The sequence below is a fragment of the Streptomyces sp. NPDC001851 genome (assembly GCF_040297165.1).
Classification (GTDB): domain Bacteria; phylum Actinomycetota; class Actinomycetes; order Streptomycetales; family Streptomycetaceae; genus Streptomyces.
Genome location: NZ_JBEOYR010000014.1, coordinates 167,180 through 252,356 on the forward strand (window position 1 = coordinate 167,180; position 85,177 = coordinate 252,356).

The following is an 85,177-nucleotide window of genomic DNA, read 5'->3' on the forward strand; positions in this document are numbered from 1 at the left end:
GGGCACGCGGATCGCCGCCGCGCCGAAGCAGACCAGCGGCAGCGCGGTGACGACGCCGGTGGAGGCGAGCAGGGCCGCGTGTCCGGCGCCGTCGTTCAGGAAGCTCGCGTCGCCGTGCGCGCCGAGCCACAGCAGATAGCCGAGCGCGGGCAGGAACTGGATCGCGGTCTCGGCGGCCAGTGACTCCAGGCCGCCGAGGGCGACCTTCTTCTTGACCAGGCCGTAGGCGGCGAAGGTGACCGCGAGGACCAGCGAGATCCACGGCGGGCGGCCGTAGCCGACCGTCAGGACGACGACGGCGGCGACGCCGGTCGCGACCGCCGCCCACTGCACGGGCCGCAGCCGCTCCTTCAGCAGCAGCACGCCCAGTGCGATGGTCACCAGCGGGTTGATGAAGTACCCGAGGGAGGCCTCGACCACATGGCCGGAGTTCACGGACCAGATGTAGACGCCCCAGTTCAGGGTGATGACGGCGGCGGCCACGGCGATGAGCCCGAGCCGGCGCGGCTGGCGCAGCAGTTGTCCGGCCCACGCCCAGCGCCGTACGAAGAGCAGGGCGACGGCGACGAAGACCAGGGACCACGCCATGCGGTGGGCGAGGATCTCCACCGCCCCGGCGGGTTTCAGCAGCGGCCAGAACAGGGGCACCAGGCCCCACATGCCATAGGCCGCGAAGCCGTTCAGCAGGCCTATCCGGTGCTCACCCCTGGACTTCCCGGTCACGGGCCCCTCCCTCTCACATCGCGCACGCGAGAACGAAGGTAGCGCCGTGCACCCCCGGCTGTCATGGCCGTATCGCCATACGGTCATGACAGGCAGGGGTGCCGCCGGATCGCTCAGCCCTTGAGCGCGGCGGTGACCGCCTCCGCCAGCGGGGTGGTGGGACGGCCGATCAGCCGCGACAGGTCCCCGGAGGAGACCACCAGCTCGCCCTTCTCGATCGAGGCGTCCACGCCGGCCAGGACCGCGGCCAGCGGGCCGGGCAGCCCGGCGCCGGTCAGGATGCCGGTGAGGGCCTCGACGGAGACCGGGGTGTAGGCGATCTCCCTGCCGGTCTGCCGGCTCAGCTCGGCCGCGTACGCGGCGAAGCCCCACGCCTCGTCGCCGCCCAGCTCGTACGTCTGGTTCTCGTGGCCCTCACCGGTCAGCACCGCGACCGCGGCGGCCGCGTAGTCGGCGCGGGCGGCCGAGGAGACGCGGCCCTCGCCCGCGGCCTGGACGACCGCGCCGTGCTCCAGCACCGGGGCCAGGTTCTCGGTGTAGTTCTCGTGGTACCAGCCGTTGCGCAGCAGGGTGTACGGCAGGCCGGAGGCGAGCAGCGCCTGCTCGGTGGCCCGGTGGTCGTCCGCCAGTGCCGCGGTGAGGGTGCCCGGGGCGCTGGTGTACGCGAGCAGTGCCACACCGGCCGCCTTCGCGGCGTCGATGACGACCTGGTGCTGCCGCACCCGTCCCTTGTCGAACTCGTTGCCGGAGATCAGCAGGACCTTGTCGCCGGCGGCGAACAGGCCGTCGAAGGTCTCGGGCGCGTTGTAGTCGGCGACGGCCAGCTTCACCCCGCGGGCCGCGAAGTCGGCGGCCTTCGCCTCGTCGCGTACGACGGCGGTGATCCGCCCCGCCGGAACCTTCTCCAGCAGCTGCTCCACGACGTGCCGGCCGAGGTGTCCGGTGGCTCCGGTGACGACGATGCTCATGGTGGGAACTCCTTGGGGGTGCCGTGTGTCCGGGTCTGACACTCACCCTAAGAGGGGCGCTAACTGAAGGAAAGTACCCACTTTGAAGTAAGGTACTGGCATGGCGGTAAGTGAGTGGAAGGGCGACCGCGAGGCCATGTGCCCCCATCGCCTGGTCCTGGAGCACGTCACCAGCCGCTGGGGCGTGCTGGTGCTGATCCAGCTGCTCGACCGCCCGTACCGGTTCAGCGAACTGCGCCGGGCGATCAGCGGCCTCGGCGGGCGCGGCGTCAGCGAGAAGATGCTCACGCAGACCCTTCAGACCCTGGAGCGCGACGGCCTCGTCCACCGGGACGCCAAGCCCGTCATCCCGCCCCGCGTCGACTACTCCCTGACCGGGTTGGGCCGCGAGGCGGCGGAGCAGGTGCGGGCGCTGGCGCAGTGGACCCAGCGGCGCATGGACGACGTGCTCGACGCCCGCCGGGCATACGACGAGGCCCGGGACATCCGGTCCCGGGCCTCGCACCACGAGTAACAGCGAACAAGGGTCAGCCGACGACCGTCCAGGTGTCCCCGCCGGCCAGCAGCGCGGCCAGGTCGCCCTTGCCCTTCTGCTCGATCGCGGTGTCCAGCTGGTCGGCCATCGCCGTGTCGTAGACCGGCCGTTCGACCGAGCGGAAGACACCCACCGGGGTGTGGTGCAGGGTGTCGGGGTCGGCGAGCCGGGAGAGCGCGAAGGCGGTGGTCGGGGACGCGGCGTGCGCGTCGTGGACCAGGATGTCCGCCTCGTTGTCCGCCGTCACGGTGACGACCTCCAGGTCACCGGTGGCCCGGTTGCGTACGACGCCGCGCGCGCCGTCGGCCCCGAAGCGGATCGGCTGCCCGTGCTCCAGGCGGATCAGCGCCTCCTCGGCCTGCTGCCTGTCCTTGAGGGCGTCGAAGGCGCCGTCGTTGAAGATGTTGCAGTTCTGGTAGATCTCGATCAGCGCGGTGCCCGGGTGGTCGGCGGCCGCGCGCAGCACCTCCGTCAGGTGCTTGCGGTCGGAGTCGATGGTGCGGGCCACGAAGGACGCCTCCGCGCCGAGCGCCAGCGACACCGGGTTGAACGGGGCGTCCAGCGAGCCCATCGGCGTCGACTTGGTGATCTTGCCGACCTCGGACGTCGGCGAGTACTGGCCCTTGGTGAGGCCGTAGATCCGGTTGTTGAACAGCAGGATCTTCAGGTTCACATTGCGGCGCAGGGCGTGGATCAGGTGGTTGCCGCCGATGGACAGCGCGTCGCCGTCCCCGGTGACCACCCACACCGACAGGTCCCGCCTGCTGGTGGCCAGGCCGGTGGCGATCGCCGGGGCGCGGCCGTGGATGGAGTGCATCCCGTAGGTGTTCATGTAGTACGGGAAGCGGGAGGAGCAGCCGATGCCGGAGACGAAGACGATGTTCTCCCTGGCCAGCCCCAGCTCCGGCATGAAGCCCTGCACGGCGGCGAGGATCGCGTAGTCACCGCAGCCGGGGCACCAGCGCACCTCCTGGTCCGACTTGAAGTCCTTCATCGACTGCTTGGCCTCGGCCTTGGGGACCAGCTGCAGCAGTCCGTTGCCGGCGTCAGTCATCGATGGCCTCCTTCAGAGCCTTGGCGAGCTGTTCCGCCTTGAACGGCATGCCGTTGACCTGGTTGTAGGAGTGGGCGTCGACCAGGTACTTCGCCCGGATCAGGGTGGCGAGCTGCCCGAGGTTCATCTCCGGCACCACCACCTTGTCGTACTGCTGGAGCACCTTTCCGAGATTGCGCGGGAAGGGGTTGAGGTGGCGCAGATGCGCTTGCGCGATCGACTCGCCGGCCGCGCGCAGCCGTCGTACCGCCGCCGTGATCGGGCCGTAGGTGGAGCCCCAGCCCAGGACCAGGGTCCTGGCGCCGTGCGGGTCGTCGACTTCGATGTCCGGGACGTCGATGCCGTCGATCTTGGCCTGCCGGGTGCGGACCATGAAGTCGTGGTTGGCCGGGTCGTAGGAGATGTTGCCCGTGCCGTCCTGCTTCTCGATGCCGCCGATGCGGTGCTCCAGACCCGGTGTGCCCGGGATCGCCCACGGCCGGGCGAGGGTCTGGGGGTCCCGCTTGTACGGCCAGAAGACCTCGGTGCCGTCCTCCAGGGTGTGGTTCGGTCCGGAGGCGAACTGGACCCTCAGGTCCGGCAGCTCGTCCAGGTCCGGGATCCGCCACGGCTCCGAGCCGTTGGCCAGGTAGCCGTCGGACAGCAGCATCACCGGGGTGCGGTACGTCAGCGCGATCCGGGCCGCCTCCAGTGCGGCGTCGAAGCAGTCCGCCGGGGTCCGGGGCGCGACGACCGGCACCGGCGCCTCGCCGTTGCGGCCGAACATCGCCTGCAGCAGGTCCGCCTGCTCGGTCTTGGTCGGCAGACCCGTGGACGGGCCGCCGCGCTGGATGTCGACGACCAGCAGCGGCAGCTCCAGCGAGACCGCGAGGGCGATCGTCTCGCTCTTCAGCGCGACACCGGGACCGGACGTCGTCGTCACCGCGAGCGAGCCGCCGAAGGCCGCGCCCAGCGCCGCGCCGATGCCCGCGATCTCGTCCTCGGCCTGGAAGGTGCGGACGCCGAAGTTCTTGTGCTTGCTCAGCTCGTGCAGGATGTCCGAGGCCGGCGTGATCGGGTACGAGCCGAGGAACAGCGGCAGGTCCGCCTGCCGCGAGGCCGTGACCAGGCCGTAGGCCAGGGCGAGGTTGCCGGAGATGTTGCGGTAGGTGCCGACCGGGAAGGCCTTGGCGGCGGGGGCGACCTCGTAGGAGACCGCGAAGTCCTCGGTGGTCTCGCCGAAGTTCCAGCCCGCGCGGAACGCGGCGACGTTGGCCGCAGCGATGTCCGGCTTCTTGGCGAACTTCGACTTCAGGAACTTCTCGGTGCCCTCGGTGGGCCGGTGGTACATCCAGGACAGCAGACCCAGCGCGAACATGTTCTTGCTGCGCTCGGCCTCCTTGCGGGAGAGGGCGAACTCCTTGAGCGCCTCCACCGTGAGGGTGGTCAGCGGCACCGGGTGGAGGTTGTAGCCGTCCAGCGAGCCGTCCTGGAGCGGGTCGGTGTCGTAGCCGACCTTCTGCAGGGCGCGCTTGGTGAACTCGTCGGTGTTGACGATGATCTCGGCGCCGCGCGGCAGATCGCCGACGTTCGCCTTCAGCGCGGCCGGGTTCATCGCCACCAGCACGTTCGGGGCGTCACCCGGGGTGAGGATGTCGTGGTCGGCGAAGTGGAGCTGGAAGCTGGACACGCCGGGCAGGGTGCCGGCGGGGGCGCGGATCTCGGCAGGGAAGTTGGGAAGGGTGGAGAGGTCGTTGCCGAAGGACGCGGTCTCCGAGGTGAAGCGGTCACCGGTGAGCTGCATGCCGTCACCCGAGTCCCCCGCGAACCGGATGATCACCCGGTCCAGGCGCCGCACGTCCTTGGCGCCGCCCGGTTTGCGCTGCTCTCCCACGACGGTTCCGTCGGTGTGCTCCGCTGGGCTGCTGACCTGGCTGGTCACTGAACTGGACCTCCTTCGAGGCGGCTGTCCGTCGGGTGGTCGTCCCACGGACCATCCCAGGATCAACCCTACGTCGGTTAGGGTCGCCTTCCCGAGGCCATCCGAAGATTGGACGGCGTTTCGAGACGGCCTGTTCGCGCTGCTACTCACTCTCCCGCATGATGACCCGCGCCGCCGGAACTCCGATCAAGAAGTTCCCGAGCGTCCCTCGGCTGCCTCCTGAGTCCGCACCGGCCGGGTACCCGCCCGACGAGGACCCGGGAGCCTCTTCGCGGTTCCGGTCCTCAGGAGTTCAGGTACGTCAGGACGGCCAGCACGCGGCGGTGGTCCCCGTCGCTCGGGGTCAGCCCGAGCTTCAGGAAGATGTTGCTGACGTGCTTCTCCACGGCCCCGTCGCTGACCACCAGCTGCTTGGCGATGGCCGAGTTCGTGCGTCCCTCCGCCATCAGCCCGAGCACCTCGCGCTCGCGCGGGGTCAGCCCCGCCAGCACGTCCTGCTTGCGGCTGCGGCCGAGCAACTGCGCCACCACCTCCGGGTCCAGCGCCGTACCGCCCCCGGCCACCCGCACCACCGCGTCCACGAACTCGCGCACCTCGGCGACCCGGTCCTTGAGCAGATAGCCCACACCCCGGCTGGAACCGGCCAGCAGCTCGGTGGCGTAACGCTCCTCCACGTACTGCGACAGCACCAGCACCCCGAGCCCCGGATGCGCCTTCCGCAGCCGTACGGCCGCCCGTACGCCCTCGTCGGTGTGCGTCGGCGGCATCCGTACGTCCGCCACGACCACGTCGGGCAGCGTCCCCCGGGCCTCCAGGTCGGCGACGGTCTTCACCAGCGCCTCGGCGTCCCCGACGCCGGCCACGACATCGTGCCCGCGGTCGGTCAGCAACCGGGTCAGGCCCTCCCTGAGCAGCACTGAATCCTCGGCGATGACCACCCGCACCCTGTCCTCCACGATCTCCTGGCCCCCCATGCCCGTGCCCGCTCCTCTACGACGCCGTTCGTACGGAGGTCCAGCATTCCAGCATTCGGCCCACGCCGCCCGCCGCCCCGGCACAACGGCGCGCTCCGGGGCGTGGAGGGCGTCTGGGTGTGGGGGGGCCGGGATCTTTCGCGCGCGGGCCTCCGGTCGGGTGGGAGAGGGGGCACACATGGCCGCCGTGCCGGCGGCTCAGCTGGGAGCCGGGTCGGCGGTGGTCTCGGGTGGGTGGTGGATGCGGTGGTGGCCTCGGGCGGCCGGTGGATGCGGCCGCGGCTTCGGGTGGCTGGCGGATCCGGTGGTGGCCTCGGGTGAGTGGTGGATCCGGCGGCGGCCCCGGGTGGGGCGGCGGACCCGTCGGTCCCTGCTCCGGCGGGCGGCGGAGGAGGGCGGCCTGCGTGAGCGCCCTCCGCGTGCCTTCGCGGGTGTGCGACGGTGCACCGGGATCAGGCCCGCCAGGGCAGTTCCGCGATCACCCGGGTGGGGCCGCCGGACGGGGAGTCGACCACGAGGACGCCGTCCACCGCGTCAAGCCGTCCGGCGAGGCCGGCCAGGCCCGAGCCGCGGGAGACGTCCGCGCCGCCCACCCCGTCGTCGGTCACCTGCACCATCAGCCGGTCCTCCGCGCGCCACACGTCCACCGACGCGGACCGGGCCCCGCTGTGCTTGCTGATGTTCTGCAGCAGCTCGGAGACGGTGAAGTAGGCGATGCCCTCGATGGCCGGCGCCGGGCGGGCCGGCAGATCGACCTCGACCCGCACCGGCACCGTACAGCGGGCGGCGACCGAGGACAGCGCGGCGTCCAGACCACGGTCCGTCAGCACGGCCGGATGGATGCCGCGGGCGAGATCGCGCAGCTCCTGCAGCGCCGTCTTCACCTCGCCGTGCGCGTCGTCCACCATCCGCGCCGCCGCCTGCGGATCCTCCCGCAGCTTCTCCTTCGCCAGCCCCAGATCCATGGCCAGGCTGACCAGCCGGGCCTGGGCCCCGTCGTGCAGGTCCCGCTCGATGCGCCGCAGGTCGGCGGCGGCCGTGTCGACCACGACCCCGCGGTCCGACTCCAGCTCCACCACCCGCGCAGACAATGGCGACGGCCCCAGCAGCCCCCGCACCAGCAGCCCGTCCACCGCCGTCAGGGCCCGTACGATCCACGGGGTGGCCAGCGTGAACAGCAGGCCGACCAGCGCGGTCACGGTGATCTCGAACGGGTTGTCGAGATAGACGCTGTGGTGTTCGTCGGCGTACAACTGCATCCCGCCCTGGCCGCCGTACATCGGGAAGACCCAGAACCACAGCGGGTACGTCAGCAGCGACCAGCCGGCCGTCCACAGGCTCACCGCCACCGAGAACGAGAACACCGCCCAGGGGAACTGCACCAGCGTGTACAGCAGGTTCCGCCAGGAGGCGCCGCTCTTGAGCACCGCGCCCATCCAGGCCAGCGCGCCCGGCTTGCGCGACCTGAGCGGCTCCGGCTCGGCCACGTCCAGCCGCAGCAGTCCGCGCGCCCGCGCACGCTCCAGCGCGCCGAAGCCGCGGCAGCCGGCGAGCGCCGCCGCGAGCACCGGGATGCCGAGGAAGGTCACCAGCAGGCCCGCGCCGAGCGACACCATGGTGACCGTCCAGCTGAACAGCACGATGGACAGGGGCAGGCTCAGCAGGACGTAGCCGAACTCACGCCAGCTGCGTGCCTCGAACGGCGCCCGTAGCGCGGCGGGCAGACGGTAGCCGGTCCCGTCGGAGTGCCCGTCCTCCCGCCCGTAGCCGTGTCCGTACTCCGTGGCCATCGATTCCGTCCTGTTCTCGTCGTCCTGCGGCGGTTCCGCCGTGTCTCCAGAGTCGTGCGCCGAGGGGTGCCGGGCCATGGAGTCCGTCGGCGTCCTGGGCCGGGGGTTTTCCCTACCCTGGCCTCCGGCGGTGCGGCCGGTTGCGCGGTGTCGTCGGCTTCTCGTGGTCGTGGGTTTGGTGCCGTCGGTTTCTGTGCGCCGGTCGCATGTAGCCGTCGGTTTCCGTGCGGTCTGTCGGGGGCCGCCGTAGGGGGTGGTGCTGTCGGGCGGCTGCGGGTTCCCGTGGGGTGCTCGCGCCGTTCCCCGCGCCCCTGCCGGAGTTGCGGTCGCCGTACCCGCAAGGCGCTGCCCCGCTACTCCGTGCGGTCACGCCAGGGCAGCTCTGCCGTGATCACCGTCGGGCCGCCGGGCGGGGAGTCGAGGACGAACAGGCCGTCCACCGCGTCCAGCCGTTCCGCGAGCCCCCGCATCCCGGTGCCGCCCTCCAGCCGGGCGCCGCCGCGGCCGTCGTCCCGGACCTGGATGAGCAGCCGGTCCTCCGTGCGCCACACGTCCACCGACGCGGACCGGGCCCCGCTGTGCTTGCTGATGTTCTGCAGCAGCTCGGAGACGGTGAAGTAGGCGATGCCCTCGATGGCGGGCGCCGGCCGGTCCGGCAGGTCCACGGCCACCTTCACCGGCACCGTGCAGCGCGTGGCGACCGAGGACAGGGCCGCGTCCAGGCCCCGGTCCGTGAGCACGGCCGGATGGATGCCGCGGGCGAGGTCGCGCAGCTCCTGGAGGGCCAGCTTCACCTCGCCGTGGGCCTCCTCCACCATCGCCGCCGCCGAGTCGGGATCCTCCACCAGCTTCTCCTTGGCCAGACCGAGCCCCATGGCCAGGTTGACCAGCCGGGCCTGGGCCCCGTCGTGCAGGTCCCGCTCGATGCGCCGCAGGTCGGCGGCGGCCGTGTCGACCACGACCCCGCGGTCCGACTCCAGCTCGGCGATACGGCGTTCCAGCTCGTCCGACGGCGACAGCAGCCCGCGCACCATGAAGCGGTCCGCGTTCGCCAGCCACCGCGCCACGTACGGCAGCACCGGCCACAGTACGAACAGCGAGGTCAGCGCGGTGCAGAAGGTGAGGATGCCCCACGGCAGCCGGATCGCGTCGTAGAGCAGCGTCCGCCAGCCCACCGGGTCCTTCAGCGCCATCCACAGCCGCTGCGCCAGTCCGCCGCCGCGGGCGAGCGGCATCGGGGTCGGCTCCGTCACCCGCACCCCGAGCAGCCACCGGGCGCGGGCCCGCTCCAGCTTCCCCAGCTGCCGTGCGCCCAGCAGACTCAGCGCCAGCAGCGGCAGGCCGACGACGGTGAGCGTCAGGGACCCGCCGACCGACAGCGCGGTGATCGCGTAGACGAAACCGAACACCGTCACCGGCAGGTTCAGCAGGAGATACAGGATCTCCTTCCACGTGTGCGGGTCGTACGCCGGCCGGATCGGCGGCAGCCGGTCGGTGTCGTCGGCCGTCCTGCCGTCGGCGGAGCTGGTAGCGGTCATACGGTCAGCCTGCCGTGCGCGCAGCCCGCCACGCCATGCGGTACGCCGCCCTCCGCCGCCGGGGGAAAGCCCCACCCCCGCCCGCCTCACCTGTCTCACCCCGTGACGGGCTGCTTACCCGCTCTTTATCAGGGCCTAGACTCCCGTGCGTACAGATCGTCGAATCAGGTCGCGTCACGGTGCACCACAGCGTGCACGATTTCACTGGGGTCACGAGGTCAGGGAGCGAGGTCGGACGGTGCGGGAGACGTTGGGAGACTCGACGGTCGCCGCGGCGCACGTCGTCGCGGCCGGCTACTTCCGGTCCTACTCGGCGGTGGGACTGCTCACGCTCGTCGGCGTGCTGTTCGTCGCGGTCGCCTTCGGCGCCGGCCGCCTGCTGCGCCCGGTCGTGCCGACCCCGGAGAAACTCCTGACCTACGAGTGCGGCGTCGACCCCGTCGGCGAGGGCTGGGCCCACACCCAGGTCCGCTACTACGTCTACGCCTTCCTGTACGTGATCTTCGCGGTCGACTCGATCTTCCTGTTCCCCTGGGCCACGGTCTTCGCCGCCCCCGGTTACGGCGCGACGACCCTGGTGGAGATGTTCGTCTTCCTCGGCTTCCTCGCCGTAGGCCTGCTGTACGCATACAAGAAGGGCGTCCTGGCATGGACGTGACCCCGGATCCCGTTTACCTGCCCGAGCCGAAGCGGCTGGGCGCCCTGGCCCGCCTGGCCCCCGAGCCGATGAAGGTGGTCCTCAACTGGGGCCGCCGCTACTCCCTCTGGGTCTTCAACTTCGGCCTCGCCTGCTGCGCGATCGAGTTCATCGCCGCGTCGATGGGCCGCCACGACTTCATCCGCCTCGGCGTGATCCCGTTCGCCCCCGGGCCCCGCCAGGCCGACCTGATGGTGGTCTCGGGCACCGTCACGGACAAGATGGCCCCGGCCGTCAAGCGCCTGTACGAGCAGATGCCCGAGCCGAAGTACGTCATCTCCTTCGGCGCCTGCTCCAACTGCGGCGGCCCCTACTGGGACTCGTACTCGGTCACGAAGGGCGTCGACCAGATCATCCCGGTGGACGTGTACGTCCCCGGCTGCCCGCCGCGCCCCGAGGCGCTGCTCCAGGGCATCCTCAAGCTCCAGGAGAAGATCGCCCGCGAGTCGCTGGGGGAGCGGTACGGCACCGGTTCCGCCCGGCCGTCCGCGGCCGCCCTGACCAGCGGCCTGGTGCAGCCCCCGGCGCCCGCCGCGGCCGAGGGGGACGCCCGATGAGCACGGTCGGCTGGCTGCCCGCCCCGGTCGAGGACCTCTTCGGCGCCGACACGGTGGCCGAGGAGTCGTACGAGGTCCTGACGGTCGACGTCCCGCCGTCCTCCTGGCTCACCGCCCTGGAGACGGCCCGTACGACCCTGGGCTGCACCTACTTCGACTGGCTGAGCGCGGTCGACGAACCGGGCACGGGCTTCCGCGTCTCGGCCCACGTCGTCGCCCTCGGCCCGGTCCGCCGTCTCCTCGTCCGTACGACCGTCCCGCACGAGGCGCCGACGCTGCCGTCCGCCGTCGGCGTCTACGCGGGCGCCGCCTGGCACGAGCGCGAGACCCATGAGATGTTCGGCGTCCGCTTCGAGGGCCATCCCTCGCTGGACCACCTTCTCCTGCCGGAGAACTTCGAGGGCCACCCGCTCCGCAAGGACTTCGTCCTCGCCGCGCGTGTCGCCAAGGCCTGGCCCGGCGCGAAGGAGCCCGGCGAATCCGAGCACGGCGGCCCGAAGCGCCGCCAGATGCTCCCCCCGGGCGTGCCGGACCCCAACGAGTGGGGCCCCCTGAAGGGCCAGCTGCCCCCCGTCCCGGCCCGCCCGGCGCGGGGCGCGGGCCGCGCGGCGGGCGAACGACCGGCAGCTCGTGCGGGCGCGGCCGGCGACCGTCCGGTACGACGCGCCCGTACGGCGTCGGAGGGCTCGGCGAGCCAGCAGGGAGAGACTCCTGCTGGTGCTGGTGCTGGTGCTGGTGCTGGTGCTGGTGCTGGTGCTGGTGCTGGTGCTGGTGCTGGTGGTCCGGAGGGGGCGGTTGGTGCCGCCGGTGCCGCCGGTGCCGCGCCGCGGCGGATGCGGAGCGCGAGCCAGGGCTCGGTGAGCCAGACCCGGACGCCGGCCCCGCAGGACGCGGCCGGGCAGGAGCAGGCTGCGGCCGAGGGCGGCGCACCCCGGGCAGCGACTGCGCAAGGCCCGGCTGCCGAGGCGTCCGTGGCCCACGAGCCCGGCCCCGCCCCTGCCCGCCCGCGCCGCGCCCGCAGCGCCTCGGAGGGCTCGGCCTCACAGCGGACCGGGACACCGGAGCCGGAGGCTCCGTCTTCGAGCGAGCCGACCACAGCGGACAGCGCGGCCCGTCCCGTCCGCCGGAGCACGTCCACGCGCAGCTCGGACGCCCCGTGGCACCACGCTCGGCCGGCCTTCGACGAGCCGACGGAATCCGAGCGGATGTCTGGCGAGGCCGAGAAGGCTCCCGCAGAAGCCGGGCAAACTCCTGGCGAGCCCGAGCGGACCACCACCGACGGATCCAACCGGACTTCTGCGGAGCCCGAGCTGCCCGCCGAACCGGAACCGGTCCCTACGGAGTCCGAGCGGACACCTGCGGAGCCTGAGAGGACACCTGCGGAGTCCGGGCGCACGCCTGCGGAGCCCGGGCCGGCACCCGTCGTACCGGAGTCAACCCCGGCGGAGCCCGGCCCGGCCGAGCGCCGACCCGAACGGCCCGCCGAGGGTGCGGACCCCGCCACGCGCGACGACCGTGCCGCCCCCGCCACCGCCGCCGGTACCTCCGACGGCCGCACCCCCGACACCCCAGACACTCCCCCCACCACCGACGACCCCCACCGCACAGGAGGCCCGCAGTGAACGGCGTGCCGGACGTCGCCCTGCGACTCCTCGTCGTGTTCGTCGTCTTCCTCACGTTCCCGCTGATCGTCGGCCAGACCGAGCACAAGGTGATGGCCCACATGCAGGGCCGGCTCGGCCCGATGTACGCGGGCGGCTTCCACGGCTGGGCCCAGCTCATCGCCGACGGCGTGAAGTTCGCGCAGAAGGAGGACGTGGTCCCGGCCGGTGCCGACCGCCGCGTCTTCCAGCTGGCCCCCGCCGTCGCCCTGCTGCCGTACCTCCTCGTCCTGCTCGCCATCCCGATCGGCCCGAGCGAGGGCGCGGTCGGCCAGGTCCTCGACGCGGGCGTGTTCTTCGTGCTCGCGGTGATGGGCGTCGGCGTGCTCGGCTCGCTCATGGCCGGCTGGGCCAGCGCGAACAAGTTCTCCCTGCTCGGCGGCCTGCGCACGGCCGCCCAGCTGCTCGCCTACGAACTCCCGATGCTGCTCGCCGCGGCCTCGGTCGCCATGGCGGCGGGAACCGTCTCCCTGCCCGGCATCCTGCACGCCTTCCACTGGTGGTGGCTGCCCTGGCAGATCATCGGCGCGGTCGTCTTCTTCGTCGCAGGCCTCGCCGAACTGCAGCGCCCGCCGTTCGACATGCCCGTCGCCGACTCCGAGATCATCTTCGGCGCGTACACCGAGTACACCGGACTGCGCTTCGCGCTCTTCCTCCTCGCCGAGTACGCCGGGATCGTCGTCCTGTGCGGTCTGACCACCGTCCTGTTCCTGGGCGGCTGGCACGGCCCCTGGGGCCACGACGGCCTGGGCTGGCTGTGGACCCTGCTGAAGACCGCGATCCTCGCCTTCCTCGTCATCTGGCTCCGCGTGACCTACCCGCGGCTGCGCGAGGACCAGCTCCAGAAACTGTCCTGGACCCTCCTCGTCCCCCTCTCCCTCGCCCAGATCGCCCTCACCGGCATCGTCAAGGTGGTGATCAGCTAACCATGGCCCCCATTCCCGGCAGCGGCCTCGCCAAGGGCCTGGCCGTCACCCTCCGCACGATGACGAGGAAGCACGTCACCGAGCAGTACCCGGATGCCCAGCCCGAACTCCCGCCCCGCACCCGCGGTGTGATCGGCCTGTTCGAGGAGAACTGCACGGTCTGCATGCTCTGCGCCCGCGAGTGCCCGGACTGGTGCATCTACATCGACTCCCACAAGGAGACGGTCCCGCCGGCCGCCCCCGGTGGCCGCGAGCGCAGCCGCAACGTCCTCGACCGGTTCGCCATCGACTTCTCCCTGTGCATGTACTGCGGTATCTGCATCGAGGTCTGTCCTTTCGACGCGCTGTTCTGGTCCCCGGAGTTCGAGTACGCCGAGACCGACATCCGTGACCTCACCCACGAGCGGGACAAGCTCCGCGAGTGGATGTGGACCGTCCCGGCCCCGCCGGCCCTCGACCCCGCGGCCGAGGAGCCGAAGGAGATCGCCGCCGCCCGCAAGACCGCCGAGAAGCTGGCGGCCGCGCAGGCCGAGCCGGGGGAGGGCGACTCGTGAGCCTCGCCGCGGCCACGGTGGCCGCCTCCGGCGCCCACGGCTTCCTGTCCCCGACCGGCGTCGAGATCGCCTTCCTCCTCGTCGGCCTGGTCACCTTCGGCGCCGCGCTGGTCACCGTCACCACCCGCCAGCTGGTGCACGCCGCCCTGTGGCTGGTGGTCGCCCTCGGCGGCCTCGCCGTGGAGTACCTGCTGCTCACGGCCGAGTTCATCGCCTGGGTACAGGTCCTGATCTACGTCGGTTCCGTCGTCGTCCTCCTCCTGTTCGGGCTGATGCTCACCAAGGCGCCCATCGGCCGCTCCCCGGACGCCGACTCCGGCAACCGCTGGGCCGCCCTGGCCGTCGCGGTCGCCGCCGCCGTCGCCCTGGTGTGGGTGGTCGTCGACGCCTTCCGCACCACCTGGATCGACCTGGACGGCCCGGCCGCCGGGACCACCCGGATCACCGGCGAGAGCCTGTTCCGGACCTGGGTGCTGCCCTTCGAGGCCCTGTCCGTGCTGCTCCTCGCGGCCCTGGTCGGCGCGATCGTCCTGTCCCGCAAGGCGACGGCGGACGCGAACGCCGCGCCCGCGGCCGCCGCGGACACCACCGGCGAGAAGGAAGGCGCCCGCTGATGCACCTCGTCTACCCGGCCGTACTCTCCGCCCTCCTCTTCTGCACCGGCCTGTACGGCGTCCTCGCCCGCCGCAACGCGATCCTGGTCCTGATGTCGGTCGAGCTGATGCTCAACGCCGTCAACCTCAACCTGGTCGCCTTCGACGTCTGGCTCAGCCGGACCGCGAGGGAGACCCTGCACTCCGGCCAGGCGCTGACCCTGTTCACCATCGCCATCGCCGCCGCCGAGATCGGCATCGGCCTGGCGATCGTCCTCGCCGTCTACCGCAACCGCGGCACCTCCGACATCGACAAGCTCCGCGACACCGCCGAGGGCCCCGGCACCGAGGGACCGGACTCCTCCGCGGCCGAGAAGGCTGAGGCCACCGCGTGACCACGACCACCCTCGCCGTACTCGTCCCCCTCCTGCCGTTCCTCGGCGCCGCGGCCGGACTGCTGCTCGGCCGCACCGCGCCCGGGTTCGTCCGCCCGCTGGCCGTCCTGCCGCCGCTGGCCTCGCTCGTGCTGGCCGCGCTGGTCGCCGTGCGTCAGGGCGGCGAGGCGGCCATCGACGCCCACACGGAGCTGACGCCCACCGGCTCGGTCCCCGTCGAGCTGGCGCTGCACATCGACGGCTTCGCCGCGCTCGTCGCGATCCTGGTCGCGTTCGTCGCCGCCTGCGTGCAGATCTACTCGACGGGCTATCTCCGCGACGACCCGCGCTACCCCTCGTACGCCGCCCTCGTCTCCCTGTTCACCTCCGCGATGCTCCTGGTCGTCTACTCCGGCGACCTGATCGTGCTGCTGGTCGGCTGGGAAGTCATGGGCATCTGCTCCTACTTCCTGGTCGGCCACTACTGGGAGACCCCTCAGGCCCGTGCCGCCTCGCTGAAGGCCTTCCTGGTCACCAAGCTCGGCGACGTGCCGTTCCTGATCGGCCTGTTCGCACTTGCCACCGACGCCGGCTCCTTCCGCATCACCCGCGTCCTCGGCGCCGTCGCGAGCGGCAGCCTGCACCACCCGACCCTCGTCGCCCTGCTGCTCCTCGCGGGCGTCGCGGGCAAGTCGGCGCAGTTCCCGCTGCACACCTGGTTGCCGGACGCGATGGCGGGCCCGACGCCCGTCTCGGCGCTCATCCACGCCGCGACGATGGTCGCCGCCGGTGTCTACTTCATCGCCCGTCTCCTCCCGGTGTTCGAGGCCTCGCAGGCCGCGATGATCGTGCTGGCCGTCATGGCCGCCGTCACCATGACCGGCTCGGGTCTCGCCGCGCTCGCCCAGGACGACATCAAGCGCGTCCTCGCGTACTCGACGATCGGCCAGCTCGGCTACATGACCGGTGCCCTCGCCGTCGGCGACCGCGGTGCCGCCGTCTTCCACCTCCTGTCCCACGGCGCCTTCAAGGCGCTGCTGTTCCTCGCCGCCGGCGTGATCATCCACGCCGCCGGCACCAACTCGCTGGCCGCCATGTCCCGCATGCGCGGCCTGCGCGACCGCATCCCGGACGCCTACTGGACGATGACCGTGGCCCTGCTCGCGCTCGCCGCGATCCCGCCGTTCAGCGGTTTCTTCTCCAAGGAGTCGGTCCTCGGCGCCGCCGAGCACGTCGCCACCGGGGGCACCGGGCACGCGCCCGGCGCGGCCGGCTGGATCGTCCTCGTCGCCGGTCTGCTCACCGCCCTGCTGACCGCCGCCTACGCGACCCGGCTGTGGCTGCTGGCCTTCCGCGGCCGGGGCGCCGAGGCCCCCGACCACGGCCGCCAGCCGCTGACGATGACCGTGGTGCTCTGGGTGCTCGCCGTGCCGTCGCTGGCGTTCGGCGGGCTCGCCTACCGCTCGCTGCCCGGCTGGTTCGACGGCCGCGATCTGACCCCGACCCTGCTCACCTCCGTCCTCGGCACGGGCCTCGCCCTCGTCGGCGGGCTGCTCACCTACGGCGCCTGGCAGCGCACCACGCAGCTCACCGGCCGGGTCCCGCTGGGCGCGGTCGCCGCCCACCCGGAGGAGGACGCCGGGCTGGTCGAGGCCGAGGCCATCGCCAGCCACGAACCGGCCTACGGCGACATCGCCTACGCCCCCGACCCCGCGGACCCGGCGCGGCTGCTGCTCGGCCCGCTGCGCCGCCACGCGGCCGCAGGCTTCCGCCTGGACGCCGTGTACGCGGCGCTGTTCGTCCGCCCGGTGCAGGCCGGGGCGAGTCTCGTCCGGTTCCTCGACCGCGAGGTCGTCGAGACCTACGTAGGCGGCGCGGCCGCGCTGCCCCGGCTGCTCGGGGCCGCCGTACGGCGGGCGCAGACCGGCAATGTGCAGACCTATGTGAGCGCGCTGCTCGCCGGCACCGTCGTCCTGGCGGTCGCCGTCGTCCTCGTCGCCACGGGAGCGTGAGCAGGCGTGATCGATATCAACGAGTCCGTGATGCAGTTCCTTCTGGCGTTCCTTGTCGTCGGCCCGCTCCTCGGCGCCGTCGCCGCCCTCCTCCCGGCTCCGCCCGGACTGAAGGGGAAGTCACCCGAGCAGGCCGTGCTGCGCCACGGCGTCACCGTGACCGGTGTGATCCTCATCGCCGCGATCGTCCTCGCGCTCGGCTTCGACCACGACCACGCGTCGAAGATGCAGGCCACGACCGACATCAGCTGGATCCCCGCGCTCGACGTGCGGATCCACCTCGGCATCGACGGCATCTCCCTCCCCCTTGTCGTCCTGACCGCTCTGCTGACCTTCCTCTGCGCGCTGTACTCCTACTTCAACCCGCCCAAGGGCCCGTCCCCGAAGGCGTTCGTCGCGCTGCTGCTCCTGCTGGAGTCCGGCACCCTCGCGACCTTCGCCGTCCTCGATCTGCTGCTGTTCTTCCTCGCGTTCGAGATGGTGCTCATCCCGATGTACTTCCTCATCGCCCGCTGGGGCGGCGAGGGCCGGACCCGGGCCGCGTGGAAGTTCATCCTGTTCACGCTGCTCGGCTCCGTGGTCATGCTGCTCGGCCTGCTCCTGATCGGAATCAAGGCGGGCACATTCGACATGGTGGCACTCGCCACTGACAACGGCCGGTCGCTGACCGCATCCGTGCAGGTCATCGCCGTTCTGGCGATCGGGATCGGGCTCGCGGTGAAGTCGCCGATGTGGCCGCTGCACAGCTGGCTGCCCGACGCCCACACCGCCGCGCCGACCGTCGGCTCGGTACTGCTGGCCGGTGTCCTGCTGAAGATGGGTACGTACGGGTTCGTCCGGATCCTGCTGCCGGTCGCGCCGCACGGCTTCCACACCTTCGCGCCGTACCTCGCCGCGTTCGCGGTCGTCGGGATCATCTACGGATCCCTGGCCTGCCTGGCACTGGCCAAGCGGGGTGCGAAGGGCGACCTCAAGCGGCTGATCGCCTACTCGTCCGTCGGCCACATGGGCTTCGTCCTGCTCGGCATCGCCACCATGACCCCGACCGGCGTGAACGGCGCCCTGTTCGCCAACATCGCCCACGGCCTCATCACCGGCCTGCTCTTCTTCCTGGTCGGCGGGCTGAAGGACCGTACGGGCACGACCGACCTCGACGCCCTGGCCGAGGAGACCGGCGCCGCGCTGTACGGCAAGGCCCCGCGCCTCGGCGGTCTGCTCGCCTTCGGCGCCGTCGCCTCGCTCGGCCTGCCCGGACTCGCCGGGTTCTGGGGAGAGATGCTGGCCCTGTTCGGCGCGTTCAGGCCCGCCGCCGACCTCAGCCGGCCGGCGTTCCTCACCTTCATGGCGATCGGCGCGTTCGGCACCCTGCTGACGGCCGCGTACATGCTGATCGTGGTCCGCCGCGTCTGCATGGGCGGCGCGGAGACGGAGGTGCCGAAGCTCGCCGACGTCCACGGCTACGAGTTCGCCGCCTGGACCCCGCTCGTCGCCCTCACCGTCGTCGCCGGACTGTGGCCGAGGGCGCTGCTCGGCCTCACCGACCCGGCCGTGCACCAGCTCCTCGCAGGAGGCACCCCATGAGCGCCCAGCCCCTCGCCGAGTCGCTGGTCCAGTCCGTCGACTGGCTCGCCGTCGCCCCGCCGGTCATCGCCGCCGCGGTGGGACTCGTCGTCCTGGTCGCCGATCTGTTCCTGCCCGAGGCCCGTAAGGCCGTCCTCGGCTGGATCTCGGTCGCCGGACTGGCCGTGGCGGCGCTGATGCTGCTGCCCCTCCTGGACGGCGACCGCAGCACCTTCTGCCTGAACGGCGCCACGCGCGCGTGCAGCTACACCGCCGACCACTTCACGCTCGTCATCCAGTTCCTCGTCCTCGGCGGCGCCTTGCTCGCGGCACTGCTGTCGGTCACGAACCTCAAGGACGACCAGCGGCGCGTCCCGCCGGGCGAGTTCTGGTTCCTGCTGCTCTCCTCCGCGGCCGGCGCCGCCCTGCTGCCCGCCTCCCGCGACCTGGCCACCCTGATCGTCGCCCTGGAGGTCGCCTCCCTGCCCGCCTTCGCCCTCGTCGGCATCCGGCACGGCGACAAGCGGTCCTCCGAAGCCGCCCTGAAGTTCTTCCTGTCCTCGGTGACGGCCACTGCGGTCAGCCTGATGGGCATCAGCTTCGTCTACGCCTCCACGGGCACCCTCTACCTCACCCAGGTCGCCCAGCGTCTGCCGCACGTCGGCGGACAACTGCACACACTCGCCCAGACCGGTGTCGTCCTCACCCTGATCGGCTTCGCCTTCAAGACGGCCGCCGTACCGTTCCACTTCTGGGTGCCCGACACGTACGTCGGCGCGCCGCTGCCCGTCGCCGCCTACCTGTCGGTCGTCGGCAAGGCGGTCGGCTTCTCCGGCCTGATCCTCGTCACCGTCGTCGCGTTCCCGTCGTACGCCGACATCTGGGGCCCCGCGCTCGCTGTGCTGGCCGCCCTCACCATGACCGTCGGCAACGTCGGCGCCCTCCGCCAGCAGGCCACGCGCGCGTACAGCGCCGTACGGCTGCTCGCCTGGTCCTCCGTCGGCCAGGCCGGCTACCTGCTGGTGCCGATCGCCGCCGCCGGCTACGCAAAGGACCCGCAGAAGGCGATCGGCTCCACGGTGGCCTACGCGCTGATGTACGCCGCCGTGAACCTCGGCGCGTTCGCGGTGGCCGCCCTGGTGGGCCGTGGCCGCGCCCTGAACCGGATCAGCGACTACCGGGGCCTGTACGCCACCAACCCGCTCACCGCGCTTCTGCTGGCGTTCTTCCTGCTGTGCCTCGCCGGGCTCCCGCCAGGCATCATCGGGCTGTTCGCGAAGGTCACCGTGTTCTCGGCGGCCGTCGACGCGGGCCTCGGCTGGCTCGCCGTCGTCATGGCCGTCAACGTGGTGATCGCCCTCTTCTACTACCTGCAGTGGACGGCCCTGCTGTTCCGCGCCCCAGAAGGCGAACCCGCCCGGCACCGCGTCCCGGCCCCCCTCACGGCAGCCCTCGCCCTCACCGGCGTACTCGGCGTCGCCCTCTCCGGAGCACCCCAGCTGGTCCTGCGCTTCGCGGCCACCGGCCTCTTCTGAGGAGCCGCCGCCCGAGCGGCCCGTCTGTGCCCCCACGCGTGTGTGGAGCATCTGCACCGCCACGCGCGCGTGCGCACCCCGGGCTCCGCGCCCCGGCCGGTCACCACCTCACCCGTACGGCGGAGGCGCGGCACCGCCCGCACCAGGGAACTCGTGCCGCCCGCCTGGCGTTGAGCAATACAGGAGGATCCACTGGACCTGAGGGTTCCCTGCTGCACGACTTGGAGGGCGTACGGTGCACCGCCGGCACAATGGGCTCAGGACCGCAGTACTCCTTGGGGGACTGTCCGCACTCATCATCGTCATCGGCAGCTTCTTCGGCCGTGCCGGTCTGGTCATCGCGGTCCTGGTCGCCCTCGGCACGAACGCGTACGCGTACTGGAACAGCGACAAGCTGGCCCTTCGCGCGATGCGCGCCCGCCCGGTCAGCGAGTTCGAGGCCCCGGCGCTGTACCGGATGGTCCGCGAGCTGTCCACGCAGGCCCGTCAGCCCATGCCCCGGCTCTACATCTCCCCGACGGAGGCCCCCAACGCCTTCGCGACCGGCCGCAATCCGCGCAACGCGGCCGTGTGCTGCACCGAGGGCATCCTGCGCCTGCTGGACGAACGCGAACTGCGGGGCGTGATCGGACACGAGCTCAGTCACGTCTACAACCGGGACATCCTCATCTCCTCGGTGGCCGGCGCGCTCGCCTCGGTGATCATGTTCCTGGTGAACTTCGCCTGGCTGATCCCGGTCGGCCGCTCGGACGACGATGACGGCCCCGGCCTGCTCGGCATGCTCCTGATCATGATCCTGGGCCCGCTGGCCGCCTCGCTCATCCAGCTGGCCATCAGCCGCTCCCGCGAGTACGAGGCGGACGCCTCCGGCGCTCAGCTCACCGGTGACCCGCTGGCCCTCGCCAGTGCCCTGCGCAAGCTGGAGACCGGGACCCAGCAGCTCCCGCTGCCGCCCGAGCCGCGGATCGAGACCGCCAGCCATATGATGATCGCAAACCCGTTTCGCGCAGGTCAGGGACTGACCAAGATGTTTTCCACGCACCCGCCCATGGCGGACCGCATCGCCCGGCTGGAGAAGATGGCAGGTCGCTACCAGTGAAGACCATCCTGAACATCATCTGGCTCGTCCTGAGCGGCTTCTGGCTGTTCCTCGGCTATCTCCTCGCCGGCGTCCTGCTCTGCATCACCGTCATCGGAATCCCCTTCGGCATAGCCGCGTTCCGCATCGGCGTCTACGCCCTGTGGCCCTTCGGGTACACCACGGTTGAGCGCCGCGATGCGGGCGCCCCCTCCTGCCTGGGCAACGTCCTGTGGCTGGTCCTGGCCGGCTGGTGGCTGGCGCTCGCGCACATCGCCACCGGTATCGCGCTGTGCGTCACGATCATCGGCATCCCGTTCGGCATCGCCAACTTCAAGCTGATTCCGGTCTCCCTGCTGCCGCTGGGCCGTGAAATCGTCCCCACGGACCAGCCGTTCGCGGCCCGCTGAGCCGGTCTGCGCAGACCGGACGCCGGATGCGCGCGCGACGGCGGGCGCACTGACGGGGCGTCGCTCGCCGTGTCACTCGCCGCGCCGCCGCGCCCATCGCCGTACGCCATAGGCCGCCACGCCCACCGCGAGTACGGCCGCCCCCACAGCCACTGAAACGGCGGGCAGCGCGAACGCCAGCGTGGCGCAGCCCAGGAGGCCCACCACGGGCACCGCGCGAGCCTTCGGGGCGGGAGCCAGGGTCCAAGCGGACGCGTTGGCCACGGCGTAGTAGGCGAGCACGCCGAAGGAGGAGAAGCCGATCGCGCCGCGCACGTCCACCGTGGCGGCCAGTACGGCGACCACCGCACCCACGGCCAGTTCCGCCCGGTGCGGCACCCGGAAGCGCGGGTGCACGGCCGCCAGCGCCCCCGGCAGATGGCCGTCCCGGGCCATGGCGAGCGTCGTACGGGACACGCCCAGGATCAGCGCGAGCAGTGAGCCGAGCGCCGCCACCGCCGCGCCGGCCCGGACCACGGGCGCGAGCCCCGGAACGCCGGCCGCCCGCACCGCCTCGGCCAGCGGCGCCGCCGCGTGCCCGAGCCGGCCCGCGCCGAGGACCCCGAGCACCGCGACGGCCACGCACGCGTACACCACCAGCGCGATGCCCAGGGCCAGCGGGATCGCGCGCGGGATGGTGCGCGCCGGGTCCCGTACCTCCTCCCCGAGGGTGGCGATGCGCGCGTACCCGGCGAAGGCGAAGAACAGCAGTCCCGCCGCCTGGAGAACCCCGTCGGCGCCCGAGGGCAGCCCGACGTCCAGCCGCCCGGTATCGGCCCGCCCGGAGGCCAGGCACACGAGCACCACGGCCGTGAGAACGGCCAGTACCACCGCCACGATGACGCGCGTCAACCACGCCGACTTCTGGATCCCGCCGTAGTTCACGGCGGTCAGGGCCACCACGGCGGCGACCGCCACCGCATGGGCCTGCCCCGGCCACACGTACGTGCCCACGGTGAGTGCCATGGCCGCACAGGACGCCGCTTTCCCGACCACGAACGCCCAGCCCGCGAGGTATCCCCAGAAGGGGCCCAGCCGTTCCCGCCCGTAGACATACGTGCCGCCGGAAGCCGGATAACGGGCGGCGAGACGGGCCGAGGACATGGCGTTGCAGTAGGCCACCACGGCGGCGAGCGCCAGGCCGGGCAGCAGTCCCGGCCCGGCGGCGTGCGCGGCGGGCCCCAGGGCGGAGAAGACGCCGGCTCCGATCATCGAACCGAGGCCGACGACCACGGCGTCCCGCACCCCCAAGGTGCGGCGCAGCCCGGGGCCCGTAGATGTCATGCGCCGCACCCTACTGAGCACGGCAACCGCGGGGTGGCCCTGTGACGTCCTCTTCATCGACACGGAACGAACACGCGCGCGTGGAGAACGGTTCCGCACCGGACTCTCAGTAGCCGGACAGGGCGGACACAGCGCGGAAGGGCAGGTTCACGGCATGGGCATCATCGCTTGGATCATCCTGGGACTGCTGGCCGGAGCCATCGCCAAGGTCCTCCTGCCGGGCCGCGACCCCGGCGGCTTCATCGGTACGACCCTGATCGGCATCGCGGGTGCGTTCATCGGCGGCTGGATCTCCGCCCGCTGGCTGCACCACCCGATCACCAAGAGCTTCTTCGACGGCGCCACCTGGGCCGCGGCCGTCGGCGGCTCCCTGGTGCTGCTGATCGCCTACCGCATCCTGTTCGGCAACTCCCGGGACTGAGCGCGGCCCCGGCAGCACGGAAGGGTGGGCACCCCTCGGGGTGCCCACCCTTGACGGCTCTTACGGCCTCTTACCGGTAGTTCACGAACTGCAGCGCGAAGTCGAAGTCCTTGCCCTTCAGCAGCGCGATCACGGCCTGCAGATCGTCCCGGCTCTTGGAGGAGACGCGCAGCTCGTCGCCCTGGACCTGGGCCTTCACGCCCTTGGGGCCCTCGTCGCGGATGATCTTCGCCACCTTCTTCGCGTTCTCCTGGGAGATGCCCTCCTCGATCGACGCGAAGATCTTGTACTCCTTGCCGGACAGCTGGGGCTCGCCCGCGTCCAGCGCCTTCAGCGAGATGCCGCGCTTGATCAGCTTGGACTGGAAGACGTCGAGGACAGCCTTCACCCGGTCCTCGGAGTTCGCCTCCATGAGGATCTTGTCACCGGACCACGAGATCGAGGCGCCCACGCCCTTGAAGTCGTAGCGCTGCGAGATCTCCTTGGCGGCCTGGTTGAGGGCGTTGTCGACCTCCTGCCGCTCGACCTTCGAGACGATGTCGAAACTGGAGTCGGCCATGTCCTGTGGCTCCTTGTATCGGGTGCATATCGGGTGCGTGCCGGCGTGCGCGGCGGCGGCCGCCGGGCCCGGCGTGGCGCCGGGCCGCATCCGCACCAGCCTAGCCACCCCAGGAGCCGTGGGGTGGAGATCAACCGGGTGGCGAAGCACCCCTGTGTATCGGGTATTGTTTACGTCGTCGCCAGGGAGCGCCGCCGAAACGCGGTTCGATCTGGTGGTCAACCCGGCGGTGTGCCCGAGCGGCCAAAGGGAGCAGACTGTAAATCTGCCGGCTCAGCCTTCCCAGGTTCGAATCCTGGCGCCGCCACACGGAACGAGAGCCCCGTGATCTGTGAGAGCAGATCACGGGGCTCTCGCCGTTTCCGCGGAGTCCCTGCCTGGTCGACGGCTAGTCGATGTTCCTCTTCAGCTTTTCGACCAGGACGCTGTTGCCCTGGCTGTCGTAGATCGTCTGGGGGTGGAGGAGCGGCTCGACCAGGGGTAGCGGGCCTGGGAGGACGGAGACCGGGACCTGCTTGGTGCTGATCAGGTCGAGGGTGTCGGAGCCGGCCGCGTGTGCCGGTGCGGCGGCCATCAGCAGGGCGCTGGTCGCGGCGGCGGCGAGGATGCGGGGGGTGGTTTTCATGACCTGTACAACGACCGGATCGCTCCGGTGTCACCGGACGGGCCGCTCCGCTGGTCGCGCTCCCCGGAGTCTTCACTAGAATCGAACGTGTGAACGATGACCGTCCGCTGACGCGTCTCGACATGCTGCGTTTCGCCCGCCGCGTCGTCGAACATCAGGCCGCTAGGCAGCTTGCCCTGATGGACCGGTGGATCGCGGACGAAGAGCGCAGGGAGGCCGAACGGCAGCGCCGCCTCGCGACCGGGCAGGCCGCGCCGGAGTGGCTGATCGAGCGCGGTCTGAACGGCCGCAGCGCGGTGTACGTCCACGTCGGTGGCTGTGCGGGCGCCGGCGGGCGGACCAAGGGAGCCGACCGGGACCAGGCCGTACGCGCGCTCACCGAAGGAGGCGTCCCCGCGTGCCCGCTGTGCCGCCCCGACACCGTGCTGGGGATTCTGGAATGACCGGTCCGGGTGCGGGTCCGGGCGGTCCGGACGATGCTGGAGGCATGGCCGGGAAGCGACCCATCATCGTGCACCTGCCGTCTCCGACCGGCGGGCGCCGGGTCCGGGTGGACGGCGAGATCCTCGGCCTGGCACACAGCGTGCGGGACCTGGTGGAGTTCCTGCGCCGGGCGGGGCTGGAGATCGAGCCGGAGCAGGTGGCCGACTCGCCGCTGATCGACTGGCGCGGGGTGGGACCCGACCGCTGGGAAGCCGAGACCCGCACCTGACGCCGGTGTCATCTCCGCGTTCCTGTGGGCACACTGACGGCATGTCCTCCCTCCGCAGAACCTGTCCCGTGTGCCGCCGCGAGATCGCCGTCGTCGCCGGCCGCTTCGCGCGGCACGACCCGCCCGGGGCACGGCAGAGCGGCGAACTGGTCTCCTGCGCCGGATCGCGGCGGCAGGCGCAACCGGGGGCGCTTCAGCCGACGTTGGACGGGTACGCCGTACCGGACTTCCCCGGGCAGCTGCCTCTGTTCTGAGTGGTGGCGTGCGGTAATCGTTCAACGGCCCGTGGCCGGGCTCAGTTCCCCGCCACCGACTTCACCGCCACCGACACCGGTGTCGATCCGCTGATCAGCTCCAGCGTCAGGCCGGTTGTCGCCGGGGTGTCCACCAACTCCGCGAGGACGGCCGCCACGTCGTCCCGCGGGATCGCGCCGCGGCCGGTGTGCGCCTCCAGCCGGACCAGACCGGTGCCGGCGTCGTCCGTCAGTGAGCCGGGGCGCAGGATCGTCCAGTCCAGGGCCTCCTGGCGGGTGACGTACGCGTCCGCCTCGCCCTTGGCGCGCAGGTACGCGTCGAAGACGTCGTCGCCCTGGTGCGCGGGGTCCGCCCCCATCGAGGACACCACCAGGAAGCGGCGCACGCCCACGCGGACGGCCGCGTCCGCGAACAGCACCGCCGCGCCCCTGTCCACCGTCTGCTTGCGTTCCGTGCCGCTGCCCGGGCCCGCGCCCGCCGCGAAGACCGCCGCGTCGGCGCCCTGCAGATGCGCCGCGACCTCCTCGACCGAGGCGGACTCCAGGTCGAGCAGGACCGGTTCGGCACCGGCCGCCCGCAGATCGTCGCCCTGCTCGGCCTTGCGGATTATCCCCGCGACCTCGTCCCCGCGCGCGGAGAGCAGGCGCTCCAACCGCAGCGCAATCTGACCATGACCACCAGCGATGACAATGCGCATGATTCCGACCGTACGCCGGAAGGGGCGCATCTGCCGCACGAGTCAACCGGCGCGGCCGCAGCGCGCCGGGCTCACGCGCTCCAGCATGCGCCCCGCGCGCACGCCGAACCGCGCGCCCGCGCCAGGGAGTCGGCGCCCCCTGGGCGCGCTCCCGACCCGCGCGCCCCCGCCCGGTCTTCAGGACAGTTCGCCCCGCCCCTGCCGCGGCAGCCCGAGCTCCGCCGCGGCCACCGAGTTGCAGTACTCGCGCACCGCGCTCGTGCGCGCCACCACCCGGCCCCGGTGCACCACGATCCGGCTGTAGGCCAGGGACAGGGCGCCCGCCAGACGGTCGCCGCGCACGGCCAGGAGCTCGGCGGGGAAACCGGCCTCCACGCGGACCTCCGGCAGCCCCAGCACCGCGCGCGCCGAGGCGCTCACGGCGTCGTAGGCGTCCTGTGGGCGCAGACCGTGGGCGGAGGCGAGGAGGTAGGCCGCCTCCAAGGGGTCACCGCGGCCCACGGGGTTGGAGAGGTCGCGCAGGGCACCGCTGCCGGCTGCCACCCGCACCCCGGCCGCGCGCAGCAGCCGTACCGGAGCGACGCCCCGCCGGTCGGTGCCGCAGCAGCCGCCCTGGGGCAGGCACACGACCGTCACGCCGGCCGCGGCGAGTTGGTCGGCGGAGCGTGATGCGGCCTCGGCGGGCAGGCGCGCGAGCCCGGTGCACGGCCCGATCGTCACGCCGGGGCGCAGGCCTCCCGCCATGGCCGCGAGCCGGGACAGGCGCGCCGGGTCGGAGGCGTCCGTGTGCAGGTCCACCGGACAGCCGTGCTCGGAGGCCACCTCCAGGACCGCCTCCACATAGCCCGTGGGATCGGGGTCCAGGTCCGGACAGCCGCCCACCACGGAGGCGCCCATCTTGACCGCGTCGCGCAGCATCGCCAGCCCGTCGGCCCCGGCGACCCCGGTCAGCAGCCGTGGCACCGCCACCGCCGTCAGCTCAGCGAGCCCGTGCAGCGAGCGCCGCGCCTGCAGGACGGCGCCCAGTGCGCCGAGCCCCTGGACGTCGCCCACGCGTACGTGCGCGCGTGCCGCCGTCGCCCCGTGCCCGAGCTGCAGCAGAGCCGCCTCCGTGGCCCGGCGCTGGACGTCCTCGGGGGCGTACGACACCGGTCCGGGGCGCTCGGCGGACAGGGCGGTGTCGCTGTGCGCGTGCGGTTCGGCCGGGGCCGGGAGGAGCAGATATCCGTTCAGGTCCACGCGCGTGGCGCCCGTCCGGGCCGGACCGGGCGCCAGACTGCCGGCCGTGCCCACCGCCTCGATGCGTCCGCCGCCCAGCCGTACGTCCACGGTGCGGCCGTCGGTGAGCCGCGCCCCGCACAGCAGCAGGGCGGCCGTGTCGGACTGGCCGGAGGATCCCGAGGAGTTCGACGGTGGGTGCGGCTGCGGCTGGCTGTCGGGCATCGCGCTCCAGGATCGGGGCCGGGGGCTGGGGCGGGCCACGTGAGGCTTCGGGGCTCGCGCACCCCAAGATCACGCAGAGTGAGTCGAGCCTAGGGTGGCGAGCCGCGCAGGGCGCGCAGGAGCGCAATAGTCGTACCGGCGTGGTCCGCCCTTGGCGGTGCACGTGCCGCCCGTCCGCGTGGCCCCGGCCCGTCGCTCCGGCGAAGCCCACGCACGCGTGCCCCGCGCTTCCCCCGGAGGGCCCGTCCGGAAGGCCTGCCCCTGCGACCCATGAGGCCGCTGCGAGGGCGGGGACGGGGGTGGTCAGGGGCGGCCGGATACGGATTTGGGTGAACGGCGGCGGACCGTGTAATGTCTTCATCGCTCGCCCCAATAGCTCAGTCGGCAGAGCGTCTCCATGGTAAGGAGAAGGTCAACGGTTCGATTCCGTTTTGGGGCTCTGGTGTGAGAGGTTCCCGTCGAAAGGCGGGGCCCGATCGCATCGCAGCGGTGTAGCTCAGTCGGTAGAGCAAGCGGCTCATAATCGCTGTGTCACCGGTTCAAGTCCGGTCACCGCTACAGATAGTAGCCGATTGCGGGGTCGGTCCTTCGATCGGCTACTCTTTCTTGCGTTGAATCAGTCCACCCGTTCGTCTTAGGAGCACTCACGTGGCTGCCACCGACGTCCGCCCGAAGATCACGCTGGCCTGCGTGGAGTGCAAGGAGCGGAACTACATCACCAAGAAGAACCGGCGTAACAACCCGGACCGTCTTGAGATGAAGAAGCACTGCCCGCGTTGCAACGCGCACACCGCGCACCGCGAAACGCGATAAACAGGCTCGTACACGAGGCCGTCCCCTTCCGGGGGGACGGCCTCGCGTCGTTTCCGGCTAGTTTTGGGGCCACCACAGCAATCATCAGGAGGTGCCGGGCCATGGCGCTCGACCAGTCCTTCGTAGGACGGACCTACCCGCCCACCGCGCCCTACGAGGTGGGCCGGGAGAAGATCCGCGAGTTCGCCGAGGCGGTGGGCGAGACCAACCCGGTGTACACGGACCCCGAGGCCGCGAAGGCGTACGGACACCCCGATGTGATCGCCCCGCCGACCTTCGTGTTCTCCATCACCTTCCGGGCCGCCGGACAGGTCGTCGAGGACCCGCAGCTCGGGCTCGACTACAGCCGTGTGGTGCACGGTGACCAGAAGTTCGCCTACCGCCGCCCGGTCCGCGCCGGCGACCGGCTCACGGTGACCTCCACCATCGAGGGGATCAAGTCCCTCGCGGGCAACGACATCCTGGACATCCGCGGCGAGGTGCACGACGAGGCGGGCGAGCACGTCGTGACCGCCTGGACCAAGCTCGTGGCCCGCGCGGCCGGGGAGGCGTGAGGACCTGATGACGGCGAAGATCACGTACGCGGACGTCGAGGTCGGCACCGAGCTGCCGGCGCAGACCTTCTCCGTGACCCGTGCCACGCTCGTGCGCTACGCGGGCGCCTCCGGGGACTTCAACCCGATCCACTGGAACGAGAAGTTCGCCAGGGAGGTCGGCCTGCCGGACGTCATCGCGCACGGCATGTTCACCATGGCCGAGGCGATCCGCGTGGTCACGGACTGGACCGGGGACCCCGGCGCGGTCGTGGAGTACGGCGTCCGCTTCACCAAGCCCGTCGTCGTGCCAAACGACGACCACGGCGCTCTGATCGAGGTCAGCGGCAAGGTCGCGGCCAAGCTGGACGACAACACCGTGCGCGTGGACCTGACGGCGACCAGTGGCGGCCAGAAGGTGCTGGGCATGTCCCGGGCGGTCGTACGCCTGGCCTGACGGCTCCGCCCGACAGCAGTGCCGTAAGGGGCGCCCTCCCTGGCAGGGCGCCCCTTACCGTTCGCTGGCGGGCCCTTCGGCCGACCATGCCCGTCCGGCCGGGCGGAGCGGTCTCGTAGTCTTGGGCCCGTGCAGGTACTCCACGACGCCCCTCTTGCCCCGTTGACCACCTTCCGGCTGGGCGGTCCCGCGACGCGGCTGGTCACCGCGGTGACCGACGCCGACGTGATCGCCGCCGTCCGCGAGGCCGACGACAGCGGGACGCCGTTGCTGGTCATCGGCGGCGGATCGAACCTGGTCATCGGCGACAAGGGCTTCGACGGCACCGCCCTGCGCATCGCCACGCGGGGTGTCGAACTGCGCGGTACGACCCTGGAGCTGGCGGCCGGCGAGGTGTGGACGGACGCCGTCGCCCGCACGGTCGAGGCCGGACTCGCCGGTATCGAGTGCCTGGCCGGCATCCCGGGGTCCGCGGGCGCCACGCCGATCCAGAACGTGGGCGCCTACGGTCAGGAGGTCTCCTCCACCATCACCGAGGTCATCGCCTACGACCGGCGCGCCGGCGAGACCGTCACGCTGACGAACGAGGAGTGCGCCTTCTCGTACCGGCACAGCCGCTTCAAGGCCGACCCCGAGCGCTATGTGGTGCTGCGTGTCCGCTTCGAGCTGGAGGACGCGGCCGGGCTGTCCGCGCCCGTGAAGTACGCCGAGGCGGCGCGCGCGCTCGGCGTCGGGCCCGGCGACCGGGTGCCGCTGGCCGACGCCCGCGCGACCGTGCTGAAGCTGCGTGCCGGGAAAGGCATGGTCCTCGACCCCGAGGACCACGACACCTGGTCCGCGGGGTCCTTCTTCACCAACCCGATCCTCACCGACGAGCAGTTCGCCGCGTTCCACGCGCGCGTGCGCGAGCGGCTCGGGGACGGTGCCGAGCCGCCCGCCTACCCGGCGGGGGAGGGCCGTACGAAGACCTCCGCGGCCTGGCTGATCGACAAGGCGGGCTTCACCAAGGGCTACGGCAACGGCCCGGCCCGTATCTCCACCAAGCACACCCTCGCCCTCACCAACCGGGGCGAGGCGACCACCGAGGACCTGCTGGCGCTGGCCCGTGAGGTGGTGGCGGGCGTCCGCGCGGCCTTCGGGGTCACGCTCGTCAACGAACCGGTGACCGTCGGCGTCAGCCTGTAGGACAGGCTGGGGCGCGCAGGCGCTCAGTACGCCACCCCCACCCCCTGCCTCACCGTTCCCCGGTCGTCGATCATCGCCAGCATCGCGTGCGCGACGTCCGCGCGTGCGATGAAGCGGCCCTTGGGCGGGAAGCCGCCGACGGCGGTGCGGTACCGGCCGGTGAGCGGCTTGTCCTGCAGGCGCGGCGGTCGTACGGACGTCCAGTCGGTGCCGCTTCGGGCCAGTTCGGCCTCCATCTCGCGCAGGTCGGCGTAGATGTCCTTGAGGATCGCCGACACCAGGCCGCGCGCGGCGCGGTCGAACGGGCCGTCGTCCGCGGGGGCCGGGCCGACGGGGCCGGCGCTGACCACGAGCAGCCGTCGTACGTCCTCCGCCGCCATGGCGCGCAGCACCGTACGGGTCAGCCGGGCGGCGACCCCGGCGTCCTTGCGGCTGCGCGCGCCCAGGCCGGAGAGGACCGCGTCACGGCCGCTGACGGCGGCCCGCAGCTCCTCGGGGTCGGTCAGGTCGGCGCGGACCACCTCCAGCGCGTCCCCTCTGACGTCCAGCCGGGCCGGATCGCGGACCACCGCGGTCACCCGGTGGCCCGAGCCGAGCGCCTGGCGCACGATCTCCCGGCCGATGCCGCCGGTGGCGCCGAAAACGGTGAGGTTCATGAGTGTCCCCGTACTCGGGATGGGTGGGTGAGCATTCACTCACCCCTGCTCGTTCTAGAGTGAGCAAGTACTCACCTGGTCGTCAAGCCCGATTGGACCCCCATGCAGCCGAAGCCGGCGCGTGTCCGCATCCTCGACGCCGCCCACGAGCTCATGCTCACCGTCGGACTCGCCCGTGCCACCACCAAGCAGATCGCCCGCGCGGCCGGCTGCTCCGAAGCGGCCCTCTACAAGTACTTCGACAGCAAGGAGGAGCTGTTCGTCCGGGTGCTCGCCGAGCGGCTACCCCGGCTCACCCCACTGCTGGACAGCCTCGCCGCCGAACCGGGACAGGGCACCCTGGAAGACAACCTCACCGAGATCGCCCGTCAGGCCACCCTCTTCTACGAGCAGAGCTTCCCGATCGCCGCCTCCCTGTACGCCGAGACCCAGCTCAAGGAGCGCCACGACGACGCGCTGCGCAAGCTCGGCTCCGGCCCGCACAAGCCCATCGAGGACCTGGACGCCTACCTCCGCGCCGAACAGGCCGCCGGCCGCGTCCGCGCCGACGCCGACACCTTCGCGGCCGCCTCGCTGCTGCTGGGCGCCTGTGCGCAACGCGCGTTCGCCTACGACGCGACGGAGACGGGGCAGCGGCCGCCGGTCGACGACTTCGCCGCACGGCTCGCGAAGACGCTGCTGCGCGGGGTCTCCGACGCGCCGGCCTCCGCCTGAGCATCACGCTGAGAGCAGGCCGAACGCCGACGGGAGCCGCCGCCGGGGTGTGCGCCGGCTTCAGGCGGCCGGGCGGGTCAGCCAGTCGTCGACGCCGGCCAGCAGCCGCGCCTTGACGTCCTCGGGGGCGGCCGAGCCCCGCACCGACTGGCGCGCCAGTTCCGCGACTTCGGCGTCCGAGAAGCCGTGCGCGTGGCGGGCGATCTCGTACTGGGCGGCCAGCCGGGAGCCGAACAGCAGCGGGTCGTCGGCGCCGAGGGCCAGCGGGACACCGGCCTCGAAGAGCGTCCGCAGCGGCACGTGCTCGGGCTTCTCGTAGACACCGAGCGCCACGTTCGACGCCGGGCACACCTCGCAGGTCACGCCCCGGTCGGCGAGCCGCTTCAGCAGCCGTGGGTCCTCCGCCGCGCGCACGCCGTGCCCGATCCGCGAGGCGTGCAGGTCGTCCAGGCAGTCGCGCACCGAGGCGGGGCCGGCCAGCTCGCCGCCGTGCGGCGCCGACAGCAGACCGCCCTCACGCGCGATGTGGAAGGCCCGGTCGAAGTCCCGCGCCATGCCCCGCCGCTCGTCGTTGGAGAGCCCGAAACCGACCACGCCCCGGTCCGCGTACCGCACCGCGAGGCGGGCCAGCGTACGGGCGTCCAGCGGGTGCTTCATCCGGTTCGCGGCCACCAGGACCCGCATGCCGAGCCCGGTCTCCCGGGACGCCGTGTCCACCGCGTCCAGGATGATCTCCAGCGCCGGGATCAGGCCGCCCAGCCGGGGCGCGTACGACGTCGGGTCCACCTGGATCTCCAGCCAGCCCGAGCCGTCCTTCAGGTCCTCCTCGGCGGCCTCCCGGACCAGGCGCTGGATGTCCTCCGGCTCACGCAGGCAGGAGCGCGCCGCGTCGTACAGCCGCTGGAAGCGGAACCAGCCGCGCTCGTCGGTGGCCCGCAGCTTCGGCGGTTCGCCGCTGGTCAGCGCTTCCGTCAGGGTCTCGGGCAGACGTACGCCGTGTTTGTCGGCCAGTTCCAGGACGGTTCCCGGCCGCATCGAACCGGTGAAGTGCAGGTGCAGATGGGCCTTCGGCAGCTCAGAGAGGTCACGTACACGCTCCATCCCAGGATCCTGCCGTACGCACCCGTCACACCGGTAGCCGTTTCCCCGTACGTGGTCTTGCTCGCACAAAGGAACAGGGGCACCTCCGAAGCCCGGAAGCGCCCCTGTCCGAAAACGGACCACTCAGTCCCTGGCCTCCGCCAGCAGCTTCTGCATCCGGCTCACGCCCTCGACGAGGTCCTCGTCCCCGAGCGCGTACGACAGCCGCAGATAGCCCGGCGTGCCGAAGGCCTCGCCCGGGACGACCGCGACCTCGGCCTCCTCAAGGATCAGCGCGGCCAGCTCCACGGTGTCCTGCGGGCGCTTGCCGCGGATCTCCTTGCCGAGCAGGGCCTTGACCGACGGGTAGGCGTAGAAGGCGCCCTCGGGCTCCGGGCAGACCACGCCGTCGATCTCGTTGAGCATCCGCACGACCGTCTTGCGGCGGCGGTCGAAGGCCTCGCGCATCGCCGCCACGGCGTCCAGGCCGCCGGAGACGGCGGCGAGGGCGGCCACCTGGGCCACGTTGGAGACGTTCGAGGTGGCGTGCGACTGGAGGTTCGTCGCGGCCTTGACGACGTCCTTCGGGCCGATGACCCAGCCCACGCGCCAGCCGGTCATGGCGTACGTCTTCGCCACGCCGTTGACCACGATGCACTTGTCGCGCAGCTCGGGCAGCAGCGCCGGCAGGGACACGGCGGTGGCGTCGCCGTACACCAGGTGCTCGTAGATCTCGTCGGTGAGCACCCACAGGCCGTGCTCCGCGGCCCAGCGGCCGATCGCCTCGGTCTCGGCCTCGGAGTACACCGCGCCGGTCGGGTTGGACGGGGAGACGAAGAGCACGACCTTCGTCTTCTCGGTGCGCGCCGCCTCCAGCTGCTCCACGCTGACCCGGTAGCCGGTGGTCTCGTCGGCCACGACCTCCACCGGGACACCGCCCGCGAGGCGGATCGACTCCGGGTACGTCGTCCAGTACGGCGCCGGGACGATGACCTCGTCGCCCGGGTCGAGGATCGCGGCGAAGGCCTCGTAGATGGCCTGCTTGCCGCCGTTGGTGACGAGGATCTGCGAGACGTCGGGCTCCCAGCCGGAGTCGCGCAGCGTCTTCGCGGCGATCGCGGCCTTCAGCTCGGGCAGGCCGCCGGCCGGGGTGTAGCGGTGGTACTTGGGGTTCTTGCAGGCCTCGACGGCCGCCTCGACGATGTAGTCCGGGGTCGGGAAGTCGGGCTCACCGGCGCCGAAGCCGATCACCGGACGCCCGGCGGCCTTCAGGGCCTTGGCCTTGGCGTCCACGGCGAGGGTGGCGGACTCGGAGATCGCGCCGACTCGGGCGGAGACCCGGCGCTCGGTGGGTGGGGTTGCAGCGCTCATGGAGCCCATCGTTCCAGACCGGAAATCCCCCCGGCATGCGGGTTTCACAGACTGAACAACAAGGGGTCGAGGCGTGAACACGGGTCCGAATCCGGTCCCCGGCCAGGACGATCTCTGGTCAAGTGGCTCCGGACGGGCGCTTTCTGTTCGACGCCGGGCCGTGGACCACGTACACTCTCACCTCGTTGGCCTTCAGCAGCCGCCGCCGCAACCGGTGCACACCGCGCACCCGGCCGGATGCGGTACGTTGGGGGACACACAAAGGGTCGTAGCTCAATTGGTAGAGCACCGGTCTCCAAAACCGGCGGTTGGGGGTTCAAGTCCCTCCGGCCCTGCTACACACACCGCCAGGATGTGTGCGCATGTACGTACAGCAGCAATGCACCGCCGTGCGGCTCAGAAACCGGGCGCGGCACGGCCACGACCCGGGACCAGGTGAGGACGAATGACGGACGCCGTGGGCTCCATCGACACGCCTGACGCCCAGGACGAGCTGCCGGAGTCCAAGAAGAAGGGCCGCAAGGGCGGCAAGCGCGCCAAGAAGGGCCCGCTGAAGCGCCTGGCCACCTTCTACCGCCAGATCATCGCGGAGCTCCGCAAGGTCGTCTGGCCGACGCGCAACCAGCTGACGTCGTACACCACCGTGGTGATCTTCTTTGTCGCCATCATGATCGCGCTGGTGACCGTGATTGACTATGGGCTCAACCACGCGGCCAAGTACGTCTTCGGCTGAGCCAAGAGCGAAGGGCGCCGTGGTACCGGCGCCCGTTTTCGCATGTTCCACCCCTATGTATCCAGGAAGAAGCAGCCACCGTGTCTGACCCGAACCTGAACGACGACGCCATCGAGTCGCGCGCGACCGCTGCCGAGATGGTGGACGACGAGCTCGACATCGTCGAGGGCGCGGACGAGCAGGACGAGTTCGAGGCTGCCGAGGCCGAGGCGGGGGAGCCGGCCGAAGAGGCCGCCCTGAACGTCGAGGACGACGAGGCCGAAGAGGACGAGGAAGCCGGCGAGGAGGCCGCCGCCGAGGCTGCCGAGGAGGAGCCGGCCGCGCCCGTCGACCCCGTCCAGGCCCTGCGCGACGAACTGCGCACCCTGCCCGGCGAGTGGTACGTCATCCACACCTACGCCGGCTACGAGAACCGCGTGAAGACCAACCTGGAGCAGCGCGCCGTCTCGCTGAACGTCGAGGACTACATCTTCCAGGCCGAGGTGCCGCAGGAAGAGGTCGTCCAGATCAAGAACGGCGACCGCAAGACGATCAAGCAGAACAAGCTGCCGGGTTATGTCCTGGTCCGCATGGACCTGACCAACGAGTCCTGGGGCGTCGTCCGCAACACCCCGGGCGTCACCGGCTTCGTCGGCAACGCCTACGACCCGTACCCGCTGACCCTGGACGAGATCGTCAAGATGCTCGCCCCGGAGGCCGAGGAGAAGGCCGCCCGCGAGGCCGCCGAGGCCGAGGGCAAGCCGGCTCCGCAGCGCAAGGTCGAGGTCCAGGTGCTGGACTTCGAGGTCGGCGACTCGGTCACCGTCACCGACGGCCCGTTCGCCACGCTGCAGGCGACCATCAACGAGATCAACCCCGACTCGAAGAAGGTCAAGGGCCTGGTGGAGATCTTCGGCCGCGAGACGCCGGTCGAGCTGTCCTTCGACCAGATCCAGAAGAACTGACGCCTTCGGCGATCAAGCCCACGAGCAGGTCAGGCAGGCTTTCCGGAGCGTGCCTGACCTGCTCGGTTTTTAGCCGCGCATCTATACCCGTTATCGTTGTGCGGTATGCCTGTGTCAGGGTCGCGATCCTCGCGCGGGCATGGACCCGAATGAAAGGACCCGGAGAGCTATGCCTCCCAAGAAGAAGAAGGTCACGGGGCTCATCAAGCTCCAGATCAACGCCGGTGCGGCGAACCCGGCCCCGCCGGTCGGCCCCGCGCTCGGTCAGCACGGCGTCAACATCATGGAGTTCTGCAAGGCCTACAACGCGGCGACCGAGTCGCAGCGTGGTTGGGTCATCCCGGTGGAGATCACGGTCTACGAGGACCGCTCCTTCACCTTCGTGACCAAGACTCCGCCGGCCGCGAAGATGATCCTCAAGGCCGCTGGCGTCGAGAAGGGCTCCGGCGAGCCGCACAAGACCAAGGTCGCCAAGATCACTGAGGCGCAGGTCCGCGAGATCGCCCAGACCAAGATGCCCGACCTCAACGCCAACGACCTGGACGCCGCGTCGAAGATCATCGCCGGCACCGCCCGTTCCATGGGCATCACGGTCGAGGGCTGACCTCAAACCTCGTAGCAGTCATGCGGCCGTAGCCGGTCGCACGTGGCAGGGCCTGCTCGGCCCAGGGACCACGACTCCTTTCAGAACACACAGGAGCAAGTTGTGAGCAAGCGCAGCAAGGCTCTCCGCGCTGCGGACGCCAAGGTCGACCGGGAGAAGCTGTACGCCCCGCTCGAGGCCGTCCGTCTCGCCAAGGAGACCTCCACGACCAAGTTCGACGCCACCGTCGAGGTCGCCTTCCGTCTGGGTGTCGACCCGCGCAAGGCCGACCAGATGGTCCGTGGCACCGTGAACCTTCCGCACGGCACCGGTAAGACCGCCCGGGTCCTGGTCTTCGCGACCGGCGACCGTGCCGAGGCCGCGCGTGCCGCGGGCGCCGACATCGTCGGTGCCGACGAGCTGATCGACGAGGTCTCGAAGGGCCGCCTGGACTTCGACGCCGTCGTCGCCACCCCGGACCTCATGGGCAAGGTCGGCCGCCTCGGCCGCGTCCTCGGCCCGCGTGGTCTGATGCCGAACCCGAAGACCGGCACCGTCACCCCCGACGTCGCCAAGGCCGTCACCGACATCAAGGGCGGCAAGATCGAGTTCCGCGTCGACAAGCACTCGAACCTGCACTTCATCATCGGCAAGGCGTCCTTCGACGACGCCAAGCTGGTGGAGAACTACGGCGCCGCGCTGGAGGAGATCCTCCGTCTGAAGCCGTCCGCCGCCAAGGGCCGCTACCTCAAGAAGGCCGCCATCACCACCACGATGGGCCCCGGCATCCCGGTCGACCCGAACCGCACCCGCAACCTCCTCGTCGAGGAGGACCCGGCCGCCGTCTGAGCCCTCCGCTCAGCCCGGTAGCCGCGTCAGGTACGCGTGAGCAAGGACGGGCCCTGCAACCTTCCAGGTGCGGGGCCCGTCCTTTCTTCGTACGTGCCTGCTGTGCGGGGGCTCTGGGACGACTGTCAGTGGCCTGGGCTACGGTGCAGGCACTCGACTTGCATGGGGGTAGGACAAGATGAAGAGCACGACGGCGCGCCGGGCGACCCTTTCCGTGGCGGTGGCGGCCGCGCTGACCGGGGTGGCCGCCTGCGGCTCCGCGGACGCCGGGAAGGGCGGCAGGGCGGCCGACGGCGGCGCGATCCACCTCAGCCCCATCGCGGCCGTTCTGCGCACCGCCGAGCAGTCCACCGACAAGGCGGACTCGGCCAAGGTGCACTCCACCATGTCCCTGGGCAACCTGCTGTCGGCGACCGGGGACGGCGCCCTCGCCTGGGGCCACGGCATCAAGGGCAACCTCAACCTGACGTACACCGGCGGGCAGATGGCCCAGATGATGCGCAAGGCGGGTACGTCCTCGATGCAGGCCCGCTATCTGCCGGACGCCTACTACGTGAAGATGAGCGAGGAGTTCGCCCGGCGGACGGGCGGCAAGCACTGGATCAGGTACGCGTACGACGACCTCGCCAAGTTCGCCGGCGCGTCCGGCTCGTACCTGAAGGACCAGGCCCAGACCTCGTCGCCGAACCAGGCCGTGAAGATGCTGCTGGCCTCCGGTGACGTGAAGAAGGTCGGCGAGGAGACGGTCTCCGGCGTCCACACCAGGCACTACGCGGGCACGGTGAACGTCGCCGCCCTCGCCGGCAGGAGCAGCAACCTCAGCGCGGACCAGCTGTCGGCGCTGAAGAAGCAGCTCGACCAGGCGGGCATCACCACCGACGCCATCGACATCTGGATCAACGACCAGAACCTGCTGGTGAAGAAGACCGAGAAGGCGGACACCGGCAAGGGCACCCTGATCAGCACCGCCTCCTACAGCGACTACGGCGTGCCGGTCTCCGCCGAGGCGCCGTCGGCCAGTGACACCAAGGACTTCAAGGACCTGATGAAGTCCCTCCGGACCCACGGGACGGGAAACACGTCGAGCGGTTCCGCCACCGGCACCCCCTCCTGAAGCACCGGCACCCACTCCTCGGTCCGGCACGGCCGGCTGTACGGCCCCGGGTCGGCACGGCCGGCTGTAGGGCGGCCGGCCGCGTCCGGCGAGAACACCGTCCCCGGACTCCGGGGCCCCCAGAACCAACCTGAGGCGCCTGCCGTGGCCGGCCCGGACACGACCGCTGGACCTCGTGCGGCGGTCGCCGCTGAAGCCTCATCCCGCCGTCTGAGGCCTCGTGCCGCCGTCGGCCCGCTGAGGGGTCTCGGATGGGGCTCGGCGGGGGCGGTTACGGGGCGATTTGCTCGACGGCGCCCCGGTCCCGTACTCTCTTGCAGAAGCCAAAGACCGCTGGTCGTTGCCGTGCGCTCGAACGAGGGCGCGGTGGCCGAAGGATCCGCTGAAAAGTGGGCGACCCGCGCAGGTGTCAGTGGAAGAACTCCCGGAGTGCGCGCGCCGAGCGCGTGTGCGGCCGGTCGAGTCCGCCCCGTGCGCCTGCGCCGGGGCGTTTCGTTTTCCCCAGTCCTCCTTCGGGTCCGCGCGGTCCGAATCACCCGGAAGGAGGCCGAGGCTCTATGGCGAGGCCCGACAAGGCTGCCGCGGTTGCGGAGCTGACGGACAAGTTCCGCAGCTCCAACGCCGCCGTGCTGACCGAGTACCGCGGTCTCACCGTGGCGCAGCTCAAGACGCTGCGCCGGTCGCTCGGTGAGAACGCCCAGTACGCCGTGGTGAAGAACACGCTGACCAAGATTGCGGCCAACGAGGCCGGGATCACGCTGGACGACCAGCTCTTCGCTGGTCCGACGGCCGTCGCCTTCGTCACCGGTGACCCGGTGGAGTCGGCGAAGGGTCTGCGTGACTTCGCCAAGGAAAACCCGAATCTCGTCATCAAGGGCGGTGTCCTTGACGGCAAGGCGCTGTCCGCCGACGAGATCAAGAAGCTTGCGGACCTCGAGTCCCGCGAGGTTCTGCTCAGCAAGCTGGCCGGTGCCTTCAAGGCGAAGCAGTCCCAGGCTGCCTCCGTCTTCCAGGCGCTGCCGTCGAAGCTCGTCCGCACCGTGGACGCGCTGCGCGCCAAGCAGGCCGAGCAGGGCGGTGCCGAGTAATTCGGCTCGCTTTCTGACCCGCACCACAGGCGTGGGTCGCAGCGGGCCGACGTACGCCCGCCTTATCCAGTACATCCGGCACCTGCCGATTTGAGTGGAAGGACCGCCATCATGGCGAAGCTCACCCAGGACGAGCTGCTTGCCCAGTTCGAGGAGATGACCCTCATCGAGCTCTCCGAGTTCGTGAAGGCCTTCGAGGAGAAGTTCGACGTCACCGCCGCCGCTGCCGCGCCGGTCGTCGTCGCCGGTGGTGCCGCTGGTGGCGCCGCCGCCGAGGCCGAGGAGGAGAAGGACGAGTTCGACGTCATCCTCACCGGCGCCGGCGACAAGAAGATCCAGGTCATCAAGGTCGTGCGTGAGCTGACCTCCCTGGGTCTGAAGGAGGCCAAGGACCTCGTCGACGGCACCCCGAAGCCGGTCCTCGAGAAGGTCAACAAGGAAGCCGCCGACAAGGCCGCCGAGGCCCTCAAGGGCGCCGGCGCCTCCGTCGAGGTCAAGTAAGACCTCTCGGGTCCCCAGGACTCGAACGCGCGCCGAGCGCGGCCCCGTGGCACCCTGAAAAGTGCCCCGCAGGGCTGTAACGCGAACGCACCGAAGAGCGATCATCCATCCGGGTGGTCGCTCTTCGGCGTACCGGGAGGAGCGACCTGGGTTGCCTTGCACTCGCGACGGCGAGGGGTATGGTGATCTTCGTCGTGTCTCCGGCCAGTCTCGTTTGGACTGAGGGGCCTTGACGAACCGCACGCAGCGCGCAATTCTCAGGACGCGTCGTCACAAGGATCCGAATCCGAGGCATGGATCGACGACGAAGAGGGCAGTATCAACGTGCGTTGAGGGCAGGCATGCCGAGGGCGTTGACAAGAGCGGTGAGCACAGCGAGGGTCTCGACAAACCCGCACTGGACATCAGTGTGCCAAGTGGCTACACTGACCCTTTGCGCTGCCTGTTAGCTGTCCCCTGCCCGTCACCAGGGGTCTGCCCTCACCCGAGCATCGATGACAAAAGCTCCCTTGACCTGGGGTTTCTGTCTCTGTGTACGGGGGAGGGGCCGGTACGCGCGTAGTGAGTCCGAGCCCTCGGAAGGACCCCCTCTTGGCCGCCTCGCGCAATGCCTCGACCGCGAATACGAACAACGGCGCCAGCACCGCCCCGCTGCGCATCTCCTTTGCAAAGATCAAGGAGCCTCTTGAGGTTCCGAACCTGCTCGCGCTGCAGACCGAGAGCTTCGACTGGCTGCTCGGCAACACCGCCTGGCAGAGTCGGGTCGAGGAGGCTCTGGAGAACGGTCAGGACGTCCCCACCAAGTCCGGTCTGGAGGAGATCTTCGAGGAGATCTCCCCGATCGAGGACTTCTCCGGGTCGATGTCCCTGACGTTCCGGGACCACCGCTTCGAGCCGCCGAAGAACTCCATCGACGAGTGCAAGGAGCGCGACTTCACGTACGCCGCCCCGCTCTTCGTCACCGCCGAGTTCACCAACAACGAGACCGGTGAGATCAAGTCCCAGACGGTCTTCATGGGCGACTTCCCGCTCATGACGAACAAGGGCACCTTCGTCATCAACGGCACCGAGCGTGTCGTTGTGTCTCAGCTGGTCCGTTCCCCCGGTGTCTACTTCGACTCCAGCATCGACAAGACGTCCGACAAGGACATCTTCTCCGCCAAGATCATCCCGTCCCGGGGTGCCTGGCTGGAGATGGAGATCGACAAGCGCGACATGGTCGGTGTCCGCATCGACCGCAAGCGCAAGCAGTCGGTGACCGTGCTGCTCAAGGCGCTCGGCTGGACGACCGAGCAGATCCTTGAGGAGTTCGGCGAGTACGAGTCCATGCGCGCCACCCTGGAGAAGGACCACACCCAGGGCCAGGACGACGCGCTGCTCGACATCTACCGCAAGCTGCGTCCGGGCGAGCCCCCCACGCGTGAGGCCGCGCAGACGCTGCTGGAGAACCTCTACTTCAACCCCAAGCGCTACGACCTCGCCAAGGTCGGCCGCTACAAGGTGAACAAGAAGCTCGGTGCGGACGAGCCGCTGGACGCCGGTGTGCTCACCACCGACGACATCATCGCCACCATCAAGTACCTGGTGAAGCTGCACGCCGGCGAGACCGAGACGATCGGCGAGTCCGGCCGCTCGATCATGGTCGAGACCGACGACATCGACCACTTCGGCAACCGTCGTATCCGCAGCGTCGGCGAGCTGATCCAGAACCAGGTCCGTACGGGTCTCGCCCGTATGGAGCGTGTCGTGCGCGAGCGCATGACCACGCAGGACGTCGAGGCGATCACGCCGCAGACCCTGATCAACATCCGGCCGGTCGTCGCCTCCATCAAGGAGTTCTTCGGCACCAGCCAGCTGTCCCAGTTCATGGACCAGAACAACCCGCTGTCGGGGCTGACGCACAAGCGTCGTCTGAACGCCCTCGGCCCGGGTGGTCTCTCCCGTGAGCGGGCCGGCTTCGAGGTCCGTGACGTGCACCCCTCGCACTACGGCCGCATGTGCCCGATCGAGACGCCGGAAGGACCGAACATCGGTCTGATCGGCTCGCTCGCCTCCTACGGCCGGGTCAACGCGTTCGGTTTCATCGAGACGCCGTACCGCAAGGTCGTCGACGGCCAGGTCACCGACGAGGTCGACTACCTGACCGCCGACGAGGAGGACCGCTTCGTCATCGCGCAGGCCAACGCCCCGCTGAACGACGAGATGCGGTTCGCCGAGGCCCGCGTGCTGGTCCGCCGCCGTGGCGGCGAGGTCGACTACGTCGGCCCCGAGGACGTGGACTACATGGACGTCTCGCCGCGCCAGATGGTGTCGGTCGCGACCGCCATGATCCCCTTCCTTGAGCACGACGACGCCAACCGTGCCCTCATGGGCGCGAACATGATGCGTCAGGCCGTGCCGCTGATTAAGTCCGAGGCGCCGCTCGTCGGCACCGGCATGGAGTACCGCTCCGCGGTCGACGCCGGCGACGTGGTCAAGGCCGAGAAGGACGGTGTGGTCCAGGAGGTCTCCGCGGACTACATCACCACCGCGAACGACGACGGCACGTACATCACGTACCGCCTGGCCAAGTTCTCCCGGTCCAACCAGGGCACCTCGGTCAACCAGAAGGTCATCGTCAACGAGGGCGACCGCGTCATCACCGGCCAGGTGCTGGCCGACGGCCCGGCCACCCAGAACGGCGAGATGGCCCTCGGCAAGAACCTGCTCGTGGCGTTCATGCCGTGGGAGGGTCACAACTACGAGGACGCGATCATCCTGTCGCAGCGCCTCGTGCAGGACGACGTCCTCTCCTCGATCCACATCGAGGAGCACGAGGTCGACGCCCGTGACACCAAGCTCGGCCCCGAGGAGATCACCCGGGACATCCCGAACGTCTCCGAGGAGGTCCTCGCCGACCTCGACGAGCGCGGCATCATCCGCATCGGTGCCGAGGTCATCGCCGGTGACATCCTCGTCGGCAAGGTCACCCCGAAGGGTGAGACGGAGCTGACCCCGGAGGAGCGCCTGCTGCGCGCGATCTTCGGTGAGAAGGCCCGTGAGGTCCGTGACACCTCGCTGAAGGTGCCGCACGGCGAGACCGGCAAGGTCATCGGTGTGCGCGTCTTCGACCGCGAGGAGGGCGACGAGCTGCCGCCGGGCGTGAACCAGCTGGTCCGCGTCTACGTCGCGCAGAAGCGCAAGATCACCGACGGTGACAAGCTCGCCGGCCGTCACGGCAACAAGGGTGTCATCTCGAAGATCCTGCCGATCGAGGACATGCCGTTCCTTGAGGACGGAACTCCGGTCGACATCATCCTCAACCCGCTGGGTGTGCCGTCCCGAATGAACCCGGGACAGGTCCTGGAGATCCACCTCGGCTGGCTCGCCAGCCGCGGCTGGGACGTCTCCGGCCTCGCGGACGAGTGGGCCCAGCGCCTGCAGGCCATCGGCGCCGACCAGGTCGCCCCGCGCACCAACGTCGCGACCCCGGTCTTCGACGGTGCCCGCGAGGACGAGCTGGCGGGTCTGCTGCAGCACACCATCCCGAACCGCGACGGCGAGCGCATGGTGCTCCCGTCCGGCAAGGCGCGGCTGTTCGACGGCCGTAGCGGTGAGCCGTTCCCGGACCCGATCTCGGTCGGCTACATGTACATCCTGAAGCTGCACCACCTGGTCGACGACAAGCTGCACGCCCGCTCGACCGGTCCGTACTCGATGATCACCCAGCAGCCGCTGGGTGGTAAGGCGCAGTTCGGTGGCCAGCGCTTCGGTGAGATGGAGGTGTGGGCCCTTGAGGCCTACGGCGCCGCGTACGCCCTCCAGGAGCTGCTGACCATCAAGTCCGACGACGTCACCGGCCGCGTGAAGGTCTACGAGGCCATCGTCAAGGGCGAGAACATCCCCGAGCCCGGCATCCCCGAGTCCTTCAAGGTGCTCATCAAGGAGATGCAGTCGCTCTGCCTGAACGTGGAGGTGCTGTCCAGCGACGGTATGTCCATCGAGATGCGCGACACCGACGAGGACGTCTTCCGCGCTGCGGAGGAGCTCGGTATCGACCTGTCCCGGCGCGAGCCGAGCAGCGTCGAAGAGGTCTGACGGGAGTCCGGCGGGGCCCTCACCCTTAAGGGCCCCGCCGACCCCCAGGCCCCCGTTTCAGACCACAGACTTTCGACCCTGAGAGGGATTGACGCATAGTGCTCGACGTCAACTTCTTCGACGAGCTCCGGATCGGCCTGGCCACCGCTGACGACATCCGTCAGTGGAGCCACGGCGAGGTCAAGAAGCCCGAGACCATCAACTACCGCACCCTCAAGCCCGAGAAGGACGGACTCTTCTGCGAGAAGATCTTCGGTCCGACCCGGGACTGGGAGTGCTACTGCGGCAAGTACAAGCGCGTCCGCTTCAAGGGCATCATCTGCGAGCGCTGTGGCGTCGAGGTCACGCGCGCCAAGGTGCGCCGTGAGCGGATGGGCCACATCGAGCTGGCCGCGCCCGTCACGCACATCTGGTACTTCAAGGGTGTCCCGTCACGCCTCGGCTACCTGCTGGACCTGGCGCCGAAGGACCTCGAGAAGGTCATCTACTTCGCCGCGTACATGATCACGTACGTCGACGAGGAGCGCCGTACCCGCGACCTGCCCTCCCTGGAGGCGCATGTCTCGGTCGAGCGCCAGCAGATCGAGAACCGCCGGGACGCCGACCTGGAGGCCCGCGCCAAGAAGCTTGAGACCGACCTGGCCGAGCTGGAGGCCGAGGGCGCCAAGGCCGACGTGCGCCGCAAGGTGCGCGAGGGTGCCGAGCGCGAGATGAAGCAGCTGCGCGACCGCGCGCAGCGCGAGATCGACCGCCTCGACGAGGTGTGGACCCGGTTCAAGAACCTCAAGGTCCAGGACCTTGAGGGCGACGAGCTGCTCTACCGCGAGCTGCGTGACCGCTTCGGCACGTACTTCGACGGCTCGATGGGTGCCGCGGCGCTGCAGAAGCGCCTGGAGTCCTTCGACCTGGAGGAGGAGGCCGAGCGTCTCCGCGAGATCATCCGCACCGGCAAGGGCCAGAAGAAGACCCGTGCCCTCAAGCGGCTGAAGGTCGTCTCCGCGTTCCTGCAGACGTCCAACAGCCCCAAGGGCATGGTCCTGGACTGCGTCCCGGTCATCCCGCCGGACCTGCGTCCGATGGTGCAGCTGGACGGTGGCCGCTTCGCGACCTCCGACCTGAACGACCTGTACCGCCGTGTCATCAACCGCAACAACCGCCTGAAGCGGCTTCTCGACCTCGGTGCGCCCGAGATCATCGTGAACAACGAGAAGCGCATGCTCCAGGAGGCCGTCGACGCGCTCTTCGACAACGGCCGCCGCGGCCGCCCGGTCACGGGCCCCGGCAACCGTCCGCTGAAGTCGCTGTCCGACATGCTCAAGGGCAAGCAGGGCCGCTTCCGTCAGAACCTGCTCGGCAAGCGTGTCGACTACTCGGCGCGTTCCGTCATCGTCGTCGGTCCGCAGCTGAAGCTGCACCAGTGCGGTCTGCCCAAGGCCATGGCGCTGGAGCTCTTCAAGCCGTTCGTGATGAAGCGCCTGGTCGACCTGAACCACGCGCAGAACATCAAGAGCGCCAAGCGCATGGTGGAGCGCGGCCGTACGGTCGTGTACGACGTCCTCGAAGAGGTCATCGCCGAGCACCCGGTGCTGCTGAACCGTGCTCCCACCCTGCACCGCCTCGGCATCCAGGCCTTCGAGCCGCAGCTGGTCGAGGGCAAGGCCATCCAGATCCACCCGCTCGTCTGCACCGCGTTCAACGCGGACTTCGACGGTGACCAGATGGCCGTGCACCTGCCGCTGTCCGCGGAGGCGCAGGCCGAGGCCCGCATCCTGATGCTGTCCTCGAACAACATCCTCAAGCCGGCCGACGGCCGTCCGGTGACGATGCCGACCCAGGACATGGTCCTCGGTCTGTTCTTCCTCACCACCGACGGCGAGATGCGTGACGTCAAGGGCGAGGGCCGCTCGTTCGCGTCCGTGGCCGAGGCGATCATGGCGTTCGACGCCGGCGAGCTCTCGCTGCAGTCGCGCGTGGACATCCGCTTCCCGGTGGGCACCATCCCGCCGCGCGGCTGGACCCCGCCGGCCCGCGAGGAGGGCGAGCCGGAGTGGCAGCAGGGTGACAGCTTCCGGCTGAACACCACGCTGGGCCGCGCGCTCTTCAACGAGCTGCTGCCCGAGGACTACCCGTTCGTCGACTACGAGGTCGGCAAGAAGCAGCTCTCCGAGATCGTCAACGACCTCGCCGAGCGCTACCCGAAGGTCATCGTGGCGGCGACGCTCGACAACCTGAAGGCTTCCGGCTTCTACTGGGCCACCCGTTCCGGTGTCACCGTCGCCATCTCCGACGTCGTCGTTCCCGAGGCGAAGAAGGAGATCGTCCGCGGCTACGAGGCGCAGGACGAGAAGGTCCAGAAGCAGTACGAGCGCGGTCTGATCACCAAGGACGAGCGCACGCAGGAGCTCATCGCGATCTGGACCAAGGCGACCAACGAGGTCGCCGAGGCGATGAACGAGAACTTCCCGAAGACCAACCCGATCTTCATGATGGTGAACTCGGGTGCCCGAGGCAACATGATGCAGATGCGTCAGATTGCCGGTATGCGTGGTCTGGTGTCGAACGCGAAGAACGAGACGATCCCGCGTCCGATCAAGGCGTCGTTCCGTGAGGGTCTGTCCGTGCTGGAGTACTTCATCTCCACGCACGGTGCCCGTAAGGGTCTGGCGGACACCGCTCTGCGTACCGCCGACTCGGGTTACCTCACCCGTCGTCTGGTCGACGTCTCCCAGGACGTCATCATCCGCGAGGAGGACTGCGGCACCGAGCGCGGCCTCAAGCTGCACATCGCGGAGGTCGGCGCGGACGGCGTGCTGCGCAAGGCGGACGACGTCGAGACGTCCGTGTACGCGCGCTGCCTCGCCGAGGACATCGTGGTCGACGGCAAGGTGCTGGCCCCGGCCGGTACCGACCTGGGCGACGTGCTCATCGACGAGCTGGTCAGGAACGGCGTCGCGGAGGTCAAGACCCGTTCGGTCCTGACCTGTGAGTCCGCCGTCGGCACCTGCGCGATGTGCTACGGCCGCTCGCTGGCCACCGGCAAGCTGGTCGACATCGGTGAGGCGGTCGGCATCATCGCCGCCCAGTCCATCGGTGAGCCCGGCACCCAGCTGACGATGCGTACCTTCCACACCGGTGGTGTGGCCGGTGACGACATCACCCAGGGTCTGCCGCGTGTCGTCGAGCTCTTCGAGGCCCGTACCCCGAAGGGTGTCGCCCCGATCTCCGAGGCCTCCGGCCGCGTCCGGATCGAGGAGACCGAGAAGACCAAGAAGATCGTCGTCACCCCGGACGACGGCAGCGACGAGACGGCGTACCCGATCTCGAAGCGTGCCAAGGTCCTGGTCAGCGAGGGCGAGCACGTCGAGGTGGGCCAGCAGCTCACCGTGGGTGCCACCAACCCGCACGACGTGCTGCGCATCCTGGGCCAGCGTGCCGTCCAGGTCCACCTGGTCGGCGAGGTCCAGAAGGTCTACAACTCGCAGGGTGTGTCGATCCACGACAAGCACATCGAGATCATCATCCGGCAGATGCTGCGCCGCGTGACGATCATCGAGTCCGGCGACGCCGAGCTGCTGCCCGGCGAGCTGGTCGAGCGCTCGAAGTTCGAGACCGAGAACCGTCGTGTGGTCCAGGAGGGCGGTCACCCGGCCTCCGGTCGTCCGCAGCTGATGGGTATCACCAAGGCCTCGCTGGCGACGGAATCCTGGCTGTCGGCCGCCTCCTTCCAGGAGACGACCCGAGTCCTGACGGACGCGGCGATCAACGCCAAGTCCGACAGCCTCATCGGCCTCAAGGAGAACGTCATCATCGGTAAGCTCATCCCGGCCGGTACGGGCCTGTCCCGCTACCGCAACATCCGGGTCGAGCCGACCGAGGAGGCCAAGGCCGCGATGTACTCGGCCGTCGGCTACGACGACATCGACTACTCGCCGTTCGGCACCGGCTCCGGCCAGGCCGTTCCGCTGGAGGACTACGACTACGGTCCGTACAACCAGTAAGCGGGCAGCATGAGTTGAAGGGCGGCCACTCCCGGTGGGGGGTGGCCGCCCTTCGGCGTTCGTGCGGGTGGGGAGAGGGTCAGCCCTCGACCCAGCCGTGGCTCTTGCTGAGCTGCACCAGCTGCAGGCGAAGCTGTGTGATCTGTTCCCCGGTCATCCAGGGGGCCGAGGTCAGCAGCAGTTCGGTCACCTCGAAGCTGTACTCCGCGGCGCTCAGCACATCGCACGTGGGGTCTTCACCGTCGTCCAGCTGGGCGGTGATGGCCTGCACGGACGGAGGCACCTGGAGCCGCGCCGGCGGGGGCGTCACGGGCGGCTGCGCCCTGTCGGCGAGCCGGACGGAAGACGCCTTGGGTCCGCGCTCGCCTTCCTCGATCTCGAACTCGACCCACGTCCCGGACCGCAGCGCGGACTCCGGTATCAGCAGATCGTTCGCGTGCAGGAAGACGTCCTCCCCGCCGTGCTCGGGAGCGATGAACCCGTAGCCCCGTACCCCGTCGAACCGAAGAACCTTACCGACAGCCATCTGAACCCCATCACAGCCTTCTCGGGCCCCTTGCCCGGACATCTGCGGTGGATCCTAGCCTGGATGTTCTTGGCGCCCGGCCCATTCATTTTGACCCAGCTGGATGAGGTAGGTACGCTCAGACCTTGTGCCTGGGGTGTGCCCTGGCTCTCGTGCGTGCCTTCAGAACCGCATGGCGAGCCGTGACCGGCCACCGTAATCTGCGCCTTTCCGCCTGGCGGCGAGAGTCTGCGGGATACGACACACCCGACCGCGTGGGTCGGCGAAGTTCCAGGTTAGCTGTACCCATCGGCACACAGAAACCGGAGAAGTAGTGCCTACGATCCAGCAGCTGGTCCGCAAGGGCCGGCAGGACAAGGTCGAGAAGAACAAGACGCCCGCACTTGAGGGTTCGCCCCAGCGTCGTGGCGTCTGCACGCGTGTGTTCACGACCACCCCGAAGAAGCCGAACTCGGCCCTGCGTAAGGTCGCGCGTGTGCGTCTGACCAGCGGGATCGAGGTCACCGCTTACATTCCGGGTGAGGGACACAACCTGCAGGAGCACTCCATCGTGCTCGTGCGCGGCGGCCGTGTGAAGGACCTGCCGGGTGTTCGCTACAAGATCATCCGTGGCTCCCTCGACACCCAGGGTGTCAAGAACCGCAAGCAGGCCCGTTCCCGCTACGGCGCCAAGAAGGAGAAGTAAGAATGCCTCGTAAGGGCCCCGCCCCGAAGCGCCCGGTCATCATCGACCCGGTCTACGGTTCTCCTCTGGTCACGTCGCTCATCAACAAGGTGCTGCTGAACGGCAAGCGCTCCACCGCCGAGCGCATCGTCTACGGCGCCATGGAGGGCCTGCGCGAGAAGACCGGCAACGACCCGGTCATCACGCTCAAGCGCGCTCTTGAGAACATCAAGCCGACCCTTGAGGTCAAGTCCCGCCGTGTCGGTGGCGCCACCTATCAGGTCCCGGTCGAGGTCAAGCCCGGCCGTGCCAACACCCTGGCGCTGCGCTGGCTGGTCGGTTACTCCCGCGCCCGTCGCGAGAAGACCATGACCGAGCGTCTGCTCAACGAGCTTCTCGACGCTTCGAACGGCCTCGGTGCGGCCGTCAAGAAGCGCGAGGACACGCACAAGATGGCCGAGTCCAACAAGGCCTTCGCGCACTACCGCTGGTAGTCGCAGTCCACATCGAGACCGAGAGAAGACTGAAGCCTTATGGCTACCACTTCGCTTGACCTGGCCAAGGTGCGCAACATCGGCATCATGGCCCACATCGACGCGGGCAAGACGACCACCACCGAGCGGATCCTGTTCTACACCGGTGTGTCCTACAAGATCGGTGAGGTCCACGACGGCGCTGCCACCATGGACTGGATGGAGCAGGAGCAGGAGCGTGGCATCACGATCACCTCTGCTGCCACCACCTGTCACTGGCCGCTGGAGAACGTCGACCACACCATCAACATCATCGACACCCCGGGTCACGTCGACTTCACCGTCGAGGTGGAGCGCTCCCTGCGCGTGCTCGACGGTGCCGTGACGGTGTTCGACGGCGTCGCCGGCGTTGAGCCCCAGTCCGAGACGGTGTGGCGTCAGGCGGACCGCTACGGCGTTCCGCGTATCTGCTTCGTCAACAAGCTCGACCGGACCGGTGCCGAGTTCCACCGCTGCGTCGACATGATCGTCGACCGCCTGGGCGCCCAGCCGATCGTCATGCAGCTCCCGATCGGTGCCGAGGCCGACTTCAAGGGCGTCGTGGACCTGGTCCGCATGAAGGCGCTCGTGTGGTCCGCCGAGGCCACCAAGGGCGAGATGTACGACGTCGTCGACATCCCCGACACGCACGCCGAGGCCGCCGAGGAGTGGCGCGGCAAGCTGGTCGAGGCCGTCGCCGAGAACGACGAAGAGATCATGGAGCTGTTCCTGGAGGGCCAGGAGCCCACCGAGGAGCAGCTGTACGCCGCGATCCGTCGTATCACCATCGCGTCCGGCAAGGGCACCGGCACCACCATCACCCCGGTGTTCTGCGGTACCGCGTTCAAGAACAAGGGCGTGCAGCCCCTGCTCGACGCGGTCGTGCGCTACCTGCCGTCCCCCGTTGACATCGAGGCCATCGAGGGCCACGCGGTCAACGACGCGGACGAGGTCATCAAGCGCAAGCCGTCCGACGACGAGCCGCTGTCCGCGCTGGCGTTCAAGATCATGAGCGACCCGCACCTCGGCAAGCTCACCTTCGTCCGGGTCTACTCGGGCCGCCTGGAGTCCGGCACCTCGGTGCTGAACTCGGTCAAGGGCAAGAAGGAGCGCATCGGCAAGATCTACCGCATGCACGCGAACAAGCGTGAGGAGATCGAGTCGGTGGGCGCCGGCGACATCGTCGCCGTCATGGGCCTGAAGCAGACCACCACCGGTGAGACGCTGTCCGACGACAAGAACCCGGTCATCCTGGAGTCCATGGACTTCCCGGCGCCGGTCATCCAGGTCGCCATCGAGCCCAAGTCGAAGGGCGACCAGGAGAAGCTGGGCGTCGCGATCCAGCGCCTGGCCGAGGAGGACCCGTCCTTCCAGGTCCACTCGGACGAGGAGACCGGCCAGACCATCATCGGCGGCATGGGCGAGCTGCACCTCGAGGTGCTGGTCGACCGTATGCGCCGTGAGTTCAAGGTCGAGGCCAACGTCGGCAAGCCGCAGGTGGCCTACCGCGAGACGATCCGCAAGGCCGTCGAGCGCGTCGACTACACCCACAAGAAGCAGACCGGTGGTACCGGTCAGTTCGCGAAGGTGCAGATCGGCATCGAGCCGCTTGAGGGTGGCGACACCTCGTACGAGTTCGTGAACAAGGTGACCGGTGGTCGTATCCCGAAGGAGTACATCCCTTCGGTCGACGCCGGTGCGCAGGAGGCCATGCAGTTCGGCATCCTCGCCGGTTACGAGATGACCGGTGTCCGCGTGATCCTGCACGACGGTGCCTACCACGAGGTCGACTCCTCCGAGCTCGCCTTCAAGATCGCCGGTTCGCAGGCCTTCAAGGAGGCCGCGCGCAAGGCTTCGCCCGTGCTCCTTGAGCCGATGATGGCCGTCGAGGTCACCACGCCCGAGGACTACATGGGTGAGGTCATCGGCGACATCAACTCCCGCCGTGGCCAGATCCAGGCCATGGAGGAGCGGGCTGGTGCCCGCGTCGTGAAGGGCCTCGTGCCCCTGTCGGAGATGTTCGGCTACGTCGGCGACCTCCGCAGCAAGACGTCGGGTCGCGCAAGCTACTCGATGCAGTTCGACTCCTACGCCGAGGTTCCGCGGAACGTCGCCGAGGAGATCATCGCGAAGGCCAAGGGCGAGTAACGCACCGCGTTCACACGCTTTAGGCTTGACTCCGGAGCCTCAAGGGGCATTCAGCCGCAATCCCGGATGAATGCCCCGGGTTCCGGGCTTCCCAGCAAAGATCACCTGGCGCCGATGAAGTAAGGCGTACAGAACCACTCCACAGGAGGACCCCAGTGGCGAAGGCGAAGTTCGAGCGGACTAAGCCGCACGTCAACATCGGCACCATCGGTCACATCGACCACGGTAAGACGACCCTCACGGCCGCCATTACCAAGGTGCTGCACGACGCGTACCCGGACCTGAACGAGGCCACCCCGTTCGACAACATCGACAAGGCGCCCGAGGAGCGTCAGCGCGGTATCACCATCTCCATCGCGCACGTCGAGTACCAGACCGAGGCGCGTCACTACGCCCACGTCGACTGCCCGGGTCACGCGGACTACATCAAGAACATGATCACCGGTGCCGCGCAGATGGACGGCGCGATCCTGGTGGTCGCCGCCACCGACGGCCCGATGCCGCAGACCAAGGAGCACGTGCTCCTGGCCCGCCAGGTCGGCGTTCCGTACATCGTCGTCGCCCTGAACAAGGCCGACATGGTGGACGACGAGGAGATCCTGGAGCTCGTCGAGCTCGAGGTCCGTGAGCTCCTCTCCGAGTACGAGTTCCCCGGCGACGACGTTCCGGTCGTCAAGGTCTCCGCTCTGAAGGCCCTTGAGGGCGAGAAGGAGTGGGTGGACTCCGTCCTCAACCTGATGAACGCCGTCGACGAGGCCATCCCGCAGCCGGAGCGCGACGTCGACAAGCCGTTCCTCATGCCGATCGAGGACGTCTTCACGATCACCGGTCGCGGTACGGTCGTCACCGGCCGTATCGAGCGTGGTGTCCTGAAGGTCAACGAGACCGTCGACATCATCGGCATCAAGACCGAGAAGACCACCACCACGGTCACCGGCATCGAGATGTTCCGCAAGCTGCTCGACGAGGGCCAGGCCGGTGAGAACGTCGGTCTGCTGCTCCGTGGCATCAAGCGCGAGGACGTCGAGCGCGGCCAGGTCATCATCAAGCCGGGCTCGGTCACCCCGCACACCGAGTTCGAGGCCCAGGCCTACATCCTGTCCAAGGACGAGGGTGGCCGCCACACGCCGTTCTTCAACAACTACCGTCCGCAGTTCTACTTCCGTACGACGGACGTGACGGGCGTTGTGACCCTCCCCGAGGGCACCGAGATGGTCATGCCGGGCGACAACACCGAGATGTCCGTCCAGCTGATCCAGCCGGTCGCCATGGAAGAGGGCCTGAAGTTCGCCATCCGCGAGGGTGGCCGCACGGTGGGCGCCGGCCAGGTCACCAAGATCGTCAAGTAAGTTCCGCTTGCTTGAGGGTCACTGCCTGACCTAAGGGGAGGCCCGTACGACTCCGGTCGTACGGGCCTCTCCTGCGTTCGCCGACCTTCGAAAGTATGCGTCGCGTACGACCCGTTCCGCGCACCACTCTCTCCCTTCACTCTTTGTCATGCCGCTGAGTAAATGGGAGTGGAGGGCTGCCGTATGTGTGGCGCGCAGAACTGTGCTGGGAGCCGGCCTGACCGCTGTGCCGGTGCGGAGCGGATCGCCCGCCAGCTGCCGATGTCCTGTTCCCAGCGGTACGGCGTATCGAGATGCCCCCGCGAGCCGAGCTGGGCGTGTCGGTGGACGGGGCGGAGGACGCGGGGGAGTGGCGGCCGGGCGGTTCGTCCAGGGAGCCGTCCTTGCCGCCGTTCAGCCCGTACCAGACCCGCCCGCAGCAGTACGTGGAGATCTTCAACAGGGGCCGCGCGCCGTTCGACTACGAGGTCCGTTCCTCGGCGCCGTGGCACGCTGACGGTGACCGGGGCCGGGACGTCGGTGACGCTGTCCTCTCCCGGCGAGGTGACGGTGCGGGCGTACGTCTCTCCTCGTAACCCGGCTCTTCCGGGCGTAGCAGGCCTGAGCTACGGCATCTCCCTCGACGACGGCCCGATCCGCACGGTGGACATCACGGCGGGCGCGGACGTCGGGGGCCTGAACGCGGTGTGGGCGCGCAACACCTCGGACAACGTGAACCGCACGTCGACGCGGCACACCGTGGGCTCGGCCGGGGTGCACCGGCTGACGTTCTGGATGGTGGATCCGACGGTGGTGGTGCAGCGGTTGCTGATCGACACGGGCAGGCTGCCGGAGTTGTACCTGGGGCCGCTGGAGAGCCGGCGGGCAGGGGCCGCTCTGCGGCAACGGGGCGGTGAGGCGACAGGCACTGGCCACCACGGCGAGTGATTGCCCTACGATGCGATGTCGTGGCGATACAGAACCCTTGGGGAGCTCCGTACGGCGGCCCGCCGATCCCACCTCCGGCCATCCCGGCCAAGGATCTGCGGCCGCGGCGCATCTGGTACCTGGTGGCCGCGCTGCTGGCTCTCGTCCTGGTCGGCGCGGGTACCGCCTTCCTCGTGGTGACGGTGAAGGACACGCTGCACTCGGTCGACACGGCCCGGAGCTTCTCCAGCGGCGACTCGCGGACGTTCAGCTTCGTGAAGGGGGAGAGCAAGGCGATCTACGTCTCCCAGTCCGGGAAGGGGCACGTCGAATGCCGGATCCCGGAGATGCGGTCCGGGTCGATGACGCAGCCGGACAGCAGCTTCCGCATCACTGTCGGGTCCCGCACCTGGGACCGCGTCTTCGAGGTGAAGCCCGGCAGCAGCGGCGACTACGCGCTCACCTGCACCTCGGAGCTGCCGGCCGAGTTCGCGCTGGGGGACAAGCCCCGGGTGGGTGCCACGTTCGGCGGCATCGCCGCAGCGATCGGCTGCTTCATCACCGCGTTCGCCACAGCCGTGACCATCATCGTCGTTACAGCCGTCCGCCGCAGCCGCCACCGCCGTCGGCTCGCCGCAGCGTGGGCCCCTCCGCAGCAGTGGGGCCCACAGCCGCCTGGCCGGGCGTATTAGCGCCGGGTGTATCAGCGTGCTTCGTTATGCGCCGGGATCCTTGACCTGACCGCGCGGGCCGCGCGATGTCAGGAGGAGGGCCCGTCGGTCTGTTCGGCGAAGATCTCTTCCGCCGTGGCGGCGGTGACGGCGCGCCGGTGCCAGCGGCGCAGGACCTCGGGGTCGCCGCAGCCGGTGATGCGCTCACGGGCCTCTTCCGAGATGTCGATACCACGCACGTCCAGGACTTCCAGGACGTCCTCGGCGGCGCGTCGTGTCTCGCCTTCGACGCGGGCTTCGGCGCGGGCTTCCTCACGGATCTCTTCGACCAGGTCCGACTTGTAGAAAGACAGGTCCACGGCCACCAGTTTCCTCCACAGTTGTGCGGCTGGGTGCTTGCCCAGGCCTTGTGCGACGAGTTCGATGATCGGGCCGACGACGCTCTGCGGTGTGTCCTGCAGGACGGTCGTCATTGATTTGAGTATGGCCCCGACGTCCGGGCTCTTGGCGTGTGTGATCGCGGACAGCGTGGCGAGGGCCAGGTCCTTGCGGACCTCGGCCGGATCGGTGATCAACGGCACGTTGTGCGGACCGGCGACCAGCGGACGCAGGGTGAGGAGCGGCCACTGGCGAGGGCCGAAGCAGACGGCCGCTCGGCCCATTCCGCGGTGGCGCGGTCCTGGCAGACGACCAGCAACATCGGCTGCAGTCGGTATTTCGTCAGCAGGTACGAGGCGTAGTACGCCCAGCTCGCGGGCTTGTCCGGGTCCTTCTTGCCCTGGGACTCGACGGCGAGGAGTAACGGCTCGTCGTCTTCCGTCTCCAGTCGCAGGAGGGTGTCCACGCGTCGTTCGACCGGGCTGGTTTCGGTGAGATCGTTGGGCAGGACGGTGACGGATGTGGGTGGAGAGAAGTCGACGCCCAGCACCTCGGAGAGCCGGGAGAAGAGCCCCGGGTGATCCTGGAAGATGCGGTGCATCGCCTCATGGGACGAGCTGACCATGGTGTGGTTTCGGGTCCTTTCGTCGGTGGCTTGCGGCCGTTCAGGTGGCCTGCATGGAAACGGGGATGCGGGGGCGGCAGTTATGCAGCGGCCGGGCTCGGGGGCACGGAAGACACGGTTGCAGCCGTCGCAGGTCTGCAGCGGGTGCCGTACAGGCGGCGGGGTGGCCGGTGCGCGGAACGGCGGTGGAGGCGGCAGTTGGGCGGTGAGGCGGTGGGCCAGCAGGGCGCCGGGCCGGCGGATGCTTTCCGGCGGCAGGTCTTGAGCGCCGGGCGGGAGGGGTGGGGCTTGGCGGGGTTCCTTTCACCCTGGTTTCTTTCCAACCCTGTCGCCCATGGGCGACGCCCCAACGGTCGGCGAGGGCTTCCACGAGCACGAGTCCGCGCCCCGATTCCCCATCACCAACCGGCTGTTGAAGCTGAGGCAGACGGTCACCGCACGTGTCGGTGACTTCGATGCGCAGCGTCTCGCCGACGACGTAGAGCAGCAACTGGAAGTCGAGGCCGGGTACGCGCCCGTGGGTGGCAGCGTTCGCGGCGAGCTCGGCGACGATGTACGTTGCCTTCTCCAACGGCAGTTCTCGCGACCGGAGTTGCTGTTCGGTGAGCAGCCGGGCGAGGCGGGCGCCGCGTGGCGTGGGAGACAGCCGGACGCGCATTTCTCCATTCACATCACTCAGCGTGGCCGAACCTGCTTCCCGTGGATGAGTGACAACGCCTCTACGTACGGTGACTGTCCCCGCTTTGTCTCGCTGTCTCCGCTGTCTCAGGCGTTGTACGGGTGCGATTACGCGTCGGAGGGGGAGTCATGGGCGAGTGTGTAGACGAGGCGGGTTGGGACGTCGAGCCGGGCGACGAGATCGAGCCGGTGGTGCAGGCGGTGGGGCGGTTGCTCAAGGTCTGCCGGGAGGCGGCCGGCGTGACGGTGCCCGAGCTGGCCGAGGCCATGGGGTACGGCGAGTACATGATCCGCAAGATCGAGCGGGGCGCCCGCATTCCCCGGCCGGAGTTCCTGGACAGGGCGGACACCTTCCTGAAGGCACAGGGGCATCTGCGGGCCTTCATGGCGGACATGAAGAAGGCCCGCTATCCGAAGAAGGTCCGGCAGCTGGCGGAGATGGAGGAGCGGGCGGTGGAGATGCTGCTGTACAGCAACCACAACATCCATGGCTTGTTGCAGACGCCGGAGTACGCACGAACTCTGTTTGAGATGACGCAGCCTGCGCTCGTCGAAGACGTTGTGGCGCGGGAGACCACCGCTCGCGTGGCTCGACAGGCAGTCTTGGAGCGGGAGCCTGCCCCCACGCTCAGTTTCGTCCAGGAACAGGTGACGCTCGAACGTCCCTACGGTGGGCAGATGGTGCTGCGCCGACAACTCGAACGCCTCTTGGAGGTGGATCGCAAGGCCTGATCGAGGTGCTGAAGTTCGCCGACGGCACGGCGATCGGACGTTCCGACGGCGCGTTCAACGGGCGCCCGGTCTCGAACCCCAAGGATCTCCGCATTCTTGAACTGCGCTATGGCATGATCCGGGCGCAGGCTCTCACGCCGAGGGAGTCGCAGGCCTTCATCGAGCGAGCACTGGGGAGACTATGAGCACCGCCGAACTCCACTGGTTCAAGAGCAGCTACAGCAGCAGCAGCGAACCCGGCGACTGCCTCGAAGTCGCCCCCACCCCCACCACCATCCACATCCGCGACTCAAAGAACACCGAAGGCCCCCGACTCACCCTCACGCCGGAGGCGTGGACCGACTTCCTGGCCTACGCCTCCGAGAGCCGGGGCTCTCACATCTGAGTACGAGCACTCATGTGCCGCCCCACGCCCCAGGGTTGAGTAGAGCCGAGTCCTACGAGCCAACCCCCTGGCCACGCCGGGCTGACGCCGACCGATTTTGATCGCTTGCGATACGAGACGAGTCGGGACTGTCACTGGTCGTAGCTAGAGTTATTGGTGAGGCCTTGGCCTTCGACCACGCGGGGAGGATGCTGTGCTGCCGAGCGACGCCGGGGCGGGCGGGCAACCGTCATCGTGGGTGTCCCGCATGTTCGACGAGGCGTGGGACGCCGCCGCCGACCTGGCCACAGAGCTGTCGTCGTTCACGAAGTTCCAGAAGCGGGTCGACGACCTGATCCGCGATCTGAAGGGTTCGGCGGCGGGACCGGGCAAGGTCGGGCAGGAGCAACTCGTACGCCACCAGTTGGGCGGCGGGGGCGCGGAGTGGGCAGAGGCGGCCGGCCTGTTCACCAAATACGAGGCCGTCATCAGTGATCTGGAGACCCTGTCGAAACTGCTCTCCGACTCGATGGAGGGCATGAATATCGCGGTGCTGGCCTCGCACAAGGGCTACCAGAACATCGACCTGGACATCCGTGACCGTATGGCCGCGATCAGTACGGAGACGACGGAACATTACGGCGGGAGCTACGACCCCTCGCTCCCGCAGAAGACGCATCATGCGAGCGGCCATGGTAGTGGCGGCGAGGCCAAGGGAAGCCAGCCGTCGGCGCAGACAGGCAACGGCGGCGACGCGGGAGGCTCGATCTGATGCCGCGCGGTGAGGGCACCCCTTTCGAGGACATGAGCCACGAGCAGATGCTCGCCTGGCTGGACCAGGCGGACCCCGGCATGGTGCAGTCCGCGGCCGACCGGCTGACCAAGGCGGCCGAGGAGATCAACAAGATCGCCGAGGAGCTCAAGGTCCGGCCGCAGTGGGTGGAGTGGAAGGGCGAGGGCGCGGACGCCTTCCGTACATGGGCGGGCGACCTGGCCAACGCCACACTCCGACTGGGCGACTTCAGCGACGGCGCGGCGAAGTGGCTGCGGGAGGCGTCCGCGGCGATCGGGAACGCGCAGGTGTCGATCCCCCGCGACACCCACACCGCGCAGACCAACCTGGACGCGGCAACGGCCGCGCACAACGACCCCGACGCCTCCACCGTCAGCGCCAAGTCCAAGGCCGAGCTGCAGGCATTGGCGACCCACAGGGAGAGGGTGCGTCAGCAGGCCGCGGCGGAGATGCGGAAACTGGGCGAAGCGTACTCGCACTCGGCCACGCAGATAAATGTGCTGGAGAGGCCCAAGTTTCCGCCGCCGAAGGCGCTTCAGCCAAAGTCGCAGAGTGTCAACGAAAACGAAATCGTCGCGCGCGGCGGAAACGGGGCTGGGACATCCCCATATGGAAGCGCAGCACCCGCGCCGACGGCTGCGGTGGGAAGGCAACAGACGGTGCCCGGAGTGCATCAGGACGGAGCTGTCGCAGCCCATGCATCCGATGTGCGGGGCGGTACCGGCCGTGCGACGGTCCACCAGCCGTTGCCTGAGGTCCCGGCCCACGTAGGCACAAAAATCGACGAAACGACGATTTCGCCACCGGCACCAACCGCGCATCCCATACATACGGCTCCGGGCCCGGTCGACGTGCCGCTAGGGGGCCGGGCTGGAGGCGGAACGCCGCCGCCTTTGGGCCCTCTTCCGCTGCCCTCAGGCCGCGGCCCCGGCCTGCCAGTCAGCCCTGGAGGCCCGGGGCGTACGGTGGCGGGCGACCGTCCGATGCCCATGCCACGACCGGAGGTCTCGGAGCCGACACCGAGCCGGGGGCCAGTCACTGGAGGCCCGGGGCGTACGGTGGCGGGCGGCCGTCCGATGCCCATGCCACGACCGGAGCTCTCGGAACCCGCACCGACACGTGGACCAGCCACCGGCGGCACGGCCACGCCCAGGGGCCCCGTGGGCCCGGCGCAGCCAGTGACGGGAGGCCGTACGCCTGCGATGCCTGGGCGAGCGGTCACCGGTGAGGCACCTGGACGCGCGCCCGTCAGCAGGGGCATCGTCGGTGGTCGCCCGACCGTACCTCCTACGGGGCAGCCGGCCAGCGGGTTGCCGCGGGGTACGGTCGTGGGCGGCGAGGCGCCCGTGTCCGGCACAACTGGGCGTGGGCCCGCCGGTCGGACCATGGGCGCTGGTCCCAGAGGAGCGATCCCTGCCCAGGTGCCGGTCCAGACCGAGCGGCGAGGTAGGTTTCCGTCTGCCGAGAAGGGCATCGTGGGAGGTCGCCCACAGCAGCAGGAGCGTTCGGCCGACGGTCCGTTCAGGCGCACCGCGACCCAGTCGGGAAGCACGGAAACACCTGGTGCGTCGGTGAACGGTTCCAGGTCGTCAGCCTCGCGCCGGAACGGCGAGCGGAGCGAACCGACCCGCAAGCGCGCCGAGCGGCGGAAGAACGGGCACCCGAAAGACCCCCGATCAGCGCCTCCCGCCACCGACTGACGCCCTCAGTCACAGCAGCCCGGAATCAAGAGAACCGCCTGATCGCGAGAACCAAGAGGGAAGCGGATGCCTGCCAACAGGTTGAGGAACGGCCGTCTTGGGAGCGTTGTCTCCGGAGCCGTCGGCTTGCTGCTGGTGGGCATGACCGCCGCACCCGCCCAGGCGGAGACCATCCGCGAACAGCAGTGGTATCTCACGGCCATGAAGGCCGACCAGATGTGGCGCACAAGCACGGGCAAGGGCGTCAAAGTCGCGGTCATCGACTCGGGCGTTGACGGCAACATTCCTGACCTGAAGGGACAGGTGCTTCCCGGCCTGGACGAGGCGCCGAAGTCGGCGGGGGACGAGCACACGAGCTACAACGGCCACGGAACTACGATGGGCCTCCTCATCGCGGGCACCGGCAAGGCGAACGGCGGTAGTGGCACCTTCGGTCTCGCGCCGGGGGTCAAGATCCTTCCGATCCGTGTACCGGACCGAGGCTTGGACGCCGACAGGTACACCGATGAGTTCAGCAAAGTAGTGAGCCGGGGAATCCGGTACGCCGTCGACTCCGGCGCCCAGGTCATCAACATCTCCATGAGAACGTACAAAGGCTCTGACGAGCTCACCGACGCCGTGAAGTACGCCCTGAACAAGGGAGCACTGATCTTTGCCGGATCCGGTAATGACGGCACCTCGGAAGTCGAATACCCCGCAGGAACTCCGGGAGTGGTGGCGGTGGGCGCCGTAGGCCGTGACCTCCGCAAGACGAAGGAATCCCAGTACGGTCCACAGATCGACATCGCCGCCCCCGGCGACGAGATGTACCACGTCTGCCCGAACGGCAAGGACCTCTGCCGCTCCCACGGCACCAGCGACGCCACCGCCCTCGCCTCCGCCAGCGCCGCCCTCATCTGGTCCAAGCACCCGACATGGACCAACAACCAGGTCCTCCGCGTTATGCTCAACACCGCCGGCGCCCCCACGGACGGCGCCAAGCGCAACGACTCCATCGGCTACGGCATCGTCCGGCCACGCATCGCCCTGCAGAACCCCGGTAATCCGGGACCGGCCGATGTCTACCCGCTGCCGGACTTCCCAGCAGCACCCTCCCCGTCGCCCTCTTCTAGCACCGCTGCTTCCTCGGACCCCGCCTCGCAGGCAAAGGAGGGCGCAGCGTCAGCCGAAGCTTCTTCCGACAAGGGAGGCAACAACACTCTGTGGGTCACACTGGGCATCGGAGCTGCAGTACTCATCGGCGGAATTGTTGCTGCTGTCGTCACAAGGAGACGTCGCTACTGAGAAGCACGGGTGTCGGCTGGTCGGTGGGCGGCATCCTGATGACGCTGCCGCGTTTGGTGTGGCGGCCACCATCGTCGTCGTCACCGCCGTCCGACGCAGCCGCTACCGTCGACGGCGCGCCGCTGCATGGGTCCCTCCGCAGCAGTGGGGCCCGCTACTCTCCGGTCTTGCCCCAGGGCCCCTGCCTGGCCCGTTGTCTTACGAGTTGGTGCGGGCTTGTCACAAATCAGCACCCATCGCCCTGGGGCAGTGGGCAGATCGCTACCCTGGCAGGTGCACGCTATGCGCACGTAGACGGGGGTAAAGGCTTCGTGGCTGACACAGCAGGAGAGCAGCACATGACCGGAAACACGGCTGCCCAGCCAGTCGGCATGAGGCTGAACCAACTGGCCGAACCAGGGGGCGGGGGCGGTTCCTTCGGCGGTCAGCCGCGTCTGGTGTCGTCGCCTGCTCAGAAGCAGGCCGCGGCGAACGAGATCGAGAAAAACATCGAGCCGGGCACCCGCACGGCAGGAGCCTACGCGGACCACGAAACAGACGCTGTGGTGAAGGCGTTCGGTGCGAAGGACGGGGGTGGCTGGCTGACGTCCGGAGCCGTCAAGGCGGCGCACAAGAAGTGGGGCGAGCAGGTCAAGAATCTCGAGAACATGTTGTTGGCGGACAAGGGCGCGCTGCGGGCCGTCAACCGCACACTGACGGGCACGGACACCGGTGTCGGCGCGGCGGTGCGCAGGCCGTCGGTGTTGGACCAGTACTCACAGCCGCCGAAGAACTGACCTCTGTCTGATCCCACTCGTATGCCATTGCACTCAACGGGGACCCTGTGCCGACGTACCACGAGATCATGACGACCGACCTGTCCACGCTCACCACGGCAGCCGATCGCTGGGACGGGCTGGCGAAGGAGTTCCATAAGCAGGAGACGGCGTACGCGAAGGATGTACACGGCATTACCCTTGGCCCGACATGGCAGGGATACAGCAGCGATGTCGCCCAGCAACGCCTCGGCTGGACTCTCAAGGAGTTCCAGAAGGCCCAGGTCGAAGCCAAGGCGATCGCTTCGCTTCTCCGTGACGCGCACACCCAGTTCGTGGACCTGCGCAAGAAACTGGAGTCGGCCCGGGACGGGGCTATCGCAGCGGGCATGAAGCTAACCGACCAGGGTGTGGTCTCGTACGACACCGGGAAGCTCAGCCCGGGGGAACGCCAGGAACTGGCACACGACCCCGACTCTCAGGAGAGCGTCCGCAAGTCCGTCGCCTCCTGGCAGGCCCGCATCGACCAGTGCGTGAAGGACCTGGACGATGCTGACAAGGACGTCGATTTCGCTTTCAAGACCGTTGTCGTCGATGCCGACGCCACCGACGGCACCCTCAACGGCTTCAACGGCAAGGCACAGGGTGACCTCGACAAGTACAAGGCCGAGGAGCCGTCCAAGGACCACAAGGCCCACACGAAGACCGACGGGTGGCAGTGGCACGGCACGGGCAAGGCGACGGGTCCCAGCGCCGGCGCCTCCGCCAGTGGTCCCAAGTACGGCAAAGAGGGTTCGGCCAAGGTATACGCCGACCTCGACCACCTGACCGGGGAAGGAACGCTGTCCAACGGAGACCTGAAGCTCTCCATGACCGGCGATCTCGTAGTGGGAGCCAGGGCGTCGGCGTCTGGTGCCATGACAGACAAGGGCATCTCCGGATCCGTCGAGACATCTGCGGGAGCACGGGCCCTGGTGGAAGGGCGAGCCGACTACGGGTATCTCGGCGGCGGCTACGTGAGGGGGACCGGATTCGACGGTGCCGAAGCCCAGGCCAGTGCCGGCGCGGGCCTCGAGGGCCTCAACGCTGGCGGGAAGGTGTTCGCCGGGGCGAAGGCCGGTGGCGCCGTGGGAGGCGAGGTCGCTGGGATCGGCGCCGGTGCCACGGCCGAGGGATGGGCCGGCGCAGGCCTGGAGGGCAAGGTGACCTTCGGCAAGGGCGACGACGGTAAGTTCCACATCGGCACGAAGGTGGGCGCCGCGCTCGGAGTCGGCGGCGCCGTGGGCGCGGAGTTCACCATCGACCCGGACAAGGTGAGCGCTGCCGCCGGCGATGCGGCCGATGCCGTGGGAGACGCGGCCGACGCCGTTGGTCACGCCGCGAGCTCACTCAAGGACGACTTCACCAGTTTGTTCTGATGGATACCCCCGTGGAAGGAACGACCCTGATGGCCTCGACCCTGCCGGTACCGATCGAATTCCGCCTGCCGGACGGGTGGCGCCCGGCGCCTCCAGAGGAGATCGGCGCTCCTGAGGCTGCCTTCGTCGCGCTCCATCCCCAGCCGGACGCTGGTTTCACCGCGAACATCACCGTCGACGGCGAGTTCCGTCCGGGTGCGGCGCTGTCCGAACTCGCCGACGAGTCGGTTCAGCGCTTGCAAGGAGTCGCCGATTCGGTGGTGGTGGTGAGCCGACGCGAGGTTGGCTCCGAGGCCGCGCCCGCCTTGACCCAGAGGCTGACGTTCTCAGCCGTCGTGGGCGGGGCGCGTCGTGGCCTCGTCCAGTCCCAGGTGTATCTGGCCCTGCTGGACGCCGAGGATCCGAGTAAGCGGGCGGTGATCCGGGCGTACCTGACCGCCACTGCGGCACAGCACGACGCCGTCCTGGCGGATTTCCAGGAGTTCATTCGAACAGTTCGTCCAGACGCCGGGGCGGCATCCTAGTGCGTCCCACGGCCCATTGATCACATAATGAGTAATCAGACATTTACAGGTGGTTGATCCAATGGGCTTTTTCGACCTGTTCACCGGCACCAAGCGCCCGAAAGGTGGCGTCGCACCGCGATCTGCCCAAGAGGTCCGTGCGGCATTGCTCGCGATCAACCGGCCGGATCTGCCCTATGTCGTGCGCGCTGGTGCCGCTGAAGGCTCCGAACTGGTGGCAGAGTGGCGTATCCGGGATCCCGCCTGGCACGCATTCTTCGCCCGGACGCAGGTGAGCCGAACCATTCAGATCCGGATGCGCCTCGTCCCGGAGAGCCACGAAGTCCGTGCTCTCGACCGGCAGTGGGAAGTCAACTGGATCGGGGGAACACCTCGGCTGACATTGTCGGCAGAGCAGTCCCGCGGGCAGGCCAGGACGGTCTCCCGGCGCTGGACGGTCGAGCGGGGTGCTGATGGCAGACTCCAGACGACGGAGGAGTTCCTCTTTGACTCCGCAGAGCTGAAGACACCTCTGCAGGAGGCGGTCCTCAGCGCGGGGTGGACATGGCGCGGGGTCCTGTTCAGACTGTGATCCCCACGTGCAGCCCCCGGTTTACCCATGTCACACGCGGTGTATTCGCGTGGCCTACGCGGATAGGTCGGCGGTCGGCGGTCAGGACAAGGGGCGGTAACCAGAAGTCATGGACCTTGCAACCCTGAAGGCGCAGGGGCAGGTGGCGCCGCTCGGCAACGGTTGGCCGGGCTTCGTCCGGTACGACGGGTCGGCGGAAGTCGTGGTCGCCCTTGGCTGTCAGAACAACAAGGATAGGGCTCTGGTGGCGTACGGCGATCTGCTTCAGTGGCCGGAGGACATCAACCCCGTTGCGATCGCCCCCGCAATGTCGCCCTCCGGTTGCACCGGTGTCGGGTAGGAATCCGTTCTGACCCACTCCGAGATGCAGTCCTGTCCGCCGAGAGTGGGCCAATTCGCTGCGCCTTGGTTGCCGGAACGAACCGACGCTGACGAATCGGAGTCACCGGTAGCGGATGACGTGCAGGCCGTGTACGCCCGTCGGGTCGAAGGACACCGGCTTGTCCGACGAACCGTCGATGACCAAGACGCCATCCTGTTGCCGCACCGCGTTCACCAGCCAGCCCACAGCCTCGCGGCCGCGGCCGTCCGTGCGGCGGACCCATACCAGGGCGCGGGCACCGACCGGCAGCGCCGACACCGCGTCCAGCGTCGCCTGCCAGTCCGGATGCTCCGTCACGGACAACACCTGGCCGAGTTGGGCGATCGTCGGCTCGTACCATGACGCATGCTCCGCGGCAGGCGGTGCGGGCAGGCTTGCCGTGCCCGGATCCTCGCCGGCGTCCCAGCGGGCCAGCCAGGCCCAGGGGTCCGAGTTCGGCAGACCGAACGGCGCGGTGTCGTCCTTCGGTACGACCACCGTCGCGTCCAGCATGGCGTTCTGCCACTGCCCGTCATTCAGGAAGCGCCTGCTGTTGCAGGAGAAGACCCAACCGCGCTGCGTCTCGTCCTGGGCGGTCGGCCGGTCCAGTTCCACCTGCCCGCGATAGGTGTCGTCGAGCCAGAGCCGGGCCTTCGCGACCGCCGAGGCGAAGTCGGGTGCCGTTCGCCGCCACGGAGGGCGGCGACCCGCGGACGCCCCGGGCAGGGCCCGGAGGAGGACGATCTCGCGCAGCAGCGGCGCTGTGTCGAGCCGGCCGAGTGAAGCTGTCAGGCCGTCCAGGAGAACGACCTGGCCTTTGTGGTTGTGGGCGTACAGCAGGTTCCCACTGGCCTCTCGGCCGCCGATCTCGCGGCGTACCCAGACCAGGCCCCGGGTGTCCGGTCCGGGCTCGGCGACTGCCCTCACCACGTCGTCCCAGTCGCCGACGGCGACCTTCTCGAAGCCCGGGAAATACCGGCGGCCCATCCTGATCCACCAGCCGGGTGCCTCATCGGCCGGGCGCCAGGGCAATGCCACCGAGGGACAGCCGTTGATCGCGGTGTGGACGGCGATCACGCAGCCGCGGGCATTGATCCGGCGCGGCTGGTCCACGACGCGGGCGGCGGCTTCCTGCGGCCCGGCGGGCTCCAGGTCCGCGAGGGGAGTACTCGGTGCTGGATGGAAGGGCGAGCCACCGTCCCTCGGCACCACGACGGATGACGTGAGCATGGGCGTGTGCGGGTATCCCGGCTGGGGCAGGGTCCGGCAGGCCAGCAGCCATGCCGTGGCCGTCTCGTGCACCGGGTGGGGCGAGGCCAGCTCCACCAGCCCGCCGTAGGTCATGTGCAGCCAGGCCGTGGCCCGCTGTACGGGACTGCTCGACAATGTCAACGGCCCTTCTGCGGGGGCCAGTTACCGGTTGCACACAGGTCCATGTACTCGGCCACGGGGAGATGAGTCGGGGGGAGGTGGGCACCCGCCCCGGCGTGCGGCACGACGACGACGGAGCTGAACGGAGCCATCATCGGGTCGCCCGTGTCGAGGTGCTCCCTGAAGTCGAAGCGCACCGTCCAGCCGTAAGGAAACTCGATGGCCGTGTCCGGCAGTACGACCACGGATTCGGCCCGGTCGGGGTAGGCGAGGGTCTTCAGGAAGTGGGCGGCCGCCGCCGCTGCTTCATCCCTGGTCAGCATCATCCAACTCCATTTCGATACGGGATGTGCCCGATATAGGAGACATTCGGCTCAAGGATTCCGAGACCCCCGCGCTGACCATCCAGGAACACGACACCGTGCTCCGTGTTCAATCCCTGGAAGATGTGCGCCGTACCGTCGGGCCGGGCGATGTACACGGCACTCCTGGAACCCACTCCTCGCGACCGGAGATCGCGGACGAGGTCATCGTAGGAGTCCACCTTGTCGTAGACCCCCTTGGGTCTGTCATGGAGTCCGAGCTCCTTCGGGTCGACATGGTCGGGTGCGTGCTTGGGCGCGGCACTGACCTCTTCACCGTTCAGCCGGCGTTCCACCGCCACGACGTTGTGACTGCAGTTCTGTGTGTATCCGGGCATGCCGGTGTTGTTGACGTCCTTGATGAACGGGAACTCGTCGTCCAGGAACTTGTCCGCCGTGGCCGGATCCACCGAGTGGTAGTGAATGGCCTCCTCGGACACATGGTCCGTGGACCGTGCCAGATGGCTCCACTTCGTTCCCGCGGCGGCATCCGCGCCCGCGTGTTCCAGGCCGCCCTTGGCCATGTTCGCGGCTGTGACCTCCGCGCCCTCCTCCGCTGCCGTGCGCAGGCCGCCGGCCGCGAGGCCGGCGCCGTCCGTGCCGACCAGCTGCGGCAGCAGTCGGCCCATGAACTCGGAAGGGTCCTTCTCGAAGCCGTCAACGGCTGCCTTGAGCGCCCGCTCGGGGTGCGCGGCCGTCGAGACCAGACCGGAGAGCGTCATCGAGACGCCCTGCAGGTACTCGGCCGGGTGGGTGAGGTTGTACGGGTCCATCGGGTCGAGGCCGCGTACGAAGTTGACCAGCCCGGCCGTGCCCTTGACCACGCCGCCGGCGACGTGCAGCAGCTCCGTGGTGGCGGCTTGTGCGCCGTCCGTGAAATCGTCGCCGAGGCGGTCCAGCGGCGGCGGCTCAGCAGGCGCGTGGGCCAGGGCCGCCTTGATCTTGCCGTTGGCGGTGGTGGCGGCGGTGTTGCGCTGTTTGCGCGCTTCACCGAGCTTCTGCCGGGCTGCCTCGATGTCGGCCTTGCCGGGGTCGTGGAACGGCTCGGGCTCCGGGCCCGGGTCCTCGTTCGCCTTGATCTTCGCGTTGTAGGCGTCGATGCGCTTGTTGTACGCGCTGACGGCCGACTCGGACGCCTTCTTGCCGTGCGCGTAGAGCGCGATGGCTTCCCTGGCCTGCTCCTGCGCCCACTTCACGGTCTCCGCGTAGGCCGTCAGCGCGTCCGAGGCGGCCTCGCACGCGTCGGCCGCGTACAGCCACTTCGCCGGGTGCACGTCGAGCTTCTTGCGGAAGGCGTCACCGCCGTGGCCCTTCCAGCCGGAGGAGTCCACCTTCTTCAGGCCGGCGCTGACCTTTTCGAAGGCGGTGAAGAAGTCCTTCAGGTGCTTGGCGGTCGCCACGATCTTGCCGTGGTCGCCGTGCACCAGATCCTTGGGGTCGTCGCTCTCGCCGAGCTGCTGCTCGCCAGGCGTGGCACCGAGGTCCGAGGCGATCTCGTCGCCCCAGTCCTCCACTTTCCGGGCCGCGCCGTGGTAGCCGGCCGCGTCAAGCCCTTGGCCGATCTTGTGAGCGCCGTAGTCGATGCCTGCGCCGACCACCTTCTTGGTGTCGTCGGCGAGCTTCTCGCCTTTGTCGAGGGCCCAGTTGGCACCGTCCTCCAGGCCGTGCCCGATGTCCCCGAGGAGGCCCATCAGCCCTCACCCCCGCCCTGCTGCATCCGGGCGCGCTCCTCGGGCGAGGGGCCGAAGGTGTCGTCGAGGAACTTGTCGTACTGCGAGTCCGACACGCCGAAGGCGCCGTGCATGTCCGCCGGGTTCATGCCCGGCAGGCCGGTGATGTGGGACGTCATCACGTCGCGGCCGGCATCCTTCCAGCCCTGGAGACTGGTGTCGTAGGCCCGCTCGAAGGACTGCTTGCTGTAGTCGGGGTGCAGGTCCTGGGTGGCGATCTGGCCCCACCCCTGCTTGGTGACCTCGTCCTCCGACGCGTGCGGATTTCCGATCAGCGAGTTCAGCCCGATCTTCATCGTGCCTTTGACGTACTGATCGGTCTCGTAGTACGTCCCGGCCGCCATGCCCGTCTTCGCGGCCAGGGCGTTGCCCTCGTTGATCAGCGAGCGCACGCCCCACTCCCAGCGCTCGCAGAAGGAGTGGAAGGTGCCCGTGAGGGTCTCGTCGCCCAGTTCCAGGCCGGACAGTTCCAGCTGGCTGAAGCCCCGCCCGGCACCCGCCATGCCGACCATGCCGAGGTCCTTCAGCTCGCCCAGGGCCAGGGTGAGCCCCTGCGCGATCTCGTCGAGGCCGCCGGCCGCGAGGTCCGCTCCGCTTGCCGGCGCTCCCGCGCCCCCGTTCATCGCTCCTCCTCCGCCGGGCCGGTCGCAGCCGCGTCGCCCGCATATCCCCTGTTGACCGCGTACGCGTCCGGAACGATCCCCGCGACCGGCGGAAACAGCACCGCGCGTTCCTCGCCGTCGGCCGCGTCCAGCGCGACACCGCAGGGCACCCCCGCCCGCGGGACGGCCGTGTCGAGAAGCCGGGCGCCGAGCACCGTCTCGTACGCCCACTCCTCGCCGCCCTGGCCCCGGGCCAGCGCGTAGCGCGCGAGCGCCGGCTCGTCGGAGAACGCCATGATCCAGCGGACACGACCGAAATCGACGGTCAGCCACCCCTGGTCCTGGACAGGGACGAGCACGGCCGTGTCCCGGAACGTCGCGAGCGCCTCGGTGAACCGGCTCCGCCGGGCGTCGGCCCCTGCCTGGTCGGCCTCGGGCGAGCCGGGCGGCGGTGCGGCCGCGGCCTGTGACCCGGCCTGTGGCCGGCGGGCCGATGTCCTGGCAGTCGTCTGCGTGGCGGAGGCCGGTGGAGAATCCGGGTGCCGTGCGGGACCGGCCATGTCCGCGTAGTCGGCGAGACGTGAGCGTCGAAACGGCGCCTGCTCGCCGCCCCTCCCCAAGTCAGTCATGCGACAAACGGTGGCACAAGAGTGATCGTCGCCGGCCACCGCACCCCGGGGTGGTCGCACGCGTCCCGAAGGTGTCCACAAGACCTTCACGCGCCGGCATCGCCTCGCGGGGCCGCCCCAGGACCGGCCGGCCTCCGCCCCCGGTTTGACCTACGTCACGCCCGGGGTAATCTCTACGGCTCGATTGGCGGTCTGCCCACCCCATATGGCAGACTGTCCGAGTTGCTCGGTCGAGTGTTGATGCTGCGCGCCTCCCGCCGGGAGGACCGGAAGCGAGTCCCACAGTACTCGTCGCCCTAACTGCCTGAATGGCAGCACTGGGGCGGACGTACGGGAATCTTCCGGGAAGTGTGGGCGCGGCACCGGCCAGGCGCCCGGTGGGCCCGAGGTCCCCGGTCCGCGGTTCCGGAAGGGCCGTCGCATTCCCCGCAGGGATGTTCGAACAAGGGGCATCTGTGTCAGCGGGAGCGCGACACGCCCGACCGCGTGGGTCGGAGGAGTGACGGCAGCAGAAGGAATCCGCCGGGTTCCAGAGCGTGAGAAGAGACAGGACTACTGAGTAGCCATGGCGGGACAGAAGATCCGCATCCGGCTCAAGGCCTACGACCACGAGGTCATCGACTCCTCGGCGAAGAAGATCGTCGAGACGGTGACCCGCACTGGTGCGTCGGTCGCGGGCCCGGTGCCGCTGCCCACTGAGAAGAACGTGTACTGCGTCATCAAGTCGCCGCACAAGTACAAGGACTCGCGCGAGCACTTCGAGATGCGCACGCACAAGCGCCTGATCGACATCCTCGACCCGACCCCCAAGACCGTTGACTCTCTGATGCGACTCGACCTGCCGGCCGGTGTCGACATCGAGATCAAGCTCTGAGGCTGGTGGGCTGAGAATGGCTAAGCAGATCAAGGGCATCCTGGGCGAGAAGCTCGGCATGACGCAGGTGTGGGACGAGAACAACCGTGTTGTTCCGGTCACCGTCGTCAAGGCCGGCCCCAACGTCGTGACCCAGGTTCGTACCAACGACGTCGACGGCTACGAGTCGGTCCAGATCGCCTTCGGCGAGATCGACCCGCGCAAGGTGAACAAGCCCCTCAAGGGCCACTTCGCCAAGGCCGACGTCACCCCCCGTCGTCACCTCGTCGAGATCCGCACCGCGGACGCCTCCGAGTACACGCTGGGCCAGGAGATCACCGCCGAGGTGTTCGAGGCCGGCGTGAAGGTCGACGTCACCGGCAAGAGCAAGGGCAAGGGCTTCGCCGGTGTCATGAAGCGCCACAACTTCGGTGGCCTCGGCGCCGGACACGGCACCCAGCGCAAGCACCGCTCCCCCGGTTCCATCGGTGGCTGCGCCACCCCGGGCCGTGTGTTCAAGGGCCTCCGCATGGCGGGTCGCATGGGCAACGAGCGGGTCACCACCCAGAACCTGACCGTCCACGCCGTTGACGCGGAGAAGGGTCTGCTGCTCATCAAGGGCGCGGTTCCCGGTCCGAACGGCGGCCTCGTCCTGGTCCGCACCGCGGCCAAGGGGGCCTGAGGTAACCGATGAGCACTGTTGACATCCTTTCGCCGGCTGGCGAGAAGGCCGGTTCCGTCGAGCTCCCCGCGGAGATCTTCGACGCCAAGGTCAGCGTTCCGCTGATCCACCAGGTCGTCGTCGCGCAGCTGGCCGCTGCCCGCCAGGGCACGCACAAGACCAAGACCCGCGGTGAAGTCCGTGGTGGCGGCAAGAAGCCGTACCGCCAGAAGGGCACCGGTCGCGCCCGCCAGGGTTCGACCCGCGCGCCGCAGTTCGCCGGTGGTGGCGTCGTGCACGGTCCCGTGCCGCGCGACTACTCGCAGCGCACCCCGAAGAAGATGAAGGCCGCCGCCCTGCGCGGTGCCCTCACCGACCGGGCGCGTCACAACCGCATCCACGTCGTCTCCGGCGTGGTCGAGGGCGGGACCCCCAGCACCAAGGCCGCCAAGTCGCTGTTCGGCAAGATCTCGGAGCGCAAGAACCTGCTCCTGGTCGTCGACCGCGCCGACGAGGCCGCGTGGCTGTCCGCCCGTAACCTGCCCCAGGTCCACATCCTGGAGCCGGGCCAGCTGAACACGTACGACGTTCTCGTCTCGGACGACGTGGTCTTCACCCAGGCCGCTTTCGAGTCCTTCGTGTCTGGCCCCAAGGCCGCTGACACCGAAGGGAGCGAGGCCTGATGGCTACGCGTCACCCGAGCATTGCCTCGAAGGCCGCCAAGGCGGCCAAGGCCGCGCGCGTCGCCAAGGCGCGCCGTCACGCCGCCGAGGGCAAGAACACCGTCGAGACCCCGCTGAGCAAGTCCTTCACGGACCCCCGTGACGTGCTGCTCAAGCCGGTTGTCTCCGAGAAGAGCTACGCGCTCCTCGACGAGAACAAGTACACGTTCGTCGTCGCCCCGGGCGCCAACAAGACCCAGATCAAGCAGGCCGTCCAGGCGGTCTTCGACGTCAAGGTCACCGGGGTCAACACGATCAACCGTCAGGGCAAGCGCAAGCGCACGAAGACCGGCTTCGGTCAGCGTGCCGCCACCAAGCGCGCGATCGTGACCCTCGCCGAGGGCGACCGTATCGACATCTTCGGCGGTCCGACCGCCTAAGGGCGGTCCGGATCGTCCGATATCGGACGAGGACTGAGAAATGGGAATCCGCAAGTACAAGCCGACTACGCCGGGCCGTCGTGGCGCCAGCGTCGCCGACTTCGTCGAGGTCACGCGGTCCACGCCGGAGAAGTCGCTGGTCCGCCCCCTGCACAGCAAGGGCGGCCGTAACAACGCCGGTCGTGTGACCGTTCGCCACCAGGGTGGCGGACACAAGCGCGCCTACCGCGTGATCGACTTCCGTCGTCACGACAAGGACGGCGTGCCGGCGAAGGTCGCGCACATCGAGTACGACCCCAACCGCACCGCGCGCATCGCGCTGCTGCACTACGCCGACGGCGAGAAGCGCTACATCCTCGCCCCGCGCAACCTGCAGCAGGGTGACCGCGTCGAGAACGGTCCCGGGGCCGACATCAAGCCGGGCAACAACCTGGCCCTCCGCAACATCCCGGTCGGTACCACGATCCACGCGATCGAGCTCCGTCCCGGTGGCGGTGCCAAGTTCGCCCGCTCCGCCGGTGCCTCCGTGCAGCTGCTCGCGAAGGAGGGCTCCTACGCCCACCTGCGCATGCCGTCCGGTGAGGTCCGCCTGGTCGACGTCCGCTGCCGCGCCACCATCGGCGAGGTCGGCAACGCCGAGCAGAGCAACATCAACTGGGGTAAGGCCGGCCGTAAGCGGTGGCTGGGCGTTCGCCCGACCGTCCGTGGTGTCGTGATGAACCCGGTTGACCACCCGCACGGTGGTGGTGAGGGCCGGACCTCCGGTGGTCGTCACCCTGTGTCCCCGTGGGGCAAGAAGGAAGGCCGTACTCGTTCGCCCAAGAAGGCGTCGAACAAGTACATCGTCCGCCGCCGCAAGACGAACAAGAAGCGCTAAGGACGGGTTGAGATGCCTCGTAGCCTGAAGAAGGGGCCCTTCGTCGACGACCACCTGATCAAGAAGGTGGACGCCCAGAACGAAGCCGGCACCAAGAACGTCATCAAGACCTGGTCCCGCCGCTCGATGATCGTCCCGGCCATGCTGGGCCACACGCTCGCGGTGCACAACGGCAAGACCCACATCCCGGTGTTCGTCACCGAGTCGATGGTCGGCCACAAGCTCGGCGAGTTCTCGCCGACGCGCACCTTCCGGGGTCACGTCAAGGAAGACCGGAAGTCGAAGCGCCGCTAGTAGCGGATCGCATTCAGACACGTAAGTAACTGAAGGGACAACCATGGAAGCCAGGGCCCAGGCGCGGTACATCCGCGTCACGCCCATGAAGGCCCGCCGCGTGGTGGACCTCATCCGTGGCATGGACGCCACGGAGGCCCAGGCTGTTCTGCGATTCGCTCCGCAGGCAGCCTCCGTGCCGGTCGGCAAGGTGCTCGACAGCGCCATTGCCAACGCCGCGCACAACTACGACCACACCGACGCCGACAGCCTCTACATCTCCGAGGCCTACGTCGACGAGGGCCCGACCCTGAAGCGGTTCCGTCCGCGTGCCCAGGGCCGTGCCTACCGGATCCGCAAGCGGACCAGCCACATCACCGTGGTCGTCAGCAGCAAGGAAGGAACCCGGTAATGGGCCAGAAGGTTAACCCGCATGGGTTCCGGCTCGGTGTCACGACCGACTTCAAGTCGCGTTGGTACGCCGACAAGCTGTACAAGGACTACGTCAAGGAAGACGTCGCCATCCGTCGGATGATGACGTCCGGCATGGAGCGCGCCGGTATCTCCAAGGTGGAGATCGAGCGCACCCGTGACCGCGTCCGCGTGGACATCCACACCGCTCGCCCGGGCATCGTCATCGGCCGCCGCGGCGCCGAGGCCGACCGCATCCGCGGTGACCTGGAGAAGCTGACCGGCAAGCAGGTCCAGCTGAACATCCTCGAGGTCAAGAACCCGGAGACGGACGCTCAGCTGGTGGCCCAGGCCGTCGCCGAGCAGCTGTCCTCCCGCGTCTCCTTCCGCCGTGCCATGCGCAAGAGCATGCAGTCGGCGATGAAGGCCGGCGCCAAGGGCATCAAGATCCAGTGCGGTGGCCGCCTCGGCGGCGCCGAGATGTCCCGCTCGGAGTTCTACCGCGAGGGCCGCGTGCCCCTGCACACGCTCCGCGCGAACGTGGACTACGGCTTCTTCGAGGCCAAGACGACCTTCGGCCGCATCGGTGTGAAGGTCTGGATCTACAAGGGCGACGTCAAGAACATCGCCGAGGTCCGCGCCGAGAACGCTGCCGCCCGTGCGGGTAACCGCCCGGCCCGCGGTGGCGCCGACCGCCCGGCCCGTGGTGGCCGCGGTGGCGAGCGGCGCGGTCGCAAGCCGCAGCAGGCTGCCGGCGCCGAGGCCCCCAAGGCCGAGGCTCCCGCCGCCGCTCCGGCTGAGAGCACCGGAACGGAGGCCTGACCGTCATGCTGATCCCCCGTAGGGTCAAGCACCGCAAGCAGCACCACCCGAAGCGCAACGGTATGTCCAAGGGTGGAACGCAGGTTGCGTTCGGCGAGTACGGCATCCAGGCGCTGACCCCGGCCTACGTGACGAACCGCCAGATCGAGGCGGCTCGTATCGCGATGACCCGCCACATCAAGCGTGGCGGCAAGGTCTGGATCAACATCTACCCGGACCGTCCCCTCACCAAGAAGCCGGCCGAGACCCGCATGGGTTCCGGTAAGGGTTCCCCGGAGTGGTGGATCGCCAACGTCAAGCCCGGACGTGTGATGTTCGAGCTGTCGTACCCCAACGAGAAGATCGCCCGTGAGGCGCTGACCCGTGCGGCCCACAAGCTGCCGATGAAGTGCCGGATCGTCAAGCGCGAGGCAGGTGAAGCGTGATGTCGGCCGGTACCAAGGCGTCCGAGCTGCGCGAGCTGGGCAACGAGGAGCTTCTGGCGAAGCTCCGCGAGGCCAAGGAAGAGCTGTTCAACCTCCGCTTCCAGGCGGCGACCGGTCAGCTCGAGAACCACGGTCGGCTGAAGGCCGTCCGCAAGGACATCGCGCGGATCTACACCCTGATGCGTGAGCGCGAGCTGGGCATCGAGACGGTGGAGAGCGCCTGATGAGTGAGAGCAACGTGACTGAGCAGACTGCAGAGGCCCGCGGCTTCCGCAAGACCCGTGAGGGTCTCGTCGTCAGCGACAAGATGGACAAGACCGTCGTCGTCGCCGTCGAGGACCGCGTCAAGCACGCGCTGTACGGCAAGGTCATCCGCCGTACCAACAAGCTCAAGGCGCACGACGAGCAGAACGCCGCGGGTGTCGGCGACCGCGTCCTCCTGATGGAGACCCGGCCGCTGTCCGCGACGAAGCGCTGGCGCGTCGTCGAGATCCTCGAGAAGGCCAAGTAATTTCCTGCGGGGCAAACCCCGCAGGTCAGTTCCGCCAGGCTCCGGGGGCCGTTGAAAGACGGCCCCCGGGGAACCGGCAGACGATCAGGAGATAGACGTGATCCAGCAGGAGTCGCGACTGCGTGTCGCCGACAACACTGGTGCGAAGGAGATCCTTTGCATCCGTGTGCTCGGTGGCTCCGGTCGCCGCTACGCGGGCATCGGTGACGTCATCGTCGCCACCGTCAAGGACGCGATCCCCGGTGGCAACGTGAAGAAGGGTGACGTCGTCAAGGCGGTCATCGTTCGCACCGTCAAGGAGCGCCGCCGTCCGGACGGCTCGTACATCCGCTTCGACGAGAACGCCGCCGTCATTCTGAAGAACGACGGCGACCCTCGCGGCACCCGCATCTTCGGCCCGGTCGGCCGTGAGCTGCGCGAGAAGAAGTTCATGAAGATCATCTCGCTCGCGCCGGAGGTGCTGTAAGCATGAAGATCAAGAAGGGCGACCTGGTCCAGGTCATCACCGGCAAGGACAAGGGCAAGCAGGGCAAGGTCATTGCCGCTTACCCGCGCGAGGAGCGTGTCCTGGTCGAGGGTGTCAACCGGGTCAAGAAGCACACCAAGGCCGGTCCGACCGCTCGCGGTTCCCAGGCCGGCGGCATCGTGACCACCGAGGCCCCGATCCACGTGTCCAACGTTCAGCTGGTCGTGGAGAAGGACGGCAACAAGGTCGTCACGCGTGTCGGTTACCGCTTCGACGAAGAGGGCAACAAGATCCGCGTTGCCAAGCGGACGGGTGAGGACATCTGATGGCTACCACCACGACTCCGCGTCTGAAGACGAAGTACCGCGAGGAGATCGCGGGCAAGCTGCGTGACGAGTTCAAGTACGAGAACGTCATGCAGGTTCCCGGCCTCGTGAAGATCGTGGTCAACATGGGTGTGGGCGACGCCGCCCGCGACTCCAAGCTGATCGAGGGCGCCATCCGCGACCTCACCACGATCACCGGTCAGAAGCCGGCCGTCACCAAGGCCCGCAAGTCCATCGCGCAGTTCAAGCTGCGTGAGGGCCAGCCGATCGGTGCCCACGTCACGCTCCGTGGCGACCGCATGTGGGAGTTCCTGGACCGCACCCTGTCGCTCGCGCTGCCGCGCATCCGCGACTTCCGCGGCCTGTCCCCCAAGCAGTTCGACGGCCGTGGCAACTACACCTTCGGTCTCACGGAGCAGGTCATGTTCCACGAGATCGACCAGGACAAGATCGACCGTACCCGGGGCATGGACATCACCGTGGTGACCACGGCGACCAACGACGCTGAGGGCCGTGCGCTCCTTCGTCACCTCGGCTTCCCGTTCAAGGAGGCGTGAGCGAGATGGCGAAGAAGGCTCTGATTGCCAAGGCTGCTCGCAAGCCCAAGTTCGGTGTGCGTGGCTACACCCGCTGCCAGCGCTGCGGCCGTCCGCACTCCGTGTACCGCAAGTTCGGCCTGTGCCGCGTGTGCCTTCGTGAGATGGCTCACCGTGGCGAGCTGCCGGGCGTGACCAAGAGCTCCTGGTAATCCCCTTATTAGGGATTCCTGGACCTCTCGGTAAGCAACCGGGACGGCAGGGGACCCCGCCCTCATGGCTTAGGCTAGGAGGGTTGGGCCTCTGCCGCCCTGAACGACTTACTACGCCGTAGGTCCCCGCGCCGCACCCGTCCCGTCTCAAGAAGTACGGGGAGAGGGATGGCGCATATAGGAAACCCCGGCGAGAAAGGCCACAGGCCAATTCATGACCATGACTGATCCGATCGCAGACATGCTGACTCGTCTGCGGAACGCGAACTCGGCGTACCACGACACCGTGACGATGCCGGCGTCCAAGATCAAGTCTCACATCGCGGAGATCCTCCAGCAGGAGGGCTTCATCACGGGCTGGCGCGTCGAGGACGCCGAGGTCGGCAAGAACCTCACCCTCGAGCTGAAGTTCGGCCCGAACCGTGAGCGCTCCATCGCGGGCATCAAGCGGATCTCCAAGCCCGGTCTCCGGGTGTACGCGAAGTCCACCAACCTGCCGAAGGTGCTGGGCGGCCTCGGCGTGGCGATCATCTCCACGTCGCACGGGCTCCTCACCGACAAGCAGGCCGGCAAGAAGGGCGTGGGTGGGGAAGTCCTCGCCTACGTCTGGTAGCAGAAGGGAACGGAGGAAACAGCTATGTCGCGCATCGGCAAGCTCCCCATCGCGGTTCCCGCCGGCGTGGACGTCACCATCGACGGCCGTACGGTCTCGGTCAAGGGCCCCAAGGGCGAGCTGACCCACACCGTCTCGGCGCCGATCGAGGTCGCCAAGGGCGAGGACGGCACCCTGCAGGTGACCCGCCCCAACGACGAGCGTCAGAACAAGGCCCTCCACGGCCTGTCCCGCACGCTGGTGGCGAACATGATCACCGGCGTGACCCAGGGTTACGTGAAGAAGCTCGAGATCAGCGGTGTCGGTTACCGCGTGACCGCCAAGGGTTCGAACCTGGAGTTCGCTCTCGGTTACAGCCACCCGATCCTGGTCGAGGCCCCCGAGGGGATCACCTTCAAGGTGGAGACCCCGACCCGCTTCCAGGTCGAGGGCATCGACAAGCAGAAGGTCGGCGAGGTTGCGGCCAACATCCGCAAGCTGCGCAAGCCCGACCCGTACAAGGCCAAGGGCGTCAAGTACGAGGGCGAAGTCATCCGCCGCAAGGTCGGAAAGGCGGGTAAGTAAGCCATGGCATACGGGCAGAAGATCCTCAAGGGCGACGCCTACAAGCGCGCCGCGATCAAGCGCCGTCACATCCGGATCCGCAAGCGGATCGCCGGTACGGCGGAGCGCCCCCGTCTGGTCGTGACCCGCTCCAACCGCCACATCGTGGCGCAGGTGATCGACGACCTGAAGGGCCACACCCTGGCGTCGGCGTCCACCCTGGACGCGTCGATCCGTGGCGGCGAGGCCGACAAGTCCGCGCAGGCCAAGCAGGTCGGCGCCCTGGTCGCCGAGCGTGCCAAGGCCGCCGGTGTCGAGGCCGTCGTGTTCGACCGTGGTGGCAACCAGTACGCCGGGCGCATCGCCGCCCTGGCGGACGCCGCCCGCGAGGCCGGGCTCAAGTTCTGAGCCGCTTGTAGCTAGCGGAAAGAGAGAGGTAATCCAATGGCTGGACCCCAGCGCCGCGGAAGCGGTGCCGGTGGCGGCGAGCGGCGGGACCGGAAGGGCCGTGACGGCGGCGCTGCTGCCGCCGAGAAGACCGCGTACGTTGAGCGCGTTGTCGCGATCAACCGCGTCGCCAAGGTTGTGAAGGGTGGTCGTCGCTTCAGCTTCACCGCGCTGGTCGTGGTGGGCGACGGTGACGGCACCGTGGGTGTCGGTTACGGCAAGGCCAAGGAGGTGCCGGCCGCCATCGCCAAGGGCGTTGAGGAGGCCAAGAAGCACTTCTTCAAGGTCCCCCGGATCCAGGGCACCATCCCGCACCCGATCCAGGGTGAGAAGGCTGCCGGCGTCGTGCTGCTCAAGCCCGCGTCCCCGGGTACCGGTGTGATCGCCGGTGGTCCGGTGCGTGCCGTGCTGGAGTGCGCCGGTATCCACGACGTGCTGTCGAAGTCGCTCGGCTCCGACAACGCCATCAACATCGTGCACGCGACCGTGGAGGCCCTGAAGGGCCTGCAGCGTCCCGAGGAGATCGCGGCCCGCCGTGGTCTGCCGCTTGAGGACGTCGCCCCCGCGGCTCTTCTCCGTGCGCGTGCCGGGGCGGGTGCGTAATCATGGCGCAGCTCAAGATCACGCAGGTCAAGTCCTACATCGGCAGCAAGCAGAACCACCGTGACACCCTGCGGTCGCTTGGTCTCAAGGGGATCAACACCGTGGTCGTCAAGGAGGACCGCCCCGAGTTCCGCGGAATGGTGCACACCGTCCGCCACCTCGTGACGGTCGAGGAGGTCGACTGATCATGGCGGAGCAGAACCCGCTGAAGATCCACAACCTCCGTCCCGCCCCGGGCGCCAAGACCGCCAAGACCCGTGTGGGTCGTGGTGAGGCGTCGAAGGGTAAGACGGCCGGTCGTGGTACCAAGGGCACCAAGGCCCGCTACCAGGTTCCGGAGCGCTTCGAGGGTGGCCAGATGCCGCTGCACATGCGCCTCCCGAAGCTGAAGGGCTTCAAGAACCCGTTCAAGACCGAGTACCAGGTCGTGAACCTCGACAAGCTGGCCGCGCTCTACCCGGAGGGTGGCGAGGTCACCGTCGAGTCGCTGGTGGCCAAGGGTGCCGTTCGCAAGAACAGCCTCGTCAAGGTCCTCGGCCAGGGCGAGATCTCGGTGGCGCTGCAGGTGACGGTCGACGCCGTCTCCGGCTCCGCCAAGGAGAAGATCACCGCCGCCGGCGGTACGGTCACCGAGCTGGTCTGAGCCCCTCAGGTCCACTCGATGACGTGAACGATCCCGACCGGGGATACTCCACAAAAGGGGTATCCCCGGTTGGTCGTTCCTAGGGCGGGGCTCTCGCCGGTAAGGTGGCCAGCACTGCCTACTTTCACCGGGTGCTTCCCATGGGGCACCCTGAGCGGCAGTTGACCGTTAGCTATTCGTCTGTATCCGTCGAACCTCAAGACCGTCACCCTTGACGCAGTTGCGCGGGGGTCGCAGGAGGCACCGTGCTCACCGCGTTCGCCCGGGCGTTCAGGACGCCCGACCTGCGCAAGAAGCTGCTCTTCACGCTGGCCATCATCGTGGTCTACCGGGTCGGTACCCACATCCCGATCCCCGGCGTCAACTACCAGGCCGTCCAGCGGTGTGTGACCGAGGCCCAGGGCAACCAGGGCCTGTTCGGCCTCGTGAACATGTTCAGCGGCGGTGCGCTGCTGCAGATCACGGTCTTCGCGCTCGGCATCATGCCGTACATCACGGCCAGCATCATCCTTCAGCTGCTGACCGTGGTCATCCCGCGCCTGGAAGCCCTCAAGAAGGAGGGCCAGGCCGGCACGGCGAAGATCACGCAGTACACCCGCTATCTCACCGTGGCGCTCGCCATCCTGCAGGGCACCGGCCTGGTCGCCACCGCCCGCAGCGGCGCGCTCTTCAACGGCTGCTCGGTCGCGTCGAGCATCGTCCCCGACCAGGCGATCTTCACGACGATCACCATGGTCATCTGCATGACCGCCGGTACGGCCGTCGTGATGTGGCTCGGTGAGCTGATCACCGACCGCGGCATCGGCAACGGCATGTCGATTCTGATGTTCATCTCGATCGCCGCGACCTTCCCGTCCGCCCTGTGGGCGATCAAGAAGCAGGGCACCCTGGCCGGCGGCTGGATCGAGTTCGGCACCGTGATCCTGGTCGGCCTGGTCATGGTCGGTCTGGTCGTCTTCGTCGAGCAGGCCCAGCGCCGCATCCCGGTCCAGTACGCCAAGCGCATGATCGGCCGTCGTTCCTACGGTGGTACGTCCACGTACATCCCGCTCAAGGTGAACCAGGCGGGTGTGATTCCCGTCATCTTCGCCTCCTCGCTGCTCTACATCCCGGCACTCGTGGCGCAGTTCGCGGGGGGCAATTCGCACTGGAAGCAGTGGATCCAGCAGAACCTCACCAAGGGCGACCACCCGATTTACATCACTCTGTACTTCTTGCTCATCGTGTTCTTCGCGTTCTTCTACGTGGCGATCTCCTTCAACCCCGAGGAAGTCGCCGACAACATGAAGAAGTATGGTGGCTTCATCCCGGGCATCCGGGCTGGCCGACCGACCGCTGAGTACCTCAGCTACGTGCTCAACCGGATCACCTGGCCGGGTTCGCTGTATCTGGGTCTGATCGCTCTCGTACCGACAATGGCGTTGGTCGGCTTCGGGGCAAGCCAGAACTTCCCCTTCGGCGGGACCAGCATCCTGATCATCGTGGGTGTCGGTCTTGAGACGGTGAAGCAGATCGAGAGCCAGCTCCAGCAGCGCAATTACGAAGGGTTCCTCCGCTGATGCGTATCGTCCTCGTCGGGCCGCCGGGTGCCGGTAAGGGAACGCAAGCCGTCCGTCTCGCAGAGAAGCTGGCGATCCCGCACATCTCCACGGGTGACCTCTTCCGGGCCAACATCAGCCAGCAGACGGAGCTGGGCAAGCTCGCGAAGTCCTACATGGACGCCGGCAACCTCGTCCCGGACGAGGTCACCATCGCCATGGCCAAGGACCGCATGGAGCAGCCGGACGCCGAGGGCGGCTTCCTGCTGGACGGCTTCCCGCGGAACGTCTCGCAGGCCGAGGCGCTGGACGAGCTGCTGCGCACCGAGGGCATCACGCTGGACGCGGTCCTGGACCTGGAGGTCCCGGAGGACGAGGTCGTCAAGCGCATCGCCGGCCGCCGCATCTGCCGCAACGACTCCTCGCACGTCTTCCACGTGACGTACAGCAAGCCGAAGAAGGAAGGCGTCTGCGACGTCTGCGGCGGCGAGCTGTACCAGCGCGACGACGACTCCGAGGACACCGTCCGCAAGCGGCTGGAGGTCTACCACACGCAGACCGAGCCGATCATCGACTACTACAAGGCGCAGGGCCTGGTCGTGACGATCTCCTCCCTGGGCCCGGTGGACGAGATCACGCAGCGGGCGCTGGCGGCACTCAAGAGCAAGTAGATCGCGGTCCTACCGGCCGCGGTGCCCTTCACCGGGCGCCGCGGCCGTACTGTTGTGTACGTAACCCAGTCGATGTGAGTGAGGGAGAGCGCAGGCCCCATGGTGCAGATCAAGACGCCCGAGCAGATCGCGAAGATGCGTGCGGCGGGCCTGGTCGTAGCCGCCATCCACGCGGCCACCCGTGAGGCCGCGGTGCCCGGCGCCTCCACCAAGGACCTCGACGAGGTCGCCCGCAAGGTCCTCGCCGAGCACGGCGCCAAGTCGAACTTCCTGGGCTACGGCGGCTTCCCCGCGACCATCTGCACCTCGGTGAACGACGTGGTCGTCCACGGCATCCCCTCCGACGACGTCGTCCTCAAGGACGGCGACATCATCTCCATCGACTGCGGCGCGATCATCGACGGCTGGCACGGCGACGCCGCCTACACGGCCTTCGTGGGCTCCGGTCACGCCCCGGAGCTGGTCGAGCTCTCCCGGGTGACCGAGGAGTCGATGTGGGCCGGCATCGCGGCCATGAAGCAGGGCAACCGCCTGGTCGACGTCTCGCGGGCCATCGAGACGTACATCCGCCGCCAGCCCAAGCCGGGCGGCGGCAAGTACGGGATCATCGAGGACTACGGCGGCCACGGCATCGGCACCGAGATGCACATGGACCCGCACCTGCTGAACTACGTCGACCGGCGCCGCGGCAAGGGCCCCAAGCTGGTGCCCGGCTTCTGCCTCGCGATCGAGCCCATGGTGTCGCTCGGCACTCCGCGCACGGAGGTCCTGTCGGACGACTGGACGGTCATCACCACGGACGGCACCTGGTCCTCCCACTGGGAGCACTCCGTCGCGCTGACGGCGGAGGGCCCGCTGGTGCTCACCGCTCCCGACGGCGGCAAGGCGAAGCTGGCGGAGTACGGCATCACGGCTGCTCCCGACCCCCTGGCATAGGGATCTCCCTCATGGGGCAGACTTTCTCGATTCGCCTTTCCCGGTGTGCCGACGTAGACTGACTCGTCGGCTCTCGTGCACCCTCATGCCTGCGTGCTTGCGAGTGTGACGAAAGCCGGTCAAGGTAGTCGATTCGAAGGGCGAAGCGTGGCCAAGAAGCAAGGTGCCATCGAGATCGAGGGCACTGTCGTCGAGTCTCTTCCGAACGCCATGTTCAAGGTCGAGCTCCAGAACGGCCACCAGGTCCTGGCACACATCAGCGGCAAGATGCGTATGCACTACATCCGCATCCTCCCTGACGACCGGGTCGTGGTGGAGCTTTCTCCGTACGACCTGACGCGTGGCCGGATCGTCTACCGGTACAAGTAGATCTTGCCCGCATCCCGTCTCGGCGGGGTGGTGGCACTGACCCGGAGAACCTCAATCCAATGAAGGTCAAGCCGAGCGTCAAGAAGATCTGCGACAAGTGCAGGGTGATCCGCCGTCACGGTCGGGTCATGGTCATCTGCGAGAACCCGCGCCACAAGCAGCGCCAGGGCTGACGCACGACCTGAACCCTCTGCACCTCCATCGCAGAGATTCGCGCGACGCGAGCTGAATATGTTCATACGCAGGACCCAAGCCGTCGCGAGCGGCTTGACACCCCCGGTTCGGAGGCCGGGGACCCGGTTCGTACCTGGTACGGCGGCCGGGAGCCGGTTCTGTGGAAGACCTCCGAAGATCACCAGGAGCCATTGAATGGCACGCGTTTCCGGTGTTGACATCCCGCGCGAAAAGCGCGTGGAGGTCGCCCTCACCTACGTGTTCGGCATCGGCCGGACCCTCTCGAAGGAGACGCTGGCTGCGACCGGCGTCGACCCGAACACCCGTGTTCGTGACCTGACCGAAGAGCAGCTGGTCGCGATCCGCGAGTACGTCGACAACAACATCAAGACCGAGGGTGACCTCCGTCGCGAGATCCAGGCCGACATCCGCCGCAAGGTCGAGATCGGCTGCTACCAGGGTCTCCGTCACCGTCGCGGTCTGCCCGTCCGCGGTCAGCGCACCAGCACCAACGCCCGTACCCGCAAGGGCCCGCGTCGCGCCATCGCCGGCAAGAAGAAGCCGGGCAAGAAGTAGTCCGCAGCGGACACCTGTCCACGGTCTTCGCTGTAGGACCGACCACCTCCCGTAGGAGTTAGTAGATGCCCCCCAAGGGACGTCAGGGCGCTGCCAAGAAGGTGCGCCGCAAGGAAAAGAAGAACGTCGCTCACGGCCACGCGCACATCAAGAGCACGTTCAACAACACGATCGTCTCGATCACGGACCCGTCCGGCAACGTGATCTCCTGGGCCTCCGCCGGCCACGTCGGCTTCAAGGGCTCCCGGAAGTCCACGCCGTTCGCCGCGCAGATGGCCGCCGAGTCGGCTGCCCGCCGCGCCCAGGAGCACGGCATGCGCAAGGTCGACGTGTTCGTCAAGGGCCCGGGCTCCGGTCGTGAGACCGCGATCCGCTCCCTGCAGGCCACGGGCCTTGAGGTCGGCTCCATCCAGGACGTCACCCCGACCCCGCACAACGGCTGCCGCCCGCCGAAGCGCCGCCGCGTCTGACGCACCGGCTGCTTCAGGGCTTTTCGGGCGGTACGGCTCCGTAAAAGGGCCGTATCGCCCGTACCCTTGCAGTACCCGCGCTTTTCATGGGCGCGGTTTCCGTCGGGCGTCAAATAGCGGGCGCCCACGAATGAAGGATCTGATCCACACATGCTGATCGCTCAGCGTCCCTCGTTGACCGAAGAGGTCGTCGACGAGTTCCGCTCCCGGTTCGTGATCGAGCCGCTGGAGCCGGGCTTCGGCTACACCCTCGGCAACTCCCTCCGCCGTACCCT

General features: G+C 68.9%; 94 protein-coding genes, 4 tRNA genes and 4 pseudogenes (1 of these 102 only partly in view). 79 read left to right on the forward strand and 23 right to left on the reverse strand.

What is annotated here, in order from left to right:
* Together rarD and ABT171_RS22155 are read right to left on the reverse strand one after the other, a co-directional pair.
* On the reverse strand, window positions 1–723 hold the 5' portion of the coding sequence (rarD, locus tag ABT171_RS22150; protein WP_351246330.1) for an EamA family transporter RarD. Its footprint begins 228 nt before the window's first position; only the first 723 of its 951 coding nucleotides appear in the window; the start codon lies at window positions 721–723; its stop codon lies off the left edge, out of view.
* Window positions 724–836: 113 nt separating this feature from the next.
* Window positions 837–1,691 carry an SDR family oxidoreductase gene (locus ABT171_RS22155; RefSeq protein WP_351246332.1) on the reverse strand — a complete coding sequence of 285 codons (855 nt, stop codon included), beginning with the start codon at window positions 1,689–1,691 and terminating at the stop codon, window positions 837–839.
* 100 nt (window positions 1,692–1,791) lie between these two features.
* On the opposite strand from ABT171_RS22155, the gene ABT171_RS22160 reads away from it, so the two are divergent.
* Window positions 1,792–2,205, forward strand: coding sequence for a winged helix-turn-helix transcriptional regulator (locus tag ABT171_RS22160; protein WP_351246334.1), 414 nt, complete (start codon window positions 1,792–1,794; stop codon window positions 2,203–2,205).
* Between the two features lie 13 nt (window positions 2,206–2,218).
* On the opposite strand, the gene ABT171_RS22165 is transcribed toward ABT171_RS22160, so the two are convergent.
* The 5 genes from ABT171_RS22165 to ABT171_RS22185 all read right to left on the reverse strand — a co-directional run bounded on the left by ABT171_RS22165 (window position 2,219) and on the right by ABT171_RS22185 (window position 9,503).
* Complete coding sequence (locus ABT171_RS22165; RefSeq protein WP_351246336.1) at window positions 2,219–3,280, reverse strand: 2-oxoacid:ferredoxin oxidoreductase subunit beta; 1,062 nt, start codon at window positions 3,278–3,280, stop codon at window positions 2,219–2,221.
* Window positions 3,273–5,201, reverse strand: coding sequence for a 2-oxoacid:acceptor oxidoreductase subunit alpha (locus ABT171_RS22170; protein WP_351246338.1), 1,929 nt, complete (start codon window positions 5,199–5,201; stop codon window positions 3,273–3,275). The genes ABT171_RS22165 and ABT171_RS22170 overlap by 8 nt, the downstream gene beginning before the upstream one ends.
* 284 nt (window positions 5,202–5,485) lie before the next feature.
* Complete coding sequence (locus tag ABT171_RS22175) at window positions 5,486–6,175, reverse strand: response regulator transcription factor (protein ID WP_351246340.1); 690 nt, start codon at window positions 6,173–6,175, stop codon at window positions 5,486–5,488.
* A 452-nt stretch (window positions 6,176–6,627) separates the two neighbouring features.
* Window positions 6,628–7,965: a sensor histidine kinase gene (locus ABT171_RS22180; protein WP_351246342.1), complete on the reverse strand. Its 1,338-nt coding sequence runs from the start codon at window positions 7,963–7,965 to the stop codon at window positions 6,628–6,630.
* Window positions 7,966–8,318: 353 nt separating this feature from the next.
* Window positions 8,319–9,503 (reverse strand): sensor histidine kinase, encoded by a 1,185-nt coding sequence (locus tag ABT171_RS22185; RefSeq protein ID WP_351246344.1) that lies wholly within the window; start codon window positions 9,501–9,503, stop codon window positions 8,319–8,321.
* Window positions 9,504–9,741: 238 nt separating this feature from the next.
* On the opposite strand from ABT171_RS22185, the gene ABT171_RS22190 reads away from it, so the two are divergent.
* From ABT171_RS22190 to ABT171_RS22245, 12 genes are all read left to right on the forward strand, one after another.
* Entirely contained in the window at window positions 9,742–10,161 is a 420-nt protein-coding gene (locus tag ABT171_RS22190) for an NADH-quinone oxidoreductase subunit A (protein WP_351246346.1), read from the forward strand.
* Window positions 10,152–10,757: an NADH-quinone oxidoreductase subunit B gene (locus tag ABT171_RS22195; RefSeq protein ID WP_351246348.1), complete on the forward strand. Its 606-nt coding sequence runs from the start codon at window positions 10,152–10,154 to the stop codon at window positions 10,755–10,757. The genes ABT171_RS22190 and ABT171_RS22195 overlap by 10 nt, the downstream gene beginning before the upstream one ends.
* A complete protein-coding gene (locus ABT171_RS22200) occupies window positions 10,754–12,379 on the forward strand; it encodes an NADH-quinone oxidoreductase subunit C (protein WP_351246350.1) in 1,626 nt (541 codons plus the stop codon). Before ABT171_RS22195 ends, ABT171_RS22200 begins: the two co-directional genes overlap by 4 nt.
* Window positions 12,376–13,344, forward strand: coding sequence for a complex I subunit 1/NuoH family protein (locus ABT171_RS22205; RefSeq protein ID WP_351246352.1), 969 nt, complete (start codon window positions 12,376–12,378; stop codon window positions 13,342–13,344). Before ABT171_RS22200 ends, ABT171_RS22205 begins: the two co-directional genes overlap by 4 nt.
* A 2-nt stretch (window positions 13,345–13,346) precedes the next feature.
* Window positions 13,347–13,898: a NuoI/complex I 23 kDa subunit family protein gene (locus ABT171_RS22210; RefSeq protein ID WP_351246354.1), complete on the forward strand. Its 552-nt coding sequence runs from the start codon at window positions 13,347–13,349 to the stop codon at window positions 13,896–13,898.
* Window positions 13,895–14,512: an NADH-quinone oxidoreductase subunit J family protein gene (locus tag ABT171_RS22215; RefSeq protein WP_351246357.1), complete on the forward strand. Its 618-nt coding sequence runs from the start codon at window positions 13,895–13,897 to the stop codon at window positions 14,510–14,512. Before ABT171_RS22210 ends, ABT171_RS22215 begins: the two co-directional genes overlap by 4 nt.
* Window positions 14,512–14,886, forward strand: a complete 375-nt coding sequence (gene nuoK, locus ABT171_RS22220; RefSeq protein WP_351246359.1) for an NADH-quinone oxidoreductase subunit NuoK — start codon at window positions 14,512–14,514, stop codon at window positions 14,884–14,886. The genes ABT171_RS22215 and nuoK overlap by 1 nt, the downstream gene beginning before the upstream one ends.
* Window positions 14,883–16,877: an NADH-quinone oxidoreductase subunit 5 family protein gene (locus ABT171_RS22225; protein ID WP_351246361.1), complete on the forward strand. Its 1,995-nt coding sequence runs from the start codon at window positions 14,883–14,885 to the stop codon at window positions 16,875–16,877. The genes nuoK and ABT171_RS22225 overlap by 4 nt, the downstream gene beginning before the upstream one ends.
* Before the next feature lie 6 nt (window positions 16,878–16,883).
* Entirely contained in the window at window positions 16,884–18,458 is a 1,575-nt protein-coding gene (locus tag ABT171_RS22230) for an NADH-quinone oxidoreductase subunit M (RefSeq protein ID WP_351246363.1), read from the forward strand.
* On the forward strand, window positions 18,455–19,972 hold the full coding sequence (locus ABT171_RS22235; protein WP_351246365.1) for an NADH-quinone oxidoreductase subunit N: 1,518 nt from the start codon (window positions 18,455–18,457) through the stop codon (window positions 19,970–19,972). Before ABT171_RS22230 ends, ABT171_RS22235 begins: the two co-directional genes overlap by 4 nt.
* A gap of 235 nt (window positions 19,973–20,207) precedes the next feature.
* Window positions 20,208–21,071, forward strand: coding sequence for a zinc metalloprotease HtpX (gene htpX / locus ABT171_RS22240; protein ID WP_351246367.1), 864 nt, complete (start codon window positions 20,208–20,210; stop codon window positions 21,069–21,071).
* Window positions 21,068–21,460 (forward strand): YccF domain-containing protein, encoded by a 393-nt coding sequence (locus ABT171_RS22245; RefSeq protein ID WP_351246369.1) that lies wholly within the window; start codon window positions 21,068–21,070, stop codon window positions 21,458–21,460. The genes htpX and ABT171_RS22245 overlap by 4 nt, the downstream gene beginning before the upstream one ends.
* A gap of 72 nt (window positions 21,461–21,532) precedes the next feature.
* Here the strand turns inward: ABT171_RS22245 and ABT171_RS22250 are convergent, their stop codons facing one another.
* A complete protein-coding gene (locus tag ABT171_RS22250; RefSeq protein WP_351246371.1) occupies window positions 21,533–22,783 on the reverse strand; it encodes an APC family permease in 1,251 nt (416 codons plus the stop codon).
* Window positions 22,784–22,937: 154 nt separating this feature from the next.
* Between ABT171_RS22250 and ABT171_RS22255 the strand changes: the two genes are divergently transcribed.
* Window positions 22,938–23,204, forward strand: a complete 267-nt coding sequence (locus ABT171_RS22255; protein ID WP_351246373.1) for a GlsB/YeaQ/YmgE family stress response membrane protein — start codon at window positions 22,938–22,940, stop codon at window positions 23,202–23,204.
* 70 nt (window positions 23,205–23,274) lie between these two features.
* On the opposite strand, the gene ABT171_RS22260 is transcribed toward ABT171_RS22255, so the two are convergent.
* Window positions 23,275–23,763: a YajQ family cyclic di-GMP-binding protein gene (locus ABT171_RS22260; protein WP_019756392.1), complete on the reverse strand. Its 489-nt coding sequence runs from the start codon at window positions 23,761–23,763 to the stop codon at window positions 23,275–23,277.
* A 225-nt stretch (window positions 23,764–23,988) separates the two neighbouring features.
* Here ABT171_RS22260 and ABT171_RS22265 point away from each other — a divergent pair.
* Window positions 23,989–24,070 (forward strand) — tRNA-Tyr (locus ABT171_RS22265).
* 81 nt (window positions 24,071–24,151) lie between these two features.
* Here ABT171_RS22265 and ABT171_RS22270 read toward each other — a convergent pair.
* Entirely contained in the window at window positions 24,152–24,388 is a 237-nt protein-coding gene (locus ABT171_RS22270; RefSeq protein ID WP_351246376.1) for a hypothetical protein, read from the reverse strand.
* 89 nt (window positions 24,389–24,477) lie between these two features.
* On the opposite strand from ABT171_RS22270, the gene ABT171_RS22275 reads away from it, so the two are divergent.
* Genes ABT171_RS22275 through ABT171_RS22285 form a run of 3 tightly spaced genes read left to right on the forward strand, consistent with a single transcriptional unit; the run spans window position 24,478 to window position 25,354 of the window.
* The gene (locus tag ABT171_RS22275) at window positions 24,478–24,831 is read left to right on the forward strand and encodes a DUF6233 domain-containing protein (RefSeq protein WP_351246378.1); all 354 of its coding nucleotides are present in this window, start codon (window positions 24,478–24,480) and stop codon (window positions 24,829–24,831) included.
* Window positions 24,832–24,875: 44 nt separating this feature from the next.
* A complete protein-coding gene (locus ABT171_RS22280) occupies window positions 24,876–25,100 on the forward strand; it encodes a hypothetical protein (protein WP_031167006.1) in 225 nt (74 codons plus the stop codon).
* A gap of 41 nt (window positions 25,101–25,141) precedes the next feature.
* Window positions 25,142–25,354: a hypothetical protein gene (locus tag ABT171_RS22285; RefSeq protein ID WP_351246380.1), complete on the forward strand. Its 213-nt coding sequence runs from the start codon at window positions 25,142–25,144 to the stop codon at window positions 25,352–25,354.
* A 41-nt stretch (window positions 25,355–25,395) separates the two neighbouring features.
* Here the strand turns inward: ABT171_RS22285 and ABT171_RS22290 are convergent, their stop codons facing one another.
* Both ABT171_RS22290 and ABT171_RS22295 read right to left on the reverse strand, forming a co-directional pair.
* Entirely contained in the window at window positions 25,396–26,052 is a 657-nt protein-coding gene (locus ABT171_RS22290) for an SDR family oxidoreductase (RefSeq protein ID WP_351246382.1), read from the reverse strand.
* A 177-nt stretch (window positions 26,053–26,229) separates the two neighbouring features.
* Window positions 26,230–27,495, reverse strand: coding sequence for an amidohydrolase family protein (locus ABT171_RS22295; RefSeq protein WP_351246384.1), 1,266 nt, complete (start codon window positions 27,493–27,495; stop codon window positions 26,230–26,232).
* A gap of 366 nt (window positions 27,496–27,861) precedes the next feature.
* Here ABT171_RS22295 and ABT171_RS22300 point away from each other — a divergent pair.
* The 6 genes from ABT171_RS22300 (at window position 27,862) to ABT171_RS22325 (ending at window position 30,483) form a co-directional block, all read left to right on the forward strand.
* Window positions 27,862–27,934, forward strand: a tRNA-Thr gene (locus ABT171_RS22300).
* 46 nt (window positions 27,935–27,980) lie between these two features.
* Window positions 27,981–28,053: transfer RNA gene (locus tag ABT171_RS22305), tRNA-Met, on the forward strand.
* Between the two features lie 90 nt (window positions 28,054–28,143).
* The gene (gene rpmG, locus ABT171_RS22310) at window positions 28,144–28,308 is read left to right on the forward strand and encodes a 50S ribosomal protein L33 (RefSeq protein ID WP_003948671.1); all 165 of its coding nucleotides are present in this window, start codon (window positions 28,144–28,146) and stop codon (window positions 28,306–28,308) included.
* Window positions 28,309–28,409: 101 nt separating this feature from the next.
* On the forward strand, window positions 28,410–28,862 hold the full coding sequence (locus ABT171_RS22315; RefSeq protein WP_351246386.1) for an FAS1-like dehydratase domain-containing protein: 453 nt from the start codon (window positions 28,410–28,412) through the stop codon (window positions 28,860–28,862).
* Window positions 28,863–28,869: 7 nt separating this feature from the next.
* Window positions 28,870–29,298 (forward strand): MaoC family dehydratase, encoded by a 429-nt coding sequence (locus tag ABT171_RS22320; protein ID WP_351246388.1) that lies wholly within the window; start codon window positions 28,870–28,872, stop codon window positions 29,296–29,298.
* A 39-nt stretch (window positions 29,299–29,337) separates the two neighbouring features.
* The gene (locus ABT171_RS22325) at window positions 29,338–30,483 is read left to right on the forward strand and encodes a UDP-N-acetylmuramate dehydrogenase (RefSeq protein ID WP_351246476.1); all 1,146 of its coding nucleotides are present in this window, start codon (window positions 29,338–29,340) and stop codon (window positions 30,481–30,483) included.
* Window positions 30,484–30,506: 23 nt separating this feature from the next.
* Here ABT171_RS22325 and ABT171_RS22330 read toward each other — a convergent pair whose 3' ends face one another.
* A complete protein-coding gene (locus ABT171_RS22330; RefSeq protein ID WP_351246390.1) occupies window positions 30,507–31,139 on the reverse strand; it encodes an NAD(P)-dependent oxidoreductase in 633 nt (210 codons plus the stop codon).
* Between the two features lie 102 nt (window positions 31,140–31,241).
* Between ABT171_RS22330 and ABT171_RS22335 the strand changes: the two genes are divergently transcribed.
* Window positions 31,242–31,853, forward strand: coding sequence for a TetR/AcrR family transcriptional regulator (locus ABT171_RS22335; RefSeq protein ID WP_351246392.1), 612 nt, complete (start codon window positions 31,242–31,244; stop codon window positions 31,851–31,853).
* A 60-nt stretch (window positions 31,854–31,913) separates the two neighbouring features.
* Here the strand turns inward: ABT171_RS22335 and ABT171_RS22340 are convergent, their stop codons facing one another.
* Together ABT171_RS22340 and ABT171_RS22345 are read right to left on the reverse strand one after the other, a co-directional pair.
* Window positions 31,914–32,954 carry an adenosine deaminase gene (locus ABT171_RS22340; protein WP_351246394.1) on the reverse strand — a complete coding sequence of 347 codons (1,041 nt, stop codon included), beginning with the start codon at window positions 32,952–32,954 and terminating at the stop codon, window positions 31,914–31,916.
* A 123-nt stretch (window positions 32,955–33,077) separates the two neighbouring features.
* Window positions 33,078–34,304, reverse strand: a complete 1,227-nt coding sequence (locus tag ABT171_RS22345; protein ID WP_351246396.1) for a pyridoxal phosphate-dependent aminotransferase — start codon at window positions 34,302–34,304, stop codon at window positions 33,078–33,080.
* A 262-nt stretch (window positions 34,305–34,566) separates the two neighbouring features.
* Here ABT171_RS22345 and ABT171_RS22350 point away from each other — a divergent pair.
* The 10 genes from ABT171_RS22350 to ABT171_RS22395 all read left to right on the forward strand — a co-directional run bounded on the left by ABT171_RS22350 (window position 34,567) and on the right by ABT171_RS22395 (window position 48,191).
* Window positions 34,567–34,639: transfer RNA gene (locus tag ABT171_RS22350), tRNA-Trp, on the forward strand.
* Window positions 34,640–34,749: 110 nt separating this feature from the next.
* Window positions 34,750–35,037 carry a preprotein translocase subunit SecE gene (secE, locus tag ABT171_RS22355; RefSeq protein ID WP_351246398.1) on the forward strand — a complete coding sequence of 96 codons (288 nt, stop codon included), beginning with the start codon at window positions 34,750–34,752 and terminating at the stop codon, window positions 35,035–35,037.
* An 80-nt stretch (window positions 35,038–35,117) separates the two neighbouring features.
* Window positions 35,118–35,981 carry a transcription termination/antitermination protein NusG gene (nusG, locus tag ABT171_RS22360; RefSeq protein ID WP_351246400.1) on the forward strand — a complete coding sequence of 288 codons (864 nt, stop codon included), beginning with the start codon at window positions 35,118–35,120 and terminating at the stop codon, window positions 35,979–35,981.
* A gap of 169 nt (window positions 35,982–36,150) precedes the next feature.
* Window positions 36,151–36,585, forward strand: a complete 435-nt coding sequence (gene rplK / locus ABT171_RS22365; RefSeq protein ID WP_031167035.1) for a 50S ribosomal protein L11 — start codon at window positions 36,151–36,153, stop codon at window positions 36,583–36,585.
* A 102-nt stretch (window positions 36,586–36,687) separates the two neighbouring features.
* Window positions 36,688–37,413 (forward strand): 50S ribosomal protein L1, encoded by a 726-nt coding sequence (gene rplA, locus ABT171_RS22370; protein ID WP_055706206.1) that lies wholly within the window; start codon window positions 36,688–36,690, stop codon window positions 37,411–37,413.
* Between the two features lie 178 nt (window positions 37,414–37,591).
* Complete coding sequence (locus ABT171_RS22375) at window positions 37,592–38,527, forward strand: SCO4651 family lipoprotein (protein WP_351246403.1); 936 nt, start codon at window positions 37,592–37,594, stop codon at window positions 38,525–38,527.
* 557 nt (window positions 38,528–39,084) lie between these two features.
* The gene (gene rplJ, locus ABT171_RS22380; RefSeq protein ID WP_167991102.1) at window positions 39,085–39,615 is read left to right on the forward strand and encodes a 50S ribosomal protein L10; all 531 of its coding nucleotides are present in this window, start codon (window positions 39,085–39,087) and stop codon (window positions 39,613–39,615) included.
* A gap of 111 nt (window positions 39,616–39,726) precedes the next feature.
* Entirely contained in the window at window positions 39,727–40,116 is a 390-nt protein-coding gene (gene rplL / locus ABT171_RS22385) for a 50S ribosomal protein L7/L12 (RefSeq protein ID WP_351246405.1), read from the forward strand.
* A gap of 591 nt (window positions 40,117–40,707) precedes the next feature.
* Window positions 40,708–44,193 (forward strand): DNA-directed RNA polymerase subunit beta, encoded by a 3,486-nt coding sequence (gene rpoB, locus ABT171_RS22390; RefSeq protein ID WP_351246407.1) that lies wholly within the window; start codon window positions 40,708–40,710, stop codon window positions 44,191–44,193.
* 98 nt (window positions 44,194–44,291) lie between these two features.
* Complete coding sequence (locus ABT171_RS22395; protein WP_351246409.1) at window positions 44,292–48,191, forward strand: DNA-directed RNA polymerase subunit beta'; 3,900 nt, start codon at window positions 44,292–44,294, stop codon at window positions 48,189–48,191.
* A gap of 79 nt (window positions 48,192–48,270) precedes the next feature.
* Here ABT171_RS22395 and ABT171_RS22400 read toward each other — a convergent pair whose 3' ends face one another.
* On the reverse strand, window positions 48,271–48,717 hold the full coding sequence (locus ABT171_RS22400; RefSeq protein WP_351246411.1) for a cold-shock protein: 447 nt from the start codon (window positions 48,715–48,717) through the stop codon (window positions 48,271–48,273).
* Between the two features lie 313 nt (window positions 48,718–49,030).
* Here ABT171_RS22400 and rpsL point away from each other — a divergent pair, with 313 nt between their 5' ends.
* The 6 genes and pseudogenes from rpsL (at window position 49,031) to ABT171_RS22430 (ending at window position 54,988) form a co-directional block, all read left to right on the forward strand.
* Window positions 49,031–49,402: a 30S ribosomal protein S12 gene (gene rpsL / locus ABT171_RS22405; protein ID WP_003948652.1), complete on the forward strand. Its 372-nt coding sequence runs from the start codon at window positions 49,031–49,033 to the stop codon at window positions 49,400–49,402.
* Between the two features lie 2 nt (window positions 49,403–49,404).
* Window positions 49,405–49,875 (forward strand): 30S ribosomal protein S7, encoded by a 471-nt coding sequence (gene rpsG, locus ABT171_RS22410; protein ID WP_003998848.1) that lies wholly within the window; start codon window positions 49,405–49,407, stop codon window positions 49,873–49,875.
* Between the two features lie 39 nt (window positions 49,876–49,914).
* The gene (gene fusA / locus ABT171_RS22415; RefSeq protein ID WP_351246414.1) at window positions 49,915–52,041 is read left to right on the forward strand and encodes an elongation factor G; all 2,127 of its coding nucleotides are present in this window, start codon (window positions 49,915–49,917) and stop codon (window positions 52,039–52,041) included.
* Window positions 52,042–52,196: 155 nt separating this feature from the next.
* Window positions 52,197–53,390: an elongation factor Tu gene (gene tuf / locus ABT171_RS22420; protein ID WP_351246416.1), complete on the forward strand. Its 1,194-nt coding sequence runs from the start codon at window positions 52,197–52,199 to the stop codon at window positions 53,388–53,390.
* Between the two features lie 242 nt (window positions 53,391–53,632).
* Window positions 53,633–54,317: pseudogene (locus ABT171_RS22425) on the forward strand (hypothetical protein); the annotation flags it as partial.
* Between the two features lie 20 nt (window positions 54,318–54,337).
* Window positions 54,338–54,988 carry a serine/arginine repetitive matrix protein 2 gene (locus ABT171_RS22430; protein WP_351246418.1) on the forward strand — a complete coding sequence of 217 codons (651 nt, stop codon included), beginning with the start codon at window positions 54,338–54,340 and terminating at the stop codon, window positions 54,986–54,988.
* A gap of 68 nt (window positions 54,989–55,056) precedes the next feature.
* Here ABT171_RS22430 and ABT171_RS22435 read toward each other — a convergent pair.
* Window positions 55,057–55,970, reverse strand: a pseudogene (locus ABT171_RS22435) (hypothetical protein).
* 40 nt (window positions 55,971–56,010) lie between these two features.
* Window positions 56,011–56,628 carry an ATP-binding protein gene (locus tag ABT171_RS41935; RefSeq protein ID WP_503076140.1) on the reverse strand — a complete coding sequence of 206 codons (618 nt, stop codon included), beginning with the start codon at window positions 56,626–56,628 and terminating at the stop codon, window positions 56,011–56,013.
* A 149-nt stretch (window positions 56,629–56,777) separates the two neighbouring features.
* Between ABT171_RS41935 and ABT171_RS22445 the strand changes: the two are divergent.
* From ABT171_RS22445 to ABT171_RS22485, 9 genes and pseudogenes are all read left to right on the forward strand, one after another.
* A pseudogene (locus tag ABT171_RS22445) lies at window positions 56,778–57,565 on the forward strand (helix-turn-helix domain-containing protein).
* Window positions 57,562–57,765, forward strand: coding sequence for a DUF397 domain-containing protein (locus ABT171_RS22450; protein ID WP_351246420.1), 204 nt, complete (start codon window positions 57,562–57,564; stop codon window positions 57,763–57,765). The pseudogene ABT171_RS22445 and the gene ABT171_RS22450 overlap by 4 nt, the downstream one beginning before the upstream one ends.
* A 247-nt stretch (window positions 57,766–58,012) precedes the next feature.
* Window positions 58,013–58,516, forward strand: coding sequence for a DUF2563 family protein (locus ABT171_RS22455; RefSeq protein WP_351246422.1), 504 nt, complete (start codon window positions 58,013–58,015; stop codon window positions 58,514–58,516).
* A gap of 1,856 nt (window positions 58,517–60,372) precedes the next feature.
* The gene (gene mycP, locus ABT171_RS22460) at window positions 60,373–61,521 is read left to right on the forward strand and encodes a type VII secretion-associated serine protease mycosin (RefSeq protein WP_351246478.1); all 1,149 of its coding nucleotides are present in this window, start codon (window positions 60,373–60,375) and stop codon (window positions 61,519–61,521) included.
* A gap of 338 nt (window positions 61,522–61,859) precedes the next feature.
* Window positions 61,860–62,297: a hypothetical protein gene (locus ABT171_RS22465; RefSeq protein WP_351246424.1), complete on the forward strand. Its 438-nt coding sequence runs from the start codon at window positions 61,860–61,862 to the stop codon at window positions 62,295–62,297.
* A 68-nt stretch (window positions 62,298–62,365) separates the two neighbouring features.
* The gene (locus ABT171_RS22470; protein ID WP_351246426.1) at window positions 62,366–63,694 is read left to right on the forward strand and encodes a hypothetical protein; all 1,329 of its coding nucleotides are present in this window, start codon (window positions 62,366–62,368) and stop codon (window positions 63,692–63,694) included.
* A gap of 29 nt (window positions 63,695–63,723) precedes the next feature.
* Entirely contained in the window at window positions 63,724–64,218 is a 495-nt protein-coding gene (locus ABT171_RS22475) for a hypothetical protein (RefSeq protein WP_351246428.1), read from the forward strand.
* Window positions 64,219–64,279: 61 nt separating this feature from the next.
* Window positions 64,280–64,789, forward strand: a complete 510-nt coding sequence (locus ABT171_RS22480; protein WP_351246430.1) for a hypothetical protein — start codon at window positions 64,280–64,282, stop codon at window positions 64,787–64,789.
* 109 nt (window positions 64,790–64,898) lie between these two features.
* Window positions 64,899–65,129: a hypothetical protein gene (locus tag ABT171_RS22485; RefSeq protein ID WP_351246432.1), complete on the forward strand. Its 231-nt coding sequence runs from the start codon at window positions 64,899–64,901 to the stop codon at window positions 65,127–65,129.
* Between the two features lie 102 nt (window positions 65,130–65,231).
* Here ABT171_RS22485 and ABT171_RS22490 read toward each other — a convergent pair whose 3' ends face one another.
* From ABT171_RS22490 to ABT171_RS22510, 5 genes are read right to left on the reverse strand one after another with little or no spacing between them, the layout of a single operon-like run.
* On the reverse strand, window positions 65,232–66,536 hold the full coding sequence (locus ABT171_RS22490; protein WP_351246434.1) for a YrhB domain-containing protein: 1,305 nt from the start codon (window positions 66,534–66,536) through the stop codon (window positions 65,232–65,234).
* A 2-nt stretch (window positions 66,537–66,538) separates the two neighbouring features.
* Entirely contained in the window at window positions 66,539–66,844 is a 306-nt protein-coding gene (locus ABT171_RS22495) for a YrhB domain-containing protein (RefSeq protein WP_351246436.1), read from the reverse strand.
* The gene (locus tag ABT171_RS22500; protein ID WP_351246438.1) at window positions 66,844–68,574 is read right to left on the reverse strand and encodes a putative T7SS-secreted protein; all 1,731 of its coding nucleotides are present in this window, start codon (window positions 68,572–68,574) and stop codon (window positions 66,844–66,846) included. The genes ABT171_RS22495 and ABT171_RS22500 overlap by 1 nt, the downstream gene beginning before the upstream one ends.
* On the reverse strand, window positions 68,574–69,236 hold the full coding sequence (locus ABT171_RS22505; protein WP_351246440.1) for a hypothetical protein: 663 nt from the start codon (window positions 69,234–69,236) through the stop codon (window positions 68,574–68,576). Before ABT171_RS22505 ends, ABT171_RS22500 begins: the two co-directional genes overlap by 1 nt.
* The gene (locus ABT171_RS22510; RefSeq protein ID WP_351246442.1) at window positions 69,233–69,844 is read right to left on the reverse strand and encodes a hypothetical protein; all 612 of its coding nucleotides are present in this window, start codon (window positions 69,842–69,844) and stop codon (window positions 69,233–69,235) included. Before ABT171_RS22510 ends, ABT171_RS22505 begins: the two co-directional genes overlap by 4 nt.
* Before the next feature lie 565 nt (window positions 69,845–70,409).
* On the opposite strand from ABT171_RS22510, the gene rpsJ reads away from it, so the two are divergent.
* From rpsJ to ABT171_RS22655, 29 genes and pseudogenes are all read left to right on the forward strand, one after another.
* Window positions 70,410–70,718, forward strand: coding sequence for a 30S ribosomal protein S10 (gene rpsJ, locus ABT171_RS22515; RefSeq protein WP_003948644.1), 309 nt, complete (start codon window positions 70,410–70,412; stop codon window positions 70,716–70,718).
* A gap of 16 nt (window positions 70,719–70,734) precedes the next feature.
* Window positions 70,735–71,379, forward strand: coding sequence for a 50S ribosomal protein L3 (gene rplC, locus ABT171_RS22520; protein ID WP_103781446.1), 645 nt, complete (start codon window positions 70,735–70,737; stop codon window positions 71,377–71,379).
* A gap of 8 nt (window positions 71,380–71,387) precedes the next feature.
* The gene (rplD, locus tag ABT171_RS22525; protein ID WP_351246445.1) at window positions 71,388–72,041 is read left to right on the forward strand and encodes a 50S ribosomal protein L4; all 654 of its coding nucleotides are present in this window, start codon (window positions 71,388–71,390) and stop codon (window positions 72,039–72,041) included.
* Window positions 72,041–72,460 (forward strand): 50S ribosomal protein L23, encoded by a 420-nt coding sequence (gene rplW, locus ABT171_RS22530; protein WP_351246447.1) that lies wholly within the window; start codon window positions 72,041–72,043, stop codon window positions 72,458–72,460. Before rplD ends, rplW begins: the two co-directional genes overlap by 1 nt.
* A gap of 40 nt (window positions 72,461–72,500) precedes the next feature.
* Window positions 72,501–73,337, forward strand: a complete 837-nt coding sequence (rplB, locus tag ABT171_RS22535) for a 50S ribosomal protein L2 (protein ID WP_201832318.1) — start codon at window positions 72,501–72,503, stop codon at window positions 73,335–73,337.
* Between the two features lie 12 nt (window positions 73,338–73,349).
* Complete coding sequence (gene rpsS / locus ABT171_RS22540) at window positions 73,350–73,631, forward strand: 30S ribosomal protein S19 (protein WP_023547380.1); 282 nt, start codon at window positions 73,350–73,352, stop codon at window positions 73,629–73,631.
* A gap of 43 nt (window positions 73,632–73,674) precedes the next feature.
* The gene (rplV, locus tag ABT171_RS22545; RefSeq protein WP_019329637.1) at window positions 73,675–74,022 is read left to right on the forward strand and encodes a 50S ribosomal protein L22; all 348 of its coding nucleotides are present in this window, start codon (window positions 73,675–73,677) and stop codon (window positions 74,020–74,022) included.
* A complete protein-coding gene (gene rpsC, locus ABT171_RS22550; RefSeq protein ID WP_014674374.1) occupies window positions 74,022–74,843 on the forward strand; it encodes a 30S ribosomal protein S3 in 822 nt (273 codons plus the stop codon). Before rplV ends, rpsC begins: the two co-directional genes overlap by 1 nt.
* 5 nt (window positions 74,844–74,848) lie before the next feature.
* Window positions 74,849–75,268: a 50S ribosomal protein L16 gene (gene rplP / locus ABT171_RS22555; protein WP_009190136.1), complete on the forward strand. Its 420-nt coding sequence runs from the start codon at window positions 74,849–74,851 to the stop codon at window positions 75,266–75,268.
* Complete coding sequence (gene rpmC, locus ABT171_RS22560; RefSeq protein ID WP_003974259.1) at window positions 75,268–75,492, forward strand: 50S ribosomal protein L29; 225 nt, start codon at window positions 75,268–75,270, stop codon at window positions 75,490–75,492. Before rplP ends, rpmC begins: the two co-directional genes overlap by 1 nt.
* Window positions 75,492–75,779: a 30S ribosomal protein S17 gene (rpsQ, locus tag ABT171_RS22565; RefSeq protein WP_003992363.1), complete on the forward strand. Its 288-nt coding sequence runs from the start codon at window positions 75,492–75,494 to the stop codon at window positions 75,777–75,779. Before rpmC ends, rpsQ begins: the two co-directional genes overlap by 1 nt.
* 97 nt (window positions 75,780–75,876) lie before the next feature.
* Window positions 75,877–76,245, forward strand: coding sequence for a 50S ribosomal protein L14 (gene rplN / locus ABT171_RS22570; RefSeq protein ID WP_003998823.1), 369 nt, complete (start codon window positions 75,877–75,879; stop codon window positions 76,243–76,245).
* Window positions 76,246–76,247: 2 nt separating this feature from the next.
* Entirely contained in the window at window positions 76,248–76,571 is a 324-nt protein-coding gene (rplX, locus tag ABT171_RS22575) for a 50S ribosomal protein L24 (RefSeq protein WP_003998822.1), read from the forward strand.
* Window positions 76,571–77,128 (forward strand): 50S ribosomal protein L5, encoded by a 558-nt coding sequence (rplE, locus tag ABT171_RS22580; RefSeq protein ID WP_015658460.1) that lies wholly within the window; start codon window positions 76,571–76,573, stop codon window positions 77,126–77,128. Before rplX ends, rplE begins: the two co-directional genes overlap by 1 nt.
* A 5-nt stretch (window positions 77,129–77,133) precedes the next feature.
* Window positions 77,134–77,319, forward strand: a complete 186-nt coding sequence (locus ABT171_RS22585; protein ID WP_003948630.1) for a type Z 30S ribosomal protein S14 — start codon at window positions 77,134–77,136, stop codon at window positions 77,317–77,319.
* Window positions 77,320–77,533: 214 nt separating this feature from the next.
* Complete coding sequence (gene rpsH / locus ABT171_RS22590) at window positions 77,534–77,932, forward strand: 30S ribosomal protein S8 (RefSeq protein ID WP_100827756.1); 399 nt, start codon at window positions 77,534–77,536, stop codon at window positions 77,930–77,932.
* 24 nt (window positions 77,933–77,956) lie between these two features.
* The gene (rplF, locus tag ABT171_RS22595; protein ID WP_351246451.1) at window positions 77,957–78,496 is read left to right on the forward strand and encodes a 50S ribosomal protein L6; all 540 of its coding nucleotides are present in this window, start codon (window positions 77,957–77,959) and stop codon (window positions 78,494–78,496) included.
* A gap of 3 nt (window positions 78,497–78,499) precedes the next feature.
* Window positions 78,500–78,883 carry a 50S ribosomal protein L18 gene (gene rplR / locus ABT171_RS22600; RefSeq protein ID WP_030641198.1) on the forward strand — a complete coding sequence of 128 codons (384 nt, stop codon included), beginning with the start codon at window positions 78,500–78,502 and terminating at the stop codon, window positions 78,881–78,883.
* A gap of 36 nt (window positions 78,884–78,919) precedes the next feature.
* Window positions 78,920–79,525 (forward strand): 30S ribosomal protein S5, encoded by a 606-nt coding sequence (gene rpsE / locus ABT171_RS22605; RefSeq protein WP_019753099.1) that lies wholly within the window; start codon window positions 78,920–78,922, stop codon window positions 79,523–79,525.
* Window positions 79,526–79,527: 2 nt separating this feature from the next.
* Window positions 79,528–79,710 carry a 50S ribosomal protein L30 gene (gene rpmD, locus ABT171_RS22610; RefSeq protein ID WP_003998814.1) on the forward strand — a complete coding sequence of 61 codons (183 nt, stop codon included), beginning with the start codon at window positions 79,528–79,530 and terminating at the stop codon, window positions 79,708–79,710.
* Between the two features lie 2 nt (window positions 79,711–79,712).
* Window positions 79,713–80,168 (forward strand): 50S ribosomal protein L15, encoded by a 456-nt coding sequence (gene rplO, locus ABT171_RS22615; RefSeq protein WP_095748086.1) that lies wholly within the window; start codon window positions 79,713–79,715, stop codon window positions 80,166–80,168.
* A gap of 245 nt (window positions 80,169–80,413) precedes the next feature.
* Window positions 80,414–81,727 (forward strand): preprotein translocase subunit SecY, encoded by a 1,314-nt coding sequence (secY, locus tag ABT171_RS22620; protein WP_351246454.1) that lies wholly within the window; start codon window positions 80,414–80,416, stop codon window positions 81,725–81,727.
* Entirely contained in the window at window positions 81,727–82,377 is a 651-nt protein-coding gene (locus tag ABT171_RS22625; protein WP_351246456.1) for an adenylate kinase, read from the forward strand. The genes secY and ABT171_RS22625 overlap by 1 nt, the downstream gene beginning before the upstream one ends.
* Window positions 82,378–82,476: 99 nt before the next feature.
* A complete protein-coding gene (map, locus tag ABT171_RS22630; RefSeq protein WP_351246458.1) occupies window positions 82,477–83,313 on the forward strand; it encodes a type I methionyl aminopeptidase in 837 nt (278 codons plus the stop codon).
* A gap of 147 nt (window positions 83,314–83,460) precedes the next feature.
* Window positions 83,461–83,682, forward strand: a complete 222-nt coding sequence (infA, locus tag ABT171_RS22635) for a translation initiation factor IF-1 (RefSeq protein ID WP_003948620.1) — start codon at window positions 83,461–83,463, stop codon at window positions 83,680–83,682.
* A gap of 59 nt (window positions 83,683–83,741) precedes the next feature.
* Window positions 83,742–83,855 carry a 50S ribosomal protein L36 gene (gene rpmJ / locus ABT171_RS22640; protein WP_003998809.1) on the forward strand — a complete coding sequence of 38 codons (114 nt, stop codon included), beginning with the start codon at window positions 83,742–83,744 and terminating at the stop codon, window positions 83,853–83,855.
* Window positions 83,856–84,051: 196 nt separating this feature from the next.
* Complete coding sequence (gene rpsM / locus ABT171_RS22645; protein WP_023547369.1) at window positions 84,052–84,432, forward strand: 30S ribosomal protein S13; 381 nt, start codon at window positions 84,052–84,054, stop codon at window positions 84,430–84,432.
* Window positions 84,433–84,497: 65 nt separating this feature from the next.
* Entirely contained in the window at window positions 84,498–84,902 is a 405-nt protein-coding gene (gene rpsK, locus ABT171_RS22650; protein ID WP_003956432.1) for a 30S ribosomal protein S11, read from the forward strand.
* A gap of 150 nt (window positions 84,903–85,052) precedes the next feature.
* A pseudogene (locus tag ABT171_RS22655) lies at window positions 85,053–85,177 on the forward strand (DNA-directed RNA polymerase subunit alpha); the annotation flags it as partial.

Excerpts from the sequence above, each read along its gene's own strand:
- ABT171_RS22155 (WP_351246332.1), bottom strand. The coding sequence starts at position 1,691 with ATGAGCATCGTCGTCACCGGAGCCACCGGACACCTCGGCCGGCACGTC.
- ABT171_RS22160 (WP_351246334.1), top strand. The coding sequence starts at position 1,792 with ATGGCGGTAAGTGAGTGGAAGGGCGACCGCGAGGCCATGTGCCCCCAT.
- ABT171_RS22165 (WP_351246336.1), bottom strand. The coding sequence starts at position 3,280 with ATGACTGACGCCGGCAACGGACTGCTGCAGCTGGTCCCCAAGGCCGAG.
- ABT171_RS22175 (WP_351246340.1), bottom strand. The coding sequence starts at position 6,175 with ATGGGGGGCCAGGAGATCGTGGAGGACAGGGTGCGGGTGGTCATCGCC.
- ABT171_RS22180 (WP_351246342.1), bottom strand. The coding sequence starts at position 7,965 with ATGGCCACGGAGTACGGACACGGCTACGGGCGGGAGGACGGGCACTCC.
- ABT171_RS22185 (WP_351246344.1), bottom strand. The coding sequence starts at position 9,503 with ATGACCGCTACCAGCTCCGCCGACGGCAGGACGGCCGACGACACCGAC.
- ABT171_RS22195 (WP_351246348.1), top strand. The coding sequence starts at position 10,152 with ATGGACGTGACCCCGGATCCCGTTTACCTGCCCGAGCCGAAGCGGCTG.
- ABT171_RS22200 (WP_351246350.1), top strand. The coding sequence starts at position 10,754 with ATGAGCACGGTCGGCTGGCTGCCCGCCCCGGTCGAGGACCTCTTCGGC.
- ABT171_RS22210 (WP_351246354.1), top strand. The coding sequence starts at position 13,347 with ATGGCCCCCATTCCCGGCAGCGGCCTCGCCAAGGGCCTGGCCGTCACC.
- nuoK (WP_351246359.1), top strand. The coding sequence starts at position 14,512 with ATGCACCTCGTCTACCCGGCCGTACTCTCCGCCCTCCTCTTCTGCACC.
- ABT171_RS22235 (WP_351246365.1), top strand. The coding sequence starts at position 18,455 with ATGAGCGCCCAGCCCCTCGCCGAGTCGCTGGTCCAGTCCGTCGACTGG.
- ABT171_RS22250 (WP_351246371.1), bottom strand. The coding sequence starts at position 22,783 with ATGACATCTACGGGCCCCGGGCTGCGCCGCACCTTGGGGGTGCGGGAC.
- ABT171_RS22255 (WP_351246373.1), top strand. The coding sequence starts at position 22,938 with ATGGGCATCATCGCTTGGATCATCCTGGGACTGCTGGCCGGAGCCATC.
- ABT171_RS22260 (WP_019756392.1), bottom strand. The coding sequence starts at position 23,763 with ATGGCCGACTCCAGTTTCGACATCGTCTCGAAGGTCGAGCGGCAGGAG.
- ABT171_RS22270 (WP_351246376.1), bottom strand. The coding sequence starts at position 24,388 with ATGAAAACCACCCCCCGCATCCTCGCCGCCGCCGCGACCAGCGCCCTG.
- ABT171_RS22280 (WP_031167006.1), top strand. The coding sequence starts at position 24,876 with ATGGCCGGGAAGCGACCCATCATCGTGCACCTGCCGTCTCCGACCGGC.
- ABT171_RS22285 (WP_351246380.1), top strand. The coding sequence starts at position 25,142 with ATGTCCTCCCTCCGCAGAACCTGTCCCGTGTGCCGCCGCGAGATCGCC.
- ABT171_RS22290 (WP_351246382.1), bottom strand. The coding sequence starts at position 26,052 with ATGCGCATTGTCATCGCTGGTGGTCATGGTCAGATTGCGCTGCGGTTG.
- ABT171_RS22295 (WP_351246384.1), bottom strand. The coding sequence starts at position 27,495 with ATGCCCGACAGCCAGCCGCAGCCGCACCCACCGTCGAACTCCTCGGGA.
- ABT171_RS22315 (WP_351246386.1), top strand. The coding sequence starts at position 28,410 with ATGGCGCTCGACCAGTCCTTCGTAGGACGGACCTACCCGCCCACCGCG.
- ABT171_RS22320 (WP_351246388.1), top strand. The coding sequence starts at position 28,870 with ATGACGGCGAAGATCACGTACGCGGACGTCGAGGTCGGCACCGAGCTG.
- ABT171_RS22330 (WP_351246390.1), bottom strand. The coding sequence starts at position 31,139 with ATGAACCTCACCGTTTTCGGCGCCACCGGCGGCATCGGCCGGGAGATC.
- ABT171_RS22335 (WP_351246392.1), top strand. The coding sequence starts at position 31,242 with ATGCAGCCGAAGCCGGCGCGTGTCCGCATCCTCGACGCCGCCCACGAG.
- ABT171_RS22340 (WP_351246394.1), bottom strand. The coding sequence starts at position 32,954 with ATGGAGCGTGTACGTGACCTCTCTGAGCTGCCGAAGGCCCATCTGCAC.
- ABT171_RS22345 (WP_351246396.1), bottom strand. The coding sequence starts at position 34,304 with ATGAGCGCTGCAACCCCACCCACCGAGCGCCGGGTCTCCGCCCGAGTC.
- secE (WP_351246398.1), top strand. The coding sequence starts at position 34,750 with ATGACGGACGCCGTGGGCTCCATCGACACGCCTGACGCCCAGGACGAG.
- rplK (WP_031167035.1), top strand. The coding sequence starts at position 36,151 with ATGCCTCCCAAGAAGAAGAAGGTCACGGGGCTCATCAAGCTCCAGATC.
- ABT171_RS22375 (WP_351246403.1), top strand. The coding sequence starts at position 37,592 with ATGAAGAGCACGACGGCGCGCCGGGCGACCCTTTCCGTGGCGGTGGCG.
- rplJ (WP_167991102.1), top strand. The coding sequence starts at position 39,085 with ATGGCGAGGCCCGACAAGGCTGCCGCGGTTGCGGAGCTGACGGACAAG.
- rplL (WP_351246405.1), top strand. The coding sequence starts at position 39,727 with ATGGCGAAGCTCACCCAGGACGAGCTGCTTGCCCAGTTCGAGGAGATG.
- ABT171_RS22400 (WP_351246411.1), bottom strand. The coding sequence starts at position 48,717 with ATGGCTGTCGGTAAGGTTCTTCGGTTCGACGGGGTACGGGGCTACGGG.
- rpsG (WP_003998848.1), top strand. The coding sequence starts at position 49,405 with ATGCCTCGTAAGGGCCCCGCCCCGAAGCGCCCGGTCATCATCGACCCG.
- fusA (WP_351246414.1), top strand. The coding sequence starts at position 49,915 with ATGGCTACCACTTCGCTTGACCTGGCCAAGGTGCGCAACATCGGCATC.
- ABT171_RS41935 (WP_503076140.1), bottom strand. The coding sequence starts at position 56,628 with ATGCGCGTCCGGCTGTCTCCCACGCCACGCGGCGCCCGCCTCGCCCGG.
- ABT171_RS22450 (WP_351246420.1), top strand. The coding sequence starts at position 57,562 with ATGAGCACCGCCGAACTCCACTGGTTCAAGAGCAGCTACAGCAGCAGC.
- ABT171_RS22455 (WP_351246422.1), top strand. The coding sequence starts at position 58,013 with ATGTTCGACGAGGCGTGGGACGCCGCCGCCGACCTGGCCACAGAGCTG.
- ABT171_RS22465 (WP_351246424.1), top strand. The coding sequence starts at position 61,860 with ATGACCGGAAACACGGCTGCCCAGCCAGTCGGCATGAGGCTGAACCAA.
- ABT171_RS22470 (WP_351246426.1), top strand. The coding sequence starts at position 62,366 with ATGACGACCGACCTGTCCACGCTCACCACGGCAGCCGATCGCTGGGAC.
- ABT171_RS22475 (WP_351246428.1), top strand. The coding sequence starts at position 63,724 with ATGGCCTCGACCCTGCCGGTACCGATCGAATTCCGCCTGCCGGACGGG.
- ABT171_RS22480 (WP_351246430.1), top strand. The coding sequence starts at position 64,280 with ATGGGCTTTTTCGACCTGTTCACCGGCACCAAGCGCCCGAAAGGTGGC.
- ABT171_RS22485 (WP_351246432.1), top strand. The coding sequence starts at position 64,899 with ATGGACCTTGCAACCCTGAAGGCGCAGGGGCAGGTGGCGCCGCTCGGC.
- ABT171_RS22495 (WP_351246436.1), bottom strand. The coding sequence starts at position 66,844 with ATGCTGACCAGGGATGAAGCAGCGGCGGCGGCCGCCCACTTCCTGAAG.
- ABT171_RS22500 (WP_351246438.1), bottom strand. The coding sequence starts at position 68,574 with ATGGGCCTCCTCGGGGACATCGGGCACGGCCTGGAGGACGGTGCCAAC.
- ABT171_RS22505 (WP_351246440.1), bottom strand. The coding sequence starts at position 69,236 with ATGAACGGGGGCGCGGGAGCGCCGGCAAGCGGAGCGGACCTCGCGGCC.
- ABT171_RS22510 (WP_351246442.1), bottom strand. The coding sequence starts at position 69,844 with ATGACTGACTTGGGGAGGGGCGGCGAGCAGGCGCCGTTTCGACGCTCA.
- rpsJ (WP_003948644.1), top strand. The coding sequence starts at position 70,410 with ATGGCGGGACAGAAGATCCGCATCCGGCTCAAGGCCTACGACCACGAG.
- rplC (WP_103781446.1), top strand. The coding sequence starts at position 70,735 with ATGGCTAAGCAGATCAAGGGCATCCTGGGCGAGAAGCTCGGCATGACG.
- rplD (WP_351246445.1), top strand. The coding sequence starts at position 71,388 with ATGAGCACTGTTGACATCCTTTCGCCGGCTGGCGAGAAGGCCGGTTCC.
- rplW (WP_351246447.1), top strand. The coding sequence starts at position 72,041 with ATGGCTACGCGTCACCCGAGCATTGCCTCGAAGGCCGCCAAGGCGGCC.
- rplB (WP_201832318.1), top strand. The coding sequence starts at position 72,501 with ATGGGAATCCGCAAGTACAAGCCGACTACGCCGGGCCGTCGTGGCGCC.
- rpsS (WP_023547380.1), top strand. The coding sequence starts at position 73,350 with ATGCCTCGTAGCCTGAAGAAGGGGCCCTTCGTCGACGACCACCTGATC.
- rplV (WP_019329637.1), top strand. The coding sequence starts at position 73,675 with ATGGAAGCCAGGGCCCAGGCGCGGTACATCCGCGTCACGCCCATGAAG.
- rpsC (WP_014674374.1), top strand. The coding sequence starts at position 74,022 with ATGGGCCAGAAGGTTAACCCGCATGGGTTCCGGCTCGGTGTCACGACC.
- rplP (WP_009190136.1), top strand. The coding sequence starts at position 74,849 with ATGCTGATCCCCCGTAGGGTCAAGCACCGCAAGCAGCACCACCCGAAG.
- rpmC (WP_003974259.1), top strand. The coding sequence starts at position 75,268 with ATGTCGGCCGGTACCAAGGCGTCCGAGCTGCGCGAGCTGGGCAACGAG.
- rpsQ (WP_003992363.1), top strand. The coding sequence starts at position 75,492 with ATGAGTGAGAGCAACGTGACTGAGCAGACTGCAGAGGCCCGCGGCTTC.
- rplX (WP_003998822.1), top strand. The coding sequence starts at position 76,248 with ATGAAGATCAAGAAGGGCGACCTGGTCCAGGTCATCACCGGCAAGGAC.
- rplE (WP_015658460.1), top strand. The coding sequence starts at position 76,571 with ATGGCTACCACCACGACTCCGCGTCTGAAGACGAAGTACCGCGAGGAG.
- ABT171_RS22585 (WP_003948630.1), top strand. The coding sequence starts at position 77,134 with ATGGCGAAGAAGGCTCTGATTGCCAAGGCTGCTCGCAAGCCCAAGTTC.
- rpsH (WP_100827756.1), top strand. The coding sequence starts at position 77,534 with ATGACCATGACTGATCCGATCGCAGACATGCTGACTCGTCTGCGGAAC.
- rplF (WP_351246451.1), top strand. The coding sequence starts at position 77,957 with ATGTCGCGCATCGGCAAGCTCCCCATCGCGGTTCCCGCCGGCGTGGAC.
- rplR (WP_030641198.1), top strand. The coding sequence starts at position 78,500 with ATGGCATACGGGCAGAAGATCCTCAAGGGCGACGCCTACAAGCGCGCC.
- rpsE (WP_019753099.1), top strand. The coding sequence starts at position 78,920 with ATGGCTGGACCCCAGCGCCGCGGAAGCGGTGCCGGTGGCGGCGAGCGG.
- rpmD (WP_003998814.1), top strand. The coding sequence starts at position 79,528 with ATGGCGCAGCTCAAGATCACGCAGGTCAAGTCCTACATCGGCAGCAAG.
- rplO (WP_095748086.1), top strand. The coding sequence starts at position 79,713 with ATGGCGGAGCAGAACCCGCTGAAGATCCACAACCTCCGTCCCGCCCCG.
- ABT171_RS22625 (WP_351246456.1), top strand. The coding sequence starts at position 81,727 with ATGCGTATCGTCCTCGTCGGGCCGCCGGGTGCCGGTAAGGGAACGCAA.
- map (WP_351246458.1), top strand. The coding sequence starts at position 82,477 with ATGGTGCAGATCAAGACGCCCGAGCAGATCGCGAAGATGCGTGCGGCG.
- rpmJ (WP_003998809.1), top strand. The coding sequence starts at position 83,742 with ATGAAGGTCAAGCCGAGCGTCAAGAAGATCTGCGACAAGTGCAGGGTG.
- rpsM (WP_023547369.1), top strand. The coding sequence starts at position 84,052 with ATGGCACGCGTTTCCGGTGTTGACATCCCGCGCGAAAAGCGCGTGGAG.
- rpsK (WP_003956432.1), top strand. The coding sequence starts at position 84,498 with ATGCCCCCCAAGGGACGTCAGGGCGCTGCCAAGAAGGTGCGCCGCAAG.